At 64.0% G+C, this 113,157-nt stretch carries 99 protein-coding genes, 1 other RNA gene, 18 pseudogenes and 1 riboswitch (2 of these 119 only partly in view); of the genes and pseudogenes, 59 read left to right on the forward strand and 59 right to left on the reverse strand.

The window, feature by feature from the left end; translation table 11 throughout:
• A pseudogene (locus tag HK436_RS18005) lies at positions 1–1,047 on the reverse strand (FAD-dependent oxidoreductase); it reaches 650 nt to the left of the window's first position.
• A 38-nt stretch (positions 1,048–1,085) separates the two neighbouring features.
• Positions 1,086–1,838, reverse strand: coding sequence for an SDR family NAD(P)-dependent oxidoreductase (locus tag HK436_RS18010; RefSeq protein ID WP_173191962.1), 753 nt, complete (start codon positions 1,836–1,838; stop codon positions 1,086–1,088).
• A 175-nt stretch (positions 1,839–2,013) separates the two neighbouring features.
• Between HK436_RS18010 and HK436_RS18015 the strand changes: the two genes are divergently transcribed.
• From HK436_RS18015 to HK436_RS18025, 3 genes are all read left to right on the forward strand, one after another.
• Entirely contained in the window at positions 2,014–3,045 is a 1,032-nt protein-coding gene (locus HK436_RS18015) for a TRAP transporter substrate-binding protein (RefSeq protein WP_173191964.1), read from the forward strand.
• 108 nt (positions 3,046–3,153) lie between these two features.
• Complete coding sequence (locus tag HK436_RS18020; RefSeq protein WP_173191965.1) at positions 3,154–3,729, forward strand: TRAP transporter small permease subunit; 576 nt, start codon at positions 3,154–3,156, stop codon at positions 3,727–3,729.
• The gene (locus HK436_RS18025) at positions 3,722–5,050 is read left to right on the forward strand and encodes a TRAP transporter large permease (protein WP_173191967.1); all 1,329 of its coding nucleotides are present in this window, start codon (positions 3,722–3,724) and stop codon (positions 5,048–5,050) included. Before HK436_RS18020 ends, HK436_RS18025 begins: the two co-directional genes overlap by 8 nt.
• Before the next feature lie 27 nt (positions 5,051–5,077).
• On the opposite strand, the gene ppk2 is transcribed toward HK436_RS18025, so the two are convergent.
• From ppk2 to HK436_RS18045, 4 genes are all read right to left on the reverse strand, one after another.
• Entirely contained in the window at positions 5,078–5,998 is a 921-nt protein-coding gene (ppk2, locus tag HK436_RS18030; RefSeq protein ID WP_173191969.1) for a polyphosphate kinase 2, read from the reverse strand.
• A gap of 148 nt (positions 5,999–6,146) precedes the next feature.
• Positions 6,147–6,392 carry a hypothetical protein gene (locus HK436_RS18035; RefSeq protein ID WP_173191971.1) on the reverse strand — a complete coding sequence of 82 codons (246 nt, stop codon included), beginning with the start codon at positions 6,390–6,392 and terminating at the stop codon, positions 6,147–6,149.
• Between the two features lies 1 nt (position 6,393).
• Positions 6,394–7,485 (reverse strand): FAD-binding oxidoreductase, encoded by a 1,092-nt coding sequence (locus HK436_RS18040; protein WP_173193600.1) that lies wholly within the window; start codon positions 7,483–7,485, stop codon positions 6,394–6,396.
• A gap of 19 nt (positions 7,486–7,504) precedes the next feature.
• Positions 7,505–8,752 (reverse strand): aromatic ring-hydroxylating oxygenase subunit alpha, encoded by a 1,248-nt coding sequence (locus HK436_RS18045; protein WP_173191972.1) that lies wholly within the window; start codon positions 8,750–8,752, stop codon positions 7,505–7,507.
• Positions 8,753–8,876: 124 nt separating this feature from the next.
• Positions 8,877–9,084, reverse strand: a riboswitch (cobalamin riboswitch).
• 161 nt (positions 9,085–9,245) lie between these two features.
• On the opposite strand from HK436_RS18045, the gene deoC reads away from it, so the two are divergent.
• Together deoC and HK436_RS18055 are read left to right on the forward strand one after the other, a co-directional pair.
• Positions 9,246–10,277, forward strand: a complete 1,032-nt coding sequence (gene deoC, locus HK436_RS18050) for a deoxyribose-phosphate aldolase (protein WP_173191974.1) — start codon at positions 9,246–9,248, stop codon at positions 10,275–10,277.
• A 12-nt stretch (positions 10,278–10,289) separates the two neighbouring features.
• Positions 10,290–12,667 (forward strand): annotated as a pseudogene (locus tag HK436_RS18055) (aldehyde dehydrogenase family protein).
• Between the two features lie 57 nt (positions 12,668–12,724).
• Here HK436_RS18055 and HK436_RS18060 read toward each other — a convergent pair.
• Genes HK436_RS18060 through HK436_RS18070 form a run of 3 tightly spaced genes read right to left on the reverse strand, consistent with a single transcriptional unit; the run spans position 12,725 to position 14,291 of the window.
• The gene (locus HK436_RS18060) at positions 12,725–13,099 is read right to left on the reverse strand and encodes a hypothetical protein (protein ID WP_173191976.1); all 375 of its coding nucleotides are present in this window, start codon (positions 13,097–13,099) and stop codon (positions 12,725–12,727) included.
• Positions 13,100–13,119: 20 nt separating this feature from the next.
• Positions 13,120–13,509: a hypothetical protein gene (locus HK436_RS18065; RefSeq protein ID WP_173191978.1), complete on the reverse strand. Its 390-nt coding sequence runs from the start codon at positions 13,507–13,509 to the stop codon at positions 13,120–13,122.
• A 14-nt stretch (positions 13,510–13,523) separates the two neighbouring features.
• Entirely contained in the window at positions 13,524–14,291 is a 768-nt protein-coding gene (locus HK436_RS18070; RefSeq protein WP_173191980.1) for a hypothetical protein, read from the reverse strand.
• A 280-nt stretch (positions 14,292–14,571) separates the two neighbouring features.
• On the opposite strand from HK436_RS18070, the gene maiA reads away from it, so the two are divergent.
• Positions 14,572–15,222 (forward strand): maleylacetoacetate isomerase, encoded by a 651-nt coding sequence (maiA, locus tag HK436_RS18075; RefSeq protein ID WP_173191982.1) that lies wholly within the window; start codon positions 14,572–14,574, stop codon positions 15,220–15,222.
• Positions 15,223–15,230: 8 nt separating this feature from the next.
• On the opposite strand, the gene HK436_RS18080 is transcribed toward maiA, so the two are convergent.
• From HK436_RS18080 to HK436_RS18095, 4 genes and pseudogenes are all read right to left on the reverse strand, one after another.
• A complete protein-coding gene (locus HK436_RS18080) occupies positions 15,231–15,701 on the reverse strand; it encodes a MaoC family dehydratase (RefSeq protein ID WP_173191984.1) in 471 nt (156 codons plus the stop codon).
• A 17-nt stretch (positions 15,702–15,718) separates the two neighbouring features.
• Complete coding sequence (locus HK436_RS18085) at positions 15,719–16,993, reverse strand: alpha-hydroxy-acid oxidizing protein (protein WP_173191986.1); 1,275 nt, start codon at positions 16,991–16,993, stop codon at positions 15,719–15,721.
• A 70-nt stretch (positions 16,994–17,063) separates the two neighbouring features.
• A pseudogene (locus HK436_RS18090) lies at positions 17,064–18,361 on the reverse strand (DUF445 domain-containing protein).
• 98 nt (positions 18,362–18,459) lie between these two features.
• Positions 18,460–19,017: a GNAT family N-acetyltransferase gene (locus HK436_RS18095; RefSeq protein WP_173191988.1), complete on the reverse strand. Its 558-nt coding sequence runs from the start codon at positions 19,015–19,017 to the stop codon at positions 18,460–18,462.
• A 241-nt stretch (positions 19,018–19,258) separates the two neighbouring features.
• Here HK436_RS18095 and rirA point away from each other — a divergent pair, with 241 nt between their 5' ends.
• A complete protein-coding gene (gene rirA, locus HK436_RS18100; RefSeq protein WP_173191990.1) occupies positions 19,259–19,720 on the forward strand; it encodes an iron-responsive transcriptional regulator RirA in 462 nt (153 codons plus the stop codon).
• 3 nt (positions 19,721–19,723) lie between these two features.
• Here rirA and HK436_RS18105 read toward each other — a convergent pair.
• The 5 genes and pseudogenes from HK436_RS18105 to hemP form a co-directional block, all read right to left on the reverse strand.
• Positions 19,724–20,514, reverse strand: a pseudogene (locus HK436_RS18105) (heme ABC transporter ATP-binding protein).
• A gap of 11 nt (positions 20,515–20,525) precedes the next feature.
• The gene (locus HK436_RS18110; protein WP_244649034.1) at positions 20,526–21,629 is read right to left on the reverse strand and encodes a FecCD family ABC transporter permease; all 1,104 of its coding nucleotides are present in this window, start codon (positions 21,627–21,629) and stop codon (positions 20,526–20,528) included.
• Positions 21,630–21,637: 8 nt separating this feature from the next.
• Positions 21,638–22,510 (reverse strand): heme/hemin ABC transporter substrate-binding protein, encoded by an 873-nt coding sequence (locus HK436_RS18115; protein ID WP_173191991.1) that lies wholly within the window; start codon positions 22,508–22,510, stop codon positions 21,638–21,640.
• A gap of 11 nt (positions 22,511–22,521) precedes the next feature.
• Positions 22,522–23,577, reverse strand: a complete 1,056-nt coding sequence (locus HK436_RS18120; RefSeq protein WP_173191993.1) for a hemin-degrading factor — start codon at positions 23,575–23,577, stop codon at positions 22,522–22,524.
• A gap of 17 nt (positions 23,578–23,594) precedes the next feature.
• A pseudogene (gene hemP / locus HK436_RS18125) lies at positions 23,595–23,769 on the reverse strand (hemin uptake protein HemP).
• A 254-nt stretch (positions 23,770–24,023) separates the two neighbouring features.
• Here hemP and HK436_RS18130 point away from each other — a divergent pair.
• The 6 genes and pseudogenes from HK436_RS18130 (at position 24,024) to hmuQ (ending at position 29,690) form a co-directional block, all read left to right on the forward strand.
• Positions 24,024–26,081, forward strand: coding sequence for a TonB-dependent receptor domain-containing protein (locus HK436_RS18130; protein WP_206680543.1), 2,058 nt, complete (start codon positions 24,024–24,026; stop codon positions 26,079–26,081).
• A 2-nt stretch (positions 26,082–26,083) separates the two neighbouring features.
• A complete protein-coding gene (locus tag HK436_RS18135; RefSeq protein WP_173191995.1) occupies positions 26,084–26,533 on the forward strand; it encodes a hypothetical protein in 450 nt (149 codons plus the stop codon).
• Between the two features lie 19 nt (positions 26,534–26,552).
• Positions 26,553–27,473, forward strand: coding sequence for a tonB-system energizer ExbB (gene exbB / locus HK436_RS18140; RefSeq protein WP_173191997.1), 921 nt, complete (start codon positions 26,553–26,555; stop codon positions 27,471–27,473).
• A gap of 98 nt (positions 27,474–27,571) precedes the next feature.
• Positions 27,572–27,960, forward strand: a pseudogene (gene exbD, locus HK436_RS18145) (TonB system transport protein ExbD).
• Positions 27,957–29,063, forward strand: a complete 1,107-nt coding sequence (locus tag HK436_RS18150; RefSeq protein WP_173191999.1) for an energy transducer TonB family protein — start codon at positions 27,957–27,959, stop codon at positions 29,061–29,063. Before exbD ends, HK436_RS18150 begins: the two are co-directional and overlap by 4 nt.
• A gap of 312 nt (positions 29,064–29,375) precedes the next feature.
• On the forward strand, positions 29,376–29,690 hold the full coding sequence (hmuQ, locus tag HK436_RS18155) for a heme-degrading protein HmuQ (RefSeq protein WP_173193607.1): 315 nt from the start codon (positions 29,376–29,378) through the stop codon (positions 29,688–29,690).
• 10 nt (positions 29,691–29,700) lie between these two features.
• Here the strand turns inward: hmuQ and putA are convergent, their stop codons facing one another.
• Positions 29,701–33,303, reverse strand: coding sequence for a bifunctional proline dehydrogenase/L-glutamate gamma-semialdehyde dehydrogenase PutA (gene putA, locus HK436_RS18160; RefSeq protein ID WP_173192001.1), 3,603 nt, complete (start codon positions 33,301–33,303; stop codon positions 29,701–29,703).
• Positions 33,304–33,445: 142 nt separating this feature from the next.
• Here putA and HK436_RS18165 point away from each other — a divergent pair, with 142 nt between their 5' ends.
• Positions 33,446–33,898 (forward strand): Lrp/AsnC family transcriptional regulator, encoded by a 453-nt coding sequence (locus HK436_RS18165; protein ID WP_173192003.1) that lies wholly within the window; start codon positions 33,446–33,448, stop codon positions 33,896–33,898.
• On the opposite strand, the gene HK436_RS32465 is transcribed toward HK436_RS18165, so the two are convergent.
• The 3 genes from HK436_RS32465 to HK436_RS18175 all read right to left on the reverse strand — a co-directional run bounded on the left by HK436_RS32465 (position 33,895) and on the right by HK436_RS18175 (position 35,715).
• The gene (locus tag HK436_RS32465; protein ID WP_280515724.1) at positions 33,895–34,023 is read right to left on the reverse strand and encodes a hypothetical protein; all 129 of its coding nucleotides are present in this window, start codon (positions 34,021–34,023) and stop codon (positions 33,895–33,897) included. The genes HK436_RS18165 and HK436_RS32465 overlap by 4 nt on opposite strands.
• Before the next feature lie 26 nt (positions 34,024–34,049).
• Positions 34,050–35,276 (reverse strand): cytochrome-c peroxidase, encoded by a 1,227-nt coding sequence (locus HK436_RS18170; protein WP_173193609.1) that lies wholly within the window; start codon positions 35,274–35,276, stop codon positions 34,050–34,052.
• Positions 35,277–35,343: 67 nt separating this feature from the next.
• Positions 35,344–35,715, reverse strand: coding sequence for a FixH family protein (locus HK436_RS18175; protein WP_312860631.1), 372 nt, complete (start codon positions 35,713–35,715; stop codon positions 35,344–35,346).
• 134 nt (positions 35,716–35,849) lie between these two features.
• Here HK436_RS18175 and HK436_RS18180 point away from each other — a divergent pair, with 134 nt between their 5' ends.
• The gene (locus HK436_RS18180; protein ID WP_173192005.1) at positions 35,850–36,767 is read left to right on the forward strand and encodes a sugar kinase; all 918 of its coding nucleotides are present in this window, start codon (positions 35,850–35,852) and stop codon (positions 36,765–36,767) included.
• A 1-nt stretch (position 36,768) separates the two neighbouring features.
• On the opposite strand, the gene HK436_RS18185 is transcribed toward HK436_RS18180, so the two are convergent.
• The 3 genes and pseudogenes from HK436_RS18185 to HK436_RS18195 all read right to left on the reverse strand — a co-directional run bounded on the left by HK436_RS18185 (position 36,769) and on the right by HK436_RS18195 (position 40,313).
• Positions 36,769–37,848 carry an aldose epimerase family protein gene (locus tag HK436_RS18185; RefSeq protein ID WP_312860632.1) on the reverse strand — a complete coding sequence of 360 codons (1,080 nt, stop codon included), beginning with the start codon at positions 37,846–37,848 and terminating at the stop codon, positions 36,769–36,771.
• Positions 37,820–39,276 (reverse strand): annotated as a pseudogene (locus HK436_RS18190) (NAD-dependent succinate-semialdehyde dehydrogenase). Before HK436_RS18190 ends, HK436_RS18185 begins: the two are co-directional and overlap by 29 nt.
• An 86-nt stretch (positions 39,277–39,362) precedes the next feature.
• Positions 39,363–40,313, reverse strand: coding sequence for an AEC family transporter (locus tag HK436_RS18195; protein ID WP_173193611.1), 951 nt, complete (start codon positions 40,311–40,313; stop codon positions 39,363–39,365).
• 128 nt (positions 40,314–40,441) lie between these two features.
• Here HK436_RS18195 and HK436_RS18200 point away from each other — a divergent pair, with 128 nt between their 5' ends.
• From HK436_RS18200 to HK436_RS18225, 6 genes are all read left to right on the forward strand, one after another.
• Entirely contained in the window at positions 40,442–41,002 is a 561-nt protein-coding gene (locus HK436_RS18200; RefSeq protein ID WP_173192009.1) for a histidine phosphatase family protein, read from the forward strand.
• A 109-nt stretch (positions 41,003–41,111) separates the two neighbouring features.
• A complete protein-coding gene (locus HK436_RS18205; protein WP_173192011.1) occupies positions 41,112–41,396 on the forward strand; it encodes an acyl carrier protein in 285 nt (94 codons plus the stop codon).
• 33 nt (positions 41,397–41,429) lie between these two features.
• Positions 41,430–42,614: a beta-ketoacyl-ACP synthase gene (locus HK436_RS18210; RefSeq protein WP_173192013.1), complete on the forward strand. Its 1,185-nt coding sequence runs from the start codon at positions 41,430–41,432 to the stop codon at positions 42,612–42,614.
• 16 nt (positions 42,615–42,630) lie between these two features.
• The gene (locus HK436_RS18215) at positions 42,631–43,905 is read left to right on the forward strand and encodes a beta-ketoacyl-ACP synthase (RefSeq protein ID WP_173192015.1); all 1,275 of its coding nucleotides are present in this window, start codon (positions 42,631–42,633) and stop codon (positions 43,903–43,905) included.
• Between the two features lie 38 nt (positions 43,906–43,943).
• Positions 43,944–44,972, forward strand: coding sequence for a zinc-binding dehydrogenase (locus HK436_RS18220; RefSeq protein WP_173192017.1), 1,029 nt, complete (start codon positions 43,944–43,946; stop codon positions 44,970–44,972).
• Complete coding sequence (locus HK436_RS18225) at positions 44,972–45,916, forward strand: lipid A biosynthesis lauroyl acyltransferase (protein WP_173192019.1); 945 nt, start codon at positions 44,972–44,974, stop codon at positions 45,914–45,916. Before HK436_RS18220 ends, HK436_RS18225 begins: the two co-directional genes overlap by 1 nt.
• 16 nt (positions 45,917–45,932) lie before the next feature.
• Here HK436_RS18225 and HK436_RS18230 read toward each other — a convergent pair whose 3' ends face one another.
• The 4 genes from HK436_RS18230 to HK436_RS18245 form a co-directional block, all read right to left on the reverse strand.
• Entirely contained in the window at positions 45,933–46,859 is a 927-nt protein-coding gene (locus tag HK436_RS18230; RefSeq protein WP_173192026.1) for a dimethyl sulfoxide reductase anchor subunit family protein, read from the reverse strand.
• 229 nt (positions 46,860–47,088) lie between these two features.
• The gene (locus HK436_RS18235) at positions 47,089–47,850 is read right to left on the reverse strand and encodes a 4Fe-4S dicluster domain-containing protein (RefSeq protein ID WP_173192028.1); all 762 of its coding nucleotides are present in this window, start codon (positions 47,848–47,850) and stop codon (positions 47,089–47,091) included.
• Positions 47,847–50,687, reverse strand: a complete 2,841-nt coding sequence (locus HK436_RS18240; protein ID WP_173192030.1) for a molybdopterin oxidoreductase family protein — start codon at positions 50,685–50,687, stop codon at positions 47,847–47,849. Before HK436_RS18240 ends, HK436_RS18235 begins: the two co-directional genes overlap by 4 nt.
• Before the next feature lie 102 nt (positions 50,688–50,789).
• On the reverse strand, positions 50,790–51,218 hold the full coding sequence (locus tag HK436_RS18245) for a L,D-transpeptidase (RefSeq protein ID WP_173192032.1): 429 nt from the start codon (positions 51,216–51,218) through the stop codon (positions 50,790–50,792).
• 181 nt (positions 51,219–51,399) lie between these two features.
• On the opposite strand from HK436_RS18245, the pseudogene HK436_RS18250 reads away from it, so the two are divergent.
• From HK436_RS18250 to HK436_RS18270, 5 genes and pseudogenes are all read left to right on the forward strand, one after another.
• Positions 51,400–52,679: pseudogene (locus HK436_RS18250) on the forward strand (acetylornithine deacetylase/succinyl-diaminopimelate desuccinylase family protein).
• Positions 52,680–52,784: 105 nt separating this feature from the next.
• A complete protein-coding gene (locus HK436_RS18255; protein ID WP_173192034.1) occupies positions 52,785–54,266 on the forward strand; it encodes an ABC transporter substrate-binding protein in 1,482 nt (493 codons plus the stop codon).
• A 72-nt stretch (positions 54,267–54,338) separates the two neighbouring features.
• On the forward strand, positions 54,339–55,286 hold the full coding sequence (locus tag HK436_RS18260) for an ABC transporter permease (RefSeq protein ID WP_173192035.1): 948 nt from the start codon (positions 54,339–54,341) through the stop codon (positions 55,284–55,286).
• Between the two features lie 2 nt (positions 55,287–55,288).
• A pseudogene (locus HK436_RS18265) lies at positions 55,289–56,154 on the forward strand (ABC transporter permease).
• Positions 56,151–57,782, forward strand: coding sequence for an ABC transporter ATP-binding protein (locus HK436_RS18270; protein ID WP_173192037.1), 1,632 nt, complete (start codon positions 56,151–56,153; stop codon positions 57,780–57,782). Before HK436_RS18265 ends, HK436_RS18270 begins: the two are co-directional and overlap by 4 nt.
• Positions 57,783–57,978: 196 nt before the next feature.
• Here HK436_RS18270 and HK436_RS18275 read toward each other — a convergent pair whose 3' ends face one another.
• Positions 57,979–58,410, reverse strand: coding sequence for a TerB family tellurite resistance protein (locus HK436_RS18275; RefSeq protein ID WP_173192039.1), 432 nt, complete (start codon positions 58,408–58,410; stop codon positions 57,979–57,981).
• 104 nt (positions 58,411–58,514) lie between these two features.
• On the opposite strand from HK436_RS18275, the gene HK436_RS18280 reads away from it, so the two are divergent.
• From HK436_RS18280 to HK436_RS18295, 4 genes are all read left to right on the forward strand, one after another.
• Positions 58,515–59,270, forward strand: a complete 756-nt coding sequence (locus tag HK436_RS18280; protein ID WP_173192041.1) for a TSUP family transporter — start codon at positions 58,515–58,517, stop codon at positions 59,268–59,270.
• A 93-nt stretch (positions 59,271–59,363) separates the two neighbouring features.
• The gene (locus HK436_RS18285; protein WP_312860633.1) at positions 59,364–60,161 is read left to right on the forward strand and encodes a helix-turn-helix domain-containing protein; all 798 of its coding nucleotides are present in this window, start codon (positions 59,364–59,366) and stop codon (positions 60,159–60,161) included.
• A gap of 85 nt (positions 60,162–60,246) precedes the next feature.
• Positions 60,247–60,672, forward strand: coding sequence for a VOC family protein (locus HK436_RS18290; protein WP_173192045.1), 426 nt, complete (start codon positions 60,247–60,249; stop codon positions 60,670–60,672).
• Positions 60,669–61,070 (forward strand): cupin domain-containing protein, encoded by a 402-nt coding sequence (locus HK436_RS18295; RefSeq protein WP_173192047.1) that lies wholly within the window; start codon positions 60,669–60,671, stop codon positions 61,068–61,070. Before HK436_RS18290 ends, HK436_RS18295 begins: the two co-directional genes overlap by 4 nt.
• A 2-nt stretch (positions 61,071–61,072) precedes the next feature.
• Here the strand turns inward: HK436_RS18295 and HK436_RS18300 are convergent, their stop codons facing one another.
• Positions 61,073–62,554: a cobyric acid synthase gene (locus HK436_RS18300; RefSeq protein WP_173192049.1), complete on the reverse strand. Its 1,482-nt coding sequence runs from the start codon at positions 62,552–62,554 to the stop codon at positions 61,073–61,075.
• A 117-nt stretch (positions 62,555–62,671) separates the two neighbouring features.
• On the opposite strand from HK436_RS18300, the gene HK436_RS18305 reads away from it, so the two are divergent.
• Positions 62,672–63,847 carry an isobutyryl-CoA dehydrogenase gene (locus HK436_RS18305; protein WP_173192051.1) on the forward strand — a complete coding sequence of 392 codons (1,176 nt, stop codon included), beginning with the start codon at positions 62,672–62,674 and terminating at the stop codon, positions 63,845–63,847.
• Between the two features lie 28 nt (positions 63,848–63,875).
• Positions 63,876–64,760 carry a 3-hydroxyisobutyrate dehydrogenase gene (mmsB, locus tag HK436_RS18310; protein ID WP_173192053.1) on the forward strand — a complete coding sequence of 295 codons (885 nt, stop codon included), beginning with the start codon at positions 63,876–63,878 and terminating at the stop codon, positions 64,758–64,760.
• 262 nt (positions 64,761–65,022) lie between these two features.
• Here mmsB and HK436_RS18315 read toward each other — a convergent pair whose 3' ends face one another.
• The 3 genes and pseudogenes from HK436_RS18315 to HK436_RS18325 all read right to left on the reverse strand — a co-directional run bounded on the left by HK436_RS18315 (position 65,023) and on the right by HK436_RS18325 (position 67,266).
• Positions 65,023–65,379, reverse strand: a complete 357-nt coding sequence (locus tag HK436_RS18315; protein WP_173192054.1) for a hypothetical protein — start codon at positions 65,377–65,379, stop codon at positions 65,023–65,025.
• Positions 65,380–65,468: 89 nt separating this feature from the next.
• A complete protein-coding gene (locus HK436_RS18320; RefSeq protein ID WP_173192056.1) occupies positions 65,469–65,876 on the reverse strand; it encodes a carboxymuconolactone decarboxylase family protein in 408 nt (135 codons plus the stop codon).
• Between the two features lie 15 nt (positions 65,877–65,891).
• A pseudogene (locus HK436_RS18325) lies at positions 65,892–67,266 on the reverse strand (aspartate aminotransferase family protein).
• 306 nt (positions 67,267–67,572) lie between these two features.
• Here HK436_RS18325 and HK436_RS18330 point away from each other — a divergent pair.
• From HK436_RS18330 to HK436_RS18345, 4 genes and pseudogenes are all read left to right on the forward strand, one after another.
• Positions 67,573–67,950, forward strand: coding sequence for a COG4315 family predicted lipoprotein (locus HK436_RS18330; RefSeq protein WP_173192058.1), 378 nt, complete (start codon positions 67,573–67,575; stop codon positions 67,948–67,950).
• Between the two features lie 134 nt (positions 67,951–68,084).
• Positions 68,085–69,657, forward strand: a pseudogene (locus HK436_RS18335) (trimethylamine methyltransferase family protein).
• Positions 69,658–69,687: 30 nt separating this feature from the next.
• A complete protein-coding gene (locus tag HK436_RS18340) occupies positions 69,688–72,261 on the forward strand; it encodes a GcvT family protein (protein WP_173192060.1) in 2,574 nt (857 codons plus the stop codon).
• 108 nt (positions 72,262–72,369) lie between these two features.
• A complete protein-coding gene (locus HK436_RS18345; RefSeq protein WP_173193613.1) occupies positions 72,370–73,128 on the forward strand; it encodes an NYN domain-containing protein in 759 nt (252 codons plus the stop codon).
• A 21-nt stretch (positions 73,129–73,149) separates the two neighbouring features.
• On the opposite strand, the gene HK436_RS18350 is transcribed toward HK436_RS18345, so the two are convergent.
• On the reverse strand, positions 73,150–73,950 hold the full coding sequence (locus tag HK436_RS18350) for a phosphate/phosphite/phosphonate ABC transporter substrate-binding protein (protein WP_173192062.1): 801 nt from the start codon (positions 73,948–73,950) through the stop codon (positions 73,150–73,152).
• Positions 73,951–73,990: 40 nt separating this feature from the next.
• Positions 73,991–74,941, reverse strand: coding sequence for a fatty acid desaturase (locus tag HK436_RS18355; RefSeq protein WP_173192064.1), 951 nt, complete (start codon positions 74,939–74,941; stop codon positions 73,991–73,993).
• Between the two features lie 195 nt (positions 74,942–75,136).
• On the opposite strand from HK436_RS18355, the gene HK436_RS18360 reads away from it, so the two are divergent.
• Entirely contained in the window at positions 75,137–75,967 is an 831-nt protein-coding gene (locus tag HK436_RS18360) for a helix-turn-helix domain-containing protein (RefSeq protein WP_173192066.1), read from the forward strand.
• Here HK436_RS18360 and HK436_RS18365 read toward each other — a convergent pair.
• The gene (locus tag HK436_RS18365) at positions 75,964–77,397 is read right to left on the reverse strand and encodes an MFS transporter (protein ID WP_244649036.1); all 1,434 of its coding nucleotides are present in this window, start codon (positions 77,395–77,397) and stop codon (positions 75,964–75,966) included. The two genes, HK436_RS18360 and HK436_RS18365, sit on opposite strands and share 4 nt — an antisense overlap.
• Positions 77,398–77,458: 61 nt before the next feature.
• Between HK436_RS18365 and HK436_RS18370 the strand changes: the two genes are divergently transcribed.
• Positions 77,459–77,860, forward strand: coding sequence for a helix-turn-helix domain-containing protein (locus HK436_RS18370; RefSeq protein WP_173192068.1), 402 nt, complete (start codon positions 77,459–77,461; stop codon positions 77,858–77,860).
• A gap of 87 nt (positions 77,861–77,947) precedes the next feature.
• A complete protein-coding gene (gene bmt / locus HK436_RS18375) occupies positions 77,948–78,964 on the forward strand; it encodes a betaine--homocysteine S-methyltransferase (protein ID WP_173192070.1) in 1,017 nt (338 codons plus the stop codon).
• 10 nt (positions 78,965–78,974) lie between these two features.
• Here bmt and HK436_RS18380 read toward each other — a convergent pair whose 3' ends face one another.
• The 5 genes and pseudogenes from HK436_RS18380 to HK436_RS18400 form a co-directional block, all read right to left on the reverse strand.
• Complete coding sequence (locus HK436_RS18380) at positions 78,975–79,559, reverse strand: PadR family transcriptional regulator (protein WP_173192072.1); 585 nt, start codon at positions 79,557–79,559, stop codon at positions 78,975–78,977.
• 150 nt (positions 79,560–79,709) lie between these two features.
• Positions 79,710–81,724: pseudogene (locus tag HK436_RS18385) on the reverse strand (vWA domain-containing protein).
• Between the two features lie 2 nt (positions 81,725–81,726).
• Positions 81,727–82,281 (reverse strand): RNA polymerase sigma factor, encoded by a 555-nt coding sequence (locus HK436_RS18390; protein ID WP_173193617.1) that lies wholly within the window; start codon positions 82,279–82,281, stop codon positions 81,727–81,729.
• A gap of 56 nt (positions 82,282–82,337) precedes the next feature.
• Complete coding sequence (locus HK436_RS18395; RefSeq protein WP_173192074.1) at positions 82,338–83,021, reverse strand: 4Fe-4S dicluster domain-containing protein; 684 nt, start codon at positions 83,019–83,021, stop codon at positions 82,338–82,340.
• A gap of 197 nt (positions 83,022–83,218) precedes the next feature.
• Positions 83,219–84,794: pseudogene (locus HK436_RS18400) on the reverse strand (trimethylamine methyltransferase family protein).
• Positions 84,795–85,059: 265 nt separating this feature from the next.
• Here HK436_RS18400 and HK436_RS18405 point away from each other — a divergent pair.
• Entirely contained in the window at positions 85,060–85,758 is a 699-nt protein-coding gene (locus tag HK436_RS18405) for a cobalamin B12-binding domain-containing protein (protein ID WP_173192076.1), read from the forward strand.
• Between the two features lie 32 nt (positions 85,759–85,790).
• On the opposite strand, the gene HK436_RS18410 is transcribed toward HK436_RS18405, so the two are convergent.
• Positions 85,791–85,949: an entericidin domain-containing protein gene (locus HK436_RS18410; RefSeq protein WP_173192078.1), complete on the reverse strand. Its 159-nt coding sequence runs from the start codon at positions 85,947–85,949 to the stop codon at positions 85,791–85,793.
• A 54-nt stretch (positions 85,950–86,003) separates the two neighbouring features.
• On the opposite strand from HK436_RS18410, the gene HK436_RS18415 reads away from it, so the two are divergent.
• The 8 genes and pseudogenes from HK436_RS18415 (at position 86,004) to HK436_RS18450 (ending at position 93,374) form a co-directional block, all read left to right on the forward strand.
• Positions 86,004–86,615: a DUF1638 domain-containing protein gene (locus HK436_RS18415; RefSeq protein ID WP_173192080.1), complete on the forward strand. Its 612-nt coding sequence runs from the start codon at positions 86,004–86,006 to the stop codon at positions 86,613–86,615.
• 50 nt (positions 86,616–86,665) lie between these two features.
• Positions 86,666–87,237: pseudogene (locus HK436_RS18420) on the forward strand (DUF4893 domain-containing protein).
• 96 nt (positions 87,238–87,333) lie between these two features.
• A complete protein-coding gene (locus HK436_RS18425) occupies positions 87,334–87,636 on the forward strand; it encodes a virulence factor (protein ID WP_173192081.1) in 303 nt (100 codons plus the stop codon).
• The gene (locus HK436_RS18430; RefSeq protein WP_173192084.1) at positions 87,629–88,219 is read left to right on the forward strand and encodes a methylenetetrahydrofolate reductase C-terminal domain-containing protein; all 591 of its coding nucleotides are present in this window, start codon (positions 87,629–87,631) and stop codon (positions 88,217–88,219) included. Before HK436_RS18425 ends, HK436_RS18430 begins: the two co-directional genes overlap by 8 nt.
• Positions 88,216–89,322: a methylenetetrahydrofolate reductase gene (locus tag HK436_RS18435; protein ID WP_173192086.1), complete on the forward strand. Its 1,107-nt coding sequence runs from the start codon at positions 88,216–88,218 to the stop codon at positions 89,320–89,322. The genes HK436_RS18430 and HK436_RS18435 overlap by 4 nt, the downstream gene beginning before the upstream one ends.
• Before the next feature lie 58 nt (positions 89,323–89,380).
• A complete protein-coding gene (locus HK436_RS18440) occupies positions 89,381–90,349 on the forward strand; it encodes a methyltetrahydrofolate cobalamin methyltransferase (RefSeq protein ID WP_173192088.1) in 969 nt (322 codons plus the stop codon).
• Positions 90,350–90,359: 10 nt separating this feature from the next.
• A pseudogene (locus HK436_RS18445) lies at positions 90,360–92,440 on the forward strand (ASKHA domain-containing protein).
• Positions 92,441–92,492: 52 nt separating this feature from the next.
• Entirely contained in the window at positions 92,493–93,374 is an 882-nt protein-coding gene (locus tag HK436_RS18450; protein ID WP_173192089.1) for an alpha/beta hydrolase fold domain-containing protein, read from the forward strand.
• Positions 93,375–93,384: 10 nt separating this feature from the next.
• Here the strand turns inward: HK436_RS18450 and HK436_RS18455 are convergent, their stop codons facing one another.
• Positions 93,385–94,281: a LysR substrate-binding domain-containing protein gene (locus HK436_RS18455; protein WP_173192091.1), complete on the reverse strand. Its 897-nt coding sequence runs from the start codon at positions 94,279–94,281 to the stop codon at positions 93,385–93,387.
• Between the two features lie 129 nt (positions 94,282–94,410).
• Here HK436_RS18455 and HK436_RS18460 point away from each other — a divergent pair, with 129 nt between their 5' ends.
• The 4 genes from HK436_RS18460 (at position 94,411) to HK436_RS18475 (ending at position 96,439) form a co-directional block, all read left to right on the forward strand.
• A complete protein-coding gene (locus HK436_RS18460; RefSeq protein ID WP_173190147.1) occupies positions 94,411–94,608 on the forward strand; it encodes a hypothetical protein in 198 nt (65 codons plus the stop codon).
• A complete protein-coding gene (locus HK436_RS18465; protein ID WP_173192093.1) occupies positions 94,605–94,781 on the forward strand; it encodes a hypothetical protein in 177 nt (58 codons plus the stop codon). Before HK436_RS18460 ends, HK436_RS18465 begins: the two co-directional genes overlap by 4 nt.
• 295 nt (positions 94,782–95,076) lie before the next feature.
• Complete coding sequence (locus HK436_RS18470) at positions 95,077–95,217, forward strand: hypothetical protein (protein WP_173192095.1); 141 nt, start codon at positions 95,077–95,079, stop codon at positions 95,215–95,217.
• A gap of 283 nt (positions 95,218–95,500) precedes the next feature.
• Positions 95,501–96,439 (forward strand): GlxA family transcriptional regulator, encoded by a 939-nt coding sequence (locus HK436_RS18475; RefSeq protein ID WP_244649238.1) that lies wholly within the window; start codon positions 95,501–95,503, stop codon positions 96,437–96,439.
• 21 nt (positions 96,440–96,460) lie between these two features.
• On the opposite strand, the pseudogene HK436_RS18480 reads toward HK436_RS18475, so the two are convergent.
• The 7 genes and pseudogenes from HK436_RS18480 to HK436_RS18510 all read right to left on the reverse strand — a co-directional run bounded on the left by HK436_RS18480 (position 96,461) and on the right by HK436_RS18510 (position 102,864).
• Positions 96,461–97,980: pseudogene (locus HK436_RS18480) on the reverse strand (DegQ family serine endoprotease).
• 146 nt (positions 97,981–98,126) lie between these two features.
• A complete protein-coding gene (locus HK436_RS18485; protein ID WP_173192099.1) occupies positions 98,127–98,312 on the reverse strand; it encodes a DUF2065 domain-containing protein in 186 nt (61 codons plus the stop codon).
• A 3-nt stretch (positions 98,313–98,315) separates the two neighbouring features.
• Positions 98,316–99,272, reverse strand: a complete 957-nt coding sequence (gene hflC / locus HK436_RS18490) for a protease modulator HflC (RefSeq protein ID WP_173192101.1) — start codon at positions 99,270–99,272, stop codon at positions 98,316–98,318.
• Positions 99,272–100,380, reverse strand: a pseudogene (hflK, locus tag HK436_RS18495) (FtsH protease activity modulator HflK). Before hflK ends, hflC begins: the two are co-directional and overlap by 1 nt.
• Positions 100,381–100,521: 141 nt before the next feature.
• The gene (locus HK436_RS18500) at positions 100,522–101,031 is read right to left on the reverse strand and encodes a dihydrofolate reductase (protein ID WP_173193619.1); all 510 of its coding nucleotides are present in this window, start codon (positions 101,029–101,031) and stop codon (positions 100,522–100,524) included.
• A 1-nt stretch (position 101,032) separates the two neighbouring features.
• The gene (locus tag HK436_RS18505; protein WP_173192103.1) at positions 101,033–102,034 is read right to left on the reverse strand and encodes a DUF4424 domain-containing protein; all 1,002 of its coding nucleotides are present in this window, start codon (positions 102,032–102,034) and stop codon (positions 101,033–101,035) included.
• Between the two features lie 35 nt (positions 102,035–102,069).
• Entirely contained in the window at positions 102,070–102,864 is a 795-nt protein-coding gene (locus HK436_RS18510) for a thymidylate synthase (RefSeq protein WP_173192105.1), read from the reverse strand.
• Between the two features lie 149 nt (positions 102,865–103,013).
• Between HK436_RS18510 and ssrA the strand changes: the two genes are divergently transcribed.
• Positions 103,014–103,372: a transfer-messenger RNA gene (ssrA, locus tag HK436_RS18515) on the forward strand.
• Between the two features lie 25 nt (positions 103,373–103,397).
• Here the strand turns inward: ssrA and HK436_RS31535 are convergent.
• The 7 genes from HK436_RS31535 to HK436_RS18545 all read right to left on the reverse strand — a co-directional run bounded on the left by HK436_RS31535 (position 103,398) and on the right by HK436_RS18545 (position 107,349).
• Positions 103,398–103,970 carry an MFS transporter gene (locus HK436_RS31535; RefSeq protein ID WP_244649038.1) on the reverse strand — a complete coding sequence of 191 codons (573 nt, stop codon included), beginning with the start codon at positions 103,968–103,970 and terminating at the stop codon, positions 103,398–103,400.
• On the reverse strand, positions 103,901–104,614 hold the full coding sequence (locus tag HK436_RS31540; RefSeq protein WP_244649040.1) for an MFS transporter: 714 nt from the start codon (positions 104,612–104,614) through the stop codon (positions 103,901–103,903). The genes HK436_RS31535 and HK436_RS31540 overlap by 70 nt, the downstream gene beginning before the upstream one ends.
• 48 nt (positions 104,615–104,662) lie before the next feature.
• Positions 104,663–104,995, reverse strand: coding sequence for an ArsR/SmtB family transcription factor (locus tag HK436_RS18525; RefSeq protein WP_173192107.1), 333 nt, complete (start codon positions 104,993–104,995; stop codon positions 104,663–104,665).
• A gap of 72 nt (positions 104,996–105,067) precedes the next feature.
• Entirely contained in the window at positions 105,068–105,799 is a 732-nt protein-coding gene (gene arsH, locus HK436_RS18530) for an arsenical resistance protein ArsH (RefSeq protein ID WP_173192115.1), read from the reverse strand.
• A gap of 109 nt (positions 105,800–105,908) precedes the next feature.
• The gene (arsC, locus tag HK436_RS18535; RefSeq protein ID WP_173192117.1) at positions 105,909–106,331 is read right to left on the reverse strand and encodes an arsenate reductase (glutaredoxin); all 423 of its coding nucleotides are present in this window, start codon (positions 106,329–106,331) and stop codon (positions 105,909–105,911) included.
• Positions 106,328–107,020, reverse strand: a complete 693-nt coding sequence (locus HK436_RS18540; protein WP_194248609.1) for an aquaporin — start codon at positions 107,018–107,020, stop codon at positions 106,328–106,330. The genes arsC and HK436_RS18540 overlap by 4 nt, the downstream gene beginning before the upstream one ends.
• A complete protein-coding gene (locus tag HK436_RS18545) occupies positions 107,017–107,349 on the reverse strand; it encodes an ArsR/SmtB family transcription factor (RefSeq protein WP_173192119.1) in 333 nt (110 codons plus the stop codon). The genes HK436_RS18540 and HK436_RS18545 overlap by 4 nt, the downstream gene beginning before the upstream one ends.
• Before the next feature lie 219 nt (positions 107,350–107,568).
• Between HK436_RS18545 and HK436_RS18550 the strand changes: the two genes are divergently transcribed.
• The 5 genes and pseudogenes from HK436_RS18550 to HK436_RS18570 all read left to right on the forward strand — a co-directional run bounded on the left by HK436_RS18550 (position 107,569) and on the right by HK436_RS18570 (position 111,428).
• Positions 107,569–108,453, forward strand: a complete 885-nt coding sequence (locus HK436_RS18550; protein WP_173192121.1) for an MBL fold metallo-hydrolase — start codon at positions 107,569–107,571, stop codon at positions 108,451–108,453.
• Between the two features lie 5 nt (positions 108,454–108,458).
• The gene (locus HK436_RS18555; protein WP_173192122.1) at positions 108,459–108,788 is read left to right on the forward strand and encodes an ArsR/SmtB family transcription factor; all 330 of its coding nucleotides are present in this window, start codon (positions 108,459–108,461) and stop codon (positions 108,786–108,788) included.
• Positions 108,789–108,803: 15 nt separating this feature from the next.
• On the forward strand, positions 108,804–109,232 hold the full coding sequence (locus HK436_RS18560; RefSeq protein ID WP_173192124.1) for a YeeE/YedE family protein: 429 nt from the start codon (positions 108,804–108,806) through the stop codon (positions 109,230–109,232).
• A gap of 1 nt (position 109,233) precedes the next feature.
• Positions 109,234–109,667: pseudogene (locus HK436_RS18565) on the forward strand (DUF6691 family protein).
• 30 nt (positions 109,668–109,697) lie between these two features.
• Positions 109,698–111,428, forward strand: a complete 1,731-nt coding sequence (locus HK436_RS18570) for a SulP family inorganic anion transporter (protein WP_173192126.1) — start codon at positions 109,698–109,700, stop codon at positions 111,426–111,428.
• 82 nt (positions 111,429–111,510) lie between these two features.
• Here the strand turns inward: HK436_RS18570 and HK436_RS18575 are convergent, their stop codons facing one another.
• Complete coding sequence (locus HK436_RS18575; protein WP_173192128.1) at positions 111,511–112,713, reverse strand: multidrug effflux MFS transporter; 1,203 nt, start codon at positions 112,711–112,713, stop codon at positions 111,511–111,513.
• A gap of 149 nt (positions 112,714–112,862) precedes the next feature.
• Here HK436_RS18575 and HK436_RS18580 point away from each other — a divergent pair, with 149 nt between their 5' ends.
• A protein-coding gene (locus HK436_RS18580) for a TetR/AcrR family transcriptional regulator (RefSeq protein WP_173192130.1) crosses the window boundary here: on the forward strand, positions 112,863–113,157 show its beginning. The gene runs 353 nt beyond the window's last position; only the first 295 of its 648 coding nucleotides appear in the window; the start codon lies at positions 112,863–112,865; the stop codon falls past the right edge of the window.

A 113,157-nucleotide genomic window follows, 5' to 3' on the forward strand; every position in this document is an offset into this window, starting at 1 on the left:
CCGGGCTTCGAACGATCGACGAAATGCGGGAACGTGCCCAGCGTTCCGTCCGGCTTTACGGGACGCGAAATCGGCACCCAGGCTGCCGCATGCGGCAGGCTCGTGTCCACGCTTGCGCCGGCCGCTTCGCCCAGCCTCAGTCCATCGCCGGTGTTTCCGGGAGGCGCCGGCGAGGCATGTTCGTAACCGGTAGGCGCATGCGGGAAAAGTTCCTTCCGTCGAACGGGGTCCTGCGGAAAGCCGCCTGCGGCGAGCACCACGCCACGGCGTGCAACGATCTCCACCGGCCCTTCCGCCGTATCGACAATTGCGCCGGAGACCCTGTTCTTGCCGTCACGGACAAGTTCCCGCACCGGCGCGCGCGTCCAGATCGGCACCCCTTGTCGAAGCAGGATTTGGCCAGCCGCGCCACCAGCGCGTTTCCGTTCATCAGGCGCATCGGGCGACCGTGAAACGCCATGTCGCGCAGGAACTTCACGAACAGCTTGCCGACATAGAACGCCGAGACCGGCGAGCGCAGAACGTTGAAGAAATGCAGCAGTTCCTTGCCCGAGCCGATCATCATGCCGAGGAAGGTAATCTCGGCCAGCGGCGGCCGCAGGCGCTTGATCTCGGGGCCGAGCTCGCGCCCGTCGAACGGGCGGGCCACGATGGAGCGCCCGCCATCCATGCCGCCCGGCGCGTCGGGGTGATAGTCCGCGAAGGTCGGACCGAGATCGAACTGGAGCGCGGTGTTCTGCTCGTAGAAGTCGACCGCCTTGGGGCCGGCTTCGAGGAAAGCATCGACACGGCGCTCGTCGAAATGACTACCAGCCTCGTGCCTGAGATAGGTCCGTGCCTTGTCCGCGAATCCTCGACGCCGGCCCGGCGCGCGGGCGCGTTGCAGGGGATCCACATCCAGCCGCCCGAACGCGCCGTCGTGCCGCCGTAGACAGGCTCCTTTTCCACTACCAGCACATCCAGATGGCGGTGCGCGGCCGATACGGCGGTCGAAAGGCCACCCGCGCCGGAGCCGATAACCAGCACGTCGCATTCATGTCTTTTCATGGTCATTTCCACAGCGTCCGAGAAATCGTCCAGTCGGGTCACGAGGCGAGATAGCCGCCGTCGACGGGGAGCAGCGCTCCGGTGACGTAGGTCGACATGGCCGAAGCGAGGAAAAGCACCGGCCCCACCAGCTCCTCCGGCTCGCCGACGCGGCCCAGCGGCGTATGCGCCATGAAGCGCCCGATCGCCTCGGGCGTCTCGCGCGTCACTTTCGTCATCGGCGTCGCGATCACACCCGGCGCGATCGCATTTACCCGGATGCCGTCGGGCGCGAGATCGTGTGCAAGCGCGCGGGTGAACTGCAGTACGGCGCCCTTGCTGGCTGCGTAGGCGCCAAGACCAGGTCCGGCCGAGACCGACATGATCGAGCCGAGGTTGACGATCCGCCCGCGTGTCTTGCGAAGCTGGGGCAGGAATGCCCTTACCATCGTGCGAACACCGTCGACATTGACCCGGAAGACATCCGCCCAGTCGGCATCGAAGTTCGCGCCATCAATGGGCGTACGACGGATGATGCCCGCATTGTTCACGAGAATTGCAGCCGGCCCCTGCCAGGCTTCTACCTGACCGGCGAATCGCGTCACCGCTTCGGGCTGGGTCACGTCGAGTTCAGTCGCCATGGCCACACCGCCATTCGCGCGAATGTCCGCTGCGGCAGCTTCGGCAGCCGCTCCCGCCATGTCGCAGAGCACCACCTTGGCACCGGCCTCTGCCAGGCCGCGCGCGATGGCCAGGCCGTTACCCTGTGCCGCGCCGGTCACCACCGCGACCTCTCCCTCGATGCCCAGCATGCATCCTCCCAATCATTCGTTATCTGCAAATGAGTTTGCTATTCGCGAATTTTCTTATTGAGGCAAACGTCGGAATTTGCAAGACTGCAATTCTGCGAAGACACGCCAGGCACGGATGCCGGGACATGTCGCAGGGAGATGAGCCGCGGCTGTGCGGTGCCTTGGGAGGATTTTTATGAGACGTTACATCGCCGCGGCCACGCTGGCCGCTTCCGTTGCATTTGCCGGGTCTGCCATGGCCCAGAGCTTCGATCTGCAGAGCGTGTTTGGACTGAACGTTCCGTCGATCGGCCCCAGTCCCGTGAACTGGGCCGATAAGGTGCGGTTGATGACCAACGGCGAGGTCGACATCAAGGTCCACGGCGCCGGCGACTTCGTTCCACCTTTCGAGGTCTTCGGAGCGGTATCGAGCGGTGCGATCCCGATGGGCTTCGACTGGATCGGCTACTGGGCCGAGTCGATTCCCGTCGCCAACCTTGTCGGCTCGATGCCCTTCGGCCCCTCGCCCGATATCGCGCTCGGCTGGATGTTCGAGGGTGGCGGTCTGGAAATCATCCAGAAGGCCTATGACCCGCATGGCGTGAAGGTCATTCCGTGCCACCTCGTCGTGCCTGAGGCCGGCGGATGGTTCAACAAGGAGATCAATACCGTCGAGGACCTGAAGGGCCTCAACATGCGCATCGCTGGCCTCGGCGGCCGAACGCTGGCGAAACTCGGCGCGAACACGCAGCTCGTGCCCGCCGGTGAAATCTACGTGTCGCTCGAGACCGGCCGCATCGACGCGGCTGAGTTCTCCGCGCCGCAGCTCGACAAGGGCTTCGGCTTCCAGAAAATCGTCAAGAACTACTATTTCCCCGGCTGGCACCAGCCATCGAGCTGGGATTCCATCATCATCAACATGGATGTCTGGAACGGCTTCTCCGAGGATCAGCAGAAGATCATGGTCGAGGCCTGCAAGGCCAACATCGCTGAAAACATGGCCGACCAGCTCAATGCGCAGGTTGCAGCCGTGGAGGAGATCGAGGCGGCCGGCGTGAGCATCAAGCGCTTCCCCGACGAAGTGCTGGAAGCCATGCGCACCGCAGCCGGCGAAGTGCTTCAGGAAGAAGCGGCCAAAGACCCCATCTTCAAGGAAGCGCTTGATTCCCTGACCGCCTATGTCGAGCGCACGTCGCGCTGGTCGGAACTCCAGGCCCTGCCGCGATAGGCAAACGAGCGGGTCCGGCACGAAGCCGGACCCGCAACCGTCGCGCGCTGTCGCAACCGCTGAATTTCGCGTAACAGGCTTCATCGGTAAAACCGCTGGAGGAGAAGGTTGAAACGTCTTTCGGATGCCGTGCTCGACGCGGTTGTTCTGCCGGGCAAGGTCGTCGGATGGCTCGTGCTCCCACTGATCGTATCGGTGCTGCTCACGGTCTTCGCCGCCAAGATGGGCTGGAACGCGATCTGGCGCTGGGAAGATGCACTTCCCGTGCTTGGGAACGGCATCACCGTCAACACCCTGGCCGACCTGCAATGGTACATCTTCGCCATCATCGCCGTTCTCGGCGGCGTTTATGCCCTGCGTGACGGCCAGCATGTGAGCGTCGACGTTTTCGTGGCGGGCTTGCCGCAGCGTGCCCGCCTGTGCCTGACGCTTTTCGGCGACATCGTCTTTCTCCTCCCATTCTGCGCCATCATCGTCTGGTACGGCTGGAAGTTCGCCGCGACCTCGTTCGCATCCGGCGAGGGTTCGACCTATGGCGGGCTGATGGACCGCTGGCTCATCAAGGCGATGATCCCGGCCGGTTTCGCGCTGCTGGGCATAGCTGCCCTCGCGCGCGTGGCCCAGACCTTGCGCGTGCTTTTCTCTCCCGCATCCAACCAAGGCCCGGCCGAGAACCATGACTGAATTTGCCTGGCCGCTGGCCATGCTCGTCGCGCTCGTGGCGGGCATCTTTTCGGGATACCCTGTTGCATTTGTTCTGTCGGGCATCGGCATCGTCTTCGCCTTTCTGGCCGGCGTGCCGATCCTCTTCCTGTCGACGGGCGTATCGCGCATCTATTCCGGCATCCTGACCAACTGGCTGCTGATCGCCATTCCCCTCTTCGTCTTCATGGGGCTGATGCTCGAACGTTCCGGCGTCGCGGAGCGGCTGCTTCGGTCGCTGGCGGCACTGTTCGGCCGGCTGCCCGGCGGCTACGCCTTCGCGGTCGCCATCATTGGCGTGGTGATGGCGGCCTCCACGGGCATCATCGGCGCATCCGTGGTGCTCATGGGCATGATGGCTCTGCCCGCCATGACGCAGGCCCGCTACGACCCCAAGGTTTCCACAGGCCTGATCGCCGCTTCAGGCACGCTCGGCATCCTGATCCCGCCGTCGATCATGCTGATCGTCCTCGGCGACCAGCTCCGCGTTTCGGTCGGCGACCTGTTCATGGGCGCGATAGGGCCGGGTCTGCTGCTGGCCGGGCTCTATTTTCTCTATCTGATCGCGATCGCCATCTTCCAGCCGCACCGCATGCCACCGCTGGACCATGCACCGGCGGAAAGCCGCAAGGCGGCTATGCTCGGTCTCGCCCGTGACCTGCTGGCGCCGATCATCCTCGTCGTCTCGGTGCTCGGCACCATCGTCGCGGGTATTGCTACACCTACGGAAGCCGCTGCCATCGGCGCGGCGGGCGCGATGATCCTTGCGCTGTTCTCCGGCAAACTCGACCTCGCGACATTGCGCACGGCCGTGCGCGATACCACAAAGACCACCGCGATGATCATTTTCGTTATGATCGGCGCGACGATCTTTTCCGTGATCTTCAGGCGGCTTGGCGGCGACGAGATGGTGATCCACGCCTTCGATGCGCTGGGGACCGGACCCTATTTCGTGCTTTTCACCATCATGGCATTGGTCTTCGTGCTGGGCTTCTTCCTCGACTGGGTCGAGATTGCGCTGGTCGTCGTGCCGCTGGTCGCCCCGGTTGTCACCAGCCTCGACTTCGGCATGACGCAACCCGAGACCCTTACCTGGTTCGCGATCGCGCTTGCCGTCAACATGCAGACGTCGTTCCTGACCCCGCCATTCGGTTATGCGCTGTTCTACCTGCGCGGTGTGGCAAAAGACATATCGATCGGCACGATCTACCGAGGAATCATTCCCTTCGTGCTCCTGCAGATCACCGCGCTGGTGCTCCTGATCCTGTTTCCGCAGATTAGCCTATGGATGGTTTCCCAGTAGGCCACCCCCGCCGCATTAGGCGCGCGATCAATATTTCTGCGGGACGTAGAGGTCGTGCGGAAGGGTTGCGCGTTCGTATTCCGGATTGAAGACGCGTTCCGGCAAGGCGATGTCCTCGTGCGGCACCGGCTCGTAGGGAATCTGCTGCAGTAGATGATCCATGCAGTTCAGCCGGGCGCGCTTCTTATCGTTGCCCTCGACGATGTACCAGGGCGCCTCCGGGATGCTGGTTCGGGCGAACATCTCCTCTTTCGCCTTGGTGTACTGCTCCCAGCGCACCCGCGACTGGAGGTCCATCGGCGAAAGCTTCCACTGTTTCATCGGGTCGTGGATGCGCATCAGGAAGCGGAGCTGCTGCTCCTCATCGGTGATGGAGAACCAGTATTTGATCAGCCTGATGCCAGAGCGGAGCAGCATGCGCTCGAACTCCGGCACGTCGCGGAAGAAATCCTCCACCTGCTGCGGCGAAGCGAAATCCATCACCCGCTCGACACCCGCTCGGTTGTACCAGGACCGGTCGAAGAGCACGATCTCACCGCCGGCCGGCAGATGCGGAACGTAGCGCTGGAAATACCACTGCGTCTTTTCCCGGTCGCTTGGCGCCGGCAGCGCCACCACGCGGACGATACGCGGATTGAGCCGCTGTGTGATGCGCTTGATGACCCCGCCCTTGCCGGCGGAATCCCTGCCCTCGAACAGGACGACCACCTTTTCCTTGGTGTGCGCGACCCAGTCCTGGAGCTTGATCAGTTCCGACTGCAGACGGATCAGCTCGTGGAAATAGGTGTGGCGGTCGAGCGCGTGGGGGTGGGCCTTCTTGTAGATCTTGGACAGTTCGAGCGACAGCGCCGGTTCTGACAGTTCGAGCTCGTAGTCCTCGTCGAGCGTATCCTCGAGCTCGGCCTTGAGCCATTCCTCGGCACCGTTGCCCGCCCTGTCGTGATCCATCGTTGTTCCTCCGGCCGCTTCGCGCGATAAACTCGTCGCTTCCGGTGACAACAAGACCCGCGAACACGACGTTGATCAAGCGTCGGCTAACACCGGCGGGTAACATATACATGACGGCGTCTGACGCAGCGTAGCACCTGACGGAAATCTAATCCGGTGTTCCGGCCGCTTCCACAAGCAAGGCGCGAAGTCGGCGCAGCGGCGGCGATACGGTGGTTGCCTCATCCAACCGTCTTATCTGCTTGCGCGCAGCAACGGCGACGTCTTCTCCCTCGGGCAATGCGATGAGCCAGGCCAGGAAAACCTCCTCGGGGCTTGCCTGGGCCAGCGGCGGACGCGGCGAAATCGGCGACGTCGGCTTGTTGAGGTCGGCATGGATTGGAGAAGATCCCATGTCAGGCCTCGATTTCCAGAGCCGAGAGCGGCTTCGAACAGCAGGCGAGGATGAAGCCCTCCTCGATCTCGTGATCGAGGATGCCGCCATTGTGGCTCATCTCGACCGTGCCGGAGACCTTCTTGACCTTGCAGGTACCGCACAGGCCGAACTCGCAGGCGGCCGGAATGCGCACACCCGATGCGCGCGCGGTCTGAAGCAGGGTCTGTCCCGCAACGCATTCGCCGTCGATCTCCGACAACGCGAACCGGACCGGCAGGGCGATTTCTCCGACAGCGGCGTCGCCGTACTGCGTAAACGTTGCAGGCACGGGTTCGGCCACGGGAGCGGCAAAGCTCTCCTGATGATAATGCGCCATGTCGAAGCCGGCTGTTTCCAGCATCTCGCGCACGGCGCGCATGAAGGGTTCCGGACCGCAGCAGAAAATCTCCCGCTCGCGAAAATCCGGCGCGAGCAGCGGCAGCCGCACCGCGTCGATGCGGCCCATATGGCCGAACCAGCTCTCCCGACTGGAGCGTTCCTCGATCAGGAAGCCCAGCGACAGGCCGGGCATGCGGCTGCCCAGCAATTCAAGCTCCTTGCGGAAGATGATCTCCTCTGGCCGGCGCGCGCAGTTGACGAAAGCGACGTCGGTCCATGGCGCGCAGTCGTTCAGCCAGCGCAGCATCGACATCATCGGTGTGACGCCGGAGCCCGCGGAGATGAAAAGATATTTCGCCGCCGGATATTCGTGGTGGGAGAAATCGCCGGCCGGGCCGTAGGCCCTGATGTGGTCGCCGCGCCGCAGATGATCCAGCATCCAGCGCGTTGCGACGCTGCCGGCCTGCGCCTTGACCGTGACCGCGATGGAAAACGGCCGCGAGGGCGACGACGACAGCGTGTAGGTGCGCAGCAGCGGCTCGTCGCCAACCGGCAATTCCAGTGTGATGAACTGTCCCGGCTTGTAGCGGAACCAGGTCTGGTTGTCCGACCGGAAGGTGAAGGTCTTCACGTCGGGCGCCTCGTCGGCGATGCCGATGACCTCCAGCACCTGAAGCCGGTCGTTCCACGGCGTCATCTCGTCGAGGTGGCGGTAGAGTGCGGCGTCCGTCATCGCGTTCATCGCTGTCGCCTCACGCCACGCTTCTAAGCGCCGGGGTTTCCGCCTCGGCCAGCCGCGGCTCGATGAAGGAGGCGTACCATTCGACGAACTGGATCACGCCGCCCTCGTGGAGCTCCGAATAGGGACCGGGTTCGTAGGCCGGCGAATTGATGCCGAAGGCGTTTTCCTCGACGATCCTGCGATCCTGATCGTTAGTCTCGGTCCAGACATGGGTCAGTTCGGCAAGGTCGTAGTCCACCCCTTCCACCGCATCCTTGTGCACGAGCCACTTGGTGGTGACGGCCGTCTCGGTAGCGCTGATCGGCAGCACGCGGAAGGTGACGGCGTGGTCGCCCAGAATGTGGTTCCATGTCGTGGGGTAATGGTACAGCAGCAGCGACCCGATGCGATCGGTGGAGACGGTATCGGAAAGGTTGCGCTTCACCGCGCGCCTGCCGGTCATCGTGTAGCTGACCGCATCGCGCAGCAGCGGCGCGCGCGTCGCGCGATACTGGCCGTCCGCGTCGATGCGGAAGCGCGAAGGCAGGCCCGCCGCCTCGCATTTCGCCCAATGCGCCAGCATCTCGGGGTCGCTTTCCGCGCCGTTGACGCCCGTCACCGTCGGGGCTTCCGGAAATGTCTTGCAGAGCTCGGGATGATTGGCCGCGCAGTGGTAACACTCGCGGTTGTTCTCCCAGACCAGCTTCCAGTTGCCCTTTTCGATAATGGTGGATTCGTAGGCGACCCTTGCATCGGCCAGCCGATGCGGCAGGAAATACGGCTCCATCATGGCCCGGAACGGCCCGAAGTCGGCCGGCTCCGGCGCAAGGCAGATGAAGACGTAGCCGCCGGCGCTCTCACAGGCGACCGGCTTGAGCGAGAACTGCGACGGGTCGAAATCGTCCGCCATCTGGCGTGCGAACAGGAGCTTGCCGTCGAGATCGTAGGTCCACTGGTGATAGGGGCAGACGAGGCGCGCCGAGAGGCCCTTCTGGGCCCCGCACACGCGGCTGCCGCGATGCCGGCAGGAATTGTGGAAGGCGCGTATCTGCCCGTCACGATCGCGGACCAGCACGACCGGATACCGGCCAACCTGAACGGTGAAGAAGCTGCCGGGCTTCGGCAGTTCGCAATCGTGGCCCACGAGTAGCCAGTCGCGATACCAGATCAGGTCCATGTCGAGCCGGAAGAATTCCGGATCGGTGTAGAAGGGTTGTTCCAGCGAATAGCCGTATCTGCGGCTGCGGATCAGCCCCAGCATTTCGTTGCGCGCATCCATGTCCTGTCCTCGCATCGTCATCACAAGGACTGAACTGGTGGTGATGGAGGGAAGGAGGAGCCGCGACATGGCCATGCAGGCCTGTCCGCGCCGCTTCGCCTCTTGACCGCCCACCGCGATCAGTCGGTTTCGTATGCCGAAGGCTGGTTTCCGGGCTCCGGAGCCGTCCCTTGCAGGACCTTCCCGACACCTTCCCGGACGTTGTCGTCCAGTGGTCTCCCGTCGGGATATTCAGCTCCGCTACCGTTGCGGGGGCAGCGCCGGATTTCGACCGGCTTCCCAATTCTCCGCTTCGATCGTCACGAAGCAGCACCTCAGGCACGCACATCTAACCACGGCTGCATCGCCGGCAAACACGCGAAAGCGACACCGTGCAGACGCAAAGACGACACAGGGTTCACAACGCTGCGGCATGCTGCGTCGCACCGTTTCGTTTCGCTCGAATTCGTGCGATAGCTGCGTAAACTTTGACCAACGGGACAAAGAAAGTGCCATGACGAGCACCTCGACACGACAGGCTGCCGGCGCCAGCCTGCATACGCTGCCGACAGCGGCTGCGGCTGCGCATACCGACCTGCCGCGCAATCCCGGCATTAAGCTGGATCTGGGCTGGCTGGAAGAGATGCGGCATGTGAACCGTTCGGCCTTGGAGCGGCGCGCGACGACGCTGACCAAGCGCCGCTCGATCAAGGCCGACAATCAGGCTGCATGGCTGCTGCGCGCAATCAGCCTGATGGATCTGACCACGCTGAACAGCAACGACACCGACGAGCGCGTGCGCCGCCTCTGCGCCAAGGCGCGCAACCCGCTGCGCGGCGATCTGGTCGCCGGCCTCGGGCTGGGCGACACGGTAATCCGGCCAGCGGCTGTCTGCGTCTACCATCCCTTTGTCGCGACCGCGGTCAAGGCGCTGGAAGGCACTGTCATCCACGTCGCGGCCGTCTCCACCGCCTTTCCGCACGGGCTGTCGCCGCTGGAAACACGGATCGCGGAAATCAGGGCGTCGGTCGCCGACGGGGCCGACGAGATCGACGTGGTCATCCCGCGCGGCCTGGTGCTGGGGGCAAAGTGGCAGGAACTTTACGACGAAGTCGCGCAGTTCCGCGAAGCCTGCGGGGAAGCGCACCTGAAGGTCATCCTCGGCACCGGAGAGTTGTCGACGCTGCGCAATGTGATGCTCGCCTCGATGGTGTCGATGATGGCGGGCGCCGACTTCATCAAGACCTCCACCGGCAAGGAAAGCGTCAATGCCGTCCTGCCGGTCGGCCTCATCATGACGCGCGCCATCCGCGCCTATGAGGAGCGCACCGGCTTCAAGATCGGCTTCAAGCCTGCCGGCGGCATCTCCACCGCCAAGGCCTCGCTCGACTGGCTGGTACTCATGAAGGAGGAACTCGGCCGCCGCTGGCTGGAACCGGACCTCTTCCGCTTCGGCGCGTCGAGCCTGCTTACCGACATCGAGCGCCAGCTCGAACACCACCTGACCGGCCACTACTCGGCCGCCCATCGACATGCCATGGCCTGACGGGGAACGACCGTGAACATTCTCGAACGCTATCACGCCATGGAATACGGCCCTGCCCCGGAGGCGCGCAACGAAGCCGATGCGTGGCTTACCTCGCGCGACTTCTCCGCCTCCCTGTTCATCGGCGGCCAATGGAAGAAGGCCGCCAGCGGCAAGACCTTCGACACTGCCGAGCCCGCCACCAGCAAACATCTGGCGAGCCTGGCCGAGGCGGGGCATGACGACATCGACGCGGCTGTGGCCGCCGCGCGCAAGGCGCTGCCGAAGTGGCAGGCCGCTTCCGGCTACGAGCGTGCGCGCGTGCTCTACGCCATCGGCCGCGCCATGCAGCGCCATGCGCGGCTTTTCGCCGTGCTGGAATCGCTCGACAACGGCAAGCCGATCCGCGAAAGCCGCGACATCGACGTGCCGCTGGCCGTCCGCCACTTCATCCATCATGCCGGCTGGGCGCAGTCGCTGGGCAAGGAGTTTCCGGGCCATGCAGCGGTCGGTGTTGCCGGCCAGATCATCCCTTGGAATTTCCCCTTGCTGATGCTCGCCTGGAAGATCGCGCCGGCGCTCGCGGCAGGCTGCACGGTGGTGCTGAAGCCGGCCGAATTCACGCCGCTGACGGCCGTTCTGTTCGCCGAAATATGCGAGAAAGCCGGCGTGCCCAAGGGCGTCGTCAACATCGTTCATGGCGGCCCGGAAGCGGGTGCCGCGATCGTCAACCACCCCGACATCGACAAGATCGCCTTCACCGGCTCCTCCGAGGTCGGCAAGATCATCCGCAAGGCGACCGCCGGCTCGGGCAAGAAGCTGTCGCTGGAACTGGGCGGCAAGTCCGCCTTCATCGTCTTTGAGGATGCGGATCTCGATTCGCGGTCGAAGGCCTCGTCGACGGCATCTGGTTCAACCAGGGCCAGGTTTGCTGCGCCGGCTCGCGGCTGCTGGTGCAGGAGGGCGTCGCCGACGCCTTCCTCGCCAAGGTGCGCACGCGCATGGAGAAGCTGCGGCTCGGTGATCCGCTCGACAAGAACACCGACATCGGCCCCCTGGTCGACCGCACCCAGCTCGAGCGTGTGCGCGGCCTCGTCGCCGAGGGCGAAAAACAAGGCGCGCAGTGCTGGCAACCGGCCGGCGAAGTGCCTGCGACCGGCTGGTATCACCTGCCGGTGCTCGCCACCAACGTCGCACCCGCCAACATTCTCGCCCAGGAAGAAGTGTTTGGCCCGGTGCTGGCGACGATGACCTTCCGCAACACGGAGGAAGCGATCGAGCTCGCCAACAACACCCGCTACGGGCTGGCCGCTTCCGTGTGGAGCGAAAACGTCAATCTCGCCCTGCATGTCGCGCCGCAGCTCAAGGCCGGCGTGGTGTGGATCAACGGGACCAACATGTTCGATGCCGCCTGCGGCTTCGGCGGCTATCGCGAAAGCGGATTCGGGCGCGAAGGCGGCCGTGAGGGTATGGTCGAGTATCTCGCCCTGCCAAAGGCCAAGAGCCAGCAGATCAAGGCCTATGAGGCGCCGGGCGGCACCTCGGAGCGCTCCGACGGCGACGGCTCCTTCATCGACCGCACGCCAAAGCTCTTCATCGGCGGCAAGCAGACGCGACCGGACGGCAACTATTCTATGGCAGTTCACGACGCCAAGGGCCGCCATGCCGGCGAAGTCGGGCTGGGCAGTCGCAAGGACATCCGCGACGCCGTCAGCGCCGCGCGCGCCGCCAAGGGCTGGGCGGGCGCCACGGCCTACAATCGCGCTCAGGTGCTTTATTTCCTGGCCGAGAACCTGACGATCCGCGCCGACGAGTTCGCCGCGCGCATCGCAAGCCTCACCGGCGCATCGGCGAAGGCGGCACGCGCAGAGGTCGACGCCTCGATCGAACGCCTGTTCGAAGCCGCCGGCATGGCCGACAAGTTCGAGGGCACGGTGCACAATCCCCCTGCCCGCGCCGTGACGCTGGCGCTCAACGAGCCGGTCGGCGTGGTCGGCATCGTCGCCCCCGACGAGCAGCCGCTGCTCGGGCTCGTTGCGATGCTTGCCCCGGCGCTGGCCATGGGCAACAGCGTCGTCGCCGTCCCCTCCGCACGCTGGCCGTTGATCGCGACCGACCTCTACCAGGTGCTGGAAACGTCGGATATTCCCCCAGGCGCGGTCAACATCGTCACCGGGCGCACAGGCGAACTCGCGGGCGTGCTGGCCAAGCACGATGATGTCGACGGTCTCTGGCTCGTCGCCGACGCTGCAATCTGCAAGGCAGCCGAGCTGGAATCCACCTGCAACCTCAAGCGCGTCTGGACCTCGAACGGCCAGACCGTCGACTGGAATGGTGAGGCAGGCTCGCTCAAGCCGTTCCTGCGCCGCGCCGTCGAGGTCAAGAACGTGTGGGTGCCTTACGGCGACTAGCCATGGAAGGCACCACACCGCCGTCAGCCGGGCGGCCAGCGACGGTTTCGGCCGACGTCATTCGGCAGGCCTGATCGTCACCTTCAGATGATCGCCCTGGATGCGGAATTCCTCTACGCCGACACGCTCGGCGTTGAACACGATCGCTCGCGCAGGCGTCATGCCCTTGCAGAAGATGCTGTTACGCCGCGCCAGCCCGCCGTCTGAAAAGGTACCGAGCGCAGGCCCTGGCAGGTCGGCGACAACGTCCGGCCAGTCGCGCGGCAGTTCTCCGCAATCTCCACGTTCCGCGTGGATGACCTTGCTCTGGCCGACCGTCATGAACACTTCCGGATTGTAGCGCACCACGGGTGCATTGTCCGCCGGCCCGCCCCATGGTCGCCAGCCGGAAGCCCAGACATTGCCCATCGCGATGCCGAGGCCGAAGACCACGACCGCTCCTGCAATCGTCCTCAGATCGGGAAGCGAAGATGCCCATCGCGCGGCCACGGAAGCCAAAGCGCCCCCTTTGCCGAATGCGTGACGTCTGCAGGACTGTCTTCCCCCATCTCGTTCGCCTGCCGATAGAGCGCCGTCCAATGCTCCAGGAGAGCCGGATCGTCGCGGACACCCAACACCTGCTCCAGAATTCTGAGGCTGCGCAGGCGCGGGATATGACGGCCGGAGCGCCAGTTGTTCAGATTGCGCAGCGTCGTATCATCATGCTCCTTCCGGGCGCCGTTTCCGGCCACTTCGCAGTAGCGTGCCGCCAAAGAAGCGGCATCGTGGAAGCCGGCCCGCACGCACAACTCATCGAACAGGATGTGCCACCGGTTGATCTGCTGCAGGTCGTCCAAGGCCATGTCATACCCCCTGTTCAAAGTCCGGTGGTCGTATCGACCACCTCGATCTTCATGTAATCGTCAAGCAACCTGACCTCTTCGGTCCCGAGTGCCGTCCCCGTGAACATGACGGCCCGGACGACCATTTCCCGCCCACAATCGTTGACCATCTTGCGGGCAAGCCCTCCGTCGGAAAACGTGCCCAACGGCGTTATCGGCACCCGTTGCGCAACGAGCGGCCAGTCCGGGACAGAGCCGTCGCAGTCCAGGTAATCTCCGTGGATGAGCTGACTTCTGCCAAGCGCGACACGCACGTGGGCATTGTAGTTGACCGCCGGAAGTTCGGGCGATGGAGGTTGATGCTTTCTGGTGATTGCGGCTATCGCGATGCCCACCCCCAACACCGACACTGCGGAAACGGCTGCCACGACGCGCAATCTGCTCGCGGCGATCCCCGCCTGGACCGCGCGGGAATCCAGTGCCTCATCGCCGCCAGACGGAGCATCCCCCTTGCCGTTTGCCGCTTCGTAAAGCGCATGCCATCGCGCCTCGAGTTCCGGGTCGGACCTCACGTCGAGAATTGACGACAGGGCGAAGAAGCTCTTCCGGCGCGGAACTCGCTTCCCGCTGCGCCAGCTTCTCAGCTTCGTCTTGGCGCCTTCGAAATCGTTTTGCCTGGTTCGGCCGGTGCGCGTGCAGAGCAGGCTCGCCAAATCCGTATTGTCGTAATGGCCGGCATGGTTGCACACGGCATCGAAAAGCTCGTGCCATGTGCCGTATTCACGCCAACGATCAGACCCCATCGCCCGTAAGCCCCCACCAGGATTTCAGAACTCATTTTTCCGAAACTGTCCGAAATCGCAACCAGAGGTATCAGCCGTTTTTCCGAGTTTTCCGCCAATCGCCCGATTTTGTAGGCGATCGCGGCAAATGGGAGCAGGAACAGGTTGCAGGCGGCTCGAGGCGCCTGGCCGGTTGACGTCCGCAAGCGGCAGCGTTCGGCTTTGCTATTGCTCATGCGCAGCTTTTCGGTGAAACCTGCTGCACACATCACGTGCCGCACGCAGCCACCGAGGAGGAGATGTGACCGACATCGTCCTGCACAACTATTTCCGTTCGTCGACCTCCTACAGGGTCCGCATCGCGCTCAACATGAAAGGGCTCGACTATACCTACGTCGCGCATCATCTGCGCCACGGCGGCAATCGCGCGCCTGAATATCTTGCGGTCAATCCGCAAGGGCTCGTACCCGCGCTGGTGTGGAACGACGGCACGATGATCGCCCAGTCGCTGGCGATCATCGAGTTTCTGGACGATATGCAGCCCGAACCGCCGCTTCTGCCGCCCGATCCCCACGGCCGGGCGCGGGTACGCATGCTGTCGCAGATGATCGCCTGCGACATCCATCCGGTGAACAATCTGCGCGTACTCAACACGCTGCGGAGCCGCTACGGCGCTGACGACGCCGAGATCGCCTCGTGGTTCAGGCACTGGGTGAACGAAACCTTCGAACCGCTTGAGAAGATGCTTTCCGAAAGCCCGCAGACCAGAACCTTCTGCCACGGCGATACACCGGGCATGGCTGACATCTGCCTTGTCGCGCAGGTCGCCAACAACGCCCGCTTCAACGTCGACATGTCGGCCTATCCTACGATCGCGCGCATCCGCGATACCTGCATGACCCTGCCCGCATTCGTGCAGGCGGCGCCCGCGCAGCAGCCTGATGCGGAATAGGCTCGCTTTCAGCCTTCGGTGAGCAGAAGCAGCAGCGTCTCGGCCGCGAAGGCCGGACGCTCCTCGCCCTCGATCTCCATCGTGCTGGCCGACTTCATCAGATGCTGGCCAGGCGCCCTCTCCTCCAGCGAGATCAGCGTCGAGCGCAGCCTCACTTTGGCGCCGGCCTTCACCGGAGCCAGGAAGCGCAGCCGGTCGAGCCCGTAATTGATCGCCACCGATACGCCCTGTGGCTGGGTTCCGATTTCGGCGGCAAGTGCGGGAATCAGCGACAGGGTCAGGAAGCCATGGGCGATCGGCGCATGATAGGGGCTTTCCATGCGTGCACGCTCGACATCGACATGAATCCACTGGTTGTCTCGCGTGGTCCTGGCGAAGCTGTCGATCATCGACTGATCGACCTCGATCCAGCCCGACACGCCAAGTTCCTCGCCAACCTTCGATTCGAGGTCGGCGAATGTCAGTTGATTGTCCGCCAAGTTCAGTCCTTCCGGCTTCAAGTCTCGATCAGCCACCGTCTGTCGAGATCCGCCGCGCGCGTCAGGCCGCACAGCGCCAGCGTCAGGTCGAATTCGGCAACGATGTTGCGGATGACCTCGCACACGCCGCCCTCGCCCGCAAGCGCGAGACCGTAGACATAGGGGCGGCCAAGCAGCACGGCGCGTGCGCCAAGCGCCAGCGCCTTGGCGACATCCGCTCCCGAGCGTACGCCCGAATCGAGCAGCACCGGCATCGTGCCGGCGGCCGCCACCACCGCAGGCAGCATATCGAGGGTCGCCGCCTCGCCGTCGACCTGCCGTCCGCCGTGATTCGACACGATGATGCCGTCGACGCCGTGTTTGGCGGCAAGCGCCACATCGTCCGCCCTGCGCAACCCCTTGAGCAGGATCGGCAGCTTTGTCATCTCACGCAGGCGCGCAATGTCGGACCAGTTGAGGTCAGGCCGCGAATAGGTCGCGGTGAAATGCGCCACCGCCGAGCGCATCTGCTGCATGGTCAACCCGTGCTCGCGCCCCTTGCGCCGCAGGCTCAGCGCGGTGCTGAGGATGCCCGCTCCCCTCGGCCGGAAGCCGGTTTCGGGCGGGCTTGCAGGTATCTTCGAACGAAAGACAGGGTCGCTCAGGTATTGCGCCAGGCCAAGCCCGCGCATGAACGGCAAGTAAGCAAGATCGAGATCGCGCGGTCGCCAGCCGAGCAGCGTCGTGTCGAGTGTCACGACGATCGCTTCGCAACCGCAGCTTTCCGCACGCGAGACGAGCGAGCGCACGACATCGTCATCGCTCGACCAGTAGAGCTGGAACCAGCGCGGCGCATCGCCTATTTCCGCCGCACAGTCTTCCATCGCGACCGACGCCTGGTTGGAAAAGACGTATCCAATGCCTTCGCGCGCGGCGGCGCGGGCCACCGCGCGGTCGGCCAGCGGGTGCGCCATCTCCAGAACGCCGATCGGGGCCAGCAGAACGGGTGCGCGATGCGTCCGGCCGAACAGTTCCACCGAGAGATCACGGGTCGAGACGTCGTTGAGGACGTGCGGGGACAGATGCCGGCGCTCGAAGGCGGCGCGATTGGCCGCCATCGTATGCTCGCTGCCGGCTCCGCCGATGATGTAGGCGGCCGCCTCGCGCCGCATCCGCCTCGCCGCACGCCGCTCGAGCGCGTCCGGTGCGACCGGCACCAGCGGCCGCTTGCCTCCGGCGCCGGTGACGTAGATTTCGGTCTGCCGCAGGCGCCCCGGTTGTGGCGCCCCCGCACCGTCGGCACGATCGGGCATGAGTTCCTCCCCACTCTCGGCGGCATCGGGAATACCGCCTTCGCGAGTGTAGAGACACCCGCCACGCGCTTCAATTGTGGAAGATGATCCTCTCGCCCACATGCAGGGCAAGTCCTGCCAGCCCGCCGATCAGCATGCCGTTGAAGCGAATGTATTGCAGGTCGCGGCCGATATTGATCTCCACCAGCCGGGTGAGCTGCAGGATGTCCCAGCGCCGCACCTGATCGGCGATAAAGGTGGAGACGCCGCTCTTCTGGTTCTCGACGAAAGAGGCGAGCGCCATGACGAAGCCCTGGTTCATGTCGGCGCGGATTTCGGGCTCATCGGCGAGTTGCTTGCCGACCTGCACGAACATGTCCGCCAGATGCCGGCGCACCGCAGACTGATCAGAAGCCAGGTCCTGCTCGACGAACGAGCGCAGGCTGGACAGGAAATCGCCGGCAAGTCCGCGCAGTTCGGGCCGGGCAAGCAGATCACGCTTCAGTTGCTCGGCCCGCGCCGCATAGTCGGGCGATGTGCGCAGATCGTCGATGAACCCTTTGACGAAACGGTCGAACTCATGCCGCATCGGGTGTTCGGCATCGGCCTCCACCTCGGCAATGAGCGTGCCGGCCGAGGCCACGATCTTTTTGAGCAGATAGGCGTCGGCCTTGAACAGGTTGGCGAGACTGGGCAGTTCCTGCCTGATCTTGTCGCGGATCGCGGCCAGCGCGTCTTCGTCCGACAGCAGCCGCCCGAAGACGCGCAGCAACTCATCGAAGAGCTGCTGGTGACGCCGGTCGGCGGTAAAGGCCGTCAGCAGGTCTGCCGCCAGCGGCGCGACCTGTACCTTCTCGACCTGTTCGGTGACGCGTTTGACGACGAAATCCCCAGCCCCGAACCTTCGACAGCAGCAAGCGCCTGCGGCACGAGCCTCCCGACGAAGCGGGAAAGGCCGGCGGACCGCCTGCGATCGGAAAGCCACTCGGAGACGAGGAGCGCAAAATCAACCTCCTCCAGCTTTTCGCGCACCGGCCCGGGCGCGAGGAAATTGACCTCGATGAACCGGCCGAGATTGTCGGCGATGCGGTCCTTGTTGGCAGGAATGATGGCGGTGTGCGGGATGGGCAGGCCGAGCGGGCGACGAAACAGCGCAACGACGGCGTACCAGTCGGCAAGCCCGCCGATCGCGGCTGCTTCGGCAAAGGCCGCGACGTAGGCGAACGCCGGATAGCTATCCTGCAACGCCCTCGCACCGAGGAACACGCCAACGCAGGCGACAAGCGCGGCCGTTGCCACAGCCTTGGTGCGCCTGAGCGCTGCAATCTTGGCTGCATCGTCGGCTGATTGCGCCGCTTCGTGCCCGGCCGTTTGCGATGGGGCCGCCATGGGCTGTCCTCTCGGTCATCTGATTCCGCTGCTGCGGCTCAATGTGGGGCGTCGGTGGGCGTTCGTCACCCGCCATGGTTCCCGCGAGAGGTCTTCGATCAGTAAGCGGCGGCCAGCAGCGTGCCGAACGCGCCGGCGCCCGGCCGTGCCGGCAATGGCGGTACCGGCTCCAGCCCGATGACACCCAGAGTCTCGCCATCCTCGAACCGCAAGGACGCGTTGAACCGGCGCGCCAGGCGCTTCATCGCCTCGTTCTGCGGATGGGTGGTCACAAGCAGCCGCTCGTAGCCGAAGGCCCGCGCACTCTCGATCAGCCGCGCGAAAAGCAGGCTGCCAAGGCCCCGATGCTGCAAATGACGCTCGACGCTGAAGGCTATCTCACCCGTCGGCTCCGGGTCCTGCGGCCGCTCGTGAAGTTCGGCAGCACCCAACACCTGGCCGTTCTCGACATAACCGATGACCAGCGTGCCGGTGCCGAAACTGCGCTCGGCATAGGAGGAAACGAAACCGTCGTTTGTCGGACCGTTGAAACGGTCGCGGCGACTGTCGGCGTCAAGCCGCAGCAGGTGCGCCTTGAACTGGGGCAGTTCCGAGTGTCTCAGTAGCCGTATAGTGCCCGTAAGCGGCGCGGCCGCATGGTTTGGCGGCTGTTGCATGTCGCAATCCTCGTGGGTCCTCCCCGAGTCATCGCAACTCGACACGCGCTTATATTGTGCAATGCAGCATGATTTGCAAGCTCCGCGCGATGCGCAAGGCACATGCCAGCCATGCGCTCGATCATCCCTGTTCGATTATAAGTTGAATTTCTGACTCCAGATTTTTTCGTTGCACTCTGGAATGGTTCTAAGATATGCTCCATATTAACGAATATGCTTCGCGCCCCTCGAAAGGCAGACCATGCGGCTCACACGCCAGACCAACTACGCTATCCGTATCCTGATGTACTGCGCGGCCAATGAGGGACGGCTAAGCCGCATTCCCGAGATCGCGGCTGCCTACTCAGTGTCGGAACTGTTTCTGTTCAAGATCCTGCAGCCGCTTGTCGAGAACAAGCTGGTGGAGACCGTGCGTGGCCGCAATGGCGGCGTGCGGCTGGGCAAGCCCGCTTCGGAGATCACGCTTTTCGATGTCGTGCGGGTCACCGAAGATAATTTCGCGATGGCCGAGTGCTTCGAAAACGATTCGGCCGACTGTCCCTTGATCGACTCCTGCGCTCTCAACGAGGCGCTGCGCAAGGCGCTGGGCGCTTTCTTCCAGGTGCTTGAGAGCTATACGATCGAAGACCTTGCCAGCGCGCGGTTCTCGCTGCGCGACCGGCTTGGCATCGACGACCTGCCCCGCCTCGCCGCGAACGGCTGATCCTTAGAGGCTTGCCGACTGCGGCAGGATGAACGGCGCGTTGCCGGCAGGCAGCGCACCGACTTTCAGCCTGCACTCGAACACCCGGTGGATGAGATCGTCGGTGAACACCTCAGCCGGTGCACCGGACGAGGCCACCCTCCCCTGCTCATCACCGTCACCTGATCGGCGAACATCGATGTCAGGTTGAGGTCGTGGAGGATGGCGACCACGCCGCCGCCGCGCGTGGCGAAATCGCGCGCGATCTTCATGATGACGAGTTGATGCTTGATGTCGAGGCTCGAGACCGGCTCATCGAGGAACAGCCAGCGCGGCTCGCCGTCGAGCACCGGCGCCCAGACCTGGCACAGCACGCGCGCAAGCTGCACGCGCTGTTGCTCGCCGCCCGAAAGCTCCTGATAGAAACGCCCCGCAAAACCCTCGAGGTCGACACGCGCCAGCGCGCGTTCGGGCAGCCGCTCGTCCTCGCCGGCAAGCGCGCCGGACCGCCCGTTGACGATGCCCAGCCGAACGATCTCGCGCACGGTGAACGGAAACGACAACGTCGTCGCCTGCGGCAGCACAGCACGCAGGCCAGCGGTCTGCCAGGGCTTCATCTCGCGCAGGTCTCGCCCGTTCAGCCGGATCGCGCCTTCGGCCGTCAGGTCGCCCGAGAGGGCTTTGAGGAAAGTTGTCTTACCGGAGCCGTTCGGCCCGACGATCGCCGTGACTTCGCCGGGACGGGCCTCGAAACTCACATCCTGCAGGATGCGCTTGGGCCCGATTGAAACCGAAACGTCGCGTGCTTCGATCATGGCTTGTCTCCTCACAGGTCGAGAATGCCGCGCCTGCGCAGCAGGATCCAAAGGAAGAACGGCGCGCCGACAGCGGCGGTGACGATGCCGATCGGCAGTTCCGCCGGTGCAACGATGGTGCGGCTGACAGCGTCGGCGAGCAGCAGCAGGGAAGCGCCGAGAAGCGCTGATGCCGGCAGCAGGAAGCGGTGATCCGGGCCGATCAGCAACCGCAACAGATGCGGCACGACGATGCCGACGAAACCGATTCCGCCCGAGACAGCCACCGAGGCGCCCGTCGCAGCAGCCACCGCGACGATGGCGATATTCTTGAAGCGCTGTACGGGAACGCCGAGGTGGTGCGCCGTCGCCTCTCCAAGCGCCATCGCATTAAGCCCTCGTGCCATGAAGGGCGCGCCCACAAGCGCAAGCACGATGATCGGGCCGGCGGCGGCGATCTTGGTCCATGTCGCGCCGGCAAGCGAGCCGAGGCCCCAAAACGTTAGGTCGCGGAGCTGGCGGTCGTCGGCGAGGTAGACCAGAACGCCGGAGAACGCGCCGGCCATGGCGCCAAGTGCAATGCCCGCCAGAAGCATCGTTGCGATCGACGTCTGCCCCCTACGGGTAGCGACCCTGTAGAGCACGAGTGTGGTGACGAGGCCGCCGCCGAAGGCCGCCAGCGGCAAGGCGTATATGCCTAGCAGTGCCGTCACCGGCGCGAGAACCGTGGAGCCCAGCACGATCATCGTGATCGCGCCAAGTCCGGCGCCTGAGGAAACGCCGACAAGCCCAGGATCGGCCAGCGGATTGCGAAACAGGCCCTGCATCACCGCGCCTGAGACGGCCAGTGCCGCGCCGATGAGAATGCCCAGGATCACGCGCGGCAGTCGGATGTCGTAGACGATGATCCGGTCGCGCGCGCTCAATGCCGCATCGGCTGCTTCGCCAGAAAACATCCAGCCGACGACGACATCCCATGCGGAGGCGTCCGATGCCCCTGAAGTCAGGCTGAACAGGGCAACGACGACGAGCGCCAGTGCAAGCACGCCGATCGTTGCCCGCGCCCGCGCGGAGCGATCCCCATCGGCGACTTCGGACGGCGCCCCCACCGCGAAAATCCTCTGCAACATTTCCATGCCGATGCTCAGTCTGCCAGAGCGTCGCCGTAGAGAGCGGCCGAAAGGTCGCGCACGGCAGCCGCAGTGCGCGGACCGAAGCCGAGCAGATAGGCACCGTCCATCCGCACCACCCTGCCGGTCTTCGCCGCAGGCGTTGCAGCGATCGCCGGGTGGCTGAGCAGGTCGTTCGCCTGGGTCTCGTGGTCGCCACCGCGATCCATGGCCAGGATCACGTCGGGTGCCGCTTCGATGACCGCCTCGTCTGTAAGCTGCTTGTAGCCCTCATACTCCGTGACTGCATTGACGCCACCGGCCATGCTGATGATGCCGTCCGCAGCCGAGTTGGTTCCGGAAGCAAGAATGCGCCCGCCCTGCAGCGAAAGCACGAACAGCACCTTCTTGCGTTCCGCGATGTCCGCGGTGGCCTGCTCGGCGGCTTTAAGGTCGGCGTCGGTCTCGGCAGTCAGCGCCGCGGCCTTGTCCTCGACATCGAGAACGTCGCCGACGATGCGGATCTTCTCCAGGATACCTTCGCGATCGTACCGATCGGGCACGGTGACCATCGGAATGCTGGCCTTTTCGAGCACCTCGACCGCCTCGGGCGGGCCGCTGCCCTCGAGCGCGATGATGAGGCTCGGATCGACGGAAATGACGCCTTCCGGGGAAAGCTGGCGTATGTATCCGACATCGGGCAGTTCCAGCGCCGCCTCGGGGAAGACGCTGGTCGTATCCCGCGCGATCAGGCGCTCTTCCTCACCGAGGGCATAGATGATTTCCGTGACGGACCCGCCGATGGCAACGATCCGCGAGGCATCGTAGTCCTGGGCTCGCAGCGGCGAGCCAAGCATCGCCAAGGCGACGCCGAGAGCAGCCGCGCCCGCAAGTCTTCTCAATTTCATGGTATTTCTCCTCAGGCGGCCGTACGCTGCGGCAGGCGCGGCAGATTTTCCGCGATCATCCGCCAGTCGTCGCGCTCGGTCCTGCCCTCGCTTCGCTTGCCGAAGAACTGGATGATCATCTCGCCGTCGGCGCCATAGGCTTCGACCGAGGTGACGTGGCCGTCCTTGGTCGGCTTCCGGACGCCCCAAAGCTCGTGCACGTGATCGGCCCGCAAATGCAGATGGAAGGTCTCGTCGAGCACGTTGATCCACGGCCCCATCGTCTTGATGTTCGCCACCGGACCGGAGTGGATCTGGATGCATCCGTGATTGCCCACGAAGCACATGATCGGGATTTCCTCCTGCGCGGCATGTAGGAACATGGCGTTGAGAGCATCCCCGTCCAACCGCCAGGCATAGTCCTCGCCGATCATGTCCAGCGCCTGCCGGCGATTGAGCTTCAGCGAACGCAGCATGCCGAAGAACTGGTGCACGTCTGTCATCGTGCTCCAGCGCTCGCGCAGCTCGTCGGAGCTGCCGGCCTCGCTCTCGTCGAAGCCGGTCTTTTCGACCGGCATCGTCTCGATCGCCTGCGACTGGTCCGAAGAGATCAACCGGGACACAAGCTCTTCATAGGCGGCCACGTTTGACGCAGGCCGCAGATGAATCTTGTGGACGGCATCACCGGCCTTGTCGAAGAATTGAAGGCTGCGACGCACGGCCTCACCGTCGTTTTTCTCCACCGCGAAGCCATGCGCCCATGCATCGGGAAAGATGCGGAGGTCGATGTCGGCGCCTAGCAGCATCATTGCCCGCTGACCGGGGACGACCTTGTCGTAGACGCCGATCTTCTCGTGCACCGCGCTCTCGTTGCGGGTGAGCGCCATCACCTCTCCGAGAGCTTCGAGACCCAGCAGCACCTCGCTTACACGTGGCTCGATACGCCGGACGCCTTCGCCGACATGCGCGGCCACAAGATCCGCTTCGGAGACACCAAGCTGGGTGGCGAGGTCACGTTCGCGCATCTTCGGATTTTCGGCGCGCGCGAGACGAATCGCTTCCGGGCTGGGTTTGGCTTCAGCACTCATGTTTTCACCTGATGTCTTCACTTGTTGAGGATGAGCTTGCCCTGCCGCGTGATCTTGAGCCGGTACATGGAGCCTTCGTGCTCGATGCCGATCTCGTGCGTGCCGCGGAACAGCGACTCACTGGTGACGATCCGCGCGGCCCTGTCGAAGGGGCGCGGCCGAACTTCGTGAGCGCCTTCGGTGGCGGAAGATCTGCGGAAGGAGGGGTGATTGAAGGGGTGTAGCTGTTCACGATACCGTTCCTTTTCACTGTCCGGGCTCGCGGGTGCTGGCTAGGGGGCGACTTCGCAAAAGCGCGATTGAATTCTTGACACTAATTATCAGCTTTAATAGGGAGTGCAATACCGGAGTGAAAAGGTCAACATTTTTGACGAACCGGCGGCATTGAGGAAGCAAGCGAGCCAGTGAGCCAGCCAGTGGAATCTCACGAAATCAGGAGACTTGAGATGGGGTTGGTGGCTCACAAGACGACCGTTCTGCTTGGCGGAGCGGCGATGGCCATGGTGCTGGGGGTGTTTCAGGCAGGCGCGCAGGATTCAGCAATCGCGGAGGCAACGACGAACACTGCAGAGAAGCAGGGACGCGTGACCCTTCTCCAGCGCCTCGTTGTCGGCGCCGGCGCCGAAAAGGTGGCGATCGACACGCCTCAGGCCGTTACGGTGGTCAATCAGGAAGACATAGACCAGGCCCAGCCGGAAACGGTCGGCGAGCTGCTGCGCAGGGTTCCCGGCGTCAACATGTCCGGTTCGGACAAGCTGCTTGGCCAGTCGATCAACATCCGCGGTATCGGCGGTCCGGCCACGGCCGGCGACGAAGGCCGCATCATCGTCAATATCGACGGTGTGTCGAAGTTCTACGAGCAGTACCGCATGGGCGGCCTGTTCACCGACATGGAGCTCTACAAGCAGGTGGAAGTGCTCCGCGGTCCCGCCTCCTCGACCCTGTACGGTTCGGGTGCATTGGGCGGCGTCGTCAACTTCACGACCAAGGACGCCTCCGACTTCATCGCCGACGGCCAGAACGGCGCGTTGCGCCTGAAGACCAGCTACGATTCCAATTCGACCGGCCTGCTGGGCTCGGCGATCTTCGCGCAGCGCGTCAACGAGAACTTCGAGTTCCTTGCGGCGGGCAACTACCGCTATGCCGAGAACTACACCTCGGGCAACGGGCATGAAGTGCTGGGATCCGAGATTTCGGCGCCGTCGGGCCTGGTGAAGGGTACCTTCCGCTTCGGCGATAACAACGAGCAGACGCTGCGCGCTTCCTACCAGCATTGGACGACCACGCTGGACCAGGAATACAACCAGACCGGCGAGGAAGTCGGGTTCGGCCTCGTGGACCGCAAGGTCACCGACAAGACCGCGATCATCGCTTACGAGAATCCGGCAACCGACAACCGCTGGATCGACCTCAAGGTGCAGGCTTCGTTCTCCGACACGGTCAACGATCAGTCGGAGGCTGCCATCCCGTCGCTGAACCGCACCTTCGGCTACAAGACCTACCAGTTCTCGATCGACAACACTTTCGACTTCAGCGGCGAGAACTACGAGAATTACCTGACGGTCGGTTCGCAATCCAACTTTCAGGAGCGCACGACCCTCAAGAGCACGTCGGGAACCCATCCCCAGGGGACCCGCGTCGCAACCGGCGTCTTCGCTCAGAACGAGTTCATCTGGGATGACCGCCTGACGCTCATTACCGGCGCGCGACTGGACTGGCAGGAACTGGAGCCGACCGACATCATTGGCGCGACCAAGAAGACCCACACGGCCTTCTCGCCCAAGATCGCCGCGCACTACAAGTTCAACGACGCCTTCGCGGTATTTGGATCGGTCGCCCATACCGAACGCGTTCCGACCATCGACGAGGTGTTCGACAGCGGCGCGCTGACATCCGACCTCAGGAAGGAGAAGTCGCTCAACTACGAGATCGGAACGGCCTTCTCCTTCTACGACACTTTCCAGGGTGGTGACGCGCTGCAGCTCAAGTTGACGGGTTTCTACAACGACATCACAGACCTGATCACCGATCATGGCAATGGCGTCACCCCTCGCTACGACAATATTGGCGAGGCGCGCATCTACGGCGCCGAAATCGAGGCGGCATACGATTCGGAATATTTCTTCGGCAGCGCCTCCTATTCGCATGTCATCGGCAAGGACATCACCAACAGCACATGGCTGAACACCGTCGCGCCTCATGAGTTCGCGTTCACACTCGGTGGCCGGCTGCCGGAACATGGTCTCAGCTTCGGCTGGACCAGTCGGATTGTCGCGGCCCAGAAGCGCGTCTCCAGCATCCCCTTCATGCGGGAGGCGACCGATGCCTTTTCGACCCATGATATTTTCGTTACATGGAAGCCGCAGGAAGGCCCGCTGGAAGGCTGGGATGCCAATTTCCGTGTCGATAACGTCTTCAACGAGCAATATCGCGAGTTCCTCTCCGGCACACCGGGCAAGGGCCGCACGTTCAAGGTATCGCTGGCGAAACAGATCGGATGGTAGTTATGCAATTCAAAAGCGTGGGCCGTATTCTGACCTCGGCCCTGCTCGCCTCCGCCCCGGTTTTCGGGGCGGCAGCGCAGGAGGCGGAGGGATCATCCCCCGCCCCAGTGCTGTCGGTTGAACTCAATGCGCTGCAGGCGACCGACAAGGGTTGCCGGTTCACGTTCGTGGTCGCAAACCAGCTTGGAGGCGCGCTCGAGAGCGCTGCCTTCGAACTGGTGCTCTTCGACAAGGAAGGCATGGTCAGCCGGTTGACCATCGTCGACTTCAAGGACCTGCCCGACGGCAAGACCAAGGTCCGCCAGTTCGACTTCTCCGGCGTGGACTGTTCCTCGCTGGGGCGCGTGCTGGTGAACGACGCCACGGAATGCAAGGGCAGCGGCATCGACGCCCGAGCCTGCATCCAGAACCTGAAAACGGAAACACGGACCGATACCGCGTTCGGCATCTAACCTTCGGCTTGCACCTGTGATGATCCTATCTTCCCTCGCCCGCTCCCTCGCGATCCTGCTGGTCTCGACGCTGGTCGCCGTGGCGCCCGTGTCAGGCGCGTTCGCTCAATCGGGCGACACCCCAGTTGCGGAGCCGGCGCAGGCGCCGGAAACCGGCACGCCGGTTGTCGAACCCGCTGCGGAGCCAACCGGCGACGCGGTGCAAGGCACGCAAATCTCCACCCTGCCGCATGATCTTTCGCCCTGGGGCATGTTCATGGCCGCGGACTGGGTGGTCAAGGCCGTCATGATAGGGCTGGCCTTCGCGTCGCTGGTGACGTGGACCGTATGGCTTGCCAAGTCGCTCGAGCTCGCGGCCGCCAAGCGTCGCGTCTCCCAGGCACTGGAGCGCATCATCGCGGCCAAGAGCCTCGAGGAGGCCGGGCTGGCGATGGAGGGCGTGGGCAGCAGCCCCGCGACGTTGCTTGTGCGCGCGGCGGGTCATGAAGCAGCCCTTTCCGGACCGCAGCACGACGGCAATGCAGCCGGCCTCAAAGAGCGCGTCGCGTCGCATCTCGGCCGCATCGAGGCGCAGGCAGCCCGTCGCATGACGCGCGGCACCGGCGTTCTCGCAACCATCGGCTCCACCGCGCCCTTCGTCGGCCTGTTCGGCACAGTCTGGGGCATCATGAATGCCTTCATCGGCATCTCGCAGGCGCAGACAACCAACCTCGCGGTCGTTGCACCCGGTATCGCCGAGGCGCTGCTGGCGACTGCGCTGGGCCTGGTCGCAGCCATCCCCGCCGTCGTCATCTACAACGTGTTCGCGCGCGCCATTGCAGGATACAGGCTGCTGCTGGCCGACGCGTCGGCTGCCGTGGAACGCCTTGTCAGCCGCGACATCGATCGCCGTGCGCTCACGGGCGGGCATGGCGCGGCTCGCGCGCAGGCTGCTGAGTAAAGCGGAGCAGGACGATGGCCGGCAGCCTCAACAGAAATACCGAGAGCGACGATCTCGTCGAAAGTCACGAGATCAACGTCACTCCCTTCATCGACGTGATGCTGGTGCTGCTCATCATCTTCATGGTGGCCGCCCCCTGGCGACCGTCGACATCAATGTCGACCTTCCGGCCTCGAACGCGCAGGCGCAACCGCGCCCCGACGAACCGCTCTACGTGACGGTACAGGAAGACCTTACCGTCTCGGTCGGCGAGGATGCGGTAACACACGAGCAACTCGCCGCCGCGCTCGAGCGCAGCACCGAAGGCGACAAGCAGGCGCGCGTGTTCCTGCGCGCCGACAAGGCGGTTGCCTATGGCGACCTGATGACCGTGATGAACCTGGTGCGGATGGCGGGCTACACCAAGATCGCGCTGGTGGGCCTCGACGCCGCACCCGGCGGTGCCGCGGCGACCGCCGTCGAACCGTCAGGTGAAGCGCAGCCATGAGTCCTCGCCCCGACATAGCCTGGTCGCGGCAGCTCGCCCGCACCACGCCGGGCCAGGTCGTTCTATGGACACTGGCGGCGCTCGTGATGCTGACTGCCCATGCCACGGCGGCATGGTGGGTCATGCGCGAGCCGCCCCCGGAACCCATTCAGATCGCCGGTTCGACGGCGATCGAGGTCGATCTTGCAGCACTCGGTTTTTCAGAGGCCGAGATGCGCGCCGCCGGCGAAGCAATCGAGACGGCGGAGCCCGTCGAGCCGACGCAAGCAGAAGCCGTCCCGACCGATGCGGTGGAAGTCGACGAAGCAGAGCCGGTCGAGACCGCGCGTCCGGTCGAAACCACGCCGGTGGAACGAACCGAACCTGTGGAAGACACGCCGCCCCAGCAAACAACGGAAGTGGAGCAGCAGCAACCGGTTCGCGCGGAAGCCGCGCCCTCGCCTGCTGCCCGACTGGCGGAAGCGCAATCCGAGGTGGAGATCGCGGCGCTGCCGCCGACGCAGCGTGAAACCACGGTCGACGTCCTCACCGCCAGCCCGGTCGAGGTGGAGACCGTCGAACCCGTCGAAGACAACGAGCAAGTCGCGGCCCTGATGCGCGCGCCGCTGCCGACGCCCCGTCCCGACTACACGCCGCCTGCCCCGCGCGTCGAACGCCAGCGCACGGAACAGCCAAGGCGGGAAAAGCCGACGCAGCAGGCCAAACGCCCGGCCGCCGGTTCTCAGGGCAACGCCCAGGCCAACACCAACAAGGGTACCGAACGAGGTTCGGCTCAGGGTCGAGCGGCCAGCGATTCTGCCGGCAACCAGCGTCGTTCGGCAGAGGGCAACGCGGCCGTGTCCAACTATCCGGGCCAGGTGCGAAGGAAGCTGGGGCGCGCCGTGCGGTATCGTGGGCGCGAGCGAGGTGAAGTGCTTGTCAGCTTCACCGTCAGCCGAACCGGCAGCGTGAGCGGCGTGCGCATCGCGCGTAGTTCCGGGTCGCCGAAGCTGGACAAGGCCGCACTCGACACGGTTCACCGCGCCGCCCCCTTCCCGCCGATTCCGGACGCCGCAGGTCGGGCCAGCTGGCCATTCGACCTGCCGCTGTCCTTTACCCGCTGAGATTGGACGATGATCGGCTTCCTCAAACTTGACCGGCTCGCCGCAGCGCGCGGCGACGGGTTGCATCCCAGGTTGCTTGAACTGATCGAGCAGCGGGCGCTGACCGTCGAGGGCGACCCGAACGTGGTCGAGCTTCACACCGTTCGCGACTGCGCGTTCACCCAGGCCGGGCCAGGACCGACACCCGCGAGACCGGCATTCCTGCCCGGCAACGTAATCGACTTCACACCGCGCCGGCAGGCTGCTGCGGCCGCGCAAAAAAGACTTCGAACAGCTAGCCGGCAATCCGGCCATCATGAAAGGAAGGACGTTATGTACATCGCCATGAACCGCTTCAAGGTGAAGAACGGCTCGGAAGAGGATTTCGAGACCATCTGGAAGAACCGCGACTCCAAGCTCAACGAGATGAAGGGTTTCCGCGAGTTCCACCTGCTGCGCGGTCCGGCGAACGAGGAAGAAGGCTATACGCTGTTTGCCTCGCACACCGTCTGGGAAAGCTATGACGACTTCCAGGCCTGGACGAAGTCGCAGAACTTCCGCGACGCGCACCGCAACGCCGGCGACCATAAGCCCGTTTATTTCGGCCACCCTCAGTTCGAGGGTTTTTCGGTCGTGGAGGGGGCATAGCCCCCTCTCCTCACTCCGCCGCGGCCAGCAGGCTGGCGTTGCCGCCGGCTGCCGTGGTGTCTACGCACACAGCGCGTTCGTGCACATAGGCCGTCGGGTTGATCACCGCCGCGACGAGCCGGACGATGGCGCCCTTGCGCGCCGCCAGCGCCTTGCGGATGGCACGCAGCGTGTCCGCATCCGCGGAACTCGCCACCACTTCCACCCCCAGCCTGGTCAGATCGGCCGGATCGACGATGCCATCGATCGCTTCTACGGGCATGCCCTTGCCGGTTAGCGATGAAAGTGCCGCGCGGGCGCCCGGCGTCACCGCAACGACGGCGTTGCCCGCCGAAAGTGCCTGGATCGCCTGAGCGAATGCTGTTTCGGGGTCCGGCCCCAGGCACAGCGTTCGGCCGCGCGGCACCAGTAGTAGGGTGTTCGCTTCACCGGTCGGTCCCGGCAGGTCAACCGGGCCATAATCGAGCGCCGCAGCAGCGGCGATTGCCTCAGCGCCCTTGCCGCGCAGGTGCTTCCTGAGCACGCCGATCCGATCGAGCCGTGTCGACCAGCCGCTGCGAACGGCGTCCGGCATGTGCTCCGCCAGCATGCGCGCGGGCACGACGTCGCCATCGGCCGGCGCCAGCGCCGTCACCTCGCCCTTACGGAACCGCCGCAGGTAGGACGGGCCGCCGGCCTTAGGCCCCGTGCCCGACAGCCCCTCGCCACCGAAAGGCTGCGAGCCGACCACCGCGCCGATCTGGTTGCGGTTGACGTAGATGTTGCCGGCATGAATGCCGTCGACGATATGCTGAACCCGCGCCTCGATGCGCGTGTGCAGCCCGAAGGTCAGTCCGTAACCTTTTGCGTTGATGTCGGAAATGATCTTGTCGATGTCGTCGGCCTCGAAACTGGCGACATGCAGGATCGGCCCGAACATCTCACGTTCCATCTCGCCGATACCCTCGACGCGGAAGATGTGTGGCGCCACAAAGCGGCCTTCCGACGGCGTATCGAGCCGGGCGACGAGACGCCCCTTCTTCTCCATGTCGGCGCAATAGCCGGTCAGGTTGTCCCTTGCCTCGTCATCAATGACCGGGCCGACGTCGGTCGAGATCAGGGCCGGGTCGCCCAGGCGCAGCGCCTGCATCGCACCGGTCAGCATCTCAAGCACCTTCGCCTCGACGTCCTTCTGCACATAGAGCACGCGCAATGCCGAACAGCGCTGGCCGGCGCTCTGGAAGGCCGAGGCGACGATGTCGCGCACCGCCTGCTCGGGCAGCGCGGTGGAATCGACGATCATCGCGTTGAGACCACCCGTCTCGGCGATCAGCATCGCGTCGGGGTCCGCCGTTTCGGCGATCTGCCGCTCGATCAGCCGCGCCACGTCGGTGGAGCCGGTAAAGCAGACGCCGGCGATGCGCGGATCCGCAGTCAGCGGGCCGCCGACGGAAGGACCGTCGCCCGGCAGCAGTTGAAGCACGTCCTTCGGGATGCCCGCCTCGTGAAGAAGCTCCACCGCCCGCGCGGCAATCAACGGCGTCTGTTCGGCCGGTTTTGCGACGACGGTGTTGCCGGTGACGAGTGCTGCCGCGATCTGTCCGGTGAAGATGGCCAGCGGAAAATTCCAGGGCGAGATGCAGGCGATGACGCCGCGCGCGGTGGTGTGGCGCTCGACCTCTGCCGCCTGGCCGGCATAGTAGCGCAGGAAATCGGCGGCCTCCCGCACTTCGGCCACGCCGTCGGCGAGCACCTTGCCTGCCTCGCGGGCGCAGAGCGCGAAGAACTCGACCGCATGCTCCTCGTAGAGATCGGCAGCACGCAGCAACGCAGCCGCCCTGGTGGCAACCGGCGTTTTCTCCCATCCGGGCTGCGCCTTTACGGCGGCATGGACGGCCTTGCCGACCGCGGCGGTGCTCGCTTCGGAAACCTCACCGACGATCTCCATCGGTCGAGCCGGGTTGACCACTGCCCTCGTCTTGCTGTCGGCACCCGCACGCCACTGGTGCGGCGCATCGAACCTGGCGCGCTCCTCCGTGACCTCTGCGAGCGTCACCGGATCGGTTATGTCCCATCCCTTCGAGTTGCGTCGCTGCGCCCCGAAGATGTCCACCGGGCGCGGGATCGCCGGGTTGGCGGCTGGACCTTGCGAGGCCACAACATCGAACGGGTCTCTGGCGATTTCTTCCGCCGCCACCTGTTTGTCGACGATCTGGTGCACGAAGGATGAGTTGGCGCCGTTCTCCAGCAAACGGCGCACGAGATAGGCAAGCAGGTCGGAATGCGCGCCCACCGGCGCGTAAATCCGGCAGCGCGTGCCTTCGGCCTTGCGCACGGCCTCGTGCAGGGCCTCGCCCATACCGTGCAGCCGCTGGAACTCGAACGCCTGCTTGTCGTCGGCCATCTGCAGGATCGCGGCAACCGTATGGGCGTTGTGCGTGGCAAACTGCGGATAGATGCGGTCGGTCATGCCGAGCAGCTTCCGGGCGCAGGCAATGTAGGAGACGTCGGTGTTGGGCTTGCGCGTGAACACCGGATAGCCGGCCAGCCCCAGCACCTGCGCGCGCTTGATCTCGGTGTCCCAGTAGGCACCCTTGACGAGCCGCACCATGATCCTGCGGTCGAGCCGCTTCGCGAGCGCATGGAGCCAGTCGATGACGAAGTATGCGCGTGGCCCGTAGGCTTGGACCACGACGCCGAACCCGTCCCAGCCGGCAAGCTCCGGCTCGGAAAGCACCTTCTCGATGACATCGAGCGACAGGTCGAGCCGGTCGGCCTCCTCGGCGTCGATATTGAGCCCCATGCGGGCATGGCGCGCGGCCAGCGCAAGCGAAAACAGGCGCTTGGCCATCACCGGCAGCATGGTTTCCTTCTGGCCGGTCTCGTAGCGCGGATGAAGCGCCGAGAGCTTGACCGAAATGCCGTGGTTCTTCGCGATATCGGCGTCGGTCGCACCCGCATTCAGAGCCGAGATCGCCGCCGCATAAGCACGGTGGTAGCGCAAAGCGTCGGCCTCGGTGCGCGCGGCCTCGCCCAGCATATCGAACGAATAGGTGTAGCCCTTGCGGGTATAGTCGCGCCCGCGCTTGACCGCTTCGTCAATGGTCCGGCCCAGCACAAACTGCTCGCCCATTTCGCGCATGGCCGCAGAAACCGCCTTACGGATCACCGGCTCGCCCAGGCGCCGCACCATCGAGCGCAGCGTGCCCTCGATGCCGCCCTCGCCGTCTTCCAGCACGCGGCCGGTGAGCATCAGAGCCCATGTCGAGGCGTTCACGAAGATCGAACTCGACCCGCCCGAATGCGCCGACCAGTCGTGCGGCGCGATCTTGTCGCGGATCAGATCGTCCATCGTCTCCGCGTCCGGCACGCGCAGCAAAGCCTCGGCCAGGCACATCAGCGCCACGCCTTCCTTGGTGGAGAGGCCGTACTCGGACAGGAACACTTCCATCAGTTCCGGACTGGAAGCGCCGCGCACCGCCCGAACGAGATCGGCCGCGCGCGCGGAGATCGCGGCACGCGCTTCGGGATCGAGATCGGCAAGGGCGACGAGACGGGCCAGCGCCTCGTCCTCGGCTGGAAGCATGTGGGCACGAATTGCTGCGCGAAGTTTCTGAAGCTGATGCGATGACATTGCGGACCGCCGAAGACGATGTTGAGCGAATGGCGCGACCATAGCATGCCCTGTTCGAGCCGCCTTTACCAAACCTGTCGACTTCATGGTCGAAACGATCTAATGGAGATTAGCAATCTGGGCTGATTGGACTGCAAGAACGGTGACCGAAGATCATTTGGACCGCATTGATCGCAACATCCTGGCGGCTCTGTTGCGCGATGCCCGGCTTTCCATGGCGGAACTCGGCCGCAAGGTCGGTCTTTCGAAGACGCCGGTGATGGCGAGAGTGCGGCGGCTGGAGCGCGACGGGTTCATTCGTGGCTATTCCGCCATCGTCGATCGCGAGCGCATGGGCCAGGGCCACATCGCCTTCGTCCAGGTCAAGCTTTCCGATACCCGGTCTGCCGCGCTCGATGCGTTCAACAAGGCGGCCCTCTCGGTGCCGGAGATCGAGCAATGCCACATGATCGCGTCGAGCTTCGACTATCTGCTCAAGGTGCGCACGAAGGATATCGCGGCCTACCGGCGCGTGTTGGGCGAGCGCATCTCGGCCCTGCCACACGTCGCACAGACATCCACCTATGTGGCGATGGAAACGGTCAAGGACCGCTAGAGCCCCAGCCTGTCGACCACCCGGCTTATCTCGCCGACCACGGTTCTGGTGACGATCCAGTCGCCGTAGATCGATTCCCACAGGATGAACAGCGTCACTGTCATGATCACGATCACGTATCGCATGACATATCCCCCAGAATTCCGGGAGCTTAACGCGTCGCACCTCCAACTGACAACGGGCCATCAAGTGTCTTCAGGAAGGCGATAAGTGCCGACCTGCCGCGATCGGTGAAGATCACGCCGCGCAGCTCGCTGTGGCCGGCCGGAGCCTCCAGCGCTCGCGAATAGTGGTCGATGACGTCTTCGAGCGTGGCGATCTGGCCCGAATGCATGTAGGGCGGCCGCGAGGCCGCGCCGCGCAACGACGGCGTCTTGTAGGCCCGCTCGAACTCATGGCTGTCGCGCACCATGAAGCGCAGCTCGTCGCAGCCCTCGCCTGCCGCATCGCTGTAAGGGCCGAGGCAGTTGAACGGGTCGGCAAGCACCTTGTCCACCGCCTGCGCCCTGCCCCGGTCCTCCGGCAGGCCGGGCACCGCCGGAACGCCGGTGTTGTGAAAGAAATCGTCCGTGAAGCGCGGACCGTTGTGGCAATCCACGCAGTTTGCCTTGCCGATGAAGAGCTTCAGGCCTTCGATCTCCAGGGAATTGAACGCCGCGTCGCCCTCGGGCTTGCGTCCCGCAAGGATCGCCTCGGCGAAGCGGTCGAAACGCGTTTCCTCGTGAGTAATAGTGCGCTGGAAGGCAGCAATGGACTTGCCGATATTGGCGAACACGGCGCCGACCTGACTGCGCTGTTCATCTTCCATCTTCGCCCATGCCGTCTGCTGTGTCTCCGTGCCGAGCGGCGAGGCCTCTGGAGGCAGTGCCGACAGATCGGGCAGCGGACCGAACAGGCCCTCGTAGTCCTGCCGGTACTGTGCCGCGACCAGATGGGCAAAGGCAGTGCGGTTGCCGGCGTGCTCACGCGCATCTTCGAGCGGGCCGAGCGCCTGCGCCCAAGGGCTGTCCTTGCGCCCGTCCCAGAAGAACCATTGCCCGTGCGACACGTCGGCGAGCGGCATGGTGCGTCGGTCGGTGACGCCCACGCCCTGCGCCAATGCCAAGTCGTCCTGGAACTGCCGGTCCGGCAGATGACAGGTGGCGCACGAAACCGTGCCGTCGCCCGAAAGCCGTGTGTCGAAGAAAAGTGCTTCGCCCAAAGCCGCGGCAGCCGGGTCATCTGCGACCGCGTTGCTCGGGTCCGGCGGCAGGGGGCCAAGCTGTGACAGGCGCAACTGGCCGATCAGGCGTTTTTCCTCCTCCGAGAACTGCTCGGCAGAGCAGCCGGCCAGCAAAGCCGCCGATAGCAGGATAAGGAATATGGCGCGCGGCATCATCATCAAGCTTACAGAACGATGTTGAACTCGGCTTCGTCGCTGCCTGCAGGAGCGGAAATGGCGAACTTCAGCACCCACCAGCCACCCATGTTAAAGCGCACGCCCTCAATGCGGTAGCGCCCCTCACCGATATGACCGGTCGATTGGGGGCGGTCGGCAGTCCGTGGCCGTGCTGCGGCATGCCACCATCGACGGTGATTTCGGCATCGGAGACGGGTTCGCCGTCCGGCGTTTTCACGGTGACGATCCAGCCATGCAGCGATCCCTGCTGGACGGGCTCCGCCTCTGGTTCGATCGCGACGGCGTAGAGCCCGGCGGCGGACGTTTTCTCGCGCGCCACATCGAGATCGGCCGGCGGCGGCGACAGCATGCGCAGCGCATAAAATCCGGCCACGACCAGAACCGCCAGCGCGATTGCGGCAATTGTCCACTTCCTCATTGCGGGTCTCCCGATTTCGATTTTCCAGAGCTAGGGCTTCCCGTTGCTGGAAGGTCAAGCACAAATCTGTCTTGCATTGCGCACCTGCGAGCGCACCGCTAGACAGTGGCCGCCAACCACAGGAGAAGCCGCGGATGAACGGAATCGCGTCGATCGGAGAATGCATGCTGGAGCTGACCGGCAGCGGAGCCGACTGGCGGATGGGACACTCCGGAGACACATTCAATGTCATCTGGACGATGCGCGCGCTTTTGCCCGCCGATCGATCGACGGATTACGTCAGTGCCTTCGGCGACGACGCGTTTTCGGCCCAGCAATTGGCGTTCTTTGCCGAAAACGGCATCGGCACCGCCTCCAGCCCGCGTATTCCCGGCGCACGGCCCGGCCTCTATGCCATCAGCCTCGACGGCGCTGAACGATCCTTCACCTACTGGCGTGCCGATGCCGCCGCGCGGCGCCTTGCAGACGATGCCGCCGCTCTGTCGAAAAGCCTTGAAAATCGATCACTTGTCTACTTTTCCGGAATCACCGTGGCAATTCTGGAAGACGCGCCGCGCGCAACCCTCCTGCAGGCGATCAAGGCCGCGCGCGGGGCCGGCAGCCTGATTGCGTTCGATCCCAATTACCGACCTCGCCTGTGGCAGTCCGCCGAAGCGGCACGCGCGGCGATAGACGGGGCGCTTTCGGTCGCTGACATTGTTCTGCCGACCTTTCCGGACGAGCAGGCGCTCTACCGCGATACCGCCCTCGCAGCGACCGCCGAGCGGATCGCAAACGCGGGGCCGAAGGAAGTCGTGGTCAAGGATGGAGCGGAGCCTGCGCTGGTTGTGACCGGCACCGACAGCTCGACCGTCGCCGCCACCCACGTCGCGAACCCGGTCGACACCACCGGGGCGGGCGATTCTTTCAATGGCGGCTATCTCGCCGCCCGCTTGCTCGGTCACAACCCCGTCGAGGCAGCTAGGCGGGCTCATCGGGTTGCCGCGGCGGTCGTTCAGGTTCGGGGCGCCCTGGCGCCCGTCGAAGTCCTGCGCGAGGCGTTCGCAGGCTGAGTCAGGCCTCGCTCAGCAGGCTGAAGCGAAATTCGCTGCGCTGATGGTATTCTTCCCCAGGCCGCAACACCGACTGCGGGAAATACGGCCGGTTCGGTGCATCCGGCCACCCTTGCGGCTCGAGGCAGAAGCCCGCGAATGAGCGATAAAGGATGCCGTCGAGACCAGGAACCTGCCTGTCTGGGAAGTGGCCGCTGAAGAACTGCAGCCCCGCTTCCGTCGTCCAGACCTCCATTTCAACGCCCGAGCGTTCGCCCTGCGCCCACGCCACCTGCCGGAACGGTTGGGGTGCGGCCGAAAGGCAGAAATTGTGGTCGTAGGGCGTTTCCTGCCCTGTCGTCTGGCGGATCGTACGCGGAACCACGAAATCGAACGGCGTACCCTCGACGGGCAGGACAGCCCCCGTCGGCACGCATTGCTCGTCGATCGGCAAATAGGCCTGAGCCGATATCGAGAGGCGATGGTCGTGGACCGGGCTGCTGCCGCCATCGTTCAGGTTGAAATAGGAATGGTGGGCGAGATTGCAGAGGGTCGGCCGGTCGCAGGTCGCCGTCAGCTCGACGGACAGGGTGCCCGGCGGCTTCAGCCGATACGTGCAAGCCACGTCGAGCGTGCCGGGAAAGCCCATTGCGCCGGCAGGATCGGCGATGGTCAGGGTTACGAAATCGCTGCCCTTGTCGGCCAACCGCCACACACGCCTGTCGAGCCCAGTTCCGCCGCCATGCAGGGTGTTTCCGTTGTCGTTGCGGTCAGTCTCGAAGCGTTCGCCGTCCAGTGCAAACTTGCCGCGCGCGATGCGGTTTGCCTGTCGGCCGACGATTGCCCCGAAATAGAGCGAGTGGTCGAGATAATCGTCCAGGCGCTCGAAACCCAGCACCAGCGGCGCGTCATGACCATCCAGACGCAAATCCTGGACGATAGCGCCATAGGTTAGAATGCTGGCGCGAAGCCCTCCTCCGGCGATCCGGATGCGCTGGACCGGTTCGCCGTCCTTCGTCTCGCCAAAATTCTCGATGTCCATCGACACCCCGCCAGCCTTTATTCTAAGGCCGCTAAAGGCCGAGCCCGCCGATGCATACATATTTGGTGTCGAGGTAGTCCTCGATGCCCTGGTGACCGCCTTCCCGCCCGAGGCCCGATTCTTGACGCCGCCGAACGGCGCTTCCGGCGTGGTGATGAGGCCCTCGTTGACGCCCACCATCCCGTATTTCAGCCCTTCCATCACGCGGAAGGCGCGCCCCAGGTCACCAGTGTAGAAGTAGCAGGCAAGGCCGAACTCCGTGTCGTTCGCCAGCGCCACCGCCTCTTCCTCGGTCTCGAAGCGGAAAACCGGAGCAACGGGGCCAAAAATCTCCTCCTTCATGAACTTCATGTCGGGTGTGGCGCCCGAGATGACCGTGGGTTGGAAGAAGGAGCCGCCAAGCTCATGCCGCTTGCCGCCGGTCACGACCTTGCCGCCCTTGGCCTGTGCGTCGGAGATAAATTCCTCGACCTTCTCGACCGCCTTGTCGTCGATCAGCGGCCCCTGCTGGGTTCCATCCTCAAGGCCAGGCCCAACCTTCAGCTTCTTCGAAGCATCGGCAAATTTCTCCACGAACCGGTCGTAGATGCCGGACTGAACGAAGAAGCGGTTGGTGCATACGCAGGTCTGGCCCGAATTGCGGTATTTGGCAACGATGGCACCCTCGACCGCACGGTCGATGTCGGCATCGTCGAAGATCAGGAAGGGCGCGTTGCCGCCAAGCTCCATCGAAACCTTTTTCACGGTCGATGCCGACTTCTCTATCAGGATCTTGCCGACCTCGGTCGACCCCGTGAAGGTGATCTTCTTGACGAGCGGGTTGGAGCAGATCTCGTCGCCGATTTCGCCAGCCGAGCCGGTCACGATATTGACGACGCCCTTGGGGATGCCGACCTCCTCGCATAGAGCGCCCCAGGCAAGCCCGGAATATGGCGTCTGGGAAGCAGGCTTCACGACAGCCGTGCAACCGGCGGCAATCGCCGGCGCGATCTTCCGCGCCAGCATCGAGGACGGAAAGTTCCAGGGCGTGATCGCGGCAATGACGCCGACAGGCTCCTTGGTGACGATGACCCGGCGGTCGGCCCATGGGCTCGGCACGACGTCGCCATAGGTCCGCCGCGCTTCCTCGGCAAACCAGAGCACATAGGCAGCCGATGCGCCTACTTCGCCCTTGGCTTCGGCAAGCGACTTGCCCTGCTCCATCGTCAGCAGCTCGGCCAGTGCATCCTGGTTATCCATGATCGCGTCATGCAGCTTGCGCAGCATCTTGGAACGCTCAAGCGCCGATGTTTTTCGGAACGACTTGAAGGCAGCATCCGCGGCCTCGATGGCGCGGCGTGTCTCTGCTTTACCGGCCTTCGGCACGGTCCCGATCTTCAACCCCGTGGCGGGATTGATCACGTCGATGACGGCACCGGAATCGGCCTGCACCCATTCGCCGTCGATAAGGTTGCCCTGGCGCATGAAATGGCTTGTCTTCTGCAGCATGGTGCTTTCTCCCTTGCGGCGCATGGGGCGCCTCGTCCGATTGCTTCACCAACAGACTTAGACGCATCCCCGCCGAAGCCAAGGCCTCACCCGAGAAACCTCTGCGCGACAGTCAGCCAGAAGCCCGTGGTCAATATCGCGCAGGCAGTGGAAATGGTCATCGTATTCGAAGCCAGAACCTGCCCCGTGCCGAACCGGGTCGCGATTAGGTAGGGATTGACGCCTGTCGGCATCGAGGCGGCGACCACCAGAACCTGCGCCGGCAACGGCGGAAGACCGATGACAATCACGGCGACCAGCACGACGCCGGGCAGAAGCATGAGTTTCAGGAACGAGAGCGCCAGCGCAGGCTTTACGTTGCCCGAAATGCCGAACTTGCGCAGGCCGAGCCCCATCGCAAAGAGCGCGACCGTGCCGGCGATGCCCGCAAAAGCGTCAATGAAGCGCATTCCCAATGAAGGCATCGGCAAACCGGTGATCCGCCAGGCAAGGCCGGCGAGAATGCCTATGATCAGCGGGTTGGTGAAAAGGTTGCGCAGGAAGTCGCGCAGAACCCGAAGGGGGTCCGACGACTTGCCTTCCTTGCGACGCACTAGTTCGAACATGACGATCGAGGCGGCCATCATGATCGGCAGATGCACGGAGAGTAAGAGCGACAGCACCTCGATGCCGGGTTGGCCGAACACACCCTGCATGAATGGAAGGCCGAGAAGCAGCAGGTTCGAGAACGAGGCTGCTATGCCCGCGACAACACCTGCGGCCGCGTCGCGACCGAATATGCGCGTCGCGACCATGTGCCCAGTGATCCACACGACCGGCACGGAAGAAAAATAGGCAAGCCACAGCGACCACGGCGCCGCTCCGTGGAAATCGACGCCGATCATGGTGCGGAACAGCAGAGCCGGCACGGCCACGACGATGGCGAAGTCGGTCAGAGCATCGCCAACCTGCGGTCGCAGCAGACCGGCCCAGCCCGCGCAATAGCCGAGCCCGACCAGCCCGAAGACGAAGGCAATGGTTTCGACCACCGGGGACATGCCCGCGCGGTAGCGCAATTGCGCCGTCGCGGCAAGCTGCGGCATCGAAACCGCAAGCACAAAGCATTGGCTTGCCTTTCATGTCCCGATCCCGTCCCTATATCGGTAGCAGCAACAAAGGGTACCGGATGCTCCGTCTGACAACGATCGTCGTCGCCATTCTCCTTCTGGCAGGCACGCCAGCCAGCGCCACGGAGGCAGGATGGGCACTTCTGCGCAATGGCGGCCAGGTGCTGTTCCTGGTGCACGCCAACGCGCCGGGTTCCGGCGACCCGGCCAATTTCGACGTCGAGAACTGCCGCACACAACGCAATCTGTCGGACCGGGGGCGTCAGCAGGCACGGCGCATCGGCGCGCTGATCTCGGCACGAGCCGAGCCGGTCGAGCAGGTTTACGCAAGCCGCTACTGCCGCACGCTCCAGACCGCCCGCCTCGCATTCGGCGACGGGCTGGTCGAGGAAATGGACGCGCTCGACCCGCCTGCGGAAGACGAGGAAGCCGCGAAATCAGCCCGGGAGGAAGTGATGGAGCTGATTCGCACCTACTCTGGCTCCGGCAATCTCGTGCTCGTCACGCATCCCGAAAGTATCGAGGCGCTCGTCGGCGTAACCCCGCGCGAAGGCGAGGCAGTGATCGTTGCGCCGACCGATGAGGGTATCCACATCATCGGCCGGATCGTCTTCAATTGAGGGCAAAGGCGGCTACCTTTTTGGCTCTGGCTCTTTTCCTGCCCGTAAAAACCGATTAGAGAGCCGCCAGACCACGAACGAACAAGCCCTGCATTCAGAGGGAATCACTGTGACATCGACATTCGACAAGGTTGCCGACATCATCGCGGAGACCAGCGAGATCGACCGCGACACGATCACGCCCAAGAGCCACACGATCGACGACCTCGGCATCGACAGCCTCGATTTCCTCGACATCGTCTTTGCGATCGACAAGGAGTTCGGCATCAAGGTGCCGCTCGAGAAGTGGACCCAGGAGGTCAACGACGGAAAGGCTCCGGCCGAGGAATATTTCGTCATGGAAAACCTCTGCGCCAAGATCGATGGCCTCGTCGCGGCCAAGAACGCGACCTGAGCTTGTATGGCGGCGGCCTCGGATGAGCCCTGAATGAGCGCGCGCGACGTCGTCATTACCGGCATCGGCCTCGTCTCGTCGCTGGGCGAAGGCGCCGAGCGCCATTGGCATGTGCTGAGCACGCCCGGCGCGAAGCCCGTGCTCGATGCAGAGCGCTTTCAGCCGTACACGATCCACCCGCTTCCCGAGATCGACTGGGGCCTGCAGATCGCCAAGCGAGGCGACCAGCGGCAGATGGAGACATGGCAGCGGCTGGGGACTTATGCGGCCGGCGTGGCGCTGGACGATGCCGACGCCAAGGACGAAGCGCTGCTGGCGACCATGGATATGGTGGTGGCTGCCGGCGGCGGTGAGCGCGACAGTGCGGTCGACCAGGCCATCCTCGACGCGGCACGCACCCGCAACGACCGCGACCTGCTTCTCAACGAAAAGCTGACAACCGAATTGCGGCCCACGCTCTTTCTCGCCCAGCTGTCCAACCTGCTGGCCGGCAATATATCGATCGTGCACAAGGTCACCGGCTCGTCGCGCACCTTCATGGGCGAAGAGGGTGCAGGCGTTTCGGCGATCGAGACGGCGGCGGCGCGCATCCGGTCGGGACAGTCGACCCATATGCTGGTTGGCGGCGCGTTCCAGACCGAACATCCGGACATGCTGCTGGGCTATGAGCTGGACGGTTTCCTGCACCGCAAGCGCTGGAAATCCGTGTGGCAGCGGGCCGCCAATGATGGCGGCGGCGTCATCACCGGCTCGGGCGCGGCTTTCCTCGTCCTTGAATCGCGCGAACACGCTGAAGCGCGCGGGCGCAATGCCTATGCCGCCATCAGCAATGTGGCGTCCGGCCGCGCAAGGCGCAGCGATGGCAACCTCGTCGAGGCGATCTCGGGTGTTGTCCGCGTGCTGGGCGCGCCAGACCAGCGCCTGATGGCCATCTCCGGCGCTTCGGGCGCGCATGCCGCGACAGGCGCGGAACGCAACGCGCTCCAGAGCGCGGGTGACTTCGCGATGCGTGGCTTCTCGACGTTGACCGGCCACCTCAAGGAAGCGCAGTTCCCCTTTGCGATCGCGCTGGCCGCACTCGCCATTCACAACGGCGCGCCCTACCCGGCCTTCGACGCGGAGAATGAGAGCCCGGTGGACGGCGCTCCCGAAGCAGTTCTGGCAACCAGCATCGGCTATCATCGCTATGAGGGCGCTGCCCTCATCGTCAAGGCGTGAGCCGGAGGAAGACGCGATGCCCAGCACCACTGATCACCGTGGCCGCCCCGTTATCGCCGTAACCGGCGTCGGTGTCGTGACCTCGCTCGGGCAGGGCGTGGAGGACAACTGGAACGCGCTGACTTCGGGACGCTCCGGCATCCACCCGATCACCCGCTTCCCCACCGAACACCTGAACACCACCATTTCCGGCACAGTCGATTTTCTGGCTTCCAGCGACAAGGGCGCAAGCGCGCTGACCTACGAGCTTGCCGAGATCGCGGCGCTGGAAGCGGTTGCCGGCGCGGGCTACAATGTCAGCGATTTCGCCGGTCCGTTGTTTCTCGCATCCCCTCCGGTCGAGCTCGACTGGCACGAACGGCTGGCGCTCTACGATTCTGCCGATCTCGATCTACCGGTTTACGAACGCCTGCTCGCCTCCGCGCGTGAGCAGCTTCGCCAGGAAATCTTCGAGGCTTCTCAGTTCGGCGCCATCGCCGACCGCCTCGCCGATCGCTTCGGCACGCGCGGCCTGCCGATCACCCTGTCGACCGCCTGTGCATCTGGCGCAACCGCCATCCAGCTTGGCGTGGAAGCTATCCAGCGCGGCGAAAGCGACCGGGCGCTCGCCATCGGCGCGGACGGTTCGGCCACTGCCGAGGCACTGATCCGCTTTTCGCTGCTTTCGGCCCTTTCAACGCAGAACGAGCGGCCTGAAAAGGCATCGAAGCCGTTTTCGAAGGACCGCGACGGCTTCGTGCTGGCGGAAGGGTCGGCTGCCCTTGTGCTCGAATCGCTGGAAAGCGCACTCTCGCGCGGCGCGCCGGTGCTTGGCATCATGCGCGGCTGCGGTGAGAAGGCCGACGATTTCCATCGCACCCGTTCCAAGCCGGATGGCTCACCTGCCATAGCCGCCGTTCATGCCGCCCTTGCCGATGCCGGCATGGATGCGGACGAAATCGAGTACGTGAACGCACACGGCACCTCGACGCCGGAAAACGACAAGATGGAACACCTGTCGCTTTCCACCGTATTCGGCGAGCGGATGAAGCGGATTCCTATCTCGTCCAACAAGTCGATGATCGGGCATACGCTGTCGGCGGCGGGCGCCATCGAGGCGGTGTTTTCACTTCTGACCATGGCGCGCGGCGTCATTCCGCCGACCATCAACCATGACCATCCGGATCCGGCGATCGAGCTCGATGTCGTGCCCAACGTGAAGCGCGACGCCGAGGTCGGAACTGTGATTTCCAACTCCTTCGGCTTCGGTGGTCAGAATACGTGCCTTGTCATGGCGCGGGAACCGGTCTAGTCCGCTTCCGCAAACGCCAGACAGAAGCGGATACTCCCATGCGCGCACTGCAACTCGTCGAGGATCGGCGGCTTGAATCCGTCGACCTGCCCCCGCCCCCGCCTCCCGGTCTCGGAGAGGTCACCGTCAGGATCAGGGCGGTTGCGCTCAACCACATCGATGTCTGGGGCTGGCGCGGCATGGCGTTCGCCAAGCGCAAGATGCCGCTGGTCGTCGGCGCGGAAGCTTCCGGCGAGGTTGAGACGGTCGGCGAAGGCGTTGCGAACCTCGCACCGGGCCAACTCGTTTCGATCTATGGCGCGCGCACCTGCGGGCGCTGCCGCGCCTGTCGCGAGAAGCGCGACAATCTCTGCGAGCATGTGTCGGGCGTCCACGGCTTCCATCTCGACGGCTTCGCCCAGGAAAAGGTCAACCTGCCGGCGCGGCTTCTGGTGCCGGCACCGCCCGGCGTTGACGAGATCGGTGCGGCGGTCGCGCCCGTCACATTCGGCACGGTCGAGCACATGTTGTTCGACAATGCCAAGCTGCAGCCGGGCGAAACCATCCTCGTCCACGCAGGCGGTTCCGGCATAGGCTCGGCCGCGATCCAGCTAGCGCGGCGCATGGGCTGCACGGTCATCACGACTGTTGGCTCGAACGACAAGATCGAGAAGGCCAAGGCGCTGGGCGCGGACCACGTCATCAACTACCGCGAAGACCGCTTCGAGGGCGTAGTGCGCAAACTGACGAAGAAGAAGGGCGTCGACGTCGTCTTCGAGCATGTCGGCGCCGACACCTGGGCCGGCTCGATGCTGTGCATGAAGCGCGGCGCGCGCCTCGTCACCTGCGGCTCCACCTCGGGTGTGTCCACCAGCATGAACCTGATGCAGCTCTTCCAGCAGCAGCTCAAGATCTTCGGGTCTTTCGGCTGCCGGATGGAAAACATGGCGGACGCCATGCAGAAGATGGCCGCCGGCATCGTCCATCCCGTCATCGACACCGAAGTCGGCTTCGACGACATCGGCCGTGCGCTGGAGCGCATGGAAGGCCGCGAGGTTTTCGGCAAGATCATCCTGCGGATTGCGTGATGAGTGAGGGCCACGCGCCATTCCTTCGGCCGCTGGTTGCAAGGACCCTGCGCTTTCTCAAGCAGGCGGAGTATTGGCTGACGGCACAGGCGGCCATGGCGGCGCTGTGGCTCCTGCGCCTGCTGCCGCCCGACCGTGCGCTCGATTTCGCCGATCGCGTGGCGCGCCGTATAGGCCCCTGGTTTGGCCGTCACCGGGTGGCCCTCGACAATCTCCGCAACGCCTATCCCGAAAAGAGCGAGGAAGAGATACAGGCGATCGCCTCCGACATGTGGGGCAACATGGCGCGTCTGGCCGGGGAGTACATCTTCCTCGACCAGCTTTTCGATTTCGAGCCCAATTCGAACAGGACGGGCCGCGTCGAGGTCATCGGCGAGGAGATTTTCGTGCGCGTGCGCGCCAGCGACAAGCCGCACATCTTCTTCACCGCCCATACCGGCAATTTCGAGCTCCTGCCGGTGGCCGCAGCCTCGTACGAGTTGCCGGTGACAGCGCTGTTCCGCGCCCCGAACAACCCCTACATCGCCAAATACATCTTCTCGACCCGTGCCGACGCAATGGGCGAACTGATCGCCTCGCGCGCTGGCGCCGCCTTCGGCCTCGCCCGCATCCTCGAACGCGGCGGCAATATCGGCGTCCTCGTCGATCAGAAGTTCCACAAGGGGGTGCCGACCACCTTCTTCGGACTGCCATGCAACACCAGCCCGCTGGTGGCCAAGCTCGCGCGCCAGTATGAATGCGACGTCTATCCGGCTCGCTCTGTTCGGCTACCCGGCAACCGCTACCGGCTGGAGATCTTCGACAAGCTGGAGCTACCGCGCACCGAGAAGGGAACGCTCGACGTGCAGGCGACCAGCCAGCTTCTCAACGACACGGTCGAAGGCTGGGTGCGCGAGCATCCAGGCCAGTGGATGTGGTTCCACAAGCGCTGGAAGACGAACTGACGGACGCTGCTGCGGCCTACTGCCCGTAATAGTTCATTACCGCATGCCGCGCTTCGGCGAAGAACAGCCAGCGCTCGGTCAGGACACCGACGGCATGCGACAGGACGGCTACTATAGCCAGCAGGACAGTGAGCGCCGGGGTGACGGCACCGGACAATAGCAGCGGCACGACGGCCGCAACCGGCACCACGCCGCCGAGCAGCACGCTCAGGCGGGCCAGCTTGGCTGCATGCTTGCGCGCAACCCGAAAACCCATCTCGCTGGTGAGATAGTTGTCATTGAAATGCGGCCGCTCGAACAGCTTCACCTTGCCGATGAAGCCGAGGCCTGTGGCGCTTTCAGGTGTCGACAGTGGAACCTGCGACAGCATGCGTTGCCGCCACTGCCATTTCAAAAACCAGGCCGCGACTAGCAGAACCACCGACAGCACCGACAACACCAGCACATTGCCACCGCCCGAAGCCACGAAAAACAGACCGAGCAGGCTTCCGCCCGCGCCGGCAAAGAGCAGATAGCAGGCCGGCGTGAGCGGCGTGTGCCACGCCTGCACCGACCGCAGCGACGCATAGATCATCGAGGTGCAACAGACCGTGACGGCCGCCCCCAGCGTGCCGAGCAGGCCCGCAATCGGCAGGTAGCGCGACTGGAATATCGCGCCATAGGCGGCGATACAGAGCGGAACGAAGGTGAGGATCGCCATCACGCCCTCGCGCGAAAGCCAACTCGAGCGCCACTGCGACAGCGCCCGCCATGCGCGCTGCGGATTGCCGAGATGCAATGTCGATGACAGCAGACCGGCCGAGATCAGCGCCAGCGCGACGAAATGCGCGATCTTGGTCGCCACGGATGCGGGATCGAGCAGGCCGAGCCCGAGAACGGCCGCAAGCCCGTAACCCAGCCCGGAAGCGGTCGTGAACGCGATGATGGAAAGGGCTGGATGCATCTAGAAGCGAAGCCCCCGCAGCGCCGCATTCCGTCGCGCCCCCTCTGTCCTGCCGGACATCTCCCCCACGAGGGGGAGATCCACTAACCGCTCGACTTTCGCCGATCGTCAACGTCTCAGGAGATGCCGTGAAGGCAATGAAAGCCGATCTCCCCCTTGTGGGGGAGATGTCCGGCAGGACAGAGGGGGCAACGTAGAGTGCCCTGCAAAGCCGAGAGCTGCACGACCATCAGATTCGGTCCAGCATGTCGTCGACCCACGCAAAGAAGCCTGTTGCGCCGCGGGTATCCTCCGCAGCCGGCACCGCCTTCGCTGCCAGCGGCTTTCGCGGGCGGGGCGGCAGGTATTTGTTGACAGGCCTTGTGCCCTGCTCCGGCATCAGGTCCATGCCGCCGCGTTCGGCCACCATGATCGACACGGCCGACCCCGGATCGGCGAGATCGCCGAAATGCCGAGCATTGGTCGGGCAGGTCCGCACGCAGGACGGCACGCGATCCACTTCGGGAATGGTCTCGTTGTAGATGCGGTCGATGCAGAGCGTGCATTTCTTCATCACGCCGGCAGCAAGGTCCATCTCGCGCGCCCCATAGGGGCACGCCCATGCGCACAGGCCGCAACCGATGCACATGTCCTCGTCCACCAGCACGATGCCGTCGTCGGTGCGCTTGTAGGAGGCGCCCGTCGGGCAGACGGTCACGCAGGGCGCGTCCTCGCAATGCAGGCAGGACTTGGGAAAATGGATCAACCGCGCCGCGCCCGCCTCGCCCACGACCTCGCCGCCCTCAGGCGTCACCTCGAAGGAATGGATGCGGTTGAGGAACGTGCCTGAAACGTCCGGGCCATAGGGGTCCTGATCGGACAGCGCGGCGCCGTAACCACCGGTGTTCCACTCCTTGCACGAGACCACGCAGGCATGGCAACCGACGCAGACGTCAAGGTCGATGACGAGCCCGAGCTTTTTCGGGGTCGTTTGGGATGGGAGGGACGTCATCGGCTCCACTCCTGCCCGTAGCGCAGTTCGTCGGCTACCTCTTGCGTGCCCCGCTTCTGCGGCTCGAAATGCGGCTGGCTTGCCACGTCGGGCTCCGCCTTCTCGATGTTCACCCGCAGGTCGTACCAGGCGGCCTGCCCGGTGACGGGATCGGAATTCGACCAGCGCATGCCGTCGCCCTTCGGCGGCAGCAATTCATGGATCAGGTGGTTCATCAGGAAGCCTCTGGTCGCCTCCGGCGAAGCAGGGTCGAGTGCCCACGCCCCGCCCCGCTTGCCGATCGCGTTCCATGTCCACATCGTGTCGCGATTGACGGTCTCGGAACGTGCGATCTCGACCTTGATGCGACCGTGATGCGATGTCAGCCAGACCCAGTCCCCGTCCTTCAGCCCGTGCGCGTCGCAGATCGCGCCGGGCACGTAGAGCGGGTTGCGGGTATGGATCTGGCGCAGCCACGCATTCATCGAGCCCCACGAATGGTACATCGCCATCGGGCGCTGCGTGATCGCGTGATATGGAAACGCCGACTTGTCCACGCCCGCTTCCTCGAACGGCTCATACCATGAGGGCAGCGGCGTAAACGCAGACATGATGCGCTCGCGATAGGCTTCCGGCGCCGCCGGCTCGCGAAGGCCCTGCGCCGACAGGCGGAACTTCTGCAGTTCTTCCGAATAGAGCTGGAACGTCACCGGCTGCGGCTGGTCGAAGAAACCCATCCGCACCGCAAAGTCCTGATAGGCCGCGTTGGCATGCTTGAAGAACTGCGCTTCGAGCGGAATATGCGCGGAAAAGAACGAACCATTCTCAATATAGCGGTTCAACTGGTCGGGGTTGGCCGCTCCCCTGCCCGCCCGGTCGGCTTCAAGGCCGCGAAACCCTGCCAGCGGCCCGATGCCGGGGCGTCTCTCATGGCGCACGATGTAATCGGCGTAGTCTGCGTAGAGCGGCTGCCCGCGGCTGTCGGAAAAGCCAGGCAGGCGCAGCCGCGCACCGAGGTCGATCAGCACGCTCTGGAAAGCGCGTACGTCACGGTTTGGCTCGACCACCGGCCAGCGGATGGCGTCATTGACGGAATCCGGCTCCGAGATGGGCCGGTCGAGCAACGAGATGCAGTCGTGCCGCTCCAGATATGTCGTATCGGGCAGGACCAGATCGGCATAGGCCACCATTTCCGATGAATAGGCGTCGGAATAGATGATCTTGGGGATCTTGTACTCGCCCGTCGCCTCGTCCTTGTCCTCCAGCATCCTGATGGCGCCGGCCGTGTTCATAGACGAGTTCCAGGCCATGTTGGCCATGTAGAGGAACAACACGTCGACCGGATACGGATCGCCGGCATGCGCGTTGGCGATGACCATATGCATCAGGCCATGGGCCGAGATCGGCGCTTCCCAGGAAAACGCCTTGTCGATGCGTGTTGGCTTGCCATCGGCATCGACCAGAAGGTCCTCGGGCCCGAGCGGAAAGCCGAGATGCGGGCCGGCAAGCGGCTGGTTCGAGCCGAAATGCTCCGACTTGCCGTGCGGGCGAGGATGGGCATGCAGGGGCTTCGGGTAAGGCGGCTCGAAACGGAACCCGCCGGGGCAGTCGATCGCGCCGATCAGCACCTGCAGCATGTGCAGCGCCCGCGCCGTCTGGAACCCGTTGGAATGCGCCGAGATGCCGCGCATCGCGTGGAAAGAGACGGGCCGGCCTACAAAGGTCTGGTGTCGTTCGCCGTAAACATCCGTCCAAGGCTGCTCGATCTCGATCGCCTCGTCAAAGGCGACACGCCCGATTTCCTCGGCAAGGCCGCGAATGGTGGCGGCATCGATCCCAACGCGGTCGGCCACGGCCTCGGGTGCGTGGCGCGGATCGAGATACTCTTCCGCAAGCAACTGGAACGACGGCGCCACGGCGCGCCCGTCCGGCAGCGTCGTGCGCCCGGAAAGCGACGGACGCGCGCCCTTCGTCCCGGCCGCCACGACGCGCTCGGTCACGGTTTCGAAGACCAGCGGCTTGCCTTCAACGTCCCGGGCGAACAGCCCATGATCGGCCGTGCCCGGCGCGTCGATCACCAGCCACGGCGCATTGGAATAGCGGACAAGGTAGTCGACATCGATACGCCGCGCCTTAAGGAGTTCGTGCACGAGCGCCAGGATCAGCAGGCCGTCGGTTCCCGGCCGCACGCCGATCCAGTTGTCGGCAACCGCCGAATAGCCCGTGCGGACCGGATTGACTGAAACGAACCGCGCCCCGCGCTTCTTGAGCTTCGAGATGCCCATCTTGAGCGGGTTGGAATCGTGATCCTCGGCAACGCCGAACATCACGAACAGCTTCGTGCGCTCCCAGTCCGGCGCGCCGAATTCCCAGAAGGCGCCGCCGATCGTCATGATGCCGGCAGCCGCCATGTTGACGGAGCAGAACCCGCCATGCGCGGCGTAGTTGGGTGTGCCGAATTGCTGTGCCCAGAAGCTGGTGAGCGATTGCGACTGGTCGCGTCCGGTGAAGAATGCGAGCTTCTTCGGATCGCGGTCGCGTACTTCGCCGAGCCACCCGGTCGCGAGCGTCAACGCTTCGTCCCAGGAAATCTTGCGGAATTCGCCCGATCCGCGCGGACCGGTACGCAGCAGCGGCGAATCGAGCCGCGCCGGCGCATAGTGCTGCATGATGCCGGACGAGCCTTTGGCGCAAAGCACGCCGCGATTGACCGGATGGTCGCGGTTGCCTTCGATGTAGCGAATCTTGCCGTCCTTGAGGAGCACGTCGATGCCGCACCGGCAGGCGCACATGTAGCAGGTCGTCTTCCGGACCTCGTCCGAAACAGGTCTCGACAGTTCGACCCGGTGATCCGACATCGTTGAGCGCTCCCTCACCTCCTCAGGTCTATGCAAGACGGTTCGGGATTGAAATGCCGGAAAGGCGACATGAAGTGGAATATTTTTCGCCGGCTGGCGGTCTCAGTTTTCCACGATGATGCGCGTGTTGCCTGCGCCCACCTGGCGCACCAGTCGGTAGAAGGCTTCCGCGTTGGGCGTCGCGAGCCGCACGCAGCCATGCGAGGCAGGCTGTCCAAGCCGGCTGACGGCATCCGTTCCGTGCACCGCCCAGCCGCGGTCGTAGAAGACGGCAAAGGGCATCGGCGCGTTGTCGTAGGTGCGCGAGAGCCAAAGCTTGTGCACTCTGTAGGGCCGGAACTCGCCACGCGGCGTCGTATAACCGGCACGCGCGGTCGAAACGGGCCACTCGTAGAGCACCTTGCCGTAATGCGTGACCGTCATCTTCTGCGCGGCGACGTCAACGCGCGCCACGACACTGGATGCCTGGGCCGAAAGGCCGGAAAAGAGCAGCAACGCCGCCGATGCAGCGGCCAGCACAAACCTGTTCATGCGTCGAACCCCAAACTGTCCCATCCCACGAGGCACATTGTGCACCCTCGGGCGATTTCGGGCGAGTCTGACGCAGATTTCCTAACAATCTTTCGCATATCGGGCTGGCTGGCATAATGAAATCAGGCTGGACCAAAGAGCCTGCTTGCCAGCCCCCAATCCTGCCTGCTCAATAGCGCGCATGAACGAACAGCTCTTCCGCGCCATAGACGACCGCCGCGACGAACTCGTCGCTCTCACTGCCGACCTGATCCGCTTTCCGACGGTGAACCCGCCGGGCGAGGCCTACACGCCTTGCGCCGAGTTCATCGCCAACCGGCTTAGGAAGCGCCGCTTCGAGACCCAGCTTATCCGGGGGCAGGACACGCCGGGCGATTCGGACCGTTATCCGCGTACCAATGTCGTCGCCCGGTTCGACGGACGCGGCCACGGCCCCACGGTGCATTTCAACTCGCATATCGACGTGGTGGAGGCCGGCGAAGGCTGGACGGTCGATCCCTATGGCGGCATCGTGAAGGACGGCCGCGTCTATGGGCGCGGCGCCTGCGACATGAAGGGCGGCCTCGCGGCCTCCATCATCGCTGCCGAAGTGTTCATGGATGTCTATCCGGATTTTCCAGGTGCCATCGAGATTTCGGGCACTGTCGACGAGGAGTCGGGCGGTTTCGGCGGCGTGGCCTATCTCGCCTCCAAGGGCTTCTTCTCGAAGCCGCGTGTCGACCACGTCATCATTCCCGAACCGCTCAACAAGGACCGCATCTGCCTCGGTCATCGCGGCGTCTGGTGGGCGGAGATCGAAACTAAGGGCAGGATCGCGCACGGCTCCATGCCGTTCCTCGGCGATTCGGCGATCCGCCACATGGGCGCGGTGCTGCACGCCTTCGAGGAAGAGCTTTTCCCCGCCCTCGACCGCAAACAGACCCAGATGCCGGTGGTGCCGGAAGGCGCGCGCCGCTCGACCATGAACATCAACTCGATCCATGGCGGCCAGACCGAGGACTTCTTCCCCGGCCTGCCCTCGCCCAACGTCGCGGATACGTGCCGCACGGTGATCGACCGCCGCTTCCTGTTGGAAGAATCTATCGACCAGGTGAAGGGCGAGGTCACCTCCATTCTCGACCGGCTCAAGCGCGAACGCCCGAAATTCGACTATTCGATCCGTGACCTGATGGAAGTCCAGCCGACCATGACCGAACGCGACGCGCCGGTTGTGACGGCGGTCGCCGAAGGCATCCGCGAAATCTTCGGCAAGGAGCCGGACTACGTGATTTCGCCCGGCACCTACGACCAGAAACATGTCGCCCGCATCGGCCACCTGCACGACTGCATCGCCTACGGCCCGGGTATCCTCGACCTCGCCCACCAGCCGGACGAGTGGGTGGGCATCGACGACATGGTCGATCCGCCAAGGTCATGGCCATCGGGCTGGATGTGCTGTTGCGCGGCGCTCTGCGTGGCTGAAGCCTCGAAGCGCTCATGTGCGCTTTGCGGCGCAACAAAGTCGATTTACTCCCCGTGCGTTTCGCGCTTTGATCGCCGGGGTTCAGTTTGCATCGGGAGATCGTCATGAAGCTTTTGAAATCCGTTCTCGTGGCCACGGCGCTTGCGCTCGCCACGTCGAGCGCGGCCATTGCCCAGCGCACGGACATCGTCATCGGCATGGTGCTTGAGCCGCCGCATCTCGATCCGACCGCCGGTGCCGCAGCCGCGATCAAGGAAGTCGGCTATGCGAACATCTTCGAAGGACTGACCCGCATCGGCCCCGACGGCGCGGTTCAGCCCGGACTGGCCGAAAGCTGGGAAATCTCAGACGATGGCAAGGTTTATACCTTCAAGCTGCACACGGGCGTGAAGTTTCACGACGGCGCGGACTTCAGCGCCGAGGACGTGAAATTCTCCATCGACCGCGCCATGGCCGAGGATTCCGTCAATCCGCAGAAAGGCCTCTATTCGGCGATCGAGAAGGTGGAGGTCGTCGACCCGGCGACCGTCGTCGTGACCCTCAAGCACCCGCAGGGCGCGTTCCTTTGGAACATGGGCTGGGGTGAGGCAGCCATCGTCTCCCCGGCCTCTGCCGACGGCAACAAGGAAAAGCCCATCGGTACCGGCCCATTCAAGTTCGAGAACTGGGCCAAGGGCTCCTCGATCACGCTTGTGAAGAACCCCGACTACTGGGGCGAGGAAGTCGCGCTCGACAAGGCCGAGTTCCGCATCATCCCGGACGCGGCAGCGGCTGTTCCAGCACTTCTGTCCGGCGACGTGCATGCCTTCTCCAACATGCCGGCCGGCGACGCCCTGCCGCAGATCGAAAGCGATCCGCGGTTCAAGGTCGTGATCGGCTCGACCGAGGGCGAGACCGTTCTGGCGACCAACAACAAGAAGGAGCCGTTCGACAAGCTGGAGGTGCGCCAAGCCATCGCCCACGCGCTCAACCGCGACGAGATCATCGCCGGCACCCCGCCCGGCCTCGGCGTGCCGATCGGTTCGCACTTCGCGCCCCACCATCCGGCCTATGTCGACCTGACCGGCACCTATCCCTACGATCCTGAAAAGGCGAAGGAACTGCTGGCCCAGGCGGGCTTCCCCGATGGCTTCTCCGCGACGCTGAAGCTCCCGCCTCCCGGCTACGCCCGTGACGGCGGCCAGATCATCGCCTCGCAGTTGCGGCAGGTGGGCATCAATCTCGAGATCATTCCGCTGGAATGGGCCGACTGGCTGAGCCAGGTCTTCACCGACAAGAACTACGACCTTTCCATCGTCTCCCATGTCGAGCCGATGGACATCGGCATATATGCGCGGCCGGACTACTACTTCCAGTACCAGAACCCCGAGTTCAACGCGGTCATGGAAGAGCTCGAGATCACGACCGACGAGGCCAAGCGCAACGAGCTTTACGGCAAGGCCCAGCGCATCCTCGCGGAGGATGCCGTCAACGGCTTCCTGTTCCAGCTCCCCAAGGTCGGCGTGTGGGACGCCAAGATCGAAGGCATGTGGGAGAACTGGCCGCTTTCGGTGGCCGACCTGACCAAGGTCCACTGGACCGAATAGCCTGGACACCGGCAGTGCCTCCCCGGCTTCCGGCCTGGGGAGGCATCATTTTTCAGGAACGATCCGCCCTTCATGACCGCCTTTCTCGCCAAACGCATCGGCATCGGCCTCCTGACGCTGATGGTTGCTTCGGCAGTCGTTTTCGGCGTGCTGGAGATCCTGCCCGGCGACCCGGCGCAGCTCATGCTGGGCATGAACGCGACCCCTGAAGCGCTCGCGAACCTGCGCGAGCAGATGGGGCTCAACCAGCCGGTGCTGCTGCGCTATTTCACATGGGTCGGCGGCATGCTGGTGGGCGATTTCGGCCGATCTTTCACCTATTCCTCGCCGGTCATCGACCTGATCGCCGAACGCGTGGTTGTCTCGCTGCCGCTGGCGATCATTTCGCTCATCCTGTCGACAGCGATCGCCATTCCGGTCGGCATATTCTCGGCGGCCCGACGCGGCAAGGCCGCGGACACCGTCTCGATGGGCGCAGCACAGATCGGCGTCGCGATCCCCAATTTCTGGTTCGCGCTGCTGCTGATCTACGTCTTCGCGGTGTGGCTGAGGCTGGTGCCCTCCGGCGGCTTTCCCGGGTGGAGCGCCGGCATCTGGCCGGGCATCAAGGCGCTTCTCCTGCCGGCCGTAGCGCTTGCCCTTCCGCAGGCCGCGATCCTTGCCCGCGTGACCCGCTCCGCCATGCTCGAAGTGCTCGGCGAGGACTATATCCGCACCGCGCGCGCCAAGGGCATGCCGCGCCGTACCGTGTTGTGGCGCCATGCGCTCCGCAACGCGATGATACCGGTGTTGACGATCCTCGGCCTGCAATTCGCGTTCCTGCTCGCCGGCACCATCATCATCGAGAACGTCTTCTACCTGCCGGGGCTCGGCCGGCTCGTCTTCCAGGCGATCACGCAGCGCGACCTGATCGTGGTTGAGGGCGTCGTCATGCTGCTCGTGGCGAGCGTCGTCGTCGTCAACATCGTCGTCGACATCCTCTATGCGGTGGTCGACCCGCGACTGAGGATAGCCGCATGAGCATGCAGCCGCTTTCCGCCGAACCGACCGGCTGGCGCGCCCTGGTCCGCATGGCCTTTGCCAACCGTTCCTTCCTGGTCGGCTTCATCATCACGGCACTGATCGCCGCGATGGCGCTCGTCTCGTTTTTGTGGACGCCTTACGACGTCACGCATCTTGTGGTCGCCGACCGGATGAAGGGCCTCTCGGCCGAGCACCCCTTCGGCACCGATCATTTCGGCCGCGACATCCTTTCGATGATCATGGTCGGCTCGCGCAATTCAATCGCCGTCGCCCTTGTGGCCGTCGGCATCGGCATGGGCATCGGCGTTCCGCTAGGCTGCTGGGCGCGGCACGCGGCGGCTGGATTGACGAGGCGCTGATGCGCTTCAACGACGTGGTGTTCGCCTTCCCGGCCCTGCTTTCGGCGGTGATGATCACGGCGATCTTCGGCCCCGGTGCAATCAACGCCATTATTGCCATCGGCATCTTCAACGTGCCCGTCTTCGCGCGCGTCGCGCGGGCCGGCGCGCTGTCTCTGTGGCCACGCGAATATGTGCTGGCGGCGCGGGCGGCGGGCAAGGGCAAAGCGCTCATCACCATCGAGCACATCCTGCCCAACATTGCGTCGATCCTGCTGGTTCAGGGCACCATCCAGTTCGCGCTGGGTATCCTGGCCGAAGCAGGGCTTTCCTATCTGGGTCTCGGCGCACAGCCGCCTATGCCTTCGTGGGGGCGGATGCTGTTCGACGCGCAGACGCGCATGATGGTCGCGCCGCATCTGGCGATCTTCCCCGGCCTTGCCATCGTCATCACCGTTCTGGGGCTCAACCTTCTGGGTGACGGCCTGCGCGACATGCTCGACCCGAAATTGAGACGCCAGCGATGAGCCTGCTCGAAATCGAAAACCTGCGGCTCGAGATCGGCGATACGTCGATCCTCAAGGACATCGACCTGACCATCGAACAGGGCGAAGTGATGGGGCTGGTTGGCGAATCGGGCTCCGGCAAGTCAATGACGGCGCTCACTGTCATGCAGCTCCTTCCGGAAGCGGCACGGGCGCAAGGGCGCGTGACCTTCGACGGGATCGACATCCTGTCCGCCCCCGAAGCCGCCATGAACAAGCTTCGCGGCGACGATATCGGCATGGTTTTCCAGGAGCCGATGACGGCGCTGAACCCGGTAAAAACCATCGGCGAGCAGGTGGCCGAGGGTATTCGCTGGCACACTGGCGCCAACCGCGCCGATGCCGAGCAGACAGCGCGCCAGATACTAGACCGAGTGGGCCTGCCGGAAGCGAAGTTCCCGCTCGCGCGCTATCCGCATGAGCTTTCCGGCGGCCAACGCCAGCGCGTGGTGATCGCGATTGCCTGCGCCTTGAAGCCCAAGCTGCTGATCGCCGACGAGCCGACGACCGCACTCGACGTGGTGCTGCAGAAGCAGATACTCGAACTGCTGCGCGACCTCGTCGACGAGCGGAAGATGGGCCTGCTGCTGATCTCCCACGACCTCGCGGTCGTCGCCGACATGGCCGACCGCATCACCATCATGCGCCACGGCGAGGTCATGGAGGACGGCGAGACCGCCCGCACGCTTTCGGAGCAGGTGCATCCTTACACGCGTCAGCTCGCGCAGGCATCCATGCACGTGCCCGCGCGCAAACGGCATGCAACGGCTGCTGCGACAGCAGACGCTCCGCCTCTCCTCTCCGTCGAGAACGTCGTCCGCGACTATCCGGGGCGGCGCACCTCGCTTTTGCGCAAGCCGGCACCATTCCGCGCCGTGGACGGCGTCTCGTTCTCCTTGCGCGCAGGTCAGTCGGTGGCGCTGGTGGGGCGGTCCGGCTGCGGCAAGTCCACCCTGGCGCGCATGGTTCTGGCGCTGGATCGGCCAACCGACGGCGCGATCCGTCTCGATGGCGCGGAAGTCAGCGCGCTTGGCGAAGACGCGCTGAAGCCGCACCGGCGAAAGATGCAGGTCGTCTTCCAGGACCCCTACGGCTCCTTCAACCCGCGCCACAAGGTCGAGCGGCTGGTGGGCGAGCCGCTGCATCTGCTGGAAAAGAAGCCATCCGCCGCCGAGCGGCGCGAAATGGTGGCCGACGCGCTGCATGAGGTAGGCCTGCAGCCGCGCGACATGGACAAATATCCGCACGAATTTTCGGGCGGCCAGCGCCAGCGGATCTCGATTGCCCGCGCGATCATCACCCGTCCCCAGCTGGTGGTGGCCGACGAGCCTGTGTCCGCACTCGATGTCTCAATCCGGGCGCAGGTTCTCGATCTATTCGCCGATCTCAACGACAGGCTGGGCGTCGCCTACCTCTTCATCACCCACGACCTCACCGTCGCGCGCGCCATCACCGACGAGGTGATGGTTATGCACGACGGACGTATCGTGGAGGAAGGCAAGACCGGCCAGGTGCTGGACAATCCGCAGTCCGATGCGGCCAAGGCGCTGGTTGCCGCGGCACCCGACCTTCACCGCGCGCTAAGCAGGCGGCTGGCCGAACAGGGGTAGCGCCAAGGCCGTAAGGTTGAAGGTGCGTCCTTCGAGGCTCGCTGTGCTCGCACCTCAGGATGAGGGAGGTGGGTTGATCGATCCCACTGCACCGTGGGCTCGATGCGCTACAGTCCTCATCCTGAGGTGCGAGCACAGCGAGCCTCGAAGGACGCACTGCCGTATCGGTCAAACGCAAAAGCCGCAGACAAAAGATCTACGCTTCGCCCGGCACCACTTCGTGCGGGTCGAGTCTCAAGACCTCCAGTGTGCGGGCCAGAAGCCGTACTTCCTGCTGGTTCAGTTCGTCGTCGGCCTTGGCGATTTCGGCGAGGTGGCGCGCCAGTTCCACACGGCGCTCGTGGGGATAGCCGCGGAAGATCGCAAGCGCCTGTGCCGTGGTCGTCTCGTAGCCATAATCCTGCAGGTAACGCATGACGTTGCCGAAGCTCTCACCGTCAATGCCGAATGCGTCGGCGCAGATCCGGCGCAGGGTTTCGAGCTCGGCTTCGTCCACCTCGCCATCGGCGAGCACCATCCGGAACAGGAGCAGTATCTCGGCCGAAAGCGCTGGATCGTCGGCGACCTTGCGCACGACGGGATCGCCCTCGAAAAGCTCCCTGACCTTCGAAAACAGTTCCAGCGCCATTCGGTCGATTCTCCGGTTTCCCTAACGTCTTCGAAGCTAGCGCGAAATCGCGCTTGCGGATAGCGCACGGCCGTGCTGGAAGCGCCCGTAATCTGGAATTGCGCATGTTCTCCGACCTCGCTCTCGAAATCGTCCTGCTGCTTGCCGCAGCCGCCTTCCTTGCCGGCTTCGTCGATTCGATCGCCGGCGGTGGCGGACTCATCACCGTACCGGTTCTGCTGCTGGCCGGTTTCTCGCCGGTCGAGGCACTGGGCACGAACAAGCTGCAGGGTCTCTTTGGCACCGCTTCGGCAACCATTTCCTATGCCTCCAAAGGCCATGTCGACCTGAAGAAGCAGGCGCCTTCGGCACTGCTCGCCTTCGTCGGCTCGGTCGTCGGCGCAGCCCTCGCGACCATCCTGCCTGGAGAGTGGTTGCGTGCCGCCCTGCCCGTGATGCTGGTGGCGATCGCGCTCTACTTCGCCTTCAAGCCGAACATGGACGATGTCGACCGTGCCGAGCGCATCCGGCCGTTCCTGTTCGGCGTGACGATCCCGCCACTGCTCGGCTTCTATGACGGGTTGTTCGGTCCCGGCACAGGCTCCTTCCTGATGCTGGCATTCGTCGGGCTGGCCGGCTACGGCGTGCTGAAGGCCACCGCCCACACCAAGCTACTCAACTTCGCCTCCAATGTCGGCGGCTTCGCCTTCTTCGCGGCTGCCGGGGTCGTTTCCTGGAAAATCGGCCTGATGATGGGTCTCTGCCAGTTCCTCGGCGCCAGGCTCGGCGCCGCGCTGGCGATGAAGAAAGGCGCACGCGTGATTAAGCCGTTGCTGGTCGTGACCTGTGTCGCACTCGCCGTCAGGCTGCTGATGGATTGAGCCTCGCGCGGCCGTCTAAGCTGGTTTAGGCTGCCATCCATGAGAGCCGAGCCGCAATTCGCCGCAGTTTCGACCCGTCCGGGCGCGACGGTTGTGGCGACCGACACGTTCACATTGTTGAAAGTGCCGCCGCCCGCTGAATTGGTCGGGCTCGTTCTCGACATCGCGCTCTATCGCGAAAGCTCGGGCAAACCCATCCGGCAGGTTGAGACGGCATCGCTGGTCGTGCCGCTGCTGATCGGCTTCTCCGACCCTTTTGAAATTGCGCTGGGCCGACCACCAACCGCGCAAGACGGCTATCACAGCTTCACGTCCGGCCTGTGTCTCACCCCGGTCAACATCGCGTCCGCGGGCGCCTGCTCCTGTCTCGAATTTACGCTGACCCCGCTCGGCGCCCGGCGGTTCTTCGGCGTGCCGATGAGCGAGTTGACCGAGCAGATGGTCCATCTCGATCAACTCGGCGATCGGTCACTGGACAGCTTGCGTCAACAGTTGGGCAACGAGGAGAGCTGGGACCGCCGGCTCGCCATCGCCGAAGCCTTCATACTCGGGAGGATGCGGGCAGGAACACCATCCTCTGGGGCGATAAGGTGGGCATATGAGCGCATTGTGGCGAGTGGCGGGGGCATTTCGGTCGCCGAACTTACGACAAGCCTGGACTGGAGCCGCAAGCACCTAGCCGCACGCTTCCATGAAGAAGTGGGGTTGCCGCCAAAGGCGGTAGCACGCATTTCTCGTTTCATGCGGGCGCAGTCGCTGGCCAGGGCGCGGACCGAGAGCGGCTGGGCCGACATCGCCGCCGGCTGCGGCTACGCAGACCAGGCGCATCTGGCGCGCGACTTTCGCGAATTCGCCGGCACCACGCCCTCCGCATGGGTGGCCGGCACCTGAGGGTTGGCAGGTAACATTCCTTCAAGCCGAAGGAACCCGCATCGGGCATTCTCCTTGTCATTGAGACACGTCGAAGGAGATTCCGATGACCACCTACACCGCCATCGAGCCGCCGCGCATCTACCCGACCTTCCGTTTCCGCGATGCGGCAGCCATGATCGACTGGCTGCGCGACGCGTTCGGCTTCACCGTGAAAGCCCGCTACGAGGACGACAAGGGTGTCGTCGGCCACGCCGAACTGGCATTTGGGTCGTCGATCATCATGTGCGGCCAGGCGCAGGAAGACGAATACGGCACCATTGTCGGCCAACCCGGCGATCAGGGCGGCCAGTCGCTCTATGTAGCCGTCGAAAACGTGGACGCCCTGTTCGAGCGGGTGCGCAAGGCAGGTGCTGCCATCGAGCAGGGCCTGACCGACCGCGATTACGGCAGCCGTGAATTCATCTGCCGCGATCCCGAGGGCAATGTCTGGTGCTTCGGCACCTACTGGCCGAAGGCGCATGAAGGATGACGCCTCGCGCGCCCATCGTGCTGCCCGCCGGCCTGGGCCGCAGCTACGCCATGCCGGGCATGCAAGCAGTCTTCAAGGCCGACGGGGATGAGACCGCGAACGCTTATTGCGTCTCGGAGTGGTGGCTCGAGCCCGGCGCCGATGGACCGGGAGCCCACGTGCACGAGGGGAACGACGAGATCTTCGTGGTTCTGTCAGGCACCGTCTCAGTACTCGCCGGCGAGGAATGGATCGCCGTATCGGAAGGTACGACGATCATTGTTCCCGCCGGCGTGACGCATGATTTCCGCAACACGACCGGCGAGCGGGTCGGCCTGCTCAACGTCTTCATCCCCGGTGGTTTCGAACAGCGCATGCCTGCAATCCTGGCATGGTATGCGGAAAATCCGGCAAGCTGACCTCAGCGCGCGGCGGCAAGCAGCGCGTCCACGTCAAGATGGCGTTCGAGGTGATCGGCGATGGCATCGAGCGCATTCTCGATGCCGGCGCGATAGTCGGTGCCACCGCCGCGCACGCCCAGTTCCTCCAGAAATTTCGCGCGGAAACGGTCGGCGGAAAAGATGCCGTGCAGATATGTGCCCCACACCCGCCCGTTGGGCGAGACCGCCCCATCCGGCACGCCGTCGATGGTCACGGCCGGTCGCAGCGTGTCCGGGCCCGTGCTGCGGCCGAGATGGATTTCATAGCCGGCCACATACTCGTTGAAGATCACCGACCGCGCTGAAACGTTGCGCACGATCTTTTCAGGTTCCAACACGGTTTCGATGTCGAGCAGGCCCAGCCCTTCGGTTTCACCGCCGCCCTCGATCCCATGCGGGTCGCGCACGACCCTGCCAAGCATCTGGTATCCGCCGCACAGACCGACGATTCGGCCGCCACGCCGCTGATGAGCGGCAAGGTCCTTGTCCCAGCCGTTCTCGCGCAGCATTGCGAGATCGGCGATGGTCGACTTCGATCCGGGAATGACAACGAGCGCCGCATCGCTCGGCAAGGGGCTGCCGGGCGGCACGAAGACCACCTCGACCTCTTCTTCGGCTCTGAGTGGATCGAGATCGTCGAAATTGGCGATGCGCGACAGCATAGGCACCGCGACCTTGCAGGCCGGCCCTCCGCCTCTGACGGCCCGCTCCAGAACGACGGAATCCTCCGACGGCAGAAGTGCTGCCTCGCGCAGCCACGGCACCACGCCGAAACAGCGCCAGCCGGTAAAACGTTCGATAGCGGCGAGCCCGTCGTCGAACAGCGTCACGTCGCCGCGAAACTTGTTGATGAGGTAGCCGACGATCATCTGCCGGTCCGCCTCCGGCAGGATCAGATGCGTGCCGGCGACCGCCGCGATCACCCCGCCGCGGTCGATGTCGCCGACGAGCGCCACCGGCACGTCGGCGCGCGTGGCGAAGCCCATATTTGCGATGTCGCGCGGGCGCAGGTTGATTTCAGCAGGCGACCCGGCTCCCTCGACGACGACGAGGTCCGCCCCCTCGCCCAGCCGCTCCCACGATTGCATCACCGCATCCATCAGCGATGCCTTGAGCGCCTGGTAGTCGCGCGCCTTCGCCTCGCCGCGCATCCGGCCCTGGACGATCACCTGCGCGCCGATGTCGGTCTGCGGCTTGAGCAGGACCGGGTTCATGTCGACGCTGGCGGGTACCCCGCAGGCAAGGGCCTGAAGCCACTGCGCGCGGCCGATCTCGCCGCCGCCCGCCTCGCCCGGCAGGTCGGCGACCGCTGCGTTGTTCGACATGTTCTGCGGCTTGAACGGACGCACGGAAAGCCCGCGATTGCGTGCGGCCCGGCACAGCCCCGCGACCAGCACCGTCTTGCCGACATCCGAACCCGTGCCCTGAAGCATGATCGCGCGGGCCTTGCTGGCAGTCGACATTTCGCACGCTCCGTTGTCGCATCCACGCACAGCGTCTTTGCGGACCGACACGTTGCGCGGCTTCCCCAATGGTCTAAATTGCCTTCCAAGTCCACCGGACGCGCAAGGGAGGAACATATGGACGCCGCAGCCGACGCCACCACGGGCCAGTTCGAGCTGAACGCCGACCAGCGCGCGATTCAGGAAATGACGGCCGGCTTCGCAGCCGAGCAGGTCGCACCCTACGCGCTCGACTGGGATCGGGAGCGCTTTTTCCCCTCCAAAGTGATCCGCGAAACCGGCGCACTCGGCTTTGGCGGCATCTATATTCGGGAGGATGTCGGCGGTTCCGGCCTCGGCCGGCTTGACGCGGTTCTGATCTTCGAGGCGCTTGCGGCCGCCTGCCCCGGCTTCTCCTCGATGATCTCGATCCACAACATGGCGGCCTGGATGGTCGACATGTTCGGCTCCGACGAGCAGCGCCAGCGCCTGCTGCCCAAGATGACCTCGCTGGAATGGCTGGCAAGCTACTGCCTTACGGAACCCGGTTCCGGCTCGGACGCCGCCGCGCTGCGCACGAAGGCTACGCGCTCCGGCGGAAACGGCAGCGACTACGTGCTGAACGGCGCCAAGCAGTTCATTTCCGGCGCCGGCGATTCCGATGTCTACGTGGTGATGGCGCGCACCGGTGAGGACGGGCCGAAAGGCATCTCCACACTGGTAGTGCCAAAGGATGCGCCGGGTCTTTCGTTCGGGCCCAGCGAAAGCAAGATGGGCTGGCACATGCAGCCGACCCGTCAGGTCATCTTCGAGGATTGCAAGGTGCCGGCCGAAAACCTGCTGTCTGGCGAAGGCGCTGGTTTCCGGATCGCGATGGCCGGCCTCGACGGCGGTCGCCTCAACATCGCCGCCTGCTCGCTGGGCGGTGCGCAGGCCGCAACCGACAAGGCCCTGGCTTATGCGAGCGAACGGCAGGCGTTCGGCCAGTCGATCGACCGGTTCCAGGCACTCCAGTTCAAGCTCGCAGACATGGAAACCGGCCTGCAAGCGTCCCGCATGCTGCTTTACGCGGCGGCGTCCAAGCTGGACCGCAAGGCACACGACGCGGGGAAATGGTCGGCAATGGCCAAGCGTTTCGTCACCGACGCCTGCTTCGACATCGCCAACGAGGCGCTGCAGATCCACGGTGGCTACGGCTACCTGCACGAATATGGCGTCGAGAAGCTGGTGCGCGACCTCAGGGTGCACCAGATCCTCGAAGGTACAAACGAAATCATGCGCGTCATCATTGCGCGGCACATGATCGGACGCTGAAGACTTAATTTTTCGGGAGGAACAGGCGATGACGACAATCGCATTCATCGGGCTCGGCAACATGGGCAACCCCATGGCCGCCAATCTGGTCAAGGCCGGACACCAGGTGCGCGGCTTCGACCTCGTCGCCGACAATCTGACGACGGCCGCAGCAAACGGCGTGACCATCAGCGACAGCGCCGCGGCAGCGGTCGACAGTGCCGAAATCGTCGTGACCATGCTGCCGGCCGGCAAGCACGTGCTGGCGGTCTATGGCGACATCGTCGCGGCAGCGGGCAAGGGCACATTGTTCATCGACTCATCCACCATCGACGTCGATTCGGCGCGCAAGGCGCATGCGATCGCGAGCGAAGCGGGTATGCTCTCCATCGACGCGCCGGTTTCGGGCGGCGTCGGCGGCGCGGAAGCCGGCACCCTGACCTTCATGGCCGGCGGATCGAAGGAAGCCTTTGCCAAGGGCGAGCCGATCCTGCAGCCGATGGCGGGCAAGGTCGTCCACTGCGGCGACGCGGGCGCGGGCCAGGCAGCGAAGATCTGCAACAACATGATCCTCGGCATCTCGATGATAGGCGTCGGCGAGGCCTTCGTGCTGGCCGAAAAGCTCGGCCTGTCGCATCAGGCGCTGTTCGACGTTGCGTCGACCTCCTCGGGTCAGTGCTGGTCGCTGACGACCTACTGCCCTGTGCCCGGCCCGGTGCCCACCTCGCCTGCCAACCGCGACTACAAGCCCGGCTTCGCCGCAGCGTTAATGCTGAAGGACCTGAAGCTCGCGCAGGAGGCCGCGCAATCCGCCGGGGCCGTCACACCGCTCGGCGCCGAAGCAGCACAGCTTTACGCGCTGTTCGATGCCATGGGCCATGGCGGCACCGACTTTTCCGGCATCGTGAAGTTCCTGCGCGGCGACGTAGCGTAACCTGCATCTGCCCGGAACTTGCAGCACACATTCAAAAAAACGCCTGATTCAGATTTGCTTAAGGTCTCGATAACCCGGCGGTAACGATGTCTGTGTAGAACAGACAACGAGGCGGTCATCGCAGCCGCCCACCGCTCCGGATCAGGTATCGCGTACCGGAGCTGTCAGTTTCGCTAGTATCGAGTCCGCGAAGCGCCATGCGTATGTTTGGCAAGACCGCGTTTCTCCCCGCCTGGAGAGCGCGGTTTTTGCTGTGCGTGGGCTAGCCGCGCTTGAGCCGGTTGTAGTTGGCCCTGACGCGCTTGCCCGAAGGCTTGAGCGCGGCATGAACGGCGCGTTCCATCGCCACGCCATTGAGCAGCGACGGCGTACGGCCCGAAGCAAGCTCCATCCAGAAGTTCGACGCGGACCAGAAAAGCGACATCTGGGCCGCGACCGCGCCTTCAATGACCGCGGCAGCCTTCTCCGTAGTGGCGCGTACTGTCTCCACACGCCAAGGGTTTGCATCCTGCGCTTCCATGGCAAGCAGCGGTGTGCGCATTGCCGCCACGGCCGGAGCCAGCATCAGGCTGCCGGCAAGCGCACCCGCAGCCCGTTTGGATTTACGTGATCTCGCCATCTGATGCCCCGCATCGAAGAGGACTCTCTCCGCTGGCACCGATGTGTACTCTCACCACATGCACCGCGATAGCCCCTTGCCGAGATTACTCAACGCGGCTCGAATTGCTGATCGACCGGCGGCCGCAGCCCGTTGGCCAGCCGGTTGGTCTCATTCGCCATGCCCACCACGGCCATGAGCTCCATGAGCTGCGCATCCGTCATGCCCTTGGCGCGGGCAGACGCAGTGTGCGAATAAGTGCAGTATTCGCATCCGTTGGTGGCTGAGACGGCCACGTAGATCATCTCCTTCACCAGCGGATCGAGCGCGCCCGGCGCCATGACCGCCTTGATGTCCTCCCACGTGCGCTTGAGAAGCGCGGGATCGTGCGCCAGCACCTTCCAGAAATTGTTGATCCAGTCGGTGCCCCGCGTGCGCATGATGTCGTCATAGACCTCGCGCACGGCGTGCGGCGCGGCGTCGTATTCGACGAGCGGGACAAGAGGTTTGGCGGTCATGGCAAAGTCCTTCCGCTATTTTCGAAGATCCGCTTCGGCCAGATCCAGCGCCCTGGCGATCCGGTCCGCCGCCATGTCGATGGTTGATCTGGTCCAGATCAGCGGCGGCGACAGGATCATCGTGTCGCCCGTGGCCCGCAACATCATGCCGTTGGCGATCGCATGATCGCGAACGACGACGGCTGCCTCTCCATCGCCGGGGAAGCGTTCGCGCGTCTCCTTGTCCTTGACGATCTCGATCGCGCCCATCAGGCCGATCGTGCGCACCTCGCCCACGATGCCGTGGCCGGCCAGGCGTTCCATCAGTGCCTTGCGGAAATAGGGTCCGGTTTCATCCCTCACCCGCTCGATAAGGCCTTCCTTCTCGATGATTTCGAGATTGGCGAGCGCAACCGCGCAGGCAACCGGATGCCCGGAATAGGTATAGCCGTGATAGAACTCGCCACCCTTCTCGATGACCGTCGATGCGATGCGGTCACACAAGCAGCGCCGATAGCGGCTGATAGCCTGACGTCAGCGCCTTGGCGGTGGTGATCGTGTCGGGCTCGATTCCCATCGACTGGGCCGCGAACCACGCGCCGGTCCTGCCGTAGCCGGTGATCACCTCGTCGAGCATCAGAAGCACATCGTATTTGCGGCAGATGCGCTGGATTTCAGGCCAGTAGCTCGCCGGCGGAATCTTGACGCCGCCCGCGCCCATGACCGGCTCGCCGATGAAGGCGGCGACGTTTTGCGGCCCCGCCTCAAGGATAGCATCCTCGACCGATCGCGCAGCCCTGATGCCAAAATCATGCTCGCTTTCGCCTGGCAGAGAGAGCTCGAAAGCATAGGGCGCCATGGCGTGGACTATGCCCGGCACCGGCGCGCCGAGCTGGCTATGCATGGCCGCCATGCCGCCGAGCGACGCGCCGGCAACCGTCGAGCCGTGATAGGCGTTTCTGCGCGAGACGATGATGGTCTTTTCCGGCTTGCCCTCCAGCGCCCAGTAGTGGCGCACCAGCCGCAAGGCGGTGTCGTTGGATTCGGAGCCGGACGAGCCGTAGAAGACCTGTTTGACGCCCGCAGGCGCGATCTCCGCGAGCTTGCGCGACAGAAGCACGGGCGTCGGGGTCGAGCAGCGGAAGAACGAGTTGTAGTAGGGCAACTCCTTCATTTGCGCATAGGCGGCCTCTGCCAGCTCGTGGCGGCCATAGCCGACATTGACGCACCACAGGCCGGCCATGCCGTCGAGGAGCTCGTTGTCCTCGCTGTCGTAGATGAACGGCCCGTCAGCGCGCGTGATGATGCGCGTGCCGGCGGCGCGCAGATCCTTGTGGTCGGTGAAGGGGTGGAGATGATGCGCGCCATCGATCTCCTGAAGCTGCTTCAGGGAAAAATTCTGATAGGTCATGGGTTTGGAAGCTCCGTTTGAATCGATCCGGCAACTATGCCGGGGCGGCTTCACACGGAATGCGGCGGCGAATAGCCTATCCGGGCGCACAGGCGCAGCAGTTCGTCATGCCGCGTGCGCGGCGACGGTGTCATTGCCGCGACCGACATGCAATGCCTGCGTCGAATGCACTTCATGCTGCATCTCTAGCGCGACTGACGGCGGCCGTACAAGAGTTCGTGAACGGGGAACACCGTTATCGGCCGAACGTTCCTGCTACCGGCCGACCAACACCACCGGCCACGCTCCAAAGGAGGAGCAACTCTCATGAAAATCGTAGCATCGGCATTGACCGCCCTGTTCCTGGGCGTTGCAGCGGCGCACGCCGCGGAACCAGCCCAGGTCAAGACGGTGGGAAGCGAGCAGGTTTACACCGACTCCCACGGCATGACCCTCTACACATTCGACAAGGACGCGGCCGGAAAGTCCAATTGCGACGGTGACTGCGCCGCCAAATGGCCTCCGTTCCAGGCGAATGCCTCGGCAAAGGCCGAGGGAAATTGGACCCTCGTCAAGCGCAGCGATGGCGCCATGATGTGGGCCTTCAAGGGCAAGCCGCTCTACACCTATGCGGGCGACAAGAAAGCTGGAGAGATGAGCGGCGACGGCGTCGGCGGAAACTGGCACGCCGCGAAAGCCGGCTGACGAACTCGAAGCTGCGGCGGCGGCATCCCGCCGCCGCAGCATGTCGATTCCTTGGCCCTAACTGTCGCAGCCTCCGCAATCCCCCGCTACGCGGTGGTCCAATATGCGTGTCGGATACCAACTTGGTGACATGCATGACGGACACGACGCTGCCCAGCGAGGCAACCGTAGCTGACAGGTCAAGGCGCGGCGGCAGGGCCGGCAAAAGAACCGGCGGCGGAGCGGCATTCGAGCAGCCTCCGTTCCGCCAGTTGCGCATTCCCTTCGCTCCAACGCAAATCGTCTCGGACGATGAGCTGGAATCGATCCACCTTGCTTCCCTCCGGGTTCTGAAGGAGATCGGCGTCGAGGTTCTGCACGAGGAAGCACGCGCGATCATGAAGGCGCACGGCGCCGACGTGCTGGAGTACCGAACGTGTGCGTTTCGATCCCGACATGATCCTTGAACTTGTTGGCCACGCACCCTCGCAGTTCACGCTGCACGCCCGCAATCCGGACCACAACGTCGTCTTCGGCGGCGACAATCTCATCATCGCGATGATGGCGTCCGCCCCCAACGCTTCCGACCTCGACGGCGGACGGCGGCCCGGCAACCAGAATGACTATCGCAATTTCCTGCGCCTCGCGCAGATGCATAACGTCATCAACATCACCGGCGGCTATCCCGTCGAACCGATCGACATCCATCCGTCCGTTCGACACCTCGAATGCGTGCGCGACCTTGCCGTTCTGACCGACAAGGTGTTTCACATCTATTCGCTCGGCAAGGAACGCAATGTCGACGGCATCGAGATCGCGAGGCTCGCCCGTGGCATCTCTCGCGAGCGGCTTCTGGAGGAGCCGTCCGTCTTCACCATCATCAACACGAATTCGCCTCTGAAGCTCGATGTGCCGATGATGGAAGGCATCATACAGATGGCGTCTGCCGGCCAGGCTGTGGTGGTGACGCCGTTCACGCTGTCGGGCGCGATGGCCCCGGTGACGATCGCCGGCGCGCTCGTCCAGCAGAATGCCGAGGCACTCTCTGGCATCGCCTTCTCGCAGATGGTGAGAAAGGGCGCACCCGTCGCCTATGGCGGCTTCACCTCCAATGTCGACATGAAATCCGGCGCGCCCGCCTTCGGCACGCCGGAATACATGAAGGCGCAGATGGTCGGCGGCCAGCTCGCCCGCCGCTACGCCCTGCCCTACCGCACCTCGAACACCTGCGCGGCCAACACTGTCGACGCGCAGGCCGCCTACGAAAGCGTGTTTTCGCTGTGGGGCGCGATCCAGGGCGGCGGCAACATGATGATGCACGCGGCCGGCTGGCTTGAGGGCGGTCTGCGCTGCTCGTTCGAAAAGACGATCCTCGACATCGACCTCCTGCAGATGGTGTCGGAATTCCTGACCCCGCTCGACCTGTCGGAAGACGCGCTTGCCGTGGACGCGATCCGCGACGTGGGCCCGGGCGGCCATTTCTTCGGAACGCCGCACACCCAGAGCCGCTACCGCAACGCGTTCTATTCGCCGATCCTGTCTGACTGGCGCAATTTCGAGAGCTGGACCGAGGCCGGTTCCCCGACTGCCATCGAGCGCGCCAATCGCGTCTGGAAAGAACGCCTCGCCACCTACGAAGCGCCGCCGATGGACCCGGCCATCCGCGAGGCGCTGGAAGACTTCGTCGACCGCCGCATCGCCGAAGGCGGCGCCCCGACGGATTTTTGAATCATTTCATTCGTTTACGGATCCATCTCCATGAAATCTCACGTCAAAGCGGTGGTTATCGGCGGCGGTGTCGTCGGTTGCTCGGTGCTCTATCATCTGGCCCGCGCAGGCTGGACCGACATCATGCTGATCGAACGCTCGGAGCTGACGTCCGGTTCGTCCTGGCATGCGGCCGGCGGCTTCCACACGCTCAACGGCGACCCCAATGTCGCCAAGCTGCAGGCCTATACCGTGCAGCTCTACAAGGAACTGGAAGAAATCTCCGGCCAGTCCTGCTCGCTGCACCTGACCGGCGGCGTGATGTTGGCCGACAGTCCCGAGCGCATGGACTTCCTGCGACTTGCGCACGCCAAGGGGCGCTATCTCGGCATGGACACGGAGCTGATCACGCCGTCAGAAGCCAAGGCCATGTTCCCGCTGATGGACGAGAGCCATTTCGTGGGCGCGATGTGGGATCCGGTGGAAGGCCATCTCGACCCCTCCGGCGCCACCATCGCCTACTCCAAGGCCGCCAAGAAGCTCGGCGCGGAGATCGTGCTGCGCAACCCGGTGAGCGAGCTGACGCAGGAGGCGGACGGCACCTGGAACGTCATCACCGAGCAGGGCACGGTCAGGGCCGAGCACGTGGTCAACTGCGGCGGCCTGTGGGCGCGCGAGGTCGGCCGCATGGTCGGCGTCGAGCTGCCGGTGCTGGCCATGGAACATATGTATCTGCTGACCGAGCCGATGCCGGAAGTGGAGGCCTTCAACCGGGAAACCGGCCGCGAGATGGTCGGCGTGCTCGACTTCAAGGGCGAAATCTATACGCGCCAGGAGCGCAACGGCATCCTGCTCGGCACCTACGAGAAGGCCTGCAAGCCGTGGTCTCCCGTCAACACGCCGTGGGATTTCGGCCATGAGCTGCTGGCGCCCGACCTCGACCGCATCGCTCCGTCGCTGGAGATCGGCTTCAAGCATTTCCCGGGCATCGCCAATGCCGGCATCAAGCAGGTCATCAATGGCCCCTTCACCTTCGCGCCCGACGGCAACCCGCTTGTCGGGCCGGTTCAGGGCCTCACCAATTACTGGGTGGCGTGCGGCGTGATGGCGGGCTTCAGCCAGGGCGGCGGCGTGGGGCTGGCACTGTCGAACTGGATGGTCGACGGTGATCCCGGCTTTGATGTGTGGGGCATGGACGTCGCCCGCTTCGGCGAATGGGCGAGCCTGCGCTACACCAACGCCAAGGTGCGAGAGAACTATTCGCGCCGCTTCTCCATCCGCTTCCCCAACGAGGAGTTGCCGGCCGCGCGACCCGCGCAGACGACGCCACTCTACGACACCATGGTCGCGCAGAATGCCGTCATGGGCGACTCGTGGGGCCTTGAAACGCCGCTCTGGTTCGCGCCCGAAGGCGGCGAGCCGAAGGACATCGTTTCCTTCCATCGATCGAACGATTTCGAGCATGTCGGCAACGAGGTGCGCGCCGTACGCGAGGGCGTCGGCGTCACCGAGATCGCCAATTTCGCCAAATACGCGGTGTCGGGGCCGGCTGCGGAAGACTTCCTCAACCGGCTGATGACCAACCGCATGCCGAAGAAGGGCCGCATCGTGCTCACCCCGATGCTGAACGAGTTCGGCAAGCTGATCGGCGACTTCACCATCGCCAAGACCGGCGACGAGCGCTTCATGATCTGGGGCTCCTCGGCGGCGCAGAAATACCATATGCGCTGGTTCGAAAAGCACCTGCCGAAGGACGGTTCGGTTCGTATCCACCGCTACGACCAGACGCTGGTGGGCCTGTCGATCGCCGGTCCGAAATCGCAGGCGCTGCTGCAGAAGCTGGTCGATGTGGATGTGTCGTCCAAGGCCTTCCGGTTCATGGATTTCCGCGAAATGGCCGTCGGCGGCGCGCCGTGCATGGTCAATCGCATCACCTATACCGGCGATCTCGGCTACGAGATCTGGATGGAGCCGGCCTATGAGCGGCTGGTCTATGCGTCGATCAAGGATGCCGGCGCTGAGTTCGGCATCGTCGACTTCGGCATGCGCGCCCTGCTGTCAATGCGGCTCGAGAAGAACTTCCCGACATGGTTCCGCGAGCTGCGCCCGATCTACGGCCCGTTTGAAGGCGGCATGGAGCGCTTCATCAAGCTGGAGAAGAACGACTTCATCGGCAGGGAAGCGGCAGCAAGGGAGCATGCCGACGGCCCGAAACTGGCGCGCGTCTCGTTCTTGGTCGACGCGCTGGACGCCGATGTGATGGGCGACGAGCCGATCTGGGCCAAGGTGAACGGCACCGACTTCGGCACGATCGAGAAGCCACACGGCTACGGCGCGCCGCGCTTCGACGCCGCGGGCAAGAAAACCCGCAGCTCTCAGGCCGACCACGGCGCCTCCTCGGTGCGCGGCATCCACGACGGTGAGTGGTCCGTCGTCGGCTGGGTCACGTCGGGCGGCTATGCGCATTTCGTCGGCAAGTCGATGGCGCAGGGCTATGTGCCGGCCGCCCTTGCAAACGACGAAAGCGAAGGCCTGTTCGAGATTGAAATCCTCGGACAGCGCCGCCCGGCGCGCATCAACATCGAACCGCCCTTCGACCCATCGGGCGAAAAGATGCGGGGTTGATGCCGCCGGCAAGCTGGGCCAGTGTCCAACATAAATTGCCCGTCGGGGAGATTGACGCTGCGCGGGCGTCAGCACCCCTCCGGATCATGGACCATGGAAACAAATGCAATGCCGGCAGAAGCCCGCCGCCCTCGCCTCGCTGTCCTGATCGACGCCGACAACGCGTCGTCAAAGATCGCCGACGGGTTGTTCGACGAGATCGCCAAGCTCGGCGAAGCCAGCGTTCGGCGCATCTATGGCGACTTCTCCAACGCACGATCGAAGGGCTGGTCGGACGTGTTGTCCAAGCACGCAATCATCCCTCAGCAGCAATTCGCATACACTACCGGCAAGAATGCCTCCGACATAACGCTCGTGATCGACGCTATGGACCTCCTGCACAGCGGCCGCTTCGACGGCTTCTGCCTGGTTTCGTCGGATAGCGACTTCACCCGGCTTGCCGCGCGAATCCGCGAGCAGGGTATAGATGTCTATGGTTTTGGAGAACAAAAGACGCCGGAGAGCTTCCGTCAGGCCTGCCGCCGCTTCATTTACACCGAAAATCTGCTGCCTGACCCACCCAATGTGGAGAAAGAGGCCACGAAACCTCTGCGGCCTCCTAAAGAAGCCATTCCGAAAATCGCCAAAGTGCTCGAACAGATTGAAAGCGAGGACGGCTGGGTGCCTCTTGGAGCGGTGGGAACCCAACTGGGGAACGTCGCATCCGATTTTGATTCGCGCACTTACGGGTTCCGCAAGCTGAGCGACCTGGTCCGAAAGACCGGCGGGTTCGACATCGACCATCCAGAAGGAGGCCCGGTGCGCATCAAGCTGAAGGAGCCGATCGGACGTTCTTCCAGTGGGCGCGGCAATCGCAAGAAGAGCTGAATTTTGCGCTTTCGCCAAAAATCACGATGAGGCAGCGACCGCCCTGCGGATCGCATCGTGCAAAGGCGCGAATTCGCACGCCGAGATGTAGGGCAAACCCTTGCGTCGAGCAGTCCAGCCGACCACCCGAATCGGTTTCGCAGCATCCTGCTCGAAACGTTTGAAAAGGCTCCAGCTTCGGCAATCGATGGCGCAGACCTCCGCGCGGCCCTCGGCGACCGCCGTGATGGATGCGCGATGGCCACCTGTCTGCAAATGCGAGGAGAAGATGGAGAGGCCCTCGCCTGCGTCCACCAGATCGCGTTCAAGAGCCAGAACACCCGACATCGAATGCGGCTCGTTATAAGCGAAGCGTTTTCCGCGAAGCAGCTCGAGCGGCAGCCAAGACGCGCCGTCGTCCGGCGACGGCATCGAAGTCTCGTTGCCACGCATCAGGATGGCGCTGGAATAGAGTTCGCCGCTGCCGCCCTCGCATTCCGAATAGTCCGGCTGACTTATGACTCGGACGTGGTCGGCAAGACCGGTCGTCTCGAGCGGCCCCCAGCAGGTCTGGCCAAACAGCAGTCGCGGATGACGCCACAGCGTCGCATAGTCGAGTTCTTCGGGCGGCAATGTCGCAGGGTCAGGGGCAACAAGACGGCCAGTACGATCACGGATGCCGCCGGGGACAGCCGGCATATCGGCGTTGCGGCGCACGAGATGCGCCGGCGCTTCGACACCCTGTTCCCACAATGCGCCGCGGATACGCGACCATTGCGCATCCACCTCGGCACGGACCTCCGGCCAGTCATACATGGGCAGTGCTGCGATGGGCGGGCTCATGCCGCCTTATGCGCGGTCACAGCCGACCCTGACAAGCCGCTCATTCCTTGGGCGGCTCGGCCGGCACAGGCACGGTGCCGTATCCGCTGACATTGCGTGCCCGCACACGCGGCCGGAACGCCCTGCCCGGCTCCGGCGCGCGGCGTAGTGCGGGATGCACCACCGGCTGCTTTGCCTTGAACGCAAAGTCCTTCAGCAGCGCGAAATAGCTCGGATAGGCATAGCCGTCATTCATTGCCAGCCACTCCGCGCGCCGTGCGCGAAACAGCGCCGGCAGCCTGTACCATGCCACCGTCGGCATCTTGTGGTGCACGAGATGCAGGTTGTTGTTGAGGAACAGCAACGCCAGCGGCGAGCGTTCGACGATGATGGTCCGGCCATCCGGCCGCTCGGACCACTGGTGCTCGGCAAAGGTGCGGATGGCGATCAGCGACTGGCCAAGATAGACCGGCACTAGATAGAGCCAGACCGGAACGGCGAAGACGAAGACGATCACCGGCACGACGACAGCGAGCCCGACGCCGTGGTGGAGCCAGGCGCGACGCACCGCACGGTCGCCGGAAGCGATCAGCCTGGCCTCGGTCGCCAGAAAGCCGGCATTGGCAATCGCCGGACCGATGACGAAACGGCCGACCATGGTATTGTTGATCCGCAGCAGCGCCTTGAGCCATTCCGGCAGCGTCTCGTGCTTCCACAGTGCACGATAGTAGCTCTCCGGATCATCGAATGGATCGGTCAGGCGCTCGTCGGCGTGATGGCGCAGATGCAGGGACTTAAAGCGCCGGTAGGGATAGACGAGACCGATCGGCAGGCCGACCAGAAATTCGTTGAGATTGCCGTTGCGGGTCGGATGGCCGTGCGCGGCCTCGTGCATCAGGGACGATTGCAGCGCAACCACCAGAGTGAGGATCGCCAGCGTAGCCAGCGGCCAGTCCGCCCAGAGCATCGTGCCCGCCACGAACCATGCTCCATAGCAGGCTGCGATGAGCATGACGGTGGGCCATTCGACCCGTGCGGCCCCTGCGTGTTCTATCCTTCTTTTGCCATCTCGCCCGAATTCGCCCCGATTCCTGACAGGATGCTGTCAGCAGCAGCGATGCGTCGCAATGCGAGAATGTACATTGAATGTTTATTCTGATAATCAGAAGCGACATACGTTTACTATAATAAACAACGAGGCGGAAAGTTGGACAAACGCGACATCGCCGAGACGTTCCGGACGCGGCTGACGACGCTGGTCGGCCGATCCGGTGAGAACCAGTCGGCATTTGCCGCCCGCATCGGCATCGACCGCTCGGCGCTGTCCCAGCTCCTGGCCGGCTCCGCGACACGGCTGCCACGCGCCGAAACGCTGATCAACATCGCCTTGCGGCACAGCGTCTCGCTCGACTGGCTGTTGGGCATCAGCCAGGATGAAGGCCTCGGCAGCGAGATCCGCGAAAGCCTTGAGATCGAGGAAGGTGCGGGCGGCTTCGACCGGACCCTGCTGGCGAAGTGGCACGCGGAAGCGGCCGGCACCAAGATCCGCTACGTGCCCGCCGGCATTCCCGATCTCCTGCGCACCGATGCGCTGATCGACTACGAGGCCGGCATCACGCGCCGCGACGCCGAAGCCCAGCACGACGAGAAACAGTACCGCATCGACTACAATCGCCGGCCGGAGACCGACATGGAGGTCTGCATGCCGCGCCATACGCTCGAAATCTTCGCCCGCGGCCTCGGCGTCTGGTCTGGCTTCCCGGAAGAGCAGCGCAAGGCGCAGCTTGCCCACATGGCACGCCTGCTCGACGACCTTTACCCCGGCTTCCGCCTCTACCTCTATGACGGCCGCCAGCGCTATTCGGTGCCCTACACGATCTTCGGGCAGCTTCGCGCCGCTATCTACATGGGCGACATGTATGTGGTGCTGAACGCGACAGAGACGGTGCGCACGCTGACCCGCCACTTCGACAATCTGATCCGGGCAGCCGAGATCAACGCGCACGAAGCAGCGGGTTTCGCGCGCGCGTTGAGCTAGCAGTCGACGCAAAGCTCGTCCTGCGCCGGAACGCGCCGCCGTCCCAGCAATGCCAGCACCAGAGAGAACGCGACGAGGCCCGCGGCCACCTGGAACGTGAAAGAGAAGGCAAAGGCGACCGTCTCGGGCGGCAGCCGCGTGATGTCGGCGGAGCCGGCCGCAGCCGCAAACACCGCCCCCATGACAGAAGCACCCGTCATCAGGCCGAGGTTGCGCGACAGCCCCAGCAGTCCCGAAATCATGCCGCGCTGGTCTTCCCTCGCGGCCAGCATGACGTCGGTGTTGTTCGCCGCCAGAAAGAGCTGGAACGACGGCGTCAGGGCCATCAGCGACAGGACAAAACCGGCGACGCCGAATATGCCCGGCAGGATCGAAAAGCAGATCAGCGCGACGATCATGTGTGCCAGCGCGTAGATCAGCATTGGCCGCGCGCCGAACCTGTCGGTGAGGTGGCCCGCCGGCAGCCCGCTGAGCGCAGCCATTGTCGGCCCCGCCGCCAGCGCCAGCCCGATCAACGCGTCGTTCAGATGCAGCCCGAAAGCCAGGTAGAACGGCCCGACGACCAGCACCGACATCATCACGCTGGAGACAAGCAGGTTCATCATCAGCGATGCAGCGGTCGCGCGCTCGCGGAGCGCATCGAGTGCCACCAGGGGCGTCGCACGGCGTCGCTCGACAATTACGAAGGCGATCGCGCCCGCAACCGCTGCTGTGAGCAGCAGTGCCGCCTGCGTCGAAAAACCGTCGCCGCCGGTCACCGCGAGCGAATAGGCGATCAACGTCAGTGCCAGCATCAGCGTGCCGGCTAGGTCGAGGCTGGGGCGATCTCCCGGAGACGCAGCCTTTGCGGCAGGCAAGGTTCGTAGGGATACGACCAGCACCACCAGCGCGAAGAAAGCGAGCGTCAGGAATGTCGCCTGCCAGCCAGACCACGCGATGATCAGCCCGCCCATAGAAGGCCCAAGCGCGGTGCCGATAGCCGACGTAGTGCCGAGCAGCCCCATCGCCCAGCCGACACGCTCCTCGGCCACCACGTCTCGCGCAATCGAGATCGGCAACGCCATCAGGATCGCCCCGCCGACGCCCTGCAGGACACGAAAGAAGACGAGCAGTCCGAGCGTCGGCGCGGCTGCGCACAACGCGGACGCCGCCGCAAAGATCGCCAGTCCCGCCAGGAATACACGGCGATGCCCGACGAGGTCGCCCAGTCGCCCGCAGGAAACGATGGAGACCGTGACGGCGAGCAGATAGCCAAGCACGGCCCATTGCGCCTGTGTCACGTCGACGGAAAAGTCGCGTGCCAGCACAGGCAGCGCGACGGTGGTGATGCTCACACCGGTGGACGCCAGCAACATCGCCATCGCCAGCGGAGCGATGCTGCGGCTCGTGCCGCCGGATTGCGGGGTATCGGAATCGTTTTTCATTGTCATGCCCTTGCTCAAATTCGGATCTGGCGGCATTCTGCCACTTAAAGTCAACTTGAGGTCAAGCATGGAAATTCTCGACATTGGCGATGTGGCCGAGCGCACCGGCGTCGCCGTCTCGACGCTGCGCTACTACGACGAGATCGGCCTCATCGCTTCAGTCGGCCGGCGCGGGCTTCGCCGCCAGTTCGGGCCGGAAGCCGTCTGGCAGATCGCCCTGATCGCGCTCGGCAAAAAGGCCGGTTTCTCGCTCGATGAGATCGCCGGCATGTTTCGCGCCAATGGCACGGTGGATTTGCCGCGCCCGGTCCTTCATGGCCGCGCCGACGAGATAGACCGCCAGATCCGCGACCTGACGGTGTTGCGCGACGCGCTCAGGCACGTGGCTGAGTGCCCTGCCCCTTCTCACCTCGAATGCCCGCGCTTCCGAAAGCTGCTGCGGGTCGCCGGCCGGCGCGGCAAAGCCTGATATCCGCAACCACAGCGACATTGACGCCATATAAAGATTTCTTTATATTGTTATCTCAAGTCTCCAGACCTTGCGAAGGCGCTTTTCATGACCAATCCGATCGATGCTCTGATCGCCGAAAAGGGCGTGCTGCTTGCCGATGGCGCGACCGGCACCAACCTCTTCGCCATGGGCCTGGAAGCGGGCGAAGCTCCGGAACTCTGGAATGAAAGCGCTCCCGAAAAGATCGTCGCCCTGCATCAGGGTTTCGTCGACGCGGGCGCCGACATCATCCTGACCAACTCGTTCGGCGGGACGCGCCACCGCCTCAAACTGCACCACGCGCAGGACCGCGTGCACGAGCTTAACAGCCGCGCCGCCGAGATCGCGCGCTCGGTCGCGGACAAGGCTGGCCGCAAGGTCATCGTTGCAGGGTCCGTCGGTCCCACAGGCGAACTGCTGCAACCGCTCGGCGCGATGACGTATGACGAGGCCGTGGAGGCCTTCGTCGAGCAGATCGAAGGCCTCAAGGAAGGCGGCGCGGAAGTCGCCTGGATCGAAACGATGTCGGCGCCGGACGAAATCCGTGCCGCCGCCGAAGCCGCCATCCGTGTCGGCCTGCCCTACACTTATACGGGTTCATTCGACACGGCCGGCCGCACGATGATGGGCCTCGCGCCGAAGGATATCCACGGCGTGGCCGATGGTCTCGGTGCGGCCCCGCTGGGCGTCGGTGCGAATTGCGGCGTCGGCGCGTCGGACATCCTCGCCTCGCTGCTCGACATGAGCGCCGCGAAACCGGACGCCACCATCATCGTCAAGGGCAATTGCGGCATACCGGAATTCCGCGGCACCGAAATCCACTATTCCGGCACGCCGGAACTGATGGCCGACTATGTACGGCTGGCGGTTGATGGCGGCGCCAGGATCGTCGGCGGCTGCTGCGGCACGTCGTTCCAGCACCTTGCAGCCATGCGCAAGGCCCTGGATGAACACGCGCCGGCTGCCCGGCCGTCAGTTGAAGATGTCGTGGCGCGCATCGGCCCGCTGCGCAACAAGCAGGCCGCTGAAAGCGGCGCCGTGGAAGGCGAAGGCCGCCGCGAGCGCCGCCGCGCCCGCGGCTGACCGGTCCGATCTAGAGATCCTCGATCTCACGGCGCGCGCGCTTTAGGATTTCGCGTGCTTCAGCCGCTTGTTCGGCCGACAGAGCCCCACTGCGCAGCCGGCTGTAGACCGCCCAGCGCAATGCGCGCACCTCGTCGCCTAGGGCTACGCCGCTGGTCTCGGTGGACGCCTGCTCCATCTGCGCGTTGATCTTCTCCAGTTCCCGCGCATTGTCGGCAAGGAAAGCGCGGCCCTGCTCGGTAATCGAGAACAGGCGCTTGTTGCCGGTCGTCGTCGAGGTGACGAGATCGGCCTCCTCCATCATCTGCAGCATGGGATAGATGGCCCCGGGGCTGGGGCTGTAGGCGCCCTGGAATTTCGCTTCCAGCGCCTTGATGATGTCGTAGCCGTGGCGCGGCTCCTCGGCGATCAGGCCGAGCACGACCAGCCGCAAGGCGCCCGAATCGAACATGCGCGGCCCGCGCCGCCCGCCGAACGGTCCGCCGCGATTGCGGCCGAACGGGCCGCCATGGCCATGCCGCCCGCCACCGCCCCTGCCCGGCCCACCGGCCATGCACATATGACCATGCCCACCTCGATGTCTGTGATTGAACATTGGGATTCCTTTCATAATGTCGTTCATGCGTCATATCTAGAAAAAGATATATCTTTTACAAGATGCAACGTAAGGATTCCCGGCTCCACTAAAGGGAAGCCGGCCGGGATCCGATCCCGACCGGCTTCACAACAGCGCAATAGTGAAGGTTCAGCGCGGCCGATCGAGCGCCGATGCGAGCCTGACCAGCGACAGGAACTCCGCACGATAGCCGAACGGATCAGCTCCGCGCGCGGCCGAGGCGATCTCCTGGATACGGTCGTAGCCGAAATTCGCCACGGCATCCGTGTCCCGCGCTTCTGCCCGAAGGCTGCGACAGCGACGGAGAAGCGCGCGTCTGTCGAAGCCACGTCGAAGCTCGAAACGACATCGGCTTCCGTGACCGGCTTCTCGATCAGCTTGCTGGTATCCTCGCCCGGCGCCTTGTAGCGGATCCTGACGAAGGCATATTCGCCTTCGCCGGCCGTCGATGCCGCGCTGTCGCTCTGCTGCCCGTAGCGCAGATCGTCAACCATCCGCGCCGGGCTACCCACCGGCGTGATCTCGTAGATCGCCGTCACCGAGTGGCCCGAGCCGATCTCGCCGGCATCGATGCGGTCATTGTTGAAGTCCTCGCGGCTGAGCGCCCGTGTCTCGTAGCCGATCAGCCGGTACTCGGCGATCTGCTGCGGATTGAACTCGACCTGTATCTTCACGTCGCCGGCGATGGGGAACAGCGTCGAGGATGCCTCCTCCACCAGCACCTTTTCAGCTTCCGCCAGCGTGTCGATATAGGCAGCCGCTCCGTTGCCGTTTGGGGCGATGGCCTGCATCATCTGGTCGTTGAGGTTGCCGCGGCCGAAGCCCAGCACCGAGAGGAACACACCGGATTCCCGCTTGTTCTCGATCAGCGTCGTCAGTTCGTCGTCGCTCACCTGCCCGACATTGAAATCGCCGTCGGTCGCCAGCATCACGCGGTTGACGCCGCCCTCGACGAAGGAGCTTTCCGCAAGCCGGTATGCCTCGCGGATACCCGCCTCACCCGCCGTGCTGCCGCCGGCCTCCAGCCTGTCGAGCGCAGACAGGATCCCCGCCTTGTCCGACGCCTTGGTCGGCTCCAGCACCGTGCCGGCGCTGCCCGCATAGGTAACGATGGAAACCGTGTCTTCGGGGTTCAGCCGGTCGACGAGCATCCGGAAGGAGTTCTTGAGAAGCGGCAGCTTGTCGGGCTCTTCCATCGATCCCGACGTGTCGATCAGGAAGACGAGGTTGGAGCGCGGCTTCTGCGCGTGCTCGATCTCGTAACCCTTGATCGCGACATGCATGAGCCGGGTGTTCTCGTTCCACGGCGTCGGCATCACGGTGACGGTCGAGTTGAAAGGAACCTCGGCGCTTTCCGGACCGGCCCAGTCATAGGGGAAATAGTTGATCATCTCCTCGACCCGAACGCTGTCCGGATCGGGCACCACACCCTCCTTCAGCGAGCGGCGCACGAAGGCGTAGGAGGCCGTATCGACATCGATCGAAAAGGTGGAGACGGGGCTTTCCTGAACCGTGCGCACCGGATTGCTGTTGAAGGCCTCGACGCGATCGCGGTTCTCGGCAGGCACCGGATAGGGCTCAGGCGCGATTACCTGCGGCGCAGCGGATGGCATGGGCATCACACGCGGCTCGGCCGTCTTCTGGCGTGTCAGAACCGTGCTGGAGGGCGTCATGCCGTCGGCAGGCGATGGAGGAGCGGCTGCGATCTCGGCAGCCATGTCCTGCGTCGCCTGGTCGGACGCTTGTCCGGCCGCCTCCTCTTTCGCGGGCTGGGAAACCCTGGTTTCAGCCGCCTGGCGTTGCGGCGCGTCGTTTTCCACCGCTGCAGGCTCCTGTGGGCTCGCCGGGCGATACTCGTCGAGCAACTGCCACGTGACGATGCCCGCAACCGGCAGGGCAACGAGGCCGGCCAAAGCCGGGTTTGCGATAAGTTTCTTGCGCATGATCTCTCTCCAGAACCCGATTGTTCCGGCAGTGAGACGCGCGCCAGCGCCCGATCCTTGGGGCGCCGCCGAATTTTCTTTCCCGGCCTCGTCATAGGCGCGCAACGCGGCATCGAGCCCGCGTGCCTTTGCTTCGTTCCCGGGTGCGGGCGCCTTCGAGCCCCGCAGCAGATCGAGTTCGTCGAATTCGTTATTCGCCATGATCAGACTTCCCCGGCCGACATGATGAGCTTCAGCCGTTTCTTCGCTTCATGGATGTGCCAAGAGACTGTCGTCTCCGAGCAGCCGAGCAGGTCGGCCGCCTCGGCGTGGCTCAGCGCCTCGCCATAGACCAGCGTCACCGCCTCCTGCTGTTTGGGCGGCAGGTCGCGCACCGCCTCCCATAGCGCCTCGGCCGGTTCATTCGCCTCATAAGCCGCGCTCTCGATGCGCGCTTGAATGCCGTAGGCCCGCCGCCGCGTGGCCTCACGCGCGGCACTCCGTCCTTGGTCTCGCACCGCGTTGACGACGACAGGGTAGAGCCAGGTGGTGAACGCGCTGCCGCCCCGATAGGTACGGATGGCACGGCCAAGCCGCGCGCAGACATCCTGCGCGATGTCTTCCGCATCGGCGCGATGTCCCGTCATCCGGTAGGCGATACGGAAGACGAAGGCATAGTGCCGCTTGACTAGCCGCGCAAACGACGACCGGTCGCCGGCCGCAGCCCTGCGCGCCAGCTCACCGTCGGAGACGTCTTCTTCGTCCATCGTCAGCGCCATCATCGCCCGTTGGACGTCTCAATCCCGCCGATCCTTGGGTGGGGCAAGGAAAAAATCTACAGCCCCGCAAAAGCTGCCTGATGAAATGCCTGCACCGCCGCCGGATAGCGCCATTCTGCACCGATGGGACAGGCATTGCGCGCAAGGCAGCCCGCACTCCCGCAGGTGTACCCTGTGCGGCCCCGGACATGCGAGACGCAACCGGGATAGTCGAACCCCGAGGCTGAAAAGGCATCGACCGGGCAGGCATTCAGGCAAGGTTTTCCGTCACATAGATCGCAAGGGTGAATCGGTTTCTCAAGCGCGGGAAACGCAAGTTCGCGGTCGAACAGCAATGCGCCGCGATAGGCGTGCCAGAGCCCGTAGACCGGATGCATGAGGAGGCCGAGCGGCGACGGTCTCAGTTCTTCCGAACGCATCGCCCACTGCTGGAACGGCGCGAACGGGCGGTCGTTCGGCATGATGAGGCGAGCACCGACGCGATCGGCGACCTCGCCGATCACCAGCCGCGACCATGTGTCGAGCGGGTTGGGGAGGTTTACAGGTTGGGTCTCTCGCCAGAGCGAGAAATGCCGCCAGTAGCCCGCTCCCGCATTCCCGACCAGAAGAACCGAGCGCGCGGGAGCGCCGGAACGACCGGCAAGTCCCTCCTCGTCAGCCGCGAAGGAAAAACCGCCACGCAGGATGAGGCCGTGAGAAGCAAGGGCAGACGCGATCTGGTTGAGAAGCTCACCGCTCATCCTTGGTTCCTCCAGTTCGGCCCGCTCCCTGACGTCAATCGTCGCCAGCTATGGCCGCCATTCACGACAGAACCGGCCAATCCGGCGGAGGCTTTGTCGCAATATCATCCTTTCCCGTCCGGCCCGCGTATGGCGCTGCGCCAGACTTCCTTGTGGATGATGTCGGCCACTTTAGCCCGGCCTGACGCGGGCTCCTTTCACGTGAAGGCGTCGGGCATCGCCTCTTTCTTCTGCGAGACGAAATCGCGCAGGCCATCGGCGATACCCGGATCGAGATAGGGCGCTTCGTAGCTCTCCAGCCACCGGCGGGCGAGTTCGTTAGCCCGCTGTGGCGCGGTCTTCTCGCCCTCGGCCTGCCACTGCTCGAAGGAGTTGTTGTCGGCAATGGACGAGCGATAGAAGGCGGACTGGAAATTGGCCTGGGTATGGGAACAGCCGAGATAGTGGCTCCCCGGCCCGACCTCGCGGATCGCGTCCATCGCCTGCCCGTTTTCGGACAGGTCGACGCCTGCGGCGAACTTCTGCGCCATGCCGAGCTGGTCGACATCCATCATGAACTTCTCGTAGCAGGACGCGAGCCCGCCCTCGAGCCAGCCAGCGGAGTGCAGCACGAAATTGGTGCCGGCAAGCAGCGTCGAGTTGAGCGTGTTGGCACTCTCATAGGCCGCCTGTGCATCCGGAACCTTGGATGCGCATAGCGACCCGCCGGTGCGGAACGGCAGGCCGAGACGCCGCGCAAGCTGGGCCGCACCGTAGGAGACCAGCGACGGTTCCGGCGTGCCGAAGGTCGGCGCACCGGACTGCATGGAGATCGAGGACGCGAAAGTGCCGAACAGCACCGGTGCGCCCGGCCGCACGAGCTGCGTGAAGGCGGCACCCGCCAGCACCTCGGCAAGCACCTGCGTCAGCGTGCCCGCGACCGTCACCGGGCTCATCGCGCCGGCGAGAATGAACGGCGTGATGATCGTCGCCTGGTTGTTGCGGGCATAGACCTTGGCCGCGCCCAGCATGGTCTCGTCGAAGACCATCGGCGAGTTGGCGTTGATAAGGTTGATGATGACCGTGTTCTGGTCGACGAACTCCTCGCCGAACAGGATCTTCGCCATGGCAACCGTGTCTTCGGCGCGTTCCGGCGCGGTCACCGAGCCCATGAAAGGCTTGTCGGATAGCGTCATATGCGCCAGCACCATGTCCAGATGGCGCTTGTTGACCGGCACGTCGACCGGCTCGCACACCGTGCCGCCGGAATGGTGGATCGACGGCGCCAGATAGGCGAGCTTCACGAAATTGCGGAAATCCTCGATCGTCGCATAACGGCGGTTGCCATCGAGGCGCGCGCACGAAGGGCGGGCCGTAGACAGGCGCGAAAACGGTGGCGTCGCCACCGATCTGCACGGAACGCTCCGGGTTGCGCGCATGCTGGGTGAACACGGATGGAGCGGATTTCAGCAGCGACCGCGGGAGGCCTTTCGGGAAATGGACCCGCTCGCCCTTCACGTCCGCGCCGGCATCCTTCCACATTGCCAGCGCTTCGGCATCGTCGCGAAACTCGATGCCGATCTCCTCGAGAACCGTGTCGGCATTGGCCTCGATCAGCGCGAGACCTTCCTCGTTGAGCACCTCGTAAAGCGGAATATTGCGCTTGATGTAGGTGAGCTGCGGCCCTGCGCCGCCGCCAGTACGCGCCGCGCGGCGTGCCGCTGCACCGCCCCTGTCGCCGCGTCCACGGCGTCCGCCGCCAGCGCCCTGCTCGACAGCCAGATTGTCTTCCATGACCGTTTCCCTGAATCCCGTAATGCCGCCGGGCGGCTCTTTGCCCGGATCGTAGCCAAGCAACCTTGCAGAAGCGGCCAGCCAGCGCCAGCCCGTGTCGCAAAATCGACAGGAAGTGCTGTCAGTTCCAAACGGGCCTGCTTCGGTCGCTTTCCTATCGCGGCACGTCGCAAATCAGCTAAGAAACCTGGTTTGTCGCGGATTATGAATTGGGAGAACGTTGCGGGCACCGTTTGTCCGCGCATGGCATTTGCAGGAGCCCGAGATGTCAGACGACGAAATCATCCTCTCCGAGCTTTCCGACGAGGAACTGGTGCAGCAGATGCACGACGACCTCTATGACGGGCTGAAGGAGGAGATCGAGGAAGGAACGAACATCCTTCTGGAGCGCGGTTGGGTCCCTTACGACGTCCTCACCGAAGCGTTAGTCGAGGGCATGCGCATCGTCGGCGAAGATTTCCGCGACGGCATTCTTTTCGTGCCTGAGGTGCTGCTGTCAGCCAACGCCATGAAGGCCGGCATGGCTATCTTGCGCCCGCTGCTGGCTGCAACCGGCGCGCCCAAGCAGGGCAAGCTCGTGATCGGCACAGTCAAGGGCGACATTCACGACATTGGCAAGAACCTCGTCGGCATGATGATGGAGGGTGCGGGCTTCGACGTCGTCGACCTCGGTATCAACAATCCTGTCGAGAACTATCTGGCCGCGATCGAGGAGCATCAGCCCGACATCGTCGGCATGTCGGCCCTGCTCACGACCACAATGCCTTACATGAAGGTCGTGATCGACACGATGAAGGAAAAGGGTATCCGCGACGACTACGTCGTGCTCGTGGGCGGCGCACCGCTCAACGAGGAGTTCGGCAAGGCTGTCGGAGCCGACGCCTACTGCCGCGACGCGGCTGTGGCCGTGGAAACGGCGAAGGATTTCATGAAGCGCAAGCACAACGTCCACGCCTCGGCCTGAGGCGTGGACGTTTCAAGCTTTCGCCGTGACGATTAGTAAGTCGACCGCTCGATATTGCGGCCTGCGTCCTGCGTAGCATCCACCGCATTCGCGGTGTCGGCGCCCATGCCGCGGATGGTATTGGCGCAACCGGCCGCAAAGCCGGCAACGAGAACGAGAACGGCGAGCTTGGACATGGTGGATTTGGTCATCGTGAAACTCCGCATCGTCGATGCGCCCCTCTGGCGCTGTGAAAGGTGACAGACATGCAACGCGCGGAACCCGAAAAGGTTCTCGTAATCGCATGCGGAATGCTGGCGCGCGAAATCCTGGCGGTGAAAGAGAGGCTTGGTCTCGATCATATCGACCTGACCTGCCTGCCCGCCGAACTCCACTACAGGCCGGATAGAATCCCGGACGCGATGGACGCGGCGATTAAGACTGCGCGGGCGCAAGGCTATGCGGCGATCTTTGCCGGTTACGCTGATTGCGGCACGGGCGGCATGCTCGACCGGGTGCTGGAACGACACGGCGTCGAGCGCATGGATGGCCCGCACTGCTTCGCCTTTTACCAAGGCGAAGCACGGTTTGCGGCGGTGGAAGAAGCCGACATGACGGCCTTCTACATGACCGACTTCCTGTGTCGGCAGTTCGACGCGTTCTTCATGAAGCCGCTCGGCCTCGACCGCCACCCTGAGCTGGCGCAGGACTTCTTTGGAAACTACGAGAAGGTTGTCTATCTGGCCCAGACAGACGACCCGTCGCTCGAAAAGGTGGCTCGCGATGCGGCTGAAATGCTCGGCCTTGCCTACGAGAAGCGCATGACGGGTTACGGCGATCTGGAACCTGCGCTTGCCCGGCTTTCGACGCGATCTTGAAACCGCCGGATTTGCCCGGCGGGATGGCCGGAACCACCGGAGACCGATCTATGCGCCGTACAGCCCTCATTGCACTTGCCCTGCTCCTGTCCACGCCGGCCTTCGCCACCGGAGAGATCGAAAGCCTCATCACCGACGCGGACCGCGCTCGGCTTGAAGCCTATGAGACAACCCGCGATGCAGCCGTTGCGGAAGCGCGCGAAGGTGGCAGCCCTGAGGACATCGCCATAATGGATCGCACGCTTTCGGCCCTGCACCAGTCGTTCGAGGGCTTCGACATGACCGGCGATTGGCAATGCCGCACCACCAAGGTTGGGGGCTGGCAAATCTGGTCGTCTATTCTTGGTTTCGTTGCAGGGTCACCGATGACGGCTCCGGCTGGAAGCTCGAAAAACTGTCGGGTTCGCAACGGACGACCGGCCGTTTCTTCACCGATTCCGACACCCGCCTGATCTATATCGGCTCCGGCAGCATTCATGATGCAAAACCCGCAGCTTACGGCTCGGGACCTGAAAGCGACCAGGCCGGTTATGCGTTTCGAACCGGCGAGGCAGAATGGCATATCGAGTTCCCCGCCCCCCACTACGAATCGAAACTCGACATCCTCGAATTCCGCCGCTGACCGCGCGTCGTTTTTGAATGCACGCGCGTCGTCCGGCAACAAGCAGGCGCGCGCGCTTCCGCGCAATGGTCATTGTGGAGTGAGGAGAACAGCCGCATGGCGGATCTAATCGTCGTCTACTGGCGCGACATCCCGGCACAAGTGATCGTCAGAAAAGGACGGCAGAACGCCAAGCGCGAGCTGCCGCTGCGCTTCACCGAGGCTATCGACATGTGCGCCATGCGAACCGGCGCAGGCGATACCGACGCGTATCTGGCCGAGTGGCGCAAGGCAGACCCCGAACCTGTCGGCGACGACCTTGAGGCTGAAGCCGACAAGGCGTTTGCCGAACTCGACGCGGCCTATGACCGCGAACGTCTCGTCGCACTCGTGAAGGCGGGCGGAAGGGAAAATGTCTGACAAGCAGCAGCCGACGGTCACCCAGGCCACCCAGGTTCGCAACGCGGCGCCCAAGACCGCATACAAGCCCGCAGACGTATCCCCGCAGCGGCGTGTCCAGCGCCGCTACACGATGCGGCTGTGGTCGGTGCGCCACTCGCGTGGGCTCGAATGGTTCTACGAGCGCTTTGCCGACGTCTTTCTGCTGCTGCACCCGATCTGGAAAGCGGTCGGATATTCACGCGCCGAAGCGCCGGTGAAGTTCGTCGAGAAACGGGTCAAGGGCCTCATGTTCGACTGCCGCATGTGCGGCCAGTGCGTGCTGTCGTCCACCGGCATGTCATGCCCCATGAATTGCCCGAAACAGCTCCGCAACGGCCCCTGCGGCGGCGTGCGCGCCAACGGCAATTGCGAGGTCGAGCCGGATATGCCCTGCGTGTGGGTGAAGGCCTGGGAAGGCTCGCGCAACATGCGCAATGGCGATGCGATCCTCGCCGTGCAGAAACCCGTCGACCAGTCTCTGCGCGAAACGTCGGCCTGGCTGCGCGTGACGGCTCGCGCCGCCGCCGAGCGTGAGAAGGCGAAAAAGGGAGAGCCTGCATGACCCCCTCCCCGCGCCCTCCGCAGCCTGACGAGAACCCCGCCGGCATCGACCTGCCACTAGACCCGCTGCCCGGCCATTCGTCGCGCGGCCGGCTTGAGCGCATCCTGCGGCGCGGCGAGTTCGCGGTGACCACCGAGCTCAACCCGCCGGACAGCGCCGATCCCGAAGACGTCTACGAGCGCGCCAAGGTCTTCGACGGTTGGGTCGACGCGATCAACGCCGTCGATGCGTCGGGCGCCAACTGCCATATGTCGTCGGTCGGCATCTGCGCGCTGCTGACCCGCATGGGTTATGCGCCGGTGTACCAGATTTCCTGTCGCGACCGGAACCGCATCGCGATCCAGGGCGACGTGCTGGGTGCCGCCGCGATGGGCGTGGCCAACATGCTGTGCCTGACGGGCGACGGGGTGCAGGCCGGCGACCAGCCGGGCGCAAAGCCCGTCTTCGATCTCGACTGCATGTCGCTGCTGGAAACGGTCCGCACCATGCGCGACGAGCAGAAATTCCTCTCCGGCCGCAAGCTGACGACGCCGCCCGCCGTTTTCCTGGGTGCCGCGATCAACCCGTTCGCGCCACCCTATGAATTCCGCCCCCACCGGCTCGCCAAGAAGATCGCGGCAGGCGCCCAGTTCGTGCAGAGCCAGTACTGCTTCGATGTGCCGATGTTTCGTGAATACATGAGGCGCGTCAATGATCTCGGGCTCACCGAGCAATGCTATGTGCTGTGCGGTGTGGGGCCGCTTGCCTCGGCCAAGACGGCGCGATGGATCCGCGCCAACGTGCCCGGCATCCATATCCCCGATGCGGTGATCGCACGGCTCGAAGGTGCGGCCGACCAGAAAAAGGAAGGCAAGCAGATCGCCATCGACATCATCAACGAAGTCAAGGAAATCGAGGGCGTGTCAGGCATCCACGTGATGGCCTATCGCCAGGAGGAGTTCGTCGCCGAGATCGTGCACGAATCCGGCGTGCTCAAGGGCCGCCGTCCGTGGCGCCGCGAACCGCGTGCGGACGACGCCATGGTCGCCGAACGCCTCGATCACATCCTGCACGACAGCCCCACCGAAACCCCGCAGGCGATCGTCAGCCAGGCCGCCACCTGAATTCGCGCTTGCAAGCGCCCTCTATTCGGGACATCCCGACAAAGAACGGAGACACAACATGACCCGCACCATCGTAGCCTCGGCGAGACGTGAGATCGTCATCGGCTTCGACCAGCCCTTCTGCGTCATTGGCGAGCGCATCAACCCGACCGGGCGCAAGAAGCTCGCGGCCGAAATGGTCGAAGGCAATTTCGAAACGGTGAAGAAGGACGCGATCGAGCAGGTGCAGGCCGGGGCGACCATGCTGGACGTCAATGCCGGCGTCACCGCCGTCGACCCCAACGCGACCGAGCCCGCCCTTCTGGTGCAGACGCTGGAGATCGTGCAAGGGCTGGTGGATGTGCCGCTGTCGATCGACTCGTCGGTTACCGCCGCGATCGAAGCGGGCCTGAAGGTCGCCAAGGGCCGCCCGCTCGTCAATTCTGTGACCGGCGAGGAAGAAAAGCTCGAAGCGATCCTGCCGCTCATCAAGAAATACGATGTGCCGGTGGTCGCCATCTCGAACGACGAGACCGGCATCTCCATGGACCCTGACGTGCGTTTCGCGGTCGCCAAGAAGATCGTCGAGCGCGCGATGGACCATGGCATCAAGCCGGAGGACGTCGTCGTCGATCCGCTGGTCATGCCGATCGGGGCGCTGGGCGATGCCGGCCGCCAGGTCTTCCAGCTTCTCTACCGGCTGCGCAACGAGCTCAAGGTCAACACGACCTGCGGTCTTTCCAACATCTCCTTCGGCCTGCCGCATCGCCACGGCATCAACGCCGCCTTCATCCCGATGGTGATCGGCGCCGGGATGACCTCTGCGATCATGAATCCCTGCCGCCCGCAGGAGATGGAGGCCGTGCGCGGCGCCAATGTGCTCAACGGCACCGACAAGGACTGCATGACCTGGATCAAGACGTACAAGGACTACAAGCCCGGCGAACACGCCGCCCCTGCCCCGGTGGCCGTCTCCGCACCCGGTGACGCTGCTGCCGGCGCAGGCCGCCGTCGCGGCGGCCGGGAGGCACGGATGGCGCGAGGGTGACGATGTTTCCATGAACGCCCCGTCCAACATCACCGATCCGCTCGTCCTGTTCATGCCCTCGGGAAAGCGCGGGCGTTTTCCCAAAGGCACGACCGTGCTGGATGCCGCGCGCGAGCTTGGCGTCTATGTCGAGAGCGTATGCGGCGGGCGGGCAACCTGCGGGCGTTGCCAGATCGTTGTGCAGGAAGGCAATTTCGCCAAGCACAAGATCGTTTCCTCCAACGACCACATTTCTCCCAGGGGCGCCAAGGAGGAGCGTTACGAGCGCGTGCGCGGACTGGCCGAGGGGCGCCGCCTCTCCTGCTCCTCCACCATCGAGGGCGACCTCGTCGTCGACGTGCCGCAGGATACCGTCATCAACGCGCAGGTGGTGCGCAAGGCAGCACTGGACCGCATCATCGAGCGCAATCCGGCTGTCCAGCTCTGCTATGTCGAGGTGGACGAACCCGACATGCACAAGCCGCTCGGCGATCTCGACCGCCTCAAGGCTATGCTCGAAAAGGACTGGGGCTGGCAGGACCTGTTGGTCTCACAGCACCTGCTGCCGCGCGTGCAGACGATCCTGCGCAAGGGCAACTGGGGCGTCACGGCCGCGATCCATCGCGACCTCGCAACGTCGCGGCCGACGATCATCGCGCTCTGGCCCGGCCTTCACAACGAAGCCTACGGCCTTGCCTGCGACATCGGCTCGACCACGATCGCGATGCATCTGGTCTCTCTGCTGTCGGGCCGGGTCGTTGCCTCATCCGGCACGTCGAACCCGCAGATCCGCTTTGGCGAAGATCTGATGAGCCGCGTTTCCTACGTGATGATGAACCCCGATGGCCGGCAGGCCATGACCACGGCTGTCCGTGAGGCGATCAACGGGCTGCTGGACAAGGTGTGCGCGGAAGGCGAAGTCAGCAGCGACGACGTGCTGGACGCCGTCTTCGTCGGCAACCCGATTATGCATCACCTGTTCCTGGGCATCGACCCGACCGAGCTCGGCCAGGCGCCCTTCGCGCTGGCCGTTTCCGGCGCGGTGCATACTTGGGGCAGCGAAATCGGCCTGAAGATCAACGAGGGCGCACGCGTCTATGTGCTGCCCTGCATTGCAGGCCATGTCGGGGCCGACGCTGCGGCCGCCACCCTGTCGGAAGGCCCTTACCGGCAGGATGCGATGATGCTGCTGGTCGACGTCGGCACCAATGCCGAGATCGTGCTGGGCAACAGAGCGCGGGTCGTCGCCGCGTCCTCACCGACAGGGCCGGCCTTCGAGGGCGCGGAAATATCGTCGGGACAACGCGCGGCACCGGGCGCGATCGAGCGCGTGCGCATCGATCCCGAGACCCTGGAACCGCGTTTCCGCATCATCGGATCGGAAAAATGGTCGGATGAAGACGGATTTGCTGAAGACGCCGGGAAACTGGGCGTCACCGGCATCTGCGGCTCGGCGATCATCGAGGTCGTGGCTGAGATGTACCTGTCGGGCATCATCTCGGAAGACGGCGTGATCGACGGCGCGCTCGCCGCGCGAGGACACCGCGCATCTTCCAGAACGGCCGCACCTCGTCCTACCTGCTCCATGAAGGCCAGCCGCGCATCACCGTTACCCAGAACGATGTGCGCGCCATCCAGCTTGCCAAGTCGGCGCTCTATGCGGGCATCAAGCTGCTGATGGAAAAGCAGGGCGTCGACCATGTCGACACGATCCGCTTCGCCGGCGCGTTCGGCTCCTTCATCGATCCCAAATACGCAATGGTGCTTGGGCTGATTCCCGACTGCGACCTCGCCGAGGTGAAGGCCGTCGGCAACGCGGCCGGCCAGGGTGCACTGATGGCCCTGTTGAACCGTGACTACCGCCGCGAGATCGAGGAGACGGTGCGTCGCATCGAAAAGATCGAGACGGCGCTGGAGCCCAACTTCCAGCAGCTTTTCGTCAATGCAATGGCCCTGCCCAACAAGGTGGACCCGTTCCCCAAGCTGGCCGAGGCGGTGACGCTCCCGCCGCGCCGTGCGAATGCGGGCGACGATCCCGCGTCGGGTGGTGGCGATGCCTCGCCGAGGCGACGATCGCGCGAGGAACGGGCGGCGAGACGCAGCCGCACTTGACGCCGACTTGCGAAGGGCTTTCATCTTCCTGTGACCACACGCAGGAGATGTAATGAGTATCAAGAGCCACCTCGCCGCCTTCGTCCTCCGCCATACGCGCAAGAAGGCCTTCCAGAGCGCCGAGGGGCTTCATGCCTGGATCGAGAAATCCCGCAAGACGCAGGATCACCGGCCACCGGTCAAGGCTGCGGAAACCCTGGACATCACCCAACGACAGGTCGAAGGCGACGTCGTCTACGAGGCGCGCCCTAAGGGAAAGGACGCGAGCCGCCGCATCCTGTACCTGCACGGCGGCGCATACTGCTTCGAACTGACCTCGTTTCACTGGAAGCTTATCGCCGAACTGGCGACGCGCCTTGGCGCGCACGTGACCGTGCCGGTCTATCCACTGGCCCCCGAGCACGACTTCCACGAGATCTACGCGATGACCACCGCCGTCTATCGGGAGGTCATGGGCGAAGGCGTGAAGGTTGCGATTGCAGGTGATTCCGCCGGCGGCAACATGGCGCTGGTACTGACCATGATGGCGGCGGAAAACGGCTGGCCTATCGCCGACCGGCTGGCGCTGATTTCGCCCGGCCTCGACATGACGCTTGCCAACCCCGAGACGCTGAACGTCGCCCGCATCGACCCGTGGCTGGGCGTGCCCGGCGGCACCGAGGCGGTGCGGATCTATGCAGCCGGTATCGACTACGCCGACTGGCGCATCAGCCCGCTCTACGGCGACCTGTCTATCCTGCCGCCGACACTGCTGTTTTCGGGCACGCGCGACATGCTCTACCCCGACAGCGTGGTCTTCACCGAAAAGGCCAACGAGGCCGGAGCCGATGTCCGCCTTGTCGTCGGCAAGGGCATGTTCCACGTCTGGCCCCTGATCGACATGCCGGAGGCCCGCGTCGCGCGCACTCAGATGGTCGAGTTTCTTTCAGCCTGACCGGACGGGCTCAGAACCGTCCAGTCTCCCGAAAGCTCTCGAATGTCGCGCGGATGTGGTCGGCTGCCGCCTGCACAGGCGCCGATGCATCGGGCGCGACGATCATCGCGAGATTGTAGTTGGACAGCAGCGGTAGCCCCTCGTCCGGGCCAAGCGCCACGATTTCCTCGCCGATGAAAGACTTCGGCAGCGGCGCGATCGCGAGGTCGGACAGGATCGCAGCCCGCTGGCCCGCCGTGTGGGCGCTCATATAGGCGACGCGGTAATTGCGGCCCGCACGGCCCAACGCGTCAAGCGCATCTGCGCGCCAGACGCAGCCCTCCTCCCAGAGCGAAACCGGCAGCGGATCGCGCAGATGGGCGCAGCCACCCTTGGCGCCACCCCAGACGATCGGCTCGGTCAGCAGCACCTCCGCATCTGAAGGCACATTGTTGCGCGCGGTCAAAAGCGTGATGTCGAGCTGACGCTCGGCCAGCCGCCGGCGCAGATTTCCGCTCATGTCGATGATGACGTCCACCGCGATTGCCGGATGCGTCTTGGCGAAGCGCTTGAGCACGGTGGGCAGGATGCGTTCGCCGTAGTCGTCCGGGGAACCCAGCCGAACCACGCCGGCAATGTCAGGCACGATGAACTTCGACACCGCTTCGCGATTCAGGGCCAGCATTCGCCGCGCATAGCCCATCAGCATCTCGCCTTCCTGGGTTAGCGTGACCGAGCGAGCATCGCGCAGGAATACCGAGGCGCCGAGAATATCCTCCAGCTTCTTGATCTGCATGGAGACCGCGGAAGGCGTTCGAAACACCGAACCTGCGGCAAGCGTGAAACTGCCGGTCTCGGCAATCGCAACGAATGTGCGCAGCACGTCGAGGTCCAGCAACGGTACGGGGTGATTGAGGGGAGCGTTCATTGGGTTTGTCCATCAACAAAACTGAATGAAACTATCATTCCATTTCGTTTGATTGAACATGACGCAAGGATCATAGTCAAGAGCATCAGCAGCGGAGAATGCGCTGCCACAACCTGGAAGGAGATGAAAATGTCAGTCTTCGCATCGATCGCTCGCTTCGCCTCCGACTATCTGACCCGTCGTCGGCGCATGCACACCTACCTGGAACTCCTCTCGCTGCCGCCGGAAATCCAGAAGGACATCGGTTGGCCAACGGAGGAAGAAATGCCCCGTCGCCTCGAACGCCGGACCCGCACCTACCAACCAATCCAGAGGAGGCTGGTATGAGCGTGCTGCGTGCATTGCAGGATTTCATCCGTGAGTTCCGCGCTATCAACAACCATGCCATTACGGGCCGCCCGCCCAAGGAGCATGGAAACGCCAAGCGGCTGCCTTCTTACAATGTCGACGGTTGGCTCAACTCCGAATTCGACATCGCGCACCGGGTGCGCAGGCTCTGAAAACGCCTAGCCGGCGGGACATTCGACGCCCCGCCGGCAGCCATGCATTTGGGCATCGCGCCCATGATATCGGCGCATAACGCCGTAAAAAACGCCCAACTCCCTGAGCGAGCTATCAAATCCGGCCAGGATGCAGGCAAATGCCGCATTCGGTGTCGTTTTCGCAGCGTTGCACTTCGCATTTTCCATCTTGTTTGCACCGCACAACGCTTATATGGGGCGCATCAACGAGCGACCCCACTCCATCATGCGAAGGCCGTTCCGTGTGAGACCTGACTTTGCATGGAGATGTGTCATGAAATTCTTTTCCCGCTTCTTTTCCGGTCGCCGCGAAAGCAACCTGACGACTGCGCTTGAGCGCCAGCGCCTCGGCAAGACGATGCCCGGCCAGACCGGCGCGATCGCCGCTTCGCGTCTGGGCTTCCTGGTCAACTAGGAGACCGGATCACCGATTGAACCGACAGCCGCCGCGACGGGCTTGAATGCCTGGCGCGGCGGTTTTCGCGTCTCCGCTCTCGACGCGTGATGCATCGCTGCATCGGGCCGTGGACTTGTCAAATTCCTTCATGACAGCCCATTGACATTTATGCGTTTTCCTGATGACGCTTTGCTGATCGCGACATGACCTGTCAGCGGGCCGCTTTACCCTGGAGGCACAAGTGACCCCTAAAAACACCGTCAAACGGTCGATCGTTTTCTTTCTCGTGCCCGATTTCACGATGATCGCGTTTGCAACGGCGCTGGAGCCGTTGCGCTCGGCGAACCGCATGCTCGGCTACGACGCCTATCACTGGCGACTGGCGAGCGCCGACGGCAGGCCAGTGCGCGCATCCAATGGTGTCGAATGCGCCGTGGATACCACGCTGGAGGAAGAGCGGCGCAAGATGAGCGGCCCGGAGCGCCCGTCGATGGTGATCGTATGCGCCGGCCTGAACGTCGAAAAGTATCACCAGAAGAGCGTTTTTGCCTGGCTGCGTGAGGAATACAACCGTGGCGTCGCCATTGGCGGGCTTTGCACCGGCGCATATGTGCTCGCGCAGGCAGGGCTTCTGTCAAACAAGCGCTGCGCCATCCACTGGGAGAACCTGCCGGGCTTCACCGAGGCGTTTCCCAAGGTCAACGTCTATGCCGACCTGTTCGAGGTCGATTCCAATCTGTACACCTGCGCCGGCGGCACCGCAGCGCTCGACATGATGCTGAAGCTCATCGGTGACGACTTCGACGACAACCTCGTAAACCGCGTTTGCGAGCAGGTACTCACCGACCGCGTCCGCAGCCCCACCGACCGCCAGCGGCTGCCGCTGCGCGCGCGGCTGGGCGTGCAGAACTCCAAAGTGCTGACGATCATCGAATTGATGGAGGCAAACCTCGCCGAGCCGTTGTCGCTGATCGAGATCGCCGACCATGTCGGCCTGTCGCGGCGACAGATCGAGCGCCTGTTCCGGCAGGAGATGGGCCGCTCGCCGGCCCGCTACTACCTTGAAATCAGGCTGGACCGCGCCCGCCACCTGCTTATCCAGTCGTCGCTGCCCGTCGTGGAAGTGGCCGTGGCGTGCGGCTTCGTGTCGGCGTCGCACTTCTCCAAGTGCTACCGCGAACTCTATGCCCGCTCGCCCCAGCAGGAGCGCGTCGACCGCAAGCAATTGCTGGCGGCGTGAGGAAGGGGAAAGCCCCTTCCCTCAGTCCATGCGCACGGTGACGAAGCGCAGCTCGCCGTTCTTCGAGGCGATCATCAGCAGCGCATTCCGCCGCCCCTGATCCTTCAGCGCATCGACACGGTTCATAAGGTCTTTCGGTGTCGATACCGACTCCTGCGCAATCTCGGTGATGACGTCGCCCGGCATTACGCCCTTTTCCTGCGCGTAAGACCCTTCCTGCACCTCGGTAACGACGACGCCGTTGACGTCATCGGAGATCTCGTAGGTGGCGCGCACCTCGTCATCGAGCTCGGCCACGGTCATGCCAAGCACGCTGGCCGACGCAACCGGCGCCTCTTCTTCCTCCGTCGGCTCCGTCGAGCCGTCCTCCGTCATGCGCTCGCCATCTTCCAGGCGACCGAGCGTCACAGGAACGGTCTGCTCCTCGCCCTTGCGGACGACGATGACATCGACTTCCTTGCCGACGGGGCTTTCTGCGACCACGCGCGGCAGGTCGCGCACCGAGCGCACATCCTTGCCGTCGAAGCGGATGATGACATCGCCGGGCTGGATCGAGCCGTCGTCAACCGGGCCGCCCTTGATCACACCGGCAACAAGCGCACCGCGCGCGCTGTCCATGCCGAGGCTCTCGGCAATGTCGTCGGTGACGGGCTGGATGCGAACACCCAGCCAACCACGCCGCGTCTCGCCGAACTCGCGAAGCTGGGCGATGACGTTGGTGGCAAGCTGCGAGGGTATCGAGAAGCCGATGCCGATGGACCCGCCCGAGGGCGAAATGATCGCCGTGTTGATACCGATGACCTTGCCGTTCATGTCGAACAGCGGCCCGCCGGAATTGCCGCGATTGATGGCCGCGTCGGTCTGGATGAAATCGTCGTAGGGGCCGGAATTGATGTCGCGTCCGCGTGCCGACACGATGCCGATGGACACCGAACCGCCGAGGCCGAACGGATTGCCGATCGCCATCACCCAGTCGCCGATGCGGATCGCGGTCGAATCGCCGAAGTCCACCGCAGTGAGCTGGCGCAGCGACGGGTCGACCTTGAGTACAGCCAGATCGGTCTTGGGATCTGTACCGACCAGCTCGGCGTCCAGCTTGCCGCCATCGGCAAAGTTGACCTCGATCTCGTCAGCATCTGCAATCACGTGATTGTTGGTGACAATGATGCCTTCCTCGGCGTCGATCACGAAGCCGGAACCCAGCGACTGGACGCGCCTGCCCCCGGCGAATTCTCGCCTCCACGCTCATTGAAGAACTCGTCGAAGAACTCCTGGAAGGGCGACCCTTCCGGCAGTCCCGGAGGGGGCACGTTACGCTGTCCGCTTCTTCCGCCGACATTTTGCGAGGTCGAGACATTGACCACAGCATCGAGCAGGCCCTCGGCAAGGTCTGCCACCGAGGCCGGCCCATGCGCGACTGGCGGCTGCGCCTGTGCGTATGCGGCGGGCGGCATCGTCCAGACGCTGGCCACGCCGATGGCGCCAGCGGCCGCGCCGATCAGCGCCTTGCGTGTTGCGGACGTGAAGGTCGTCGAAACCATGCGGGAAGTCTCCGGATATCAGTATGTGCGGGCGCTTCTGCGGACGCATGGTCGCCAACAATAAGGCGCGTTTGCGACCGATGCCGATGAAAACGGTAAATCCATTGTGACGCGCCGGACAGGCGCACACAAGTCCGTGCGCAACGTCAGCCGCGCACGAACCACACAATAAGGACACCTATTGCGACGGCGACTAGGCCCCCGACGCGCATCGCCTGCTCAGGCATGGCCAGCACTTCGGCAGCCAGCCGCTTTGCAAGGTGCGGCAGGCCGCCATAGAGCACGCCCTCGATCACGAGGACGAGCCCCAGTGCGACGATGAGATCGCTCACCGGCTAGTCCGTTGCGCCGGTGGTCACCCCGTTGCCGGATGCCGGTGCCGATGGCGTCGACGGAGCCTGCTCCGACGGCTGGCGACCCTCGGCACTGCCGAAGAAGCGGAAGAACTCCGAGTCGGGCGAAAGCAGCATCGTCGTGCCCGATCCCTGGAGTGCCGACGCATAAGCGGCCATCGAGCGATAGAACTCGAAGAAGTCGGTATCCCGCGAGAACGCATCGGCAAAGATGGCGTTACGCTCGGCTTCACCCTCGCCTCGCAGAATTTCCGATTCACGCTGCGCTTCGGCCGTGATCTCGACCACTTCACGATCCGCACGTGCGCGGATGCGCTGGGCCGCTTCGCGGCCGCGGGCACGCAGTCGTTCGGCCTCGGCCAGACGCTCTGCACGCATACGCTCGTAGGTCTGCTGCGAAACCTCAGCCGTCAGGTCGGTACGACGGATCCGCACGTCGACGATCTCGAGGCCCAGCGATGTCGCATCCGGGCGAAGCTGGTCGCGCACTTCGCGCATCATCGAACCGCGCTCTTCGGAAAGTGCGGCCTCGAAGCCACGCAGACCGTAGACACGACGCAGCGCTGCGTCGAGACGCGTGCGCAGGCGTTGCTCAGCCAATGGCACGCTACCGGAGACCGCCAGACGGAACCGCCGAGGGTCGCTGATGCGGTAGGCGATGAACGCGTCCACCTCGTAGAAGCGGCCGCCGGAAACCTGCACGCGGATGTCGTCCAGGTCAAAGCGCAGCACGCGATCTTCGATCAGCTGCACATTGTCGGCTTCCATAAAGGCGAACGGCGCCTTGAAGTATAGCCCCGGCTCCGACTTGACGTCGACGATCTCACCGAAGCGCAGCACGATCGCCTGCTGGCGCTCGTTGACCACGAAGATCGAAGACCAGGCGAGGAAGAGAATGACCGCGACTGCGATCACGATAAAGGGAAGACGGTTGCTCATCAGTTGTTTCCTCCCTGTCCGGCCGGCTGCGCGGCGCGCAGCTCAGGCAGTGGCAGGTAAGGGATGACACCCTGGCCGTTACCTTGTTCCACGATGACCTTGTTCGAGCTCTTCAGCACGTTTTCCATGGTTTCCAGAAAGAGGCGCCTGCGTGTGACGTCCGGCGCTTTTGCATATTCGTCGTAGACCGAGATGAAGCGCTGCGCCTCACCGTCCGCCTCCTGCACGACCCGGTTCTTGTAAGCCGCCGCCTCTTCGCGGATGGCCGCCGCTTCACCGCGGGCCTGACCGAGTTGCTGGTTCGAATACTGGTTGGATTCCTCGACGAAACGGTCTTCGTCCTGCTCGGCGCGTTGCACCTCCTCGAAGGCGTCTGCCACTTCGCGTGGAGGCGCGGCATCCTCGATCGAGATCGCGGTGATGGCGAGACCGGATCCGTAGCTTTCGATCGTCTCCTGGATTATCGCACGCACATCCTCAGCGATGCCCTGGCGGTCGTCGCGGAAAATGTCCTGCGCAGGCCGGCGTCCGACAACCTCGCGCATGGCGCTCTCGGCAACCTGACGCATGGTGGCGTCGGGATCGACACGTTGAACAGATAGGCGGCCGGATCAGCGATCTGGTACGCCACGGAGAACTTCACATCGACGATGTTCTGATCGCCCGACAGCATCAGGCCTGTCGAGGTTCCGCTGCGCGCTTCGCCCACATTGATGAGCTTTTCGGCGACGTTTGCGATTTCGACGGTTTCCACCGGCCACCAGTGAAAGTGCAGGCCGGGCTCGGAGACTTCGTCCTTGGGCTGGCCGAAACGAAGTTCGACCGCCAGCTCATCCGGCTGCACGGTGTAGATGGCCTGGAACAGCCACAGCGCCACAAGCGCCACCGCAATCAGGATGAACATGGCCGGGCTTGCCTGGCCGCCGCCCGGGAGTGCCTGCTTCAGCCGGTCCTGCCCGCGCCGAATGATGTCTTCAAGATCCGGAGGATTGTTGCCCGGTCCGCTCGGTCCGCGCGGACCCTGACCCCAGGGACCGCCGCCGCCACCGCCGCCATTTCCGCCGCCGCCCCAGGGACCGCCGCCGCCACTCTGATTACTCCAGGGCATATATTTCCTCTTGTCTAGACAAAACTGTCTGCGACGGAACCCCCGCCGCCTGTTGCCGTTTATCGGTTTATAGGCACGCAGTCGCGCGCTTTCAACGCAATGCGTGCGGGTTAGCAACTTTCGCGGCAGATCGCCGCGCCGCTATGCCTGTGCACTTTGCCGGCGTTCGTAGATCACGTGACGGGTCGCGTGGCTATCCTTCTCACCCGCCGAATAGGTTTCCTCGGAAACAACATACCACGTTTGAGGATCGATAGGCGGAAAGCGTGTGTCGCCGTCGACCGTTGCCAGCACATGGGTAACGTCGAGCCTGTCTGCATCTGGAAGCGCCTGCCCGTAGATCTGCCCTCCTCCGATAACCGCCACCTCCGCAGCACCATCGGCGCGCGCAAATTGCATCGCCTCATCGAGCGACGATGCAACGTCCGCACCTTCGGCTACGTAGGCACGATCACGCGTGATCACGATATTGTGCCGTCCCGGCAGCGGCCGCTTCGGGAAGCTCTCCCAGGTCTTGCGGCCCATCACGACCGGCTTGCCCATGGTTGTGGCCTTGAACCGCTTCATATCGGTCGACAACCGCCAGGGAAGGTCCCCGTCCCGGCCGATGACGCCGTTTTCGGCGATCGCCACCACCAGCGTGATCTTCATGCTATTGCCCGCCATCGGTACGCCGCAGGATGAGCACGTTGATGTCCCGTTCGGGGAAGAAATCGGTGGCGCTCATCTCGAATGTGGTCGGACCGATCTTGCGTACGCCGGAACCGCAGAAGGAAACGAGATTTTCCGGCGCGCCCTTGTCGATCGTCAGCGTAAAGTCCTGGATCGCGCCGGACCAGTTGGCACCGGTCGTCAGCACGTAGGAAATCCACGTCTCGTAAAAGGGCGGATTGCCATCCGGTGCAGTCTTTGCGTGACGACGAACGGCATTGAGGAAACTCTCGTCCACGCAGTATTTCTGCTGATACTGCCCGAAATACGGTTCCTGCGGCTTACCGTCCTGCAGAAAGCTCACCGCGACCGTGCCGCCCAGGCTCGGCTGGTAGCGATGTGTCACCTCGACCGGCTGGCTGGCGGGAAACTCGGCCCGCCACCAATAGGTCGACTTCAGCCGCCACATCGGAGAATGGCTTTCGCGCCAGCCCGACCCGTCGTCGTAGCTTTCCTCGTAAAGAATGCCCCGCGCCACCCAGTCGGCCTTGGTATCGTCCGGTAGCGCCTCGATGGCTTCATCCAGACCGTCCGCGAACGGATTGAGCGACAGCCCGGCGGCGGTGAGCGTCTCGGTCACGTCGAGTTCGGCGGCAAATGCCTTCTGCTCCAGTTCCGGCGTGATTGCCCGCCCGTCCATCTCCACCGTGAAGCCGAGGAAATTGTCGCTGTCGGAGACCGGTACGGCGACGTCGCCATAAGGATTGGCTTCTATGTCCGGCATCGGGAAAGCGACCACTGCCTCGACATCCTCGTCAGAGGTGTTGCGGAAGCGGTAGGCGACCCTCACCTCGTCGAGCGAGATGAAGAGGTCCTCCTTCTCCATCGAGACCACATCGGACCGGACGAACACCAGCCCGCCCGTCTTCAGTTCCGCCATCGTGTCGTTGGCGACGGCCGGCGTTGCGGCCAGCAACGAAAGAGCCACCAGAAATCTCTTCATCGCACCGCCTCCACGCACCGGAACCCCGCCAGCATTCACACCGCGATCGGCGCGCGGATCGTAGGATCGGCGACGTAGCCGTCCAGCCGGAAATCCTCGAAACGGAAGGCAAAAAGATCGGTGACGTCCGGGTTCATCCACATCGTCGGCAGCGGCTTGGGCTCGCGCGTCAACTGCTCGCGCGCCTGGTCGAAATGGTTGGAATAGAGGTGTGCATCGCCCAGCGTGTGGACGAAGTGACCGGGTTTGAGGCCGGTCACCTGCGCCACCATCATCGTCAGCAGCGCATAGGAGGCCACGTTGAACGGCACGCCGAGGAAGATATCGGCCGAGCGCTGGTAGAGCTGGCAGGAGAGCCGGCTATTGGCGACATGGAACTGGAACAGGCAGTGGCAGGGCGGCAGCGCCATGACGTCGACTTCGGCCGGGTTCCAGGCCGACACGATCAGCCTGCGCGAATTGGGATTTTCCCGGATCTCCCTGACGACGTTGGCGATCTGGTCGATGGAGCCGCCGTCGGGCGTCGGCCACGACCGCCACTGCGAGCCGTAGACCGGGCCAAGATCGCCGTTTCCGTCGGCCCACTCGTCCCAGATCGTCACGCCGTTGTCGTTGAGATATTTGACGTTGGTGTCGCCCGCGAGAAACCACAGCAATTCGTGGATGATCGACTTCAGGTGCAGCTTCTTGGTGGTGAGAGCCGGAAAGCCCTCGGCGAGATCGAAACGCATCTGCCAGCCGAAGACGCCGCGCGTGCCGGTGCCGGTCCGGTCGCCGCGGTCGACGCCGTTTTCCAGCACATGTTCGAGAAGGTCCAGATATTGCCGCATGGGATTGTCGCCGTCGATTCGAAAGGTCGCGCGATCATAGCCGAGAGGCGACCGGGCGGCACTAAATTCGTTGCCACCGCGATGCCCTTCGACCAGCCCTGTGGAAAGTCGCGCGGCAGCAGCCGGATGGTGCGGCGGTGGCTCGAACGCCCCTTCCCTTTCGCAGCGCGGCTTCTTATATTCGGCGGGTCAGCTTGCCTGACTATGGAAATAAACGGCCGATGAAATAAACCATTCGGACCCGGGGGCGGTACCCGGCGCCTCCACCAGGAACCGCAGCATCGCGCTGCGGCTGCTGATGGGGGCGAAACAGGATCGACGAGGGCGTAAAGATCGGACTTTTTCCCGGCATTGTACCACCGTTATCGGGCTAATCTTATAGTTGCCAACGACAACTATGCTGAGGCACGTCTCGCTGCTTAATGCGGCGCGATAGTCTCGAATTAAGCCCTGTGGGTTAGCACCTTCAGGCGGGGTTCGGAGGTACCTGGCAACAGAAACCTCCACCTTCTCCCATATCTATCCAGATTTAGTCAGCTCAGCCCTGCGCTGCGCGATTTCCATGCGGCGAACCAGAAGCCGGCGCACAGCGTCAGCGAGCCGACGAAGACGGCCGCCAATACGGCGCCATAACCGCCGCTCGCCTGCCAGATCAGGGCGGCGGCAAGCGGTGCGAACGCCTGCATCAGGTTCAGGGGCGCAACCAGCGATCCGTTGACCGCGCCATAGGCGCTGCGCGTGATCATTTCCGGCACTGCCAGCCCTCGCACGATGGTGATTGTGCCGTTCGCCGCGCCGTAGAACGCGGCGATCGCTGCAATCGTTGCCACTTCGGGCGGTGCGAAAGCGAAGCCGATGACGGCCAGCGGAAACACGATGACGATCATAGACCCCAGAGACCGAACGGGCGCCGTGGGCGCGAATGTCATCACCGCGACCCGACCCGCCACCTGGGCCGGCCCGATAACCGCCATCACGGTCACCACGCCGGCGGCTCCCAGTCCGCGCTCGAGCAGCAGCGGATAGAGGTGATAGGTCAGCGATGAGAAGGCTGCCGCGTAGGAAATCCACGCGACAAGGAGCCCCCAATAGGCCGGCTTGCGCATCGCCGAGGCGACGGCTGCCCGCCCCACGAGCGGCGCGGACTCACCGGCGACAGCCAGCACGGGCCCGCGGTCCTTCGAAGGATCAATCGCCAGCGCATAGAGCCCCCGCAAACGATGACGTTGACCGCCCCCATGACCAGCAATGCCCCACGCCAGCCCTGTGTCTCGATGAGATACTGGATGACAGGGATGAAAACGGTGCTGGCAAAGCCGCCCCAGAGCGTCAGCGTCGTGATGCCCTTGCGCGCTCGCTCCGGCCCGACCCGGCGGGCAATGACGGCGAATGCCGGCTCGTAGAGCGCGCCCGCCTGCATACAGCCCAGAAACGCAAGGATGAGGTAGTAGGCCGGCAGGCTATCGACCCGTGACCACGCTGCCAGAAAGAGCCCCGCAACAACCGAAGCGCCGGTCATTAGAAGCCGCCCGTGCCCCCTGTCGATCGCCGCCCCCACCGGATAGGCCGCCAGCCCCGCCAGCACCATGCCGAGCGTGGCCGCACCATAGAGCTCGGTCTTCGACCAGCCGAGATCGGCGCGCATTGCTTCCGCGATCAGCGGAAAACCATAGAAAAGCGTGCCCCATGAGCATATCTGCGCCGCACCGAGCGCGCTTATGAACCAGCCCGTTCCGGCTTTCTCAGACATGCTTGCCGATCGATGCTTCCAAGACGGCGCCAGCCGTGGCCTGCCGTTTCATGCCTTGCCTCGCACGAGCATCTTTGCCACGCCGGGCGGACAGCTCCCATCGACGCAGCACTCGTCGGCAAGATAGCCAAGCAGCGCTTGCATCGCCGGGTATTCCGCCCGGCATATCAGCGTCGTTGCCTGTCGTTCCTGGCTCACCAATCCGGTTTCCACCAGCCGCTTACAGTGGTGCGACAGAGTGGATGCCGGAATGCCAAGCTTTTCCTGCACACTGCCGACCGGCAAGCCCTCTGCGCCGGCGCGCACGAGGATGCGGTAGATGTTGAGCCGTGTCGCGTTGCCGAGCGCCTCGAGTTGCGCTGCTGCCTGTTCGAGTTCCATGACGCGACCCTAGTCCTGGCCGGCGACAAGCGTCAAATTAAATTCGATTATAGTCGAAATAAAAGAGTCGCATCATTGGGTTCGCTGATTCACGCGCCGCGAAACCGCCTCCGCGCTTTCGACCCGTTCGGAATATCGATCGGTCAGATAGTCGACTCGGTCGCGCAGAAGCAGCGTGAACTTCACAAGTTCCTCCATCACGTCGACGATGCGGTTGTAATAGGGCGACGGTTTCATGCGCCCCTCGGCGTCGAATTCGTTGAAAGCCTTCGCGACCGACGATTGGTTTGGAATGGTGAACATGCGCATCCAGCGGCCGAGTATGCGGAGCTGGTTGACCGCATTGAAGCTCTGCGAGCCGCCACAGACCTGCATGACCGCGAGCGTCCTGCCCTGCGTCGGCCTGACACCACCCAGCGACAGCGGCAGCCAGTCGATCTGCGCCTTCATGATGCCCGTCATCGAGCCATGACGCTCGGGAGAACACCAGACCTGGGCTTCCGACCAGAGCGACAGTTCACGCAGCTCCTGCACCTTGGGATGATCGGCCGACGTCGAATCCGGCAGCGGCAGCCCGGACGGGTTGAAGATGCGCACCTCCGCGCCAAGCCTGCGCAGGATGCGCGCTGCCTCTTCCGTCGCCAGCCTGGAATAGGACCTTTCACGCAATGAGCCGTAGAGCATGAGTATGCGCGGCGGATGCGTTGCGCGCGGAGCGTCGAAAAGCGCGTCGGCGCTGATCGGCGGAAATTGATCCTCTTCGATATTGGGAAGCGTATCGATCTTGGTGGTTTCCTCGGTCATGCCTCTCCTGCGCGTTGCTTAGGCCAGCCTATAATTCGATAAAACTAGAATTATGGATATTAAGACTCGCAGGATGCGTCAACAGTGTTTCGACAAAGATAGAAATAAATCACCGCACCCGCCGTCCGTCGCTGTCGATCACGACCTCGCCGTCGTCCTTGGTGAAGGGGCCGATGTCGGGGTTGGGCAGGATGTCGAGCACCGCTTCGGAAGGCCGGCAGAGCTTCGTGCCCAGCGGCGTCTCGACGATGGGGCGGTTGATGAGAATTGGGTGCGCCATCATGAAATCGATGAGTTCGCCGTCGCTCCAGCGCGGGGCGTCGAGCTCGAGCTCGGCATAGGGTGTCCCCTTCTGCCGCAGCAGCTCGCGCGGCGAGATGCCCATGGCCGCGATCAGTTCGGCAAGTCTTTCGCGGGACGGCGGCGTCTTGAGATATTCGATCACCTCCGGCTCCTCCCCCGACTGGCGGATCATGGCAAGCGTGTTGCGGGACGTGCCGCAGGCAGGGTTGTGATAGATCGTGATCGTCATTCGGCAGCTTTCGTTTGCATGATGGTTTTCGGTGCGGCGAGCAGCCAGCCCGCCAACGCAGCCGCAAGCACGGCCCCTGCCAGCTCTGCGGCAATGAAACCCGGCAGGTCGGCCGGCCGGATACCCGCAAACGTGTCGGTAAAGGCACGCGCGATCGCCACCGCCGGATTGGCGAATGAGGTCGAGGCGGTGAACCAGTAGGCCGCGGTGATGTAAAGCCCCACCAGCCACGACACCGCGTCGGCGCGGAAGCGCAGGCCCGCGAGAATCGTAAAGACCAGGCCGAAAGCCGCAACGGCTTCGGCCAGCCATTGCGCCGCGCCGCTTCTGACCGTGGTGGAGGCCTGCCAGATCGGCAGCTCGAACATCACATGTGCAAGAAGTGCACCGGCAATGCCGCCGCCGATCTGGGCGAGCACGTAGGCAGCCGAAGCGCCCGCGCCGATCTCGCGCCGCAGCGCGAACACCAGCGTCACGGCAGGGTTGAAATGTGCGCCCGACAGCGGACCCAGTATAGTGATTAGTACAACGAGGATCGCGCCGGTCGGCAGGGTATTGCCGAGAAGGGCCAGGGCGACGTCGTCGGTGAGCTTGTTGGCCATGATACCAGAACCGACAACGGTCGCCACCAGTATTCCAGTGCCGAGCGCTTCCGCGACCAGTCGTCTCCGCAGATCGAAAATCGTCAGCACCTGCACGTCACCGCTTCGATCACCGGGCGGCACAGTTCCGGTGCGCCGTTGCAGCAATCCTCCATCAGATAGGCAAGCAGGTCGCGGAAGCCCGTCATGTCCGCCACGTAGCGGACGACCCGGCCGTGACGCTCCGGCCGGATCAAGCCGGCCTGCGTGAGCACCTTGAGATGCGTCGACACCGTGTTCTGCACCGCGCCAAGTCGGTCGGCTATTTTACCCGCCGGCACGCCCTCCTGTCCCGCCTTCACGAGGAGGCGAAAGACGTCGAGACGTGTTTCCTGGCCGAGGGCAGCCAAAGCAGCGAGAGAGAGCTTCTTATCCATATATCTGCCTTTACCGATATGTTGGTACGCTCTCTGCATGACGGAAACATGACAATCAACCCTCGATTTCGCGCAGACTAACTATTGCATTTTTTGCAATCGATTTTATGTAATCGATGCGATCAGAACTTGGCGCCGCGGGAGATGCCTTCATGGCGCTCCAGCGTCCAACCGAAGATGGCAAATAGAATTCACGGCATTTGAATGCGGAGGCATCCGATGAGCAATACCAGCCCGCTTGTGAAAGGCTTTTTCGACAAGCGCACCTTCTCCATCCAGTACGTTGTCGCTGATCCCGAAAGCCGCAAATGCGCGATCATCGATCCGGTTCTCGATTTCGACGAGAAGTCGGGCTCGACGGCAACGCACAACGCCGATGCGATCCTCGACTACGTCAGGGAGCAGGGTTTCGAGGTCGAGTGGATTCTCGACACGCATCCCCATGCCGACCATTTTTCCGCAGCACGCTACCTGAAGGAGAAGACCGGCGCGCCGACGGCGATCGGGGAGAAGGTCATAGAGGTGCAGAAGCTCTGGAAGGGTTTCTACAACTGGCCGGACTTTCCGGCCGACGGTTCGCAGTGGGACAAGCTGTTTGCGGAGGGAGAAACCTTCACCGTCGGCACAGTGCCCGCCCGCGTCCTGTTTTCGCCGGGCCACACGCTCGCCTCGATCACCTATGTCATCGGCGACGCGGCCTTCGTCCACGATACGCTGTTCATGCCGGACTCAGGCACGGCCCGAGCCGACTTTCCGGGCGGCAGCGCCACGCGGCTCTGGCAGTCGATCCAGGAGATCCTGGCTCTTCCGGACGAGACCCGCATCTTCACCGGCCACGACTATCAGCCGGGTGGCCGTGAGCCGCGCTGGGAGTCGACCGTTGCCGAGCAGAAGGCGGCGAACACCCACATGTCGAAATGCGCGACCGAAGCCGAATATGTCGAGGTGCGGGAGGCTCGCGACCGCACGCTGCCCATGCCGAAGCTGATCCTGCACGCCTTGCAGGTCAACATGAATGGCGGCCGCCTGCCCGAGCCGGAAGCCAACGGGAAACGCTACCTGAAATTCCCGCTGGACGTGCTCGAAGGCGCGAACTGGGGCTGACGGCCATGAAACATGAGCTTACGGCCGATACGGCGGAAATGATCGAGAACGCCGGCGAGGCGGCCGAATTCCTCAAGAAATTCGCGCATCCGTCAAGGCTGATGATCGTCTGCGCGCTAGTGGACGGCGAGCGTTCCGTCCGCGACCTGGAAGACACGCTCGGCATCCGCCAGCCCGGCCTTTCGCAACAGATCGCCGAATTGCGCGATGCCGGCTTCATCGTCGGCCGCAAGGAATCGAAGAGCATGTTCTATCGGCTGGCCGACGGCCGCGTGAGCGAGTTCATCGCCACGATGCACCGCATGTTCTGCGAAGTTCCGCAAACCAACCACTGATCCGGGAAAACGGAAATGACTGAATTCACCCCTCTCGCCTCCACCGCAGGCGGCATGATGATCGGCCTGTCGGCCGTTCTGCTGATGCTCTGGGAAGGCCGTATCGCCGGCATCTCGGGTATCGCCGGTCGGCTGCTTCCCCCTTATCTCGACAAGGCCTTTCCGTCTCGGCTGGCCTTTGTCATCGGACTCGTGGCGGCACCGCTGGCAATGATGGCCGTCACCGGCGCACCGGTCGCACAGACCGTCTCGTCGAACATTCCCCTGATGATCGCCGCCGGCCTGCTCGTGGGCTTCGGCTCGGTCTGGGGCAATGGCTGCACCTCGGGCCACGGCGTCTGCGGATTGTCCAGGCTGTCCACCCGCTCGATGGTTGCCACCGCCGTATTCATGACGGTCGCCTTCATCACCGTCTTCGTCGTTCGCCACGTGATCGGAGGCTGACATGTCTTTTCTCGTCAATCTGGCCCTCGGCCTGCTTTTCGGTGCTGGTCTCGTCGTCTCCGGCATGTCCGACCCCGCGAAGGTTCTCAATTTCCTCGATCTTGCAGGCACCTGGGATCCCTCGCTCTCGCCTTCGTCATGGGCGGTGCGGTGCTCGTGGCTTTTGTAGGCTATCGGTTGGTGCTGTCGCGCGGACGGCCGATCAATGCCGAAAGCTTCCACCTGCCGACGCGCAACGACATCGACCTGCGGGTCACCGCCGGTCCTGCGATCTTCGGCCTCGGCTGGGGGCTCGGCGGCTTCTGCCCCGGACCGGCCCTGACGGCGCTTGGCCTTGGCGCGGCAGGGACGCTCGCCTTCGTGCCGGCGATGCTGCTCGGCATGTGGGCTGCGAGGCTGCTGGCCGATGGCGGCCTGAGGTCGCGCACGGCCTGACGTCGAAATATCCAGCGAAACGACACTCCAATGACGCGCTTTTCGGGATACTTCCCCATCCTTGGCTGGGCCGGTGACTACAACCGGTCGGCGCTCGCCAGCGATCTGGTCGCTGCCATGATCGTTACGGTCATGCTGATTCCGCAGTCGCTGGCCTATGCCATGCTGGCGGGCTTGCCGCCGCAGGTGGGGCTCTATGCATCCATCCTGCCGCTCATTGCCTACGCGGTCTTCGGCACCAGCCGCACGCTGGCGGTGGGACCAGTGGCAGTCGTTTCCCTGATGACGGCTACGGCCGTCGGCGAAGTGGCAGCACAGGGGACCCAGGCCTACCTTGCCGCGGCCACGCTGCTTGCCCTGATATCTGGAATGGCTCTCATAGCCATGGGCCTTTTCCGGCTTGGCTTCGTCGCGAATTTTCTGAGCCACCCGGTGATTTCGGGTTTCATCACGGCGTCCGCAATCCTCATCGCCGCGGGACAGCTCAAGCACCTGCTCGGCGTTTCCGCCGGCGGCCACACCCTGCCCGAAATTATCGGCGGCATCGCGGGCGAGCTCGGATCGATAAACCCGTCAACCGTTGCAATCGGTGCTGCGGCGCTGGCCTTTCTGTATTTCGTCCGTCTGCGTCTGAAGCGGTTGCTCATCGGTGTCGGTCTTCGGCCCCGCGCCGCCGACATTGTCACGAAGGCGGGACCGGTTGCGGCCGTCGCCGCGACCATCCTGGCTGCCCATATTCTAGATCTCGGCTCGAGGGGCGTCGCGCTGGTCGGTGTCATCCCGCAGGGTCTCCCCGCCCCGGCCTTGCCGGTCTTCGATTTCGACCTGGTGCGGACCCTGGCGGCCCCTGCCCTCCTCATCAGCCTGATCGGCTTTGTCGAATCCGTTTCGGTGGCGCAGACGCTCGCGACCAAGCGCCGGCAGCGCATAATTCCCGACCAGGAACTTATCGGATTGGGTGCGGCAAACATCGCAGCGGCCGTGTCGTCGGGCTATCCGGTCACAGGCGGCTTCGCCCGCTCCGTCGTCAACTTCGACGCAGGTGCCGAAACGCAGGCGGCCGGCATCTTCACCGCCGTCTCGATAGCACTGGCCACGCTGTTCCTCACACCGCTGCTCACCGACCTGCCGCAGGCGACGCTTGCCGCGACCATCACCGTCGCCGTTCTCTCCCTCGTCGATCTCGGCGCGATCCGCCGTGTCTGGATCTATTCCAAGGCTGATTTCTCGGCGATGGCGGCAACGGTTGCCGGCACGCTCTTTCTCGGCGTCGAGGTCGGCATCGTCATGGGCGTGGGACTGTCGCTGGTGCTGCATCTCTACCGCACGTCGCGCCCCCATATGGCCGTGGTCGGGCAGGTCGCGGGCACAGAGCATTTTCGCAACATCGAGCGGCATGAGGTCGTCACCTGCCAGGACGTGCTGTCCGTGCGCGTCGACGAAAGCCTCTATTTCGCCAATAGCCGCTACCTGGAGGACCGCATCGCCGAGCTGGTCGCCCAGCGCCCGCAGCTTCGCCACGTCGTGCTGATGTGCTCGGCGGTCAATGCCATCGACGCCTCGGCACTCGAAAGCCTGGAAGAGATCAACCGCCGGCTGCGCGACGGTGGAATCACGTTGCACCTGTCCGAGGTCAAGGGTCCCGTCATGGACCGCCTCAAGCGGTCGCATTTCCTGGACGAGCTCCAGGGTGGCGTGTTCCTCAGCCAGTACGAGGCGATGGCGCAGCTTCAGTGCGAGCGGGAACCCGTGCCTGCCTGAGTTGCAGGACAGGCCTGCACCATTTCTGCAAAAAAGGGCGCGGCCATGCCGCGCCCTTTTGTTTGTCGGCACCAGGCCCGGCCTATTCGGCGGGTTGGCGAATGGGCGAGCGGTTGCCCAGCGTGGCCTGCGTGAAGCCCAGCGCGATCACGGCACAGGCCGTGATGCCGATCACCATCGGCAGCGGGGAACCGTCGAAGAACAGCCCCGCTACGGCCATCGCGACCGCGCCGGTGGCGAAATGCAGCGTTCCCATCAGGGCCGAAGCTGTGCCTGCAATCTCGCCGTGCTCCTCCATCGCGAGCACCGAGGTGGTCGGGATCACGAGGCCGAGGAAGCCGTATCCGAAGAACAGGAACGTCGACATCACCCACAGCGACTGCAGGCCGCTCGCCATCACCGCCAGCATGGCCACCATGATCGTCGCATAGGCCGCAACCGCCACCCGCACCACGCGGCGCAGGCCAAATCGTTCGGTGAGCGTTCCGGTAAGCTGCGACATAGCGAAGAAAGCCACGGCGTTCATCGAGAAGAACACGCTGTAAAGCGTCGGCGTCAGCCCGTAGTGGTTGATGAGCACGAAGGACGAATTCGACAGATAGACAAAGAAGCTCGATATGCCGAAACCGCCGATCAGGCTGAGGCCAACGAACGAACGGTCACGCAGCAGGCGACGATAACCGGCGATAGTGCCCCGGAACGAACGGCCGCCGCGCTGCTCCGGCGGCCGGGTCTCGTCGAGCGCGCCGATCATCAGCACGATGCCGATGGCCGCAGCAAGCGTCACGGCCCAGAAGATCGCGCGCCAGCCGAAGCTTTCGATGATGAGGCTGCCCGCCAGCGGTGCCAGGATCGGAGAGATCGAGAAAACCAGCATCAAAAGCGACATCAGGCGTGCGGCTTCCACGCCGGTATGCAGGTCGCGGACCACGGCGCGCGGCACTACCATGCCAGCCGACGCGCCGAGCCCCTGTATGAAGCGGAACGCGATCAGCCAGCCGATGTCGACGGCCAGCGCCGCGCCGACGCTGCCGATGGCGAACAGCACGAGGCTGAAATAGAGCGGCGCCTTGCGGCCCATCATGTCCGAGATAGGCCCCACGATGATCTGGGCGAACCCCATCGAGAGAAAGAAGACCAGCAGGCTCATCTGCACGGGCACCGTGCCAGCGCCCAGATCCTCGCCGATTGTCGGCAGTGCCGGCAGATACATGTCGATGGCGAACGGGCCGATGGCCGTCAGCAGGCCGAGCACGAGCGCGAGCCGGATAAAGGAGAATTGCATTGTCTAGCTCTTTCGAAGATGGCGGCGGCAAGCCCGTCGCACCGGGAGGTTGAACGGAAGCGCGGCCTCCCCCGCTGCATCCTCCGTCGCGTAAGTCCATATTTTTAGACAGTGTTGTCTAAATCGTCAACCAGCTCTATATAGAAATCATGCCGCCCGTGATTGCTCCTGACACTCTCCCGCCACGCGGACACGCCGCCAAACGCCACTCCATGATCGAGGCGGCGGCGACCGTCTTCTGCCGCGAGGGCTTTGCCGGGGCCAATATCGACCTCATCGCCGCTGAAGCAGGTGTTTCGAGGCAGACGGTCTACAATCACCACCGCGACAAGGAGAGCCTGCTGGTCGCAGTGGTCCGCGAGATCACTGAACGCTGCAACGCCAGGGCGTTTTCTGTACTGGCTACCTTTCCCGACCACCCGCATGATCTGCAGGCCGATCTCA

The sequence above is a fragment of the Neoaquamicrobium sediminum genome (genome assembly GCF_013240295.1).
GTDB lineage: Bacteria > Pseudomonadota > Alphaproteobacteria > Rhizobiales > Rhizobiaceae > Aerobium > Aerobium sediminum.

Bases quoted from the DNA above. Each gene is read 5' to 3' on its own strand.
- putA (WP_173192001.1), bottom strand. From the start codon at position 33,303: ATGTCATCGCATCAGCTTCAGAAACTTCGCGCAGCAATTCGTGCCCAC.
- HK436_RS18345 (WP_173193613.1), top strand. From the start codon at position 72,370: ATGCCGGCAGAAGCCCGCCGCCCTCGCCTCGCTGTCCTGATCGACGCC.
- HK436_RS18575 (WP_173192128.1), bottom strand. From the start codon at position 112,713: ATGCAATTCTCCTTTATCCGGCTCGCGCTCGTGCTCGGCCTGCTGACG.
- HK436_RS18255 (WP_173192034.1), top strand. From the start codon at position 52,785: ATGAAGCTTTTGAAATCCGTTCTCGTGGCCACGGCGCTTGCGCTCGCC.
- exbB (WP_173191997.1), top strand. From the start codon at position 26,553: ATGATCCTATCTTCCCTCGCCCGCTCCCTCGCGATCCTGCTGGTCTCG.
- HK436_RS18130 (WP_206680543.1), top strand. From the start codon at position 24,024: ATGGGGTTGGTGGCTCACAAGACGACCGTTCTGCTTGGCGGAGCGGCG.
- mmsB (WP_173192053.1), top strand. From the start codon at position 63,876: ATGACGACAATCGCATTCATCGGGCTCGGCAACATGGGCAACCCCATG.
- rirA (WP_173191990.1), top strand. From the start codon at position 19,259: ATGCGGCTCACACGCCAGACCAACTACGCTATCCGTATCCTGATGTAC.
- HK436_RS18305 (WP_173192051.1), top strand. From the start codon at position 62,672: ATGGACGCCGCAGCCGACGCCACCACGGGCCAGTTCGAGCTGAACGCC.
- deoC (WP_173191974.1), top strand. From the start codon at position 9,246: ATGACGAGCACCTCGACACGACAGGCTGCCGGCGCCAGCCTGCATACG.
- HK436_RS18555 (WP_173192122.1), top strand. From the start codon at position 108,459: ATGAAACATGAGCTTACGGCCGATACGGCGGAAATGATCGAGAACGCC.
- HK436_RS18245 (WP_173192032.1), bottom strand. From the start codon at position 51,218: ATGAACAGGTTTGTGCTGGCCGCTGCATCGGCGGCGTTGCTGCTCTTT.
- HK436_RS18045 (WP_173191972.1), bottom strand. From the start codon at position 8,752: ATGGATGCGCGCAACGAAATGCTGGGGCTGATCCGCAGCCGCAGATAC.
- HK436_RS18225 (WP_173192019.1), top strand. From the start codon at position 44,972: ATGAGTGAGGGCCACGCGCCATTCCTTCGGCCGCTGGTTGCAAGGACC.
- HK436_RS18380 (WP_173192072.1), bottom strand. From the start codon at position 79,559: ATGTTCAATCACAGACATCGAGGTGGGCATGGTCATATGTGCATGGCC.
- HK436_RS18330 (WP_173192058.1), top strand. From the start codon at position 67,573: ATGAAAATCGTAGCATCGGCATTGACCGCCCTGTTCCTGGGCGTTGCA.
- HK436_RS18340 (WP_173192060.1), top strand. From the start codon at position 69,688: ATGAAATCTCACGTCAAAGCGGTGGTTATCGGCGGCGGTGTCGTCGGT.
- HK436_RS18035 (WP_173191971.1), bottom strand. From the start codon at position 6,392: ATGGGATCTTCTCCAATCCATGCCGACCTCAACAAGCCGACGTCGCCG.
- hmuQ (WP_173193607.1), top strand. From the start codon at position 29,376: ATGTACATCGCCATGAACCGCTTCAAGGTGAAGAACGGCTCGGAAGAG.
- HK436_RS18280 (WP_173192041.1), top strand. From the start codon at position 58,515: ATGTTCTCCGACCTCGCTCTCGAAATCGTCCTGCTGCTTGCCGCAGCC.
- HK436_RS18505 (WP_173192103.1), bottom strand. From the start codon at position 102,034: ATGAAGAGATTTCTGGTGGCTCTTTCGTTGCTGGCCGCAACGCCGGCC.
- HK436_RS18365 (WP_244649036.1), bottom strand. From the start codon at position 77,397: ATGACAATGAAAAACGATTCCGATACCCCGCAATCCGGCGGCACGAGC.
- HK436_RS18470 (WP_173192095.1), top strand. From the start codon at position 95,077: ATGAAATTCTTTTCCCGCTTCTTTTCCGGTCGCCGCGAAAGCAACCTG.
- HK436_RS18370 (WP_173192068.1), top strand. From the start codon at position 77,459: ATGGAAATTCTCGACATTGGCGATGTGGCCGAGCGCACCGGCGTCGCC.
- HK436_RS18355 (WP_173192064.1), bottom strand. From the start codon at position 74,941: ATGCTCATCGCAGCCTGCTATGGAGCATGGTTCGTGGCGGGCACGATG.
- HK436_RS18425 (WP_173192081.1), top strand. From the start codon at position 87,334: ATGGCGGATCTAATCGTCGTCTACTGGCGCGACATCCCGGCACAAGTG.
- HK436_RS18455 (WP_173192091.1), bottom strand. From the start codon at position 94,281: ATGAACGCTCCCCTCAATCACCCCGTACCGTTGCTGGACCTCGACGTG.
- HK436_RS18320 (WP_173192056.1), bottom strand. From the start codon at position 65,876: ATGACCGCCAAACCTCTTGTCCCGCTCGTCGAATACGACGCCGCGCCG.
- HK436_RS18295 (WP_173192047.1), top strand. From the start codon at position 60,669: ATGACGCCTCGCGCGCCCATCGTGCTGCCCGCCGGCCTGGGCCGCAGC.
- HK436_RS18350 (WP_173192062.1), bottom strand. From the start codon at position 73,950: ATGAGCCCGCCCATCGCAGCACTGCCCATGTATGACTGGCCGGAGGTC.
- HK436_RS18545 (WP_173192119.1), bottom strand. From the start codon at position 107,349: ATGGATAAGAAGCTCTCTCTCGCTGCTTTGGCTGCCCTCGGCCAGGAA.
- HK436_RS18115 (WP_173191991.1), bottom strand. From the start codon at position 22,510: ATGAAATTGAGAAGACTTGCGGGCGCGGCTGCTCTCGGCGTCGCCTTG.
- HK436_RS18510 (WP_173192105.1), bottom strand. From the start codon at position 102,864: ATGCGGCAATATCTGGACCTTCTCGAACATGTGCTGGAAAACGGCGTC.
- HK436_RS18570 (WP_173192126.1), top strand. From the start codon at position 109,698: ATGACGCGCTTTTCGGGATACTTCCCCATCCTTGGCTGGGCCGGTGAC.
- HK436_RS18195 (WP_173193611.1), bottom strand. From the start codon at position 40,313: ATGTCCCCGGTGGTCGAAACCATTGCCTTCGTCTTCGGGCTGGTCGGG.
- HK436_RS18175 (WP_312860631.1), bottom strand. From the start codon at position 35,715: ATGAGGAAGTGGACAATTGCCGCAATCGCGCTGGCGGTTCTGGTCGTG.
- HK436_RS18215 (WP_173192015.1), top strand. From the start codon at position 42,631: ATGCCCAGCACCACTGATCACCGTGGCCGCCCCGTTATCGCCGTAACC.
- HK436_RS18450 (WP_173192089.1), top strand. From the start codon at position 92,493: ATGAGTATCAAGAGCCACCTCGCCGCCTTCGTCCTCCGCCATACGCGC.
- HK436_RS18460 (WP_173190147.1), top strand. From the start codon at position 94,411: ATGTCAGTCTTCGCATCGATCGCTCGCTTCGCCTCCGACTATCTGACC.
- HK436_RS18315 (WP_173192054.1), bottom strand. From the start codon at position 65,379: ATGGCGAGATCACGTAAATCCAAACGGGCTGCGGGTGCGCTTGCCGGC.
- HK436_RS31540 (WP_244649040.1), bottom strand. From the start codon at position 104,614: ATGTCTGAGAAAGCCGGAACGGGCTGGTTCATAAGCGCGCTCGGTGCG.
- HK436_RS18465 (WP_173192093.1), top strand. From the start codon at position 94,605: ATGAGCGTGCTGCGTGCATTGCAGGATTTCATCCGTGAGTTCCGCGCT.
- HK436_RS18500 (WP_173193619.1), bottom strand. From the start codon at position 101,031: ATGAAGATCACGCTGGTGGTGGCGATCGCCGAAAACGGCGTCATCGGC.
- HK436_RS18120 (WP_173191993.1), bottom strand. From the start codon at position 23,577: ATGAGTGCTGAAGCCAAACCCAGCCCGGAAGCGATTCGTCTCGCGCGC.
- hflC (WP_173192101.1), bottom strand. From the start codon at position 99,272: ATGAGCAACCGTCTTCCCTTTATCGTGATCGCAGTCGCGGTCATTCTC.
- HK436_RS18210 (WP_173192013.1), top strand. From the start codon at position 41,430: ATGAGCGCGCGCGACGTCGTCATTACCGGCATCGGCCTCGTCTCGTCG.
- HK436_RS18040 (WP_173193600.1), bottom strand. From the start codon at position 7,485: ATGACGGACGCCGCACTCTACCGCCACCTCGACGAGATGACGCCGTGG.
- HK436_RS18270 (WP_173192037.1), top strand. From the start codon at position 56,151: ATGAGCCTGCTCGAAATCGAAAACCTGCGGCTCGAGATCGGCGATACG.
- HK436_RS18085 (WP_173191986.1), bottom strand. From the start codon at position 16,993: ATGCCCGATCGTGCCGACGGTGCGGGGGCGCCACAACCGGGGCGCCTG.
- HK436_RS18135 (WP_173191995.1), top strand. From the start codon at position 26,084: ATGCAATTCAAAAGCGTGGGCCGTATTCTGACCTCGGCCCTGCTCGCC.
- HK436_RS18430 (WP_173192084.1), top strand. From the start codon at position 87,629: ATGTCTGACAAGCAGCAGCCGACGGTCACCCAGGCCACCCAGGTTCGC.
- HK436_RS18475 (WP_244649238.1), top strand. From the start codon at position 95,501: ATGATCGCGTTTGCAACGGCGCTGGAGCCGTTGCGCTCGGCGAACCGC.
- HK436_RS18025 (WP_173191967.1), top strand. From the start codon at position 3,722: ATGACTGAATTTGCCTGGCCGCTGGCCATGCTCGTCGCGCTCGTGGCG.
- HK436_RS18290 (WP_173192045.1), top strand. From the start codon at position 60,247: ATGACCACCTACACCGCCATCGAGCCGCCGCGCATCTACCCGACCTTC.
- HK436_RS18110 (WP_244649034.1), bottom strand. From the start codon at position 21,629: ATGGAAATGTTGCAGAGGATTTTCGCGGTGGGGGCGCCGTCCGAAGTC.
- bmt (WP_173192070.1), top strand. From the start codon at position 77,948: ATGACCAATCCGATCGATGCTCTGATCGCCGAAAAGGGCGTGCTGCTT.
- HK436_RS18095 (WP_173191988.1), bottom strand. From the start codon at position 19,017: ATGCAACAGCCGCCAAACCATGCGGCCGCGCCGCTTACGGGCACTATA.
- HK436_RS18150 (WP_173191999.1), top strand. From the start codon at position 27,957: ATGAGTCCTCGCCCCGACATAGCCTGGTCGCGGCAGCTCGCCCGCACC.
- HK436_RS18185 (WP_312860632.1), bottom strand. From the start codon at position 37,848: ATGTATGCATCGGCGGGCTCGGCCTTTAGCGGCCTTAGAATAAAGGCT.
- HK436_RS18015 (WP_173191964.1), top strand. From the start codon at position 2,014: ATGAGACGTTACATCGCCGCGGCCACGCTGGCCGCTTCCGTTGCATTT.
- ppk2 (WP_173191969.1), bottom strand. From the start codon at position 5,998: ATGGATCACGACAGGGCGGGCAACGGTGCCGAGGAATGGCTCAAGGCC.
- HK436_RS18260 (WP_173192035.1), top strand. From the start codon at position 54,339: ATGACCGCCTTTCTCGCCAAACGCATCGGCATCGGCCTCCTGACGCTG.
- HK436_RS18200 (WP_173192009.1), top strand. From the start codon at position 40,442: ATGCTCCGTCTGACAACGATCGTCGTCGCCATTCTCCTTCTGGCAGGC.
- HK436_RS18230 (WP_173192026.1), bottom strand. From the start codon at position 46,859: ATGCATCCAGCCCTTTCCATCATCGCGTTCACGACCGCTTCCGGGCTG.
- HK436_RS18435 (WP_173192086.1), top strand. From the start codon at position 88,216: ATGACCCCCTCCCCGCGCCCTCCGCAGCCTGACGAGAACCCCGCCGGC.
- HK436_RS18550 (WP_173192121.1), top strand. From the start codon at position 107,569: ATGAGCAATACCAGCCCGCTTGTGAAAGGCTTTTTCGACAAGCGCACC.
- HK436_RS18065 (WP_173191978.1), bottom strand. From the start codon at position 13,509: ATGGCCTTGGACGACCTGCAGCAGATCAACCGGTGGCACATCCTGTTC.
- HK436_RS18525 (WP_173192107.1), bottom strand. From the start codon at position 104,995: ATGGAACTCGAACAGGCAGCAGCGCAACTCGAGGCGCTCGGCAACGCG.
- HK436_RS18010 (WP_173191962.1), bottom strand. From the start codon at position 1,838: ATGCTGGGCATCGAGGGAGAGGTCGCGGTGGTGACCGGCGCGGCACAG.
- HK436_RS31535 (WP_244649038.1), bottom strand. From the start codon at position 103,970: ATGCGCAAGCCGGCCTATTGGGGGCTCCTTGTCGCGTGGATTTCCTAC.
- HK436_RS18560 (WP_173192124.1), top strand. From the start codon at position 108,804: ATGACTGAATTCACCCCTCTCGCCTCCACCGCAGGCGGCATGATGATC.
- HK436_RS18410 (WP_173192078.1), bottom strand. From the start codon at position 85,949: ATGACCAAATCCACCATGTCCAAGCTCGCCGTTCTCGTTCTCGTTGCC.
- HK436_RS18440 (WP_173192088.1), top strand. From the start codon at position 89,381: ATGACCCGCACCATCGTAGCCTCGGCGAGACGTGAGATCGTCATCGGC.
- HK436_RS18240 (WP_173192030.1), bottom strand. From the start codon at position 50,687: ATGTCGGATCACCGGGTCGAACTGTCGAGACCTGTTTCGGACGAGGTC.
- HK436_RS18170 (WP_173193609.1), bottom strand. From the start codon at position 35,276: ATGATGCCGCGCGCCATATTCCTTATCCTGCTATCGGCGGCTTTGCTG.
- arsC (WP_173192117.1), bottom strand. From the start codon at position 106,331: ATGACGATCACGATCTATCACAACCCTGCCTGCGGCACGTCCCGCAAC.
- arsH (WP_173192115.1), bottom strand. From the start codon at position 105,799: ATGACCGAGGAAACCACCAAGATCGATACGCTTCCCAATATCGAAGAG.
- HK436_RS18070 (WP_173191980.1), bottom strand. From the start codon at position 14,291: ATGGGGTCTGATCGTTGGCGTGAATACGGCACATGGCACGAGCTTTTC.
- HK436_RS18405 (WP_173192076.1), top strand. From the start codon at position 85,060: ATGTCAGACGACGAAATCATCCTCTCCGAGCTTTCCGACGAGGAACTG.
- HK436_RS18395 (WP_173192074.1), bottom strand. From the start codon at position 83,021: ATGAGCGGTGAGCTTCTCAACCAGATCGCGTCTGCCCTTGCTTCTCAC.
- HK436_RS18235 (WP_173192028.1), bottom strand. From the start codon at position 47,850: ATGACGTCCCTCCCATCCCAAACGACCCCGAAAAAGCTCGGGCTCGTC.
- HK436_RS18275 (WP_173192039.1), bottom strand. From the start codon at position 58,410: ATGGCGCTGGAACTGTTTTCGAAGGTCAGGGAGCTTTTCGAGGGCGAT.
- HK436_RS18180 (WP_173192005.1), top strand. From the start codon at position 35,850: ATGAACGGAATCGCGTCGATCGGAGAATGCATGCTGGAGCTGACCGGC.
- HK436_RS18415 (WP_173192080.1), top strand. From the start codon at position 86,004: ATGCAACGCGCGGAACCCGAAAAGGTTCTCGTAATCGCATGCGGAATG.
- HK436_RS18220 (WP_173192017.1), top strand. From the start codon at position 43,944: ATGCGCGCACTGCAACTCGTCGAGGATCGGCGGCTTGAATCCGTCGAC.
- HK436_RS18390 (WP_173193617.1), bottom strand. From the start codon at position 82,281: ATGGCGCTGACGATGGACGAAGAAGACGTCTCCGACGGTGAGCTGGCG.
- HK436_RS32465 (WP_280515724.1), bottom strand. From the start codon at position 34,023: ATGCGATACGTGATCGTGATCATGACAGTGACGCTGTTCATCCTGTGG.
- HK436_RS18300 (WP_173192049.1), bottom strand. From the start codon at position 62,554: ATGTCGACTGCCAGCAAGGCCCGCGCGATCATGCTTCAGGGCACGGGT.